Below are 115343 nucleotides of genomic sequence, written 5' to 3'. Positions count from 1 at the left end.
AGTAATTTTTATCACATAAAAGATCCCTTGGATTTAAAACTTTTACCTCGGGGTACTGTGCCAGTAGCTTAGTTATAAGTTGATCCGCCTGAGCTTCGCGAGCCTCGTAGTTTCGCCTGTCCATTGCGCAGGGCTCTCGCACCTTCCAAAATGTTTCGACAGGTCGAAAATGAATGCATTCGGATGGGAAAAAATCTAGATCTGGTATATCTCTTATAAATACAACATTCTTGCCACTATCTAGTAGCCGCTTTATTAGATGAAAGCCGTCATGTTCGAAATTAGAAGCATAATTTTCACTCCAGTGATTTAATATTCCGCCTCCAATCACGTCTTTGATAAAACCGCCAACCAGCAAATGATGCCAAAATCCTGCCAAGTACACGGTATGTATGGATGAGGACGTTGTAAGAAAATTATAAGTCTCACTTACGGCCTGGGCACATTCTGGGCTTCTTGTTCCTGTAAAAGGCAAGCATCCCTGGTAATCGATATTCATCACGTTCTGATTACTATATTTTTCAGCAAGGGCGCTGTAGAAGTGTGCACTATGTGAGTCACCGATAATCACAATATTAGGGGCAGAATTTTCTTTGCTAACTAGACAACGGTGATATTTGGAAAATTGAGGAAATTTCTCATCACAATCTCTATCATGAGTAACTCCGCCAAAGGGGCTGGTTCCCTGCCAAGGGTTGATTGGATCGAATTTTCCTAGAACGCTCCCAGATTTTTGATTGATATATAGTCCAGTTAACCCCAGTATCGCCATGGATAAAATGAGGATCCCGGAGTTCTTCCGCAGCGATCCATGAAACCGGCATGGAATCTCTATTAGTCTATATGTCAATATGGACAGGGTTAATGCGACGAGCATGACAACAAATCTTACTTCTGCAGGTACACGATCTCCCGACATAATAACCATAAAGGACAGTAGTGGCCAGTGCCACAAGTAGAGAGGGTAGCTTACTTTCCCAAGCAGAACCGGAAGACGGGAGGCAAAGATTTTTCTACCAAGGAAAGTGGATTGGGAACTACCAATTAGTAATGCGGTGCCAAGCGTTGGAAGAAGAGCGATTTTCCCTGGGAATGCGTCTGAATCTGAAAAAAATATTGCAGAAAACAAGATAAGAGCAAGTCCGATTAATCCTAGTGCTTCATTAGCTGGTCTCGTTAAGTGTATCGATTTAAAATTTAAAAGTGCATCTTTTGTTAGGTGATCACGACTCATCTGTGCCCAGGACAAAATACTACCAATGCCAAGCTCCCAAAATCTGGTGAATGGCATGTAAAAATCACTTGAAGGATTTGTTTTTATATTGTGAACATTCAAAAAATAGGATCCGCCAACTAGGATGGCAAGAAACAAGATGCCAAACCGGTAACGAAAAATTGTAAAAAGAAAAAATGGCCAAATCAAATAGAACTGTTCTTCAATGGCGAGAGACCATAGATGCAAAAATGGCTTAAGCACAGCTGCAACATCAAAATAACCATGTTCTGATAAGAGAAGGAAATTGCTGAGAAATACAGAGCTCCACGCAACATACTTTCCAAGCGATGAAAATTCATCGAGAGTCAATGCGAACCAACCTCCTATTATGCAGCAAAAAATCACTGTTACCAATGATGGAAATATTCGTCTAATCCGTCGAAAATAGAAATTGAAAAAGGAAAAACTATTGGTGTTAAGGTCAATTATTATTAAGCTTGTTATTAAATATCCAGATATTACAAAAAAAACATCAACCCCAACAAAACCTCCGCTGAGAACGCGCGGGAAATAATGAAATAGAATAACCAAGGAAATTGCTAGTCCTCGACAACCATCCACTTCCGGGCGATATTTTATCGAGCTATTTGTTTTTAAAATTTTTCTCATGGAAAACTCTTTCGATACAGGCGTTAATTATTTCAAAGAGACGATAATTCCTAATGCCCAATCATTACATGCCCAATCTGTTTTTGCGCTACGTTGAAAGCTCAGAGTCGGCGTAAAGTATCCCGTACACGACCGCATCAAGGGCATCGCTTGGTCACCTGAATGTCATTTTATCTGAATCGCCCTGAGTGCAGTAGATGCTTCCTCGCCTTAAACTGAGGTACCAAGGAGATGTCATGAGTACCGTGGGTTACCCCGAAGAATTCAAGATCGAGGCTGTTAAACAAATCTTCGAACGGGGGGCAATGCTTCGGATGGAATGCGATCCGGTCGACCATGCCTTCTTCCATGGTGGCCTCGACAATACGCTTGGGCAGGAGAGTGCCGTTGGGGAGGCTAAGGGAGTGAATGGGACATTGCCCGTTTTTTCGCATGGTCTGCCCGCATACGGCTCTTACCAGAAAAATGAAATTTCTCGCAAAGTTTCCGAGATTATTTTTGCTCTCGGGCTCATCGGTTTCCCCATAGGTACATTTTTGTCTATATACCTATTCTTGCCGGCTACGCAGTGGAAAGACCCTGAAGCGCAAGCTTGAGCACAGTAGGTGCGAGAGTCCTGACTTTTCACCGTGCCCGTGTGTGCTGCCGACAACAACACGACCTTGACTTGGTTTGCGCGATGAAAAGTTCTCATCGACTTATCTACGCTTTAGTCGTCACGCTGGGGTCGGCGACGAAATGGACTCTGTGTCGTATTTGTGCCCATTCGGATGGGCTCTTCGTTGGAATCCGGCGCGAAATTTGATGGGGCTTGATTAAAGCTAAATTAACTGCGGCCAGAGTGCGATGTACTTAGCCGCTCTGGCGGATGGTGATCACCACACTCCGTGGTGTCCGTGTGGTTAATTTTGGTTTTGGAGTTCCTTTTGTCATACGAGCAAGTGGTTTATGCGCTCAAGCAGTTGCAGAACGAGCATTTTTCTATCGCATTCGATATCCCTCCTGACGACCCTTTTTCCGGTGTGGCACAGGAAATTCTCACTCTCGCCGCGTCTTATGCTAAACGCATTGAGCTGTTTGCCAAAATTCATTCATTATCCGCAGAGCTATCCAAGGGAGTTTTGCTGGAGGATGTATTAAGCCGGGCCTATCAGGCGTTCCGGACCGTTATCCCGTACTCCCGGCTGGCGTGCGCGTTGATTTCAGAAGATGGCGCATCCTTGCAACTGGTCTGGGCTCATTCGAGCAATCCCGGAAACATGCGTCTGACCAAGGGTTTTCAGGCGGCCTTGGCCAATAGCAGTTTGCTGCAGATCTTGGCCGACGGCGAACCGAGGATCATCAATGACCTGGCTGTGTATCTGAAAAGGAAGCCTGACTCCACCTCGACGAGACTCATGCTGGCGGAAGGTATTCGCTCCAGCTTGACCTGCCCGCTGGTGGTGGATGGCAAACCGGTGGGGTTTCTGTTTTTCTCCAGCAAAAGGCGCAATACCTATCAGGGTGCGCATCTGGATTCGTTTAAGCGCATTGCGCAACTCATTTCGATTTATATCGACAAGTCCAGGCTGTATCAGGATATTCACGACCAGAATAGAACGCTGCAGTCCACGCAGGAAGATTTACGTCAGAAGTCCATGCATGACACGTTGACCGGTTTATATAACCGCGGTGCGATTTTAGATTTGGTCCAAAATGCCATTCATCAAGCGGCGCTCGATGAGACGCGCGTAGGCATTATGATGATCGATGTGGATTACTTCAAACGGGTGAATGATATTTTTGGCCATCTTGCCGGCGATGAGGCGCTGCGGAATGTGGCCCATGCCATCCGATCTGCCGTGCGCGATTACGATAGGGTTGGCCGCTATGGCGGTGAGGAGTTCCTGCTCCTGCTGAGTGCGCCATCCGATGCCGCCGTCGATGCCATCGCCGCCCGCATTCACGAAAAGGTCGGCGAGATTGCGCCACTGCCGGCAACCCGCCCGGTCCACTTGTCGGTCAGTATCGGTATTGCCGTGAAGGCCGCGCGAGACGTGGACATCGATCAACTGATCGAAGCGGCTGACAATGCGCTTTATCGTGCCAAGGAGGCCGGGCGGGGCTGCAGCATACGTCATGACGGTTAGGCGAGCCTGGACTAGCGCGATGGATGTATCTCTTCTTGCCTGCCATGCTCCTGCTAGCCATATGGCTGTCAGGAATTGGCACAAACATCTACGGCAGTCGCAACGTTGCCTGTCGGCCGAACCGCGCTCCCTTGACGTGCTCTGCCTTGGCTCCTAACCTCCGTTACCGTTGCGACTGAAAAGAAGCAACCGAGGTTTGACAGCCTTGCCGTATCTCCGAACGCAGCATGAAAAACAGCGTTTGTTATTTCGTCGATCCGTGCGTCTATGGCGGGCCGGCGGAGGACACCGGCGGGCTTCGGCTCGCCGGTGTGCCGGTTGAGATGCCCGGTCTGTCAACCTTCGCTCGGCCTGCCGCCCTCCAGACGGCAGCTCCTTCATGATGTGAAGTGCAAAGGAGTTCGACCTATGGCATCCCGCCACCACGCCACCTCTGTCGAGCGCGATCTACGCGATATCCAACTCACCTTGAACCGACTGGTGCGGCAGATGGCGCCGTCGTCACGGCGCCGGTTCGATCCGCAAGCAGTGCGTAGTCTGTTGGCCGCCGCCAGTTATAAGCTCGACCATGTGCAACTCGTCTTGCGCGCATAAGCGTCCTTGATGGACGCGGCCTGGTGGGCCCGCCGGGCATCTTGTCTGTTATCTCTCCCGTCTCTGGCACTGTCCAGGTTTAGTCCAAAACGCAGCACGATCTGTTGGCGCGCACGGTATTGCCGCCTTGATGGTCTCGTCAATGCGCTGCGAAAAGCCCCCGACGCCAAGCGCGACGCCGGGGGAGCTCTGATTACGTCGTCTGAGCAAGAGGGCGATACATGTTAGAAGCGGTGGGTGCAGCCGATGCCCAACAGATTGACATGGGTGTGATAGCTGCCGTATAGCGTGCCGGCGGCGCTGTTGCTGGTGTCGCTGATGTTCGCCTGTGCCAATTTTATGTAGCTGTAGGCGACGTCGATGGTGTCGTGCGCATCGACCCGGTAGCTGGTGCCGAGCGCAAAGATGTGGCGTGTACTGTCCGGCAGCAGGGTCAGCGCATTGCTCGGACTGGACACCGGGGTCTGATCGATCATATAGCCGCCGCGCAAGGTCCAATGGTCGTCGAGTTGGTAACTGGTGCCGAGGGCGGCGCTCCAGCTATTGCGCCACGCCGTCGGGTAGTTTATCTGCCGTCCCGGGATCTGCGCGGTGGGCATGTTGATTTCAATGCTTTGCAGCCTGTCATGCCGAACCCAATTGAGCGCGCCCATCACTGCCCAGCGGGGGGTCAACTGGTGGAATGCGCTGAGCGAGGCGCTCTCCGGCGTGGTGATGTCGAGGGCGGCATTGCTGTTGGCCAGTGCGCTTTGGATACCTGCATTGATCGGCGAACCTCCGCCTCCGGGCAAGTTGTCGGGAAGGGTGAAGGTCGCCGTGCCGCGCAGTTTTTGCTTGATGGCCGAGCGATAGGCCAGCCCGATGCGGGTGGCGTCGTCCGGCATGTACAGGTAACCGATGTTAAAGCCGAATCCCCAGTCGTCGCCGGCGATATGGGCTCGGACATCCGGTAGACCCGCATAGGCCGAGGCGGCGGCCGAACAGAAGGCGATGGAGCCGCCGCCGGCCAAACAGACGCCGCCGGCGGTAGACAGCATGTCTTGGTTTTGATCCAGCGTGACGTGCAGGTACTGGGCACTGACGCCGAAGCCGATGCTGTGGTGCTCGTTCAACTGAAAGCCCACGGCGGGGTTGATGTTGAGAGACTTGAAGTCGATACGCTGTCCGTAATAGCGCCCGGCAAAATTGCCGTCGTAGCCGATCTTGGCGCCATAGGGAACGAACAACCCGATGCCGACGGTCATGCGGTCGTCGACCCGGTGCGACCAATAGCCTAGTGGAATGGCGGCTTGCTTGGCATAGTCGCCGCCATTGCCGGCAGGCGACACGGGCTGGCCTGCCCCCGTGGTGGCGCTGCTTTCGCTGAAGCTGGAATGCGGGTCGACGCCGATTATGCCGAATGTCAATTGGGTGCCGTCTAGTTGCGTGAGGGCGGCCGGGTTATAGAAGAGGGTGGAAGGGTCGGCTGCCTCGACTTCGCCGGCATTGGCGCTACCTTGCGCGCGGATGCTTTGGATATCGAATTGGTAGCCGGATGCCAAAGCGGCTTGGCTTAGCGCGCCTATGGCCGCGGCGACGGCCGCGCGATGCGCGTTCGTGCGGTTTCTCATGGTGATCTCCCAATGTTGTGTGGTTCGCTCTTTTATGTGGCGAGTGTCAACAATCTTTCATTTTGTTGATTTATGTCAATATGACATTATTGTTCAATATGAAAAACAGGGAAAAGACGGCGTATCTGACGGGGAAGGCAGCAAACAAGCGGGCGAGAGAGGCGTTGCGCCAGGCGAGATCAGTTGGGTTTAAGCGACAAGGGCGCGCGGCGTAGTGTCGGCAGCGGCTGTGCAAGTGCCGTGGCGATGTGGCCCGGTGCGACCCCTAGCCCTTGCAGGATGATGCGCGCGATGTCGTCGGCGTATTCGGGATAAGGCTTGTCCTGCAGATAAGCGCGCATGGCGATGATCAGGGTTCCTGTGAGCAGGGATAAGGCCGCGCGCTCGTTTGGGAAATGAAACAAGCCGCTTTGTCGCCCGGTTTGCAGGTCGTCCATCACTGGCGCGAAAACCGATTCAAAGGGCAAGGCATCGAGAAATTCCGGGCGGGCGATGAACGCCGCCCAGGTCGGATCGTATTGCGCCCTACCGAGCCACAAACGCACGCCGGTCGCCAATCGCAGCAGTGGGTCGTTCAGTGTGCCGATCTCGTGTTCGATCGATGCGATGAGGTCGGCTCCGAGCCAGACGAGCGTCGCCTGCAGTAATTCTTGTGTGGTGCTGAAATAGTTATAAAAGGTGCCGCGCGCAATGCCGGCTTCGGCAATGAAATCCTCGATGACCGGCGCTTCGCTGCCTTTTTGCGCAAAAATCTTCAGTGCGGCGAGGAGGATTTTCTGGCGTGTGCGTTCACGCCGTTGCTGACCGACCAGCGTTCGGTGATTGATGGGTGCGGCGCGCGGTGTCTCGGGCATGGGTTATGCATGTTGGATTGCTTGAGATTGCAGCCGATGATATCAAGCTTTCCATGTCCGTGACAGACGTAGCGCAACGGGGCGGCACTGTGCGAGGCGGTTGCCGACGGCTATTTCTTATCCGCAGAGGACGCGGTGTCAGTTTGCAGGCTTGTTACCCCGCTCACTTCGTTTGCGGTGCGCGCGGAATTCGCGGCGTAGGTGCTGGATTTCGTCGCGTGATCATTTTGCACTGCGGAGGTGGCGCTTCCCGCCTGGCCCGCAAGTCGCCCGCTAGCGGTGTAGAGATCGCCCGATCCATAGGTATCGGCGCCGTTGCCGAGCGAAACGATGGTGCTGTCGGTGTTGCTGAGCTGCTGTTGGGCATAGGGATCCGACTGAGCATAGGCGACGGCGCTGTTGACCTGGTTTTGCACGCCGTTGCGGATGTTCGATGCGTCTTGCTGCACCGAGGTGGAGGTCGAGGCATCGGTGGCGGGCGAACTGTTGGCTGTGCCGGTGCTGTAGTTATAGCTGGCGATCGAGCCGTAGATTTGCGAGATGTTGTTGAGAGATAACATGTCGTTTACTCCTTACGTCATGATTAAATATATCACAACTGATGAAATCATCAACTTGTTTGCGAAGAAATGCCGCGTTCGGCGAACCTCGCGGCATTTCTCCCCTCCGTTTAGCGCTGGTCTTGGCTGCTGTGCGTTTCCTGGTGGGCGCGGTCTTGCGTCAGGGAAAAGGCAAAAGGATGCCGCCCGAGGATTTCGGCGGCGCGAGCGTGCTGTTGCGGGTCGGCTAGCCCGACATGCAATACGATGCCGTGCGTCTTGTCCTCGACGGCCGCCACGTCGGCTTGCAGTCCCTCGTTCTCCAAATCGGCGCGCAGCGCCTCGACGATTTCAAGCCGCTTCAACGCTGGCTTGAATATCTTGCCGACGGCAGTCAGCGGCATGGTCTCGACGATACGGATGTGTTTGGGCAATGCGGCGCGCTCGCCGATCTCGTGGCGTAGAAACGCCGTCAGCTCCTCGCTGCTCGCTTTGGCATCCGGTTTGAGTTGGACGTACGCCACAGGCAGTTCGCCCGCATGGGCGTCGGGCCGCCCCACCGCCGCCGCGAGCTGAACGGCGGGATGGCGGTGCAGGGGTTCCTCGATCACGGCGGGGTCGATATTGTGACCGCCGCGAATGATCAGTTCTTTCCTCCTGCCCGTGAGCCAAAAGTAGCCATCGGCATCGCATCGCGCCAGGTCGCCGGTATTGAGCCAGCGCCGGCCGTCGCCAAGCTCCAGCCACAATCCCTGGTTTTGTTGGGGCAAGATATAGCCGACGAAAACGTTGGGGCCGGAAATCGTCAGTACGCCGGTTTCGTCGACGGCGCAGTCGCGTTGGTAGCGCCCGGCCTCGTCCAGTACGACAGTCTTCATCGCTTGCCCCGGGAGCCGTAACCCGACCGATCCCAGCCGCCTTTCGCCATGCGGCGGGTTGACGCTGCTGATACAGGCTCCCTCGGTCAAGCCGTAGCCTTCGAGGATTCTGAGCCCCGTGCGTTCCTGGAAGGCGCGGAATACTTCGACCGGCATCGGCGCCGCACCACAGATCCCGAATTCGAGCGAATGAATGTCCTTGTCGCCAAGAGGAACGCCCAGCAGGGCTGCATACAGTGTGGGGACGCCGCTGAAGAAATTGACGCGGTGGTGTTCGACGATCTCCCAAAAGCGCGGAATCACGCCCGCGCCGCGGTAGCCTTGCGGCGTGCCCAATAGGACATGCGCGCCTTTAGAGAAGGGCAATAGCCCGGTCACCATGGCCGCATTGACGTGAAATAGCGGTAACCCGCAAAACACCGTCTTGCCCGCCCCGATGCTGTCGCCCAGCACTTGGCCGGCGCTCCAGGCATTGGCGACTTCGTTGCCGTGGCGGCGCATGGCGATCTTCGGCAAACCGGTGGTGCCGCCGGTGCAGAAAAAGGAGGAGAGGTCGTCCGCGGTGAACTGGCGTTCTGTGGCGAGCCGCGTGCCGGATTCTTTGGCGAGGCTTTGGCCAAAGTCGTGGATTTGGATCGCGGCCGGTACCGCGCCGCGCACGCCGCCACGGCCATGCAGGCGGCGTGTTTCGCGCTGTTGCAGCCAGCCGGCCAGCCACCGCTTCGGACTGCGAATCCGGTCGGCCAGGTTGACCAGTACGAGATGGCGTAACGTCTGCGCGTTGGCCAATTCGGGCTGGATCTTTGCCCACAAGTCGGTGCCGGGAAAGGGCGCCAGGGTCACTAGCACCTGGGCTTTGGCGGCATTGAGCAGCTCGACGATGGCATTGCCTTCCAGCAATGGGTTGATCGCGCAGACGATGCCGGCGGCCTCGCCGCCCCATAGCGTGAAATGGGTTTCCGGCAGATTGGGCAGCGCATAGGCGACGACGGCGTCGCGGGCGATGCCGAGGCGACTAAACAGATTGGCGCTACGCGTGATGTCGCGCACCAGTTCTCGATAAGTCCAGCATTCCGGCTTGCGGTGGCCGCCGCTTTGCAGGAAGAACGAGAGCGCGGGGGCATCGGGGTTGATCGCCGCGCCGCGCTGGATCATTTCGTAGGTACTGGTGGGCAAGTCTGCCGGCATGCCTTGCGCTTCGGCGGCGAGTACATCGGCTTGGCGAACAATTCCTTGCGTCATGTGGCCTCCTTGATGCGATTGCGTTGCACGCCGAGATCGATCTTGCCGTCCGGGCTGGCAATGCGTGCTTCCACCAGATCGCCCTGCTGCAGATATTGCGGTCGAGCGGCTTGTACTTTCATGAACATCTTCCATTTGGCCGCCTCGGGCAACAGCGCGGCAATGCGCTGCTTGGCCGGTGAGGGGATGCTGAGCGCACAGCCCGCGGGCGTGCCGGTGGCCACCAAATCGCCGGGGAACAAGTCGTGTACGCCGGACAGCTCCGTCAGCGTTTTTGCCGGCCCATGAACCAAATTGCCGGTGATGTCGCGCTGACGCGTCTGCCCGTTCACCGTTAACGTCAGCGCCAGCGAGCCGAGCATCGCCATGTCTTGCGGTTCGAGCAGGCAAAGATAGGGGCCGACCGGGCCGAAGGTGCGGTAGCTTTTTCCTTTGTAAAACTGCATCTGCGGGATTTGAACGTCGCGAGCCGAGTAGTCGTTGACGATCACGATGCCCGCGATGTACTGGTGCAGGTTGTCGGCGGTGATCGTTTGGCGCGAGAGGACGTCGCGTTTGAGCACCAGGCCCAGCTCGATCTCGTAGTCGAGAAAACGGACGTGCGCTGGGCGCAGTACGTCGGCATCGGCAGCGACGATGCAGCTGGACGCTTTGGTGAAGATCATATTGTAGTTTTTCGCGTCCGGATTCATGCCGGATTCGATCATGTGCTGGCGATAGTTTGCGCCTTGGCAGATGAACTGTTGGTTGTGTGTGACCGGCGATAGCCACTGGACTTCGGATTCGCGCAAGGTCGGCCCCTGCAGGGCCGCCAGCTGTGCGATGTCATTGTTTTGCAGAAAGTCGGCGGTCGTGGCGAAGTCGCCGGCAATGGGCGTGATGACGCCGTGGCGGATAACGCCCCATTGGGCGCGGTCTTGATGACGGAAATGCAAAATATTCAACGGCATAATGCGCCTCGAAAAAGTTGACGGGTCAGGCGTTAAGCGAACAGTTTGGCCAGCGTTCGCAGCTTGGCTAATGTGAGGTCGGGACTATGTCGCAGGCCATGCCATAGTTTGACGAGGATCGCCGGCGTGATTTTGGGCTTGGTAAAGCTGCGCGGCATCGTCTCGCCCCACTGCGCCATCGCCTCGCGGCCGGTTGGATGGATACCGGTGGGAACCGGCGCGGTGAACAGATCGCCGTCGCAGTAGTGTTCATGCTTATCGCCCCATGGGTCTTGCCAATAATCGAAGATCTGGCTGCCCAGAATATGCCGTCCGATTCCCCAGGCATGCTTCCAGCCGCGCTCGCGCAACAGGCTTTGTCCGATGCCCACGGCGTCGGCGTCGACCAACTCGTAGGCGCTATGGCTGTAGGCGGGCGCGATGCCCTGAGCGAGCGCCAGGGTGTGATGATCGGCAGGCGTGTCGCCAAGGTCGAGCCGCATGAACGCCACCGCCGGCGAACCATCCGGCAAAACTTGGACGTCGCTGGGGATGAAGCCGAAGTGTTGCGTGTACCAGGCGCACGTTTCTTGATAGTGGGCCAGTTCCAACACCACGTGTCCCAGGCGGATGATCTCGGGCGCAACGTGCGGCGGCCGTTGCGTCGCGTTGACGCGCACCGCGGCGTCGACGTTGTTGAAAGGCAGTGCGCGCCGGTGCGGCAGGCTTGCGACGGGTTCCTGGCCGAAGAGGGCGTCGACCCGAAAGCCGGAGGGGTCGGTCAGGGTGACGCGCAGGCCGCCGCCCGGCCAAGGGCTCTGTTCGATGGCCGACGCGCCGGGAAGCCGCGCCAATGCCGTCAAATCCGCCAAGTTACCGACCTGTAACCCCAAGCCGACGAAGCGTGCTTTACGCGCTTTGCGCACGACGTAGCAAAACGGGGCGTTGCCGGTTCCGCGTAGGAAGAGCGTGTTGTCGAGATAGCCAACGGTGCGCAGGCCGAAATCGGATAAAAAGCGTTCGGCCAGGTCGAGGTCAGGCCGCTCGAAGATCAAATAGGAAAGCGCGGTTGCTTTGGTTGTCGGGTTGGGATGGCGTGCGGGTTGGGCCGTGCTGAGTTTCATCGGCGGCACCTCAAAATGGCTGGGTTGATTGAATCGGAAGCGAGGACACGGCATGGTCTGTCGTGGCACCAAGCAGGGCGAGACCTTCTCGCACGATCCGGGCCGCGTTGTCGGCCGGTCCGTCGGATAACACGGTGCGGTCGGGCCGCACCAACGCAACCCAGCCGAACGGGACGGCACGCGGCAGGAAAACGCCTTCCATATCTTCCCAGCTGTCGGCGGCGGCGAGTTGCAAGCGTTGACCGCGATGCGCGATCTGAACGATTCTGCCGCCGGCGGCGGCAAAGGCTTGCGAGGTTTCTCGATCGAGCGTGGCGGCGATGTCGCTGCCGAAGCCGATCAGCGCCAAGCCTGGGCCGAGGACGTCGTCGCTGAGACGGAACGACCTGTCGGTACCGCGCACCCAGCCCTGCGGCAAAGGGGCTCCCCGGCGCAGCTTGCTGGCGGAACGGCCGGCGATGAACAGCCCTTGCCGGAAAACGTTCTTTGGCTTCATCTCCAGTTCTTCGAACCGCGCTCGCAGCGGCGGGATCCAACGGGTTGCGCGCATCAGGCCATGGACCAGCAGTGCCAGGGCGGCGTTGCGCGGCATTACCAGTTTGCCCATGAATTTGGCAAAGCCGATCATCGCCTTGGCGTGAGGACGCCGCTCCTGGTCGTAGCTATCCAAGATGTGTGGCATGGCTCGCCCTTGTATGACCCAGGCCAGTTTCCAACTGAGGTTGGCCGCATCGCGCAGTCCGGCGACCAAACCTTGCCCGACGAACGGCGGGGTGATGTGCGCCGCATCGCCTGCCAGGAATACCCGCCCCTGGCGGAAGCTGTCCACCACCCTGGCATGGAAGCGGTATACCGCCTTGCGTTCGATGCTCATCTCCTCGATGTTGCCCCAAGGCGCCAATAGCTCGCGCACCCGCTCATCGGATTCCATCTCCTGGCTGGTTTCCTCTGGACGCAGCATGAATTCCCAGCGCTGGCGGCCGCCCGGCGCGACCATGCGCGGTATCGGTCGATGAGAACAACAGTAGAATTCGACATCGTCGATCGGTTTGGGCGCATGGCGCGCGTCGATCACTAGCCAGTCTTCCGCAAAGGTTTTGCCCCGAAAGCCTTGGCCGATCAGCTTACGTACCAGCGAACCGGCGCCATCGGCCCCCACCAGATAGTCCGCTCGAACCGTATGCATGCGCCCTTGTTCCAGATCGAGCTCGGCCCACACCCCTTGATGTTCTGCCCGGACGTTTTTCAGCGTGACGCCGAGCGCGACCTGAGCGCAGGAGTAGTCGTCGAGCCGGCTGCGCAAGAGGCGTTCGAGGCTCGGTTGATGAAAGGTGACCAGCTTGGGATGACCATCCAGGCTGCCTAGGGTATTGGCACGCGCAAATTCGCCCAGTTGCGGCGAGCGCAGGCGGACGTGGCGGATGGCGATGGTTTCGAAATCCGCTTCTGCAATGCCTGCCATCTGCAGGATGCGCAAGGCTTCATTGTCCAGCGCGATGGCGCGGGGGGCGGTGAAGATGTCGTGTGCTTTGTCCACCGCCAGAACGTGTACGCCGTAGCGTGCCAGCAAGTTGGCGATCAGCGCGCCAACGGGGCCTAGTCCAACGATCAAAACGTCGACGCTGTGCGGTAACGGGGCGCGGCTGGGGGGAGGGGGCGCGTCGACGCCCCCGCCCACATGCAGATGGGTTTTCATGTTTTCTCCTTGTGTGTGCTGCATTTATTATGTTTTTGATGTTTACTTCACAACTGATGATTTTGTCAATTACGATGTCATGACCTATACTCGAGGTTCGTTGTTTTCCATTCGAGCCGACATGCCAAACCCCTCGATGCGCCGTTCAGACCCCCTTTCCGTTGCCGGCGACATCGCCGTGTCCGAAATCTCCGCTTTGGCCGACCTCCGCGAATCGCGGGCTACCCGGCGCAAGCGGGAAACCCGTACCAAGTTGTTGGAAGCCGCCCTCGCCTTGATGGCGGAGAAGGGCATGGAAGGCGTGGCCATCAACGAGATCACCGAGGCGGCAGACGTGGGGTTCGGCTCGTTCTACAACCATTTCGAATCCAAGGAAGCGATCTACGCGGCCTTGACCGCATGGGTATTCGAGGCGTTCGCCGACAGTTTGGACAGGCAGGTGAGCCATCTGGAGGATCCGGCGGAAGTCATTGCCGTGTGCACGCGCCACACGCTCTTGCGCGCACGACGCGAGCCGGTTTGGGGGCGTTTTCTGCTGCGGGAGGGATTTTCGACCATGACCGTGCGCAAGGGGCTTGGCCAACGCTTGTGGCGCGATGTTCAGAAAGGGGTGGCCGCGGGCCGTTTCTTGCCGGACGACCCTTCGATGCGTTTCATCGCGGCCGGCGGCACGGTGATGGCATCGCTTGCCGCCGAATTGCGCTGGGGCGAACTGCAGGGGCGCGAGGAGGAAAACGCGCCGCTGCAGGGGTTGCGCCGAGAGGGCATGCCGGCGCGCGCGGCGGCGGCAGTCTTGCGGATACTGGGGCTTGACGGGGCCGAGGCGGCGGAGATCGCCTCCCGGCCGCTGCCTAGCGAGCCGGGGGACGATGTGGTGGAGAATTCCGGGGCGTAGGGCCTGTCACCGCAATTCGAATCAGTCCTGGCGAAAGTCACTGACGTCGCTGAAGTGTGGCGTGCCTGGACTACCGCCGCCTTCGCGCGTCATGCCGTCCATGAAACGCAGCACGATCTGTTCGGCAAGCACGGTATTGCCGCCTTCGCCGGATAACTGACTCAACTGAATGCCTTCGGTCAGGCGCATCAGCCCCAGCGCCAGGACCTCGGGGGACGCGATGGTGCGGCGCCCCGTCGATGCGCAGAGCTTGCCGATCGCCTCCGCAACCCGCGTGGCGGCCTGTTGGTTGAAGGTGGCGAACCAGTGTCGGAAACCCTCATCGCGCGCCGCCAGCAACTTTGCTTCGGTCCAACATAATACGCACAGCCGGTTGTGCCGTAGCGTATGAAACAGCGCCAAAACCCTTTCTCGCCATGGCTCCGGCTCGGCGCCGTCGAACAGGTCGAGTTCTGCGAATGCTTCCTCGCCCAGGCGTTCCAGCAATTCCACGAACATTACGCTCTTGCTGGAAAAATGCGCATAAAACGCCCCAGGATACAGCCCGGCTTCGCGGGTGATATCGTCGATGCTCAATGCGCCGAGACCGTGCGCAGCAATCAGCTTGAGCGCGGCGTCGAGTAAGAGCAGACGTGTCTGTTCGCACAGGGCCTCGCCAGGATGTTGGTTTGGGATCATGATGAAATCGCTCTTTCAACATTATGAATAGGGTATCGTCGCCGGGGCGGAACAGGCGCCAGCGCCCAGTTCCGCCCGACGGGGATCAGTGGCCGACCGAGTTCGGATCGACTACGCGCGACGGCTTGGGCGCAAGCAAGATGGCCGCGGTCGCCAGCAGGAATACGCCTCCGATCGTCACCATGAGCCCGTTGGTCGCCAAGAGCAGGCTCTGACCGTTCACCATCATGTTGATCATCTCTCGCCCCATTTGCGCGTATCGTTGGCCGCTGTGCAACAGCGTGGCGGCCTGGCCGCTGGGATCGAGTACGTTGGTCAGTTCGGCATGGGCGATATAGCTGCGGTCCTGCCATGCGGTGGTGACCAGCGAGGTGGCGATGGCGCCGGAGATGGTGCGCACGAAGTTCATCAGACCCGCCGCCGAAGCGGTTTCCTCCTCATCCACCGAGCCCATCGCCAGGCCGGTCAACGGCACGTAATACATCGGCATGCCCACGCCCATGAAGAACAGCGGGACGCAAATCGTGAAATAGCTCATGTCCGACGTGGCCGAAGAGCGCCAGAACGTGTTGATGGCAAGCCAAAGCGTGCCGATGAAAATCAGCTTGCGCGGGTCGGTGCGGTTCGCCAGATTGGCCGCGATCGGTGAGAACACCACGGATAGCAGACCGCCCCAGGCCACGACCAAACCGGCCCAGGTGGTGTTGTAGCCCATGTTGTATTCCAGCCATTGCGGCGTGAGTACGTTCAGCCCGAAGAAGGCGCCGAACGCCAGCGCGAGCACGATCATGCAGGAGGAAAAGCCGCGATGGCGGAACACCTTCAGGTTGACGATCGGATGCTCCTCCGTCAGTTCCCAGATCAAGAAAGATAGGAAGCCGACCGCGGCGATGACCGCCAAAATGCGGATCTCGTCGGAAGCGAACCAGTCCAGATCCTTGCCTTCGTCGAGCATGATTTGCAGCGAGGCGACCCAGATGACCAGCAGCAGCATGCCGATGCGGTCGATGGGGTTGTTGACGATCGGGTCGACGTAGCGCTTGAGCAAGGTCCAGGCGATCACGGCGAAAGCCAACGCCATCGGCACGTTGATGAGGAAAACCCACGACCAGTTGTAGTTGTCGCATATCCAGCCGCCCAACACCGGGCCCACGACCGGCGCGAGCAGGGTGGTCATTGCCCACAGCCCCATGGCCTGCATCGACTGTTCCTTGGGGAATATCCGCAGCAGCAAGGTCTGCGACAGGGCCATCAGCGGGCCGCCCGCCATGCCCTGCAGCACCCGCATCAACAGCAGCATGTTCAGCGAGGTGGATACGCCGCACAAAAGCGAGAAGACGCCGAACATCGCCACCGCCAGCGTGAACAGCTTGACCGCGCCGAAGCGCGACGACAGCCAGCCGGTCAACGGTACGGTGATCGCTTCGGCGACCGCATACGACGTGATGATCCATGTTCCCTGGCTCGACCCCGCGCCCAACGCGCCGGCCATGTTGGGCACGGTCACGTTGGCGATGGTCATGTTGAGCACGGCAACGAAGTTCGCCATGGCCAGCACGATGCCCGCGATCCACAGCAGCGCGCCGCTGAGTCGGGCCGGATCGTTGGCCTGTGTCGGCGTGTTAGGCAGGGTGTGTTCCATGTCATGTCTCCCGATCAGGACTTGTTTTGCAAGTCGATGGTCGTGTTCATCGATAAGCCCACGCGCAACGGGTGCGCGGCCAGCTCTGCAGGGTCGAGGCGAATGCGCACCGGCAGGCGTTGGACCACCTTGATCCAGTTACCGGTCGCGTTCTGTGCCGGAATGAGGGCGAATGCCGAGCCGGTACCGCCGTCGAAGCCTTCCACTACGCCGTGATAGACGATGTCGCTACCGTAGAGGTCGGATGTCATCGTGGCCTTCTGGCCCGGATGAACGCCTTCCAGCTGCACTTCCTTGAAGTTGGCGTTGACGTACATGCTTTGCACCGGCACCACGGACAACAGCGGCACGGACGGCTGGACGCGCTGGCCGAGTTGAACTTCGCGGCGGGCGACCACGCCGTCCACCGGCGCGCGGATTACCGTGCGCGCGAGATCCACGCGGGTTCGGTCCAGGCGCGCCTGGGATTGGGCGATGCTGGCGTTGGCCGCATCCAGGGCGGCATGGGCGTTGTTCTCGGCATCTTTGATATGCGTGATTTCGTCGCCGGACACCGCGCCGGTGCCGGCCAGCGCTTCCCGCCGCTTCAAGTCGATGCTGGCGCGTTCGAGATCCGACTCGGCGGCGATCTTCTGTGCTTGAGCGCGCGCAAGGTCGGCCTGCGCCTGGCGCAGATTCAGCGTGGCATCGGTATTGTCCAGCGTGACCAGCACGTCGCCGCGCTTGATCTTCTGGCTGTTGACCACCTTCACATCGGCGACTTGCCCGTCGATTTGCGATGTCACTTGGGCGACTTCGGCATTGGTGTAGGCGTTGTCGGTTGACACATAGTGGGAGGCGACCAACTTCCAGTACGTGCCGTACCCGCCACCCGCCGCGGCGACCGCGACTGCGAGCAGTGCGAAAAGCTTCTTCCGCTTTTGGTTGAATGCCGCGGTGTTCGATGCCGGCGTTTGAATAGGATGATTCATGGTGTTTTCTCCTGAAAATACGTAACGGTGATTACTTTGCGGCGCTGTTCACGGCCGTGCCGTTTTGAAAGCCGCCGCCGAGGGCGCGTACCAGTTCGACGTCGAGCGTGAGCGCGCGGGCTTCCACATCGGCCAGGCTGCGTTTGGCCGAGACCAGCGCGTCTTCCGCCATCAGTACGTCGAGGTAGGTGGCGAGTTCGCCCTGATAACGCTGGTTGACGATGTCGTAGGCCGATTGCGCCGCCGCGACCGCCGTGCGGGTGGCCGCGAGTTCCGCGTCGAGCGCCTTTCTGCTGGTGGCGACGTCGGCCACCTCATGCAGGGCGTTGGTCAGCGTGGCGTCGTAATTGGCGACGGCCATCTCGTATTCGGCATGGGTACCGCGCAATTGCCCCTGGAGGCGCTCGGTATTGAAGATCGGCAAGGAAATGGCGACACCGGCGTCGCCGATATCGGAGCCCGACTTGCTGAGGTTGTTGAGGCCGAGCGATTGCACGCCCAGCAGCCCCACCAAGTTGACGCTCGGATAAAAGCCGGCCTTGGCCTGATCGATGCGTCGGGCCGCGGCTTCCGTGCGCCAGCGTGCCGCGACGATATCCGGACGGCGGCCGAGCAGATCCAGCGCCAGATTGGACGGTAACCCGGTGGCGGCGGCGATGCGTGCGGTTGGCCGGACGATGGTCAACGCGCGGTCGGGGCCGGCGCCCAGCAATGCGGCGATGGCGTTCTTTTGCAAGGCGATGCGTTCGTCGGTGACGTGTAGATTGGCTTCCGCTTCGGCTTGCCGTGCTTCGACCTGACGGACGCTGGCCAGCGTTTCCAGCGCCGAGCGGTAACGCTGTCGGAATAGCGAGACGGTTCGGGTACGTAATGTCAACGCCTCGGCGTCGGTATCGCGGACATGGTAGAGATGGGCTAATTCGGCGTAGGCCGCGGCGACGGAGGTCGACAGCAGTAGACGCGCCTGTGCGATTTCGGCTTGATCGGCCTGTTGCTCCGAGACCGCCGCGGCCAGTGCCGCGTGGTTCTTGCCCCAGAAATCCAGCTCCCAGGACATATTCAGCGAAGCGAGGCCGTAGTCGTGCCAGCCCTGCGGCAGGGCTTGGCGCGGCATCAGGTAGTTGTAGCTTTGTTTGGCGCCGTCCAGTGCCACATTGCCCGAAACCTCCGGCATGCGCGTCGCACCGGCATACTGCACCATGGCGCTCGCCGTATGGAAACGGGCCTCTGCCATGCGCAGTGTGGGCGAAGTGCTCAACGATTCGTCGATCAGTGCGTTGAGCTGCGCATCGCCGTATGCGTGCCACCAGCCGTCGCCTGGCCAGGCCGCGGCGGGGGCGGCGAACGATTGCGCGCTACCGAGTTGTTGGATGGGTTTGATGGTCGGCAATGCGCCCAGATTGGGGATCTGGGCACAGCCGCCGAGCCCGAACAGCCCCGCCAACAGCAGCGTTGCAAGTAGACGCTGGCGGCCGCGGGGATCAAGAGAATGTGTTGCTCCCATGGTTTTCTTTCCTAAGTGAACCGTACGGTACGGTTTATAATCTTGACTTCCGTTGTCTGTCAAGAGAAAATCGTACCGTACAGTACGGTTTGATGCTTTTTGCTCACAACGAGGGAGCGACGATGAAAAAGGGAAATGCAAAGCGGCAGGCGATTCTGGATACGGCGTATCGCCTGTTTTTGGCGCAGGGATACGACAATACCTCGATGTCGGAAATTACGACCCAGGTCGGTGGTTCCAAGGCGACCCTATATCACCACTTCGCCTCTAAAGAAGAACTGTTCGTCGCATGCATGACGGCCGCTATCGACCAGCATGTGGCGGGTGCCCTGGCGAGCCTGTCGACCGATCCGGACGATATGGCCATGACGTTGCGTCGATTCGGGGAAAGCTTCCTGCAGTTCGTCAGCTCAAGCGATATGGTCGCGGTGAGACGGCAAATGGTGGCTGAAGCCTCGCGCTTGGGCGTCGGCAAGTTGTTCTTCGACAAGATCCAAACCATTGGCAACGAAGTGGCTTTGTTTCTGAGCGCGTGCATGGCAAGCGGCAAGCTGCGGCGTGACGACAGCGTGTTGGCCGCCAATCATCTACGCGGCTTGTTGGAGGCGGAAATTCTCGAGCCTCTGCTGCTGCAAGCGTTGGAAACGCCCCCTGACGATGCGGAGAAAAACGGCATGGCGCAACGCGCGGTGGCCGCTTTCCTTAGAGCCTACGCGCCCGACGATAGCCGGACGTTGTTCGAGTAATGGAATCGTCTTTTATGCCACAGTCCATATCCAGACGTATGGGGCGGCCGGATGCACAAGCGGTCGAGGAGATCGGCCGGCGTATTTTGAATACCGCCACTCGTCTGTTCATCGAGCACGGTTATGCCGCCACATCGATGGAGCAGATCACCGTTGCGGCGGGGGTCAGCAAACAGACGATCTATCGGCGCTATGTGTCCAAGGAAGAGTTGTTCGCCGCGGTGATCCGCGATCTGGCCGCCGCGCAGTTGGAAGCCTCGGCCACAGGGAAGACCGATCTGCGAGACCCGCTTGCGGGGCTGCAAGAAGCTTGTTGGGCTCTCTTGCAGCTCACCGCCAGATCGGAAACCGTGGCGCTGTTTCGCATTCTGATCTCCGAGGCGGTCCGCTTTCCCGATCTGGTCGTCCGTGTCAAAAAAGCCGCGATGCAGCCCATCGAGGACGTCATGCGCTTCCTGCTCCACGCTGCCCGCGAAGCGGGGCAGGTTCGTGTAGACATCCCGGAAGAGGACATGGTCAACGCGTTGACCGGCATGAGCATGGGGTGGTTTTTCCAACAGCGGCTACTGGGTTATCCGTGTCTTGGGACGGAAACCGAGCGGCGCTATTTCTTCGATAACGCCTGGTCCGTGTTTTTGGCCGGGGCGCAGGTGTGAGGCGCTCGCTGATTAGGGTTGTTATTGCCTGTAATGTACTGTACAGTACAGTTGTGTGGTTGATCACCGTTGGCCACATGAAACGCGTAGTACGATCTCACTGCTTGAGAGCTCCACTTAGCCCGGCCGCTGGTCGGGCTTTTTTTGTCTCGTCGAGTGTGGCGTCAAGAGGGGCCCGCGTCGGCCGAATGGCCCGGGACGAACGGAACGATCCGGTTTCTTCCGCCCGTCTTGGCTTGATAGAGCGCCTGATCGGCCAGGGACAGCAAGCTGCTTTCGTCGCCGTCGGTATCGTGGGGCATCTCGATGACCCCCGCCGAAAAGGTGTAGCCAAGACCTTCCGCCACGTGGTCCAGTCGTTGTGACGCGATGAACTGGCTGATGCGGGTCAATACCTGGATAGCGTCATCGAGCGCGGTGTCCGCCATGATAATGGCGAATTCCTCGCCACCGACTCGGCCGATCATATCGGTGTTGCGCATCTGCTCGGTCAGTGTGCTGGCGAAATGACGCAGCACGGCATCGCCCGCTGGATGACCGTAATGGTCGTTGATGCGCTTGAAGTGATCCAGGTCGATCATAGCGACACAAAGCGGCTGCCGGTACCGCTGCCCGCGCGCGACCTCATGCCGCAGTTGCTGCATGAGATGGCGCCGGTTGGCGACGCCGGTCAATTCGTCGATCAGCGCCAGTTGCTCCACTTCGGCGTGCAGCCGTACCAGCTCCGCTTGCAACCACTTCTGCTCCGAGATGTCGGTGCAGATAAACATCACGCCTTTTTGTGCGGTCGATTGCTTCGTCACCAGCAGAGTGCGTCCGTCGAGAAGCGTCAGTTCGAACATATCGGAAGCGGTGGAACGGGTCCTTTGATGCGCCTCGCGTAACCAGGCTTCCAGGTTCGGTGCGTCGAGTACGCCGTGGATGCCGCGATTATGGATGTACAGCCAGGTGAACAAGGCATCGACGTGGCGGCCGATCATCATGTCCTGGGCCTCCAGGGAAAACATCGCGGCCTGTGCCTTGTTTTGGTAGAGGATCGTGTCGTTGGCGTCGATGATGGTAAAGCCGTTCTGACAAATATCGAGATAGTCGACCAAAATCTCGTTGATCGTGGACGTCATCTGGGTTGTGGACATGCGGTTCCCCCGTCTAGGCGCTGTTTTTTCTTAGAATAGCCGCAAGTGAGCTCGCTGGTGTCAACTGCGTGCTCGTGTCATGCCGGTGCGTAGCCGCCTCGCTCATGGACAACGTGGTAGAGCGTCTGTCCGCTTATGCCGCTTTTCCTTATAACGTCGATCCCATCGCCGTAAACAGTCGCGCGCTGTCCGTCAGCCGGGCGGCCTGCGCCTGCAACGTATCGATGCGGTGGCCATGGTATTGCTGTTCCGCCGCCAAGGTGTCGGGCAGCGCGGTGGCGCCAAGCTGTTCACGTCGTTGCATGTCCTGCCAGCGCTGGCGCGTGGCATCGTCGGCCTGCTGGCTGGCTTCGATCCGGGTGGCGTCTTCCTGTAAATCGGCCAGGGTGTCGGCCACGTCGCGGAAGGCATCGAGCACCGTTTGCCGGTATTGCGACAGTGCGGCTTGGTACTGGGCCAGAGCGGCATCTTTCCGTGCCAGCAGCGCGCCACCGTGAAACAGCGGTTGGCTGATCGAGCCGGCGGCGCTCCAGATCAGTCCGGCGGGGGAGGTGAAGCTCGACCAGTCGTAGCCGCCATGCCCATAGCTGGCACTCAGCGACAGCGTGGGGAACAGCTCGGCGCGGGCGGCGCCAACCTGGTTGGCGGCGGCTTCGATGGCGGCATCGGCGGCTTGGACGTCTGGCCGTTGTTTCAACAGGGCCGAGGGCACCAAAAGCGGTAGCGTGCCAGGCAAATGCAAGCTGTCGAAAGGGAGTGGCGCCGGCGCGTTGTCAGGACTGCGGCCGAGCAGGATGGCGAGCGCGTGCCGGGTGGCGGCGAGCGTGGCACGTTGGGCCGGCAGGCTGGCGGCGAAGTCGGCGGCTTGCTGCGCCGCCGCGAGCCGATCGTCTTGGGCGGCGGCGCCCAGTTGTTCGCGCTGTGCGGTCAGCGCGGCGAGGTGGTCGAGCACATCGCGCTGCGCGGTCATTTGCTCGAGCTGGGCTTGCAGCGCGGCGCACTGGATGGTCGTGGTGACGATATTGAGCGCCAGCGCGCGTTGCGCCGCCTGATATTGCCAGGCTTGTTGTTCCACTTGTTTTGCCGCAGCACGGTTGCTAAGCGTGGTGGCGCCGAGCAGATTGAAGCGCCAATCGACGTTGAGCGTGGCGCTGGTGATGCTGTCCTGATAGGTCTTGGGCAGCATGCCGGGCAAGCTGAGCGTTCGTTGCCGTACCTGGCTCATGCCGATGTCGGCGCTGGGCAATTCGCTGCCGCCGATTTGGGCGCGCAGGCTGGCACGGGCTGCATCCAGCGTATGCCGGGTGGCCTCCAACGAGGCGTTGTGGGCTAGTCCTTCCGTTACCAGGGCGTCGAGGTCGGCCGAATGGTAGCGCTGCCACCAGGCGGCGGGCGCGCTGGTGTCGGTCAGTTGCTGGCGTATGCCATCGGCTGCGGGGAGCGCGTCGCCGGTGCTGCTGTAATGTGCCGGAGAGGGGAGCGCGGGACGGTCGTCGGGCACCAATAGCGCGCAACCGGCCATGAACGGCAGCGTCAAAAGCGTCAGGCGGGAACGGGGCGTCATAGGGCCTCCTTATCGATGGCGGGCGTTGTCGGCTGGATGTGGAACCAGGCGGCATACAGCGCCGGTAGGAAAAACAAGGTCAGGATGGTGGCGATGGTGATGCCGCCCATCAGCGCGGTGGCCATCGGGCTGAAGAAGGTGCTGCGCAATAGCGGGATCAGTGCCAGCACGGCCGCGGCGGCGGTCAGGCAGATGGGGCGGAAACGGCGCACGGTGGCGTCCTCCACCGCGTTGAACGGTGTGGCGCCGTCGCGGATGTCTTGATCTATCTGGTCGATCAAAATCACCGAGTTGCGCATGATGATGCCCGCCATGGCGATGATGCCGAGAATGGCGACAAAGCCAAGCGGCACGTTGAACAGCAACAGCACCGGCACCACGCCGATCAAGCCGAGCGGGGCGGTCAACAGCACCATCAGTACGCGGTCGAAGCGCCGTAGTTGAATCATCAGCAGCAGAAAAATGGCGATCAGCATGATCGGCGCTTGCTCGGCGATCGAGGCATTGGCCTTGTTGCTGTTCTCGACCGCGCCGCCGATATCGATGCGGTAGCCGTCCGGCAGCGCGCGGCGCAGGCCGGCAAGCTGTTGGTCGAGCTTGTTGGTCACGTCGATGCTTTGCGTACCGGATCGCAGATCGCTGCGCACGGTGATGGTGGGCTGACGGTCGCGTTCGAGAATCACGCCGTGCTCCAACGTGTAGCTGAAGTGACCGAGCGCCGAGAGCGGGATGGTCTTGCCGGATGGCGTGGGCATGGCGAGCAGTGCGAGTTGTGCCGGATCGGTCCGCTCATTGCTCGGGGCGCGCAGATCGATGCCGATCAGCTTGTCGCGTTCGCGTAGTTGGTCCACCGTCATGCCGGAAAGCGTCATCTGCAGGAAGTCGGCCACATCGCTGCTGCTGACGTTCAGCGAGCGAGCCTTGTTCTGATCGACCAGAAAACGGATAGAGCGCGAAGCGGGCTCCGTCCAATCCAATTGGACGCCGACCGTGTCAGGGTTCTGACGGAACACGTTGGCGACTTGATCGGCCAGACGATGCACCTGGGCGATGTCGGGTCCGCTGACCCGGAACTGTACCGGGTAGCCGACTGGCGGACCGTTCTCCAACTGGCTGATGCGTGTGCGCAGGGTGGGGAAATCCTGTGCCATGACGGTTTGCAGTTTGCTGGCCAATTGGTCGCGCTCCGGCAGCGACTTGGCGGTGATCAAGAATTGCGCCAGGTTGGGCGCGGCAAGCTGTTGGTCTAGCGGTAGATAAAACCGCGGTGCACCGCTGCCGACAAAGTCGACGTAATGATCGATGCCGGGCATCCGGTCGAGCCGTTGCTCCAGTCGCTGGCTTTCGCGTAGCGTGGCGGCCAACGATGCGCTCTCCGGCAGCGTCAGGTTGACCAGCAGTTCCGGCCGTTCCGAGCTGGGGAAGAACTGCTGGTGAACCAGCGGTACGAGCGCGATCGCGCCGGCAAACAAACCGAGTGTCATCAAGATGACGCGGCGGCGACGGGTGATGCTCGCGCGAATCCATTGCCGCAGCCGGTGGTAGAACGGAGTGTCGTATGGATTGCCGTGTGTAGGCGTGGCGGCGGTCTTCGGCGTGGGCAGCAAGTGATAGCCCAACAGGGGAATGACGATGACGGCGGCGAGCCATGAGAGCGTTAGCGCGATGGCGGACACCTGAAAGATCGAGCGGGTGTATTCGCCGGTATCCGAGCGTGCTAGCGCGATCGGTAGAAAGCCGGAGACGGTTACCAGCGTGCCGGTCAGCATCGGAAAAGCCGTGCTGGTATAGGCGAAGGCGGCGGCTTTGAACCGCGAGAGACCGTGCTCGAGCTGAACGGCCATCATTTCGATGGCGATGATGGCATCGTCGACCAGCAAGCCCAACGCCAAAATCAGTGTGCCAAGCGAGACCTTGTTGAGGCCGATGTCGAAAAAATGCATGGTCATCGCCGTGCCGGCCAGCACCAGCGGAATGGATACCACCACGACGAGCCCGGTGCGCAGCCCCAGGCTGAAGAGACTGACGGCGAGTACGATGGCCACGGCCTCGGCCACGGCTTCGACGAAGTCGTCCACCGCGCGCGACACGGTATCGGGCATGCTGGCCACTTCGGAGAGCGTCAAACCCGCGGGCAGGGCGGCATGCCAGTCGCGTTCGTGTTCCTTGAGGGCATGTCCCAAGTCGATCACGTTGCCGCCAGGTTGCATGCTGATGCCGATGCCGAGCACATTGGCGCCGCGATAGCGCATCAGCGGGTCGGCGGGATCGACGTAGCCCCGCTGGATGTGGGCGATATCGCCCAGGCGGATGGTATGACCGTTGATGCGCAGCATCAGACTGGCCAGCGCGTCGACGTCGGTGATCGCCCCGTCCGGGTGCAGGTAGAGACGGTCGGTGCCGGTGACCACATCGCCGGCGCCGCGCATCGCATTCTGCCCACGGATGGCCTCGGCGATTTGCGATGGCGAGATACCCAGGTTGGCCAGCCGGGCGTTGCTGATCTCCACGGTGATGCGCTGGGTCTGGTCGCCAATGAGATCGACCTTGCCCACGCCAGGCACACGCAGCATCTCGCTACGCAGCCGCTCGGCGTAATCGTGCAGCTCGGCATAGCCGAAGCCGTCGCCCTTGAGCACATAGATATTGGTGTAGACGTCGCCGAACTCGTCATTGAAAAACGGTCCCTGCACACCTTGCGGGAACGTGTATTGGATGTCTGAGGTTTTTTTGCGTACCTGGTACCAGGCATCTTTTACCTGTTGCGCGTCGACGGTCTGTTTGAGGTTGACGAAGACCATCGACTCGCCCGGGTGCGAGATGCTGTTGATGTAGTCGAGATTGGGCGTTTCCTGCAGCTTCCTGGCGATGCGGTCGGTCACTTGCTGCTGCACATCGCGCGCGCTGGCGCCCGGCCAGAGCGTTCGCACCACCATCACCTTGAAGGTAAAGGGCGGATCTTCGGCTTGCGACAGCTTGCCATACGACAGCACACCGAATAACGCCACCAGCAACATGATGGCGATGACCAATTGCTGGTGTTCCAGCGCCCATTCCGACAGATTGAAGCGGCCCGTGTCTTGACGTGGCGCGCTCACGAAGCGGTTCCTTCCGCGCCAATCGGCGCGATGGGCTGGATTCTTTCCCCCGCGTACACGTTGTTCACCCCGGCGGCCACGATGCGTTCGCCCGGGGCCAAGCCGCCGGCGATTCTGACGTGCTCGGCCTCATAACCTTGCACGCGCACCGGACGCAGGCTCAGGCTGTTGTTGCCCGGGGCCACCACCCATACCGCGGGTTGATTGCCTTGATGGAACAAGGCGCTCGCCGGGATGCTGAGTGATGTGCCGCCTGGTTGCGGGCGCGCTACGCTGACGATGCCGGTCAGGCCCAGCGGCAGCCCGCCGGCTGGCTGAACGAGTGTCAGCTTGACGCGGAAACTGCCGCTTTGCGCGTCTTCCACCTGCGCTTTTTCGCGCAGGCGCGCCGTAAGTACCTGATCGGCCATGCCGGGTAGCCGCACTTGTGCCTGCTGGCCAATTTGTAGTGTCGCCACATCGGCTGCCGGCACATCGATCACCGCGTCGCGGTCGCCATCCCAAGCGAGCCGGTAGACCGGTTGTCCCGCGGCGAGCACCGCGCCGGTGTCGGCATATTCGGCGCTGATGATGCCATCGTGATCGGCACGTAATACCTGGTAATTCAGTGCGTCTTGCGCCTGCCGCAGCTGGCTCGCGGCCTGTTCGCGTCCTGCGCTGGCCGCCGCCATGTTGTCCTGGCTTTGCTCGAGCTGGGCTCGCGCAATCAGCTTGAGTTGCGCCTGCGCCAGGTCGCGCTCGATTTGTTGACGGGCAAAGGTTAGGCGGTGGTCTGCCGCCGCCAGCGCCGCGCGCGCGGCGTCGAGCTGTGCGGCCGCATCGGCCGGGTCCAAGCGTGCGAGCACCTGCCCGGCGCGTACATGGTCGCCCAGATGCGCTTGGCGATCGAGCAACTTGCCGGCCACTCGGAAGGCCATGTCGTTGGCAAATCGGCTGTCGATCCGTGCCGGGTATTGCCACCGACTGACTGCCTGGTCGGCTTGAATGGCGACCACCACCGCGCGGGGGCGGGTAGGGGCGGTGGGCGCTTCGCGTTGACAGGCCGTCAGCCCGACGGCTGCCAGCGCGAATAAGGTGGAAGGCAGCCGTGGCCAACCGCGGCGGAAGTCGCTGTGCATGATGAGGCAATCCTCTTTTGAATTCATTTGCGCATACTAATTCAAATATGAATTCAAATACAAGATTGAATCTTAGATGATTGTGTTGTGTGTTATGATTTTTCCATGAACCGTATGCGACTCACCCGCGCGGAAAGCCGGGAGCAAACACGCCAGCATCTATTGGATGCCGCGTTGAAATTGATTGCCGAGAAGAGCCTGGCGGCGGCAAGCGTCGAGGACATCGCCAGCGAGGCGGGGTATACGCGCGGCGCCTTCTACTCGAATTTTTCCAGCAAGAACGAGCTATTTCTGGATTTGCTCCAACGGCTGCACGAAAAGGAAAAGCAGGATTTCGATGCGCTCTACAGCAGCGGCACCGATCTGGAAATCGTCCGTGCCCGTACCTTGGCGCTGTTTTCCACGGTGCATCGCAACCGCAACTGTGCGATTTGCTGGGGGGAGGCGCGCTTACTGGCCGCGCGCGATGCCGAATTCGCCGAACGCTTCAATGCCTTCACCCAGGAAATCCATCAGCTCTTGGCTGGCTACATCCTGCATTTCTGCCAGTTGGCCGGGCAGGTGCCGCAAGTGCCGGTGGAACTGGCGGCCATCAGCTTGACCGGCTTTATGGAAGGCATTCAGCTATTGCAATTGTCGCGGGAAGATCAGGACGACGCGCTCATCTCGCAAGCCCTGACGACACATATGGAGAATGTCATGAGGATGGTGCTGGGCGGGGCAAGCCCTGTCCGCTTGCCGGAACCCCGGGGCTAGGGCGCCCTCTATAAGAAGCGAAACCCGCGCGGTTCACGGCCGCGCGGGTTTTTTGTAGGTTGCGGGAAAAGGTCAGGCCGCGCCGATGCGCGACGATACTTTCCATAGATCGACGTCGCCGTCTTGCGCGTAGCGGTCGATTTCGGCCAGCTCCTCGCCGGTGAAGGCCAGCTGTTTGACCGCGTCGAGCGAGTCGTCCAACTGCTCGACAGTACGCGCGCCGATGAGCACCGAGGTGACGCGCGCGTCGCGCAGCGCCCAGGCGATGGCCATCTGTGCCAGCGTCTGTCCGCGCCGTTGGGCGATGGCATTGAGCGCGCGGATGCGTTCGAGGTTGGCTGCGCTCAGCATCTGCGGCTTCAACGAGCCGTGCCGGCTCGCGCGTGCGTCCGCGGGCGTCTCGCCCAAGTATTTCGCGGAGAGTAGTCCCTGCGCCAACGGCGAAAAAGCGATACAGCCGACGCCGAGCTCGTCGAGTGTCTGCAACAGTCCCTGTTCGATGCCGCGGTTGAGCATCGAGTAGTTGGGTTGGTGGATGAACAGCGGCACGCGTTCTGCCGCCAAAATGGCGGCCGCCTGGCGCGTCAAGTCGGGCGAATACGACGAGATGCCGACATAGAGCGCCTTGCCCTGGCGATGCAGTTGCGCCAGCGCGCCCATGGTTTCCTCCAGCGGCGTATCGGGATCGACCCGGTGAGAGTAGAAGATGTCGACGTAGTCGAGCTTCATCCGTCGCAGGCTTTGCTCGCAGCTGGCGATCAGGTATTTGCGCGTGCCGTTGGGACCGCCGTACGGGCCGGGCCACATTTCCCAGCCGGCCTTGGTCGAAATCACCAGCTCGTCGCGATAGGGCCGGAAATCCTGGTCGAGCCAGCGGCCGAAGTTTTCCTCGGCCGAACCGGGCGGCGGACCGTAATTGTTGGCCAGGTCGAAATGGGTGACGCCGCGGTCGAAGGCGCGGCGCAACATCGCCCGCCCGGTCTCGAAAACGTCCACGCCGCCAAAATTTTGCCACAGCCCGAGCGAAACGGCGGGCAGCACCATTCCACTCTGCCCGACGCGTCGATAGGGCATGCCGCCGTCGTAGCGTGTCGAATCAGCCTGATACTGCATGATGAGGGTTTTCTCCATATCGGTAAGGCTGCCGGCTATCGCGGCCGACGCGCGCGTGATGCGAGCAACAGTCTATGACTGCCGCTTTCGCCGTGGGGATTTATTTGCAAAATAGTGTGAGCGCTGCCAGCTGGCGGGGCGCTGGGGCACCCCATGTGGCACAGTATGCGTTTGAGCGATATGGCGCTGTGCACGCCTGAGCCGGCTTGAAACTCGAAGACTGAAGGCCGCCGCTCCTACGGCCGCTCTTAATTGCCTTGCGCGATTAACCTAAAAAAAACGCCGAAAATAGATTTCGGCGTTTTTTCTACTTGCTGACAAACCCCTTATGCCTTCCGCGGGGTGCCTTCGGCGTGCGATACCACGGCGTCGATCTGGATCAGCGCATCCTTCGGCAAAGCCGATACGCCCACGGTGCGGCGAGCCGGCGCATTGCCCGGGAAGAAGGTGGCGTAGATTTCGTCGACGGCGGCCATGTCTTCGATGTTCTTCACGAACACGTTGACCTTGACCACATCGGCCATCTTGTGGTCGATGCTTTCAACGATGGCCTTGATGTTCTTCAGGCACTGTGCGGCTTGTTCTTTCACGCCGCCGGCAACCATGGCGCCGGTCGCCGGATCCACCGGCAGTTGTGCCGAGAGGTGGTTGTAGTGGGAGAAGGCGACGGTCTGGGTCGACAGGGCGCACTTCGGTGCCTTGTCGGTGTTGTTGGCCCAGATGACGAGACCGTGGCGGTCTTCGACGGCTTGCGGCGGGGTGCCGTCGCCGTGCGAGATAACGGCTTCGATTTGGACCAAAGCATCCATCGGCAGGCCGGCAACTTCGACTGCGGTGCGTGCCGGTACGTAGGCGACGGCGCGGGCGATGGCCGAGTCCGGGAAGAAGGTCGTATAAACTTCATTGACTGCGTCCAGATCGGACAGGTTCTTCAGGAAGACGTTGATCTTGACGATGTCGTCGAACGGCACGTCGATGCCTTCCAGAATGGCCTTGACGTTCTTCAGGCACTGCTTGGCTTGTTCCTTGACGCCGCCGGCGACCAGCTTGCCGGTTTTCGGGTCGATCGGCAGTTGAGCCGACAGGTTGTTGTAGTGCGAGAACGCGACGGAATGCGTCGACAGCGGGCTTTGCGGCGCGGTTTCCACGTTCTTGGCAACCTTGACCAAGTCGCCGGCTTGCGGTGCATTGGGGATGGTGCCTTCGCCGTTGGAAATCAGCGCGTCCACTTGTACCAAAGCATTCATCGGCAACGCTGCAACCGCAACGGTCGTCAGGGTCGGCACATAGCTTTGGAAGAAGGTTTTATAAACGGCGGTAACAGCGTCGAGGTCGGCGATGTTTTTAACGAAGATGGTGATTCGAACGACATCGTCCATCACATGGTCGATGCTTTCGATGACGGCCTTGATATTCTTGAAGCACTGTTCGGCTTGTTCTTTTACACCGCCAGCGACCAATGCGCCGGTTTTCGGATCGATCGGCAATTGAGCCGACAGATTATTGTAATGGGAGAAAGCAACGGTTTGCGAATAAGGGCCGATGTTTTTCGGAGCGTTTTCGGTATTTCTCGGCAATACAGCGTTAAAGCCAGTCATAATTTTACTCACCTGTATGGGTTGGATTCAGTGGGTTTCGTGGCTGGCACGTGTTCCACTTCGCTAGCGACAGTTACAGCTGTTCTATCCGGGCGGCGGCCCCAGGGCCCGCGCTGGCGCAGGCCGGTAAACGCCCGGTGGAGGGTACTTCAATGGATCGGATGCAAGTCTATCTAGGCGATTTACAGAAAAACACCATCAATAAAAAATTCCAGGTGAGTAACACTGCGCCGTTACTGCCTCTACGTATTCATCATTTCTCAAATTTGCATAAAAACGGCGCCTTTAGAGCCGGTAATATGTCTCTGAAATATTATTGGGTTGATTAAACCGTAAAAATGAAGTGGTAGTTTGGCAAATATTGGGCAAGTGATACCGGAAAAGCAGAAAGCCAAGGTTTTTTGCGGTTTTTTGTTATTTTTAGCTGCCAGCTTATGAATGTCATACCGTCAGACTAATAAAAAACGAGATTTTTACCACTGGCCGGAAGGCATGGCGCCGTGGCTTTCCGCCATCAATCGTCGAGTACGCCGAAATTGATCTCGTATTTTTTGATCTTGTAGTGGAGCGTGGTACGGGAAATCGCCAGTGTCTCCGCCGCTTGCGCGACCCGGCCATTGGCCGCATTGAGCGCCTCGATGATCAGCTTGCGTTCGAAGGCTTCGACACGATGCGTGAGGTTGCCGACCGTGCCGGCAGGCACCGTCTGTGGCGGGGGCGATTTTGTCTGGGCGGGCGATTCCGGGAGCTCGTAAATCTCCTCATCATAGGCGATCGTGGTGAGCAGCCCGTCGTGCTCCTGCGTCATCATGCTGCGCACAATCACGTTTTCCAGCATACGGACATTGCCGGGCCACGGTTTGCTCTTCAATATGGACAGCGCGGTCGAGCTGATGCCGTGGATATGCTGACCTACGGTTTTGCCGTGTTTTTCGATAAAGTGCAGCGCCAGTACTTCGATATCGTGCAGCCGGGCGGATAAAGGCGGTAGCGATAGTACGCCGACGCACAAGCGATAAAACAGATCGTTACGCAGCCGCTTTTGCTGGATGAGATAAGCGGGCGTTTCATTCATGGCGGCAATAATGCGCACGTCGGAATGCAGCTCCTGATTTCCACCAAGTTTCCAGAAGCTCTTGTCTTGCAAGAATCGCAGCAACTTGCTTTGCATCGCCAGCGGCATCTCGTTCATCTCGTCGAGAAACAGCGTGCCGCCGTCGGCGAGTTCCAGATACCCCTTGCTATTTTCCGCGCCGGTATAGGCGCCCTTGACGGTGCCGAACAAGGTGCTTTCTATCAGTTGGGCGGGCAGTGCGCCGCAATTCAGGGCGATGAACGGCCGGTCGGCGCGTTTACTCGACTGGTGCAATAACCGCGCAAAGAGCTCCTTGCCGGTGCCTGTTTCGCCGACGATCACCACCGGCGCGTCGTTGAGCGCCATGCGTTTCGTCTTCTTGATCAGCGCGCACATCGCATCGTCGCAGGTGATGATCGGATACGCGTCGTTCTGGCTCCGGCTGTATAGCAGCTGGTTTAGCTCGACCACTTGCTGCTGCAGTTTGCGTACATTGGAGACGTCGCGGCCGATTTCGATCGCGCCGATACGGATACCGTCGTGTCCGAACAGGGGAACCGTCGTGTGTTGGTAATCGACCGGGCGGCCTTTGTAGTTGTAATAGATCTGGTAATTGCCGATGTACTCCGTGCCGTGGTGCAGCGCACCGAGCATCGTGCTCTTTTCTTCCGGCAGCCGGTTGTAAACGTCGAGGAAGTGTTTCCCCAGCGCTTGCGCCCCCCGGTATCCGTCTATTTCCGCACTTTCCTGGTTGTAATAAACGAACTTGCCTGCCTGATCGATGATGGTGATCGGTTGGTGAATCAGATCGAAAAAACGGGCAAATATCTGGAGTGCGAGTTCCAACTCCGGCGACACGGACGACATCGGATTCCCCTCTCCACAGGGCGTGGCCAACATGACGGAAATTCGTCATTTGTTCAAGGTTTTCAACGGAAGCTCAGCGCTTTGACAACGTGAATATAAGAATATCATTGTACATCAAATGCTTATAAATGGCACGGGAATTGCTCTACTTGCATTGGCTGAGCGCGTCGGTCGTTGCGCTGACCGGCGTTGCAATGCTGCTGCCGTTTGCTCCTTAGTTGCCCGGGTAGGCGGCAAGGTCGTGCAGATAGCTCAAGTGGGCAAAAAAGAAGGGAACATACGATGAAAAAGCTAAAAGTTGCGGCGAGCACCTCCGCGCTGGATAGTTTCAGCTCGACGCGGGAAGTCGTGGATCTGTTTGCTACCGACTTCACCGATGTGGGGGCCGTGGTCATGACCGCCTCCGATATCGAAAACGGTGCGCTGGCACTGATCGATTCGACTGGATTCGATATTCCGCTATTCGCCGTGGTAGATAAAAACCAGACGTTGTCAGCCTGGTTTTATCGCAAACTCCGAGGCGTGATCGATTTGCACAATGTGACTGCCGAATTTTTCGGTAAACAGATCGACCATGCCGCTTGCGAATATGAAGCGGGCCTGCTGCCGCCGTTTTTCGCCAACATGGCCGACTACGTCGACAAGGGCAACGTCTCTTTGTCTACCCCGGGGCACAACGGCGGGCAGTTCTTCCGTCAAAGTCCGGCGGGGCGTCGCTTCTACGATTTTTTTGGTGAAACCCTGTTCCGTGCCGACATGGCCAGCTCCGAGGTGAAACTTGGCGACTTGCTGATCCACGAGGGCGCAGCCTGCGAGGCGCAACAACACGCGGCCCGGGTATTCAACGCCGATAAAACCTATTTCGTCCTCAATGGCACTTCGTCGTCGAACAAAGTGGTGCTCAATGCGCTGCTGACCCGGGGCGATCTGGTGCTGTTCGATCGCAACAACCACAAGTCGGTACATCACGGGGCGCTGCTGCAAGCCGGGGCGACGCCCGTCTACCTTGAAACCGCGCGTAACCCGTTCGGCTTTATCGGCGGCATCGATGCCGCCTGTTTCAAAGAGGACTTCCTGCGGGCGGAAATCCGCAAGGTCGCCCCGGAACGCGCCGATGCCGAGCGGCCGTTCCGGTTGGCGATTATCCAGCTAGGAACCTACGACGGTTGCATTTATAACGCCCGTCAGGTGGTCGACAAGATCGGGCACCTGTGCGACTACATCCTGTTCGACTCGGCCTGGGTCGGTTACGAACAGTTCATTCCGATGATGAAGGACTGTTCGCCGTTGCTGCTCGAACTTGGGCCGGACGATCCCGGCATTCTGGTGACGCAGTCGGTGCATAAATTGCTGGCCGGCCTGTCGCAGGCCTCGCAGATTCACAAGAAGGATCGCCACATCAAGGGGCAGGCGCGGTATTGCAACCATAAGCACATGAACAATGCCTTCATGCTGCATGCCTCCACCAGTCCGAGTTATCCGATCTTCGCCTCGCTGGACGTCAATGCGCAGATGCACGAGGGGGCGCACGGCAAAAAAATGTGGCTCGACGCGGTCAAGGTCGGCATCGAGACGCGCAAGCTGATCTTCAGCGCCTGCACGATGATCAAGCCGTTCGTGCCGCCGATGGTCGACGGCAAGCTATGGCAGCACCACGATACCGATCTGATCGCCCAGGATCTGCGCTTCTTCAAATATGTACCGGGCGAGCAATGGCATGCCTATCAGGGGTTCGAAGCCGACCAGTACTTTGTCGACCCGTGCAAATTGTTGCTGACGACGCCCGGTATCGACATCGAAAACGGGCAATACGGCAAATTCGGCATTCCCGCCACGATTCTGTGCAGTTACTTGCGCGAGCATGGCATCACCCCGGAGAAGAGCGACCTTAACTCCATTCTGTTCCTGATTACGCCCGCGTCGAATCTGACCAAGATGCAGCACCTGGTTGCACTACTGACGCGCTTCGAGCAATTGATCGCAGACGATGTGCCGCTCGCCGAAGTGCTGCCATCGATTTACCAGGCGAACGAAGCGCGTTATCGCGGCTACACCATCCGTCGACTTTGTCAGGAAATGCACGACATCTACGTCGGGCACAACATCAAGGACGTCCAGAAAAAGCTATTCCGCAAGGCGACGATGCCCGACATGGCCAAGCTACCGCAGGATGCCCACATCCAGTTCGTGCGCGACAACGTCGAGTTGGTGCCGCTTAGCAAAATCGAGGGCCGCATTGCTGCCGAAGGCGCATTGCCTTACCCGCCGGGGATCATCTGCATTGTGCCGGGCGAAGTATGGGGCAAGGCCGTACTGGATTATTTCAGAACCTGGGAATCGGTGATCGCGCAGTTGCCCGGCTTTGCTCCGGAACTGCAGGGCGTTTATTGCCAACTCGACGAGCGCGGCGAGAAACGGATTTTCGCTTATGTGCTCAAGCAGTGAGCTAGCGCATACAGGCTGGCAGCCTTCCGTCGCAAGCAATGATTACCTTGATTTTGGGAAGACTAAATATGAGTACTAAGAAAATGGGCGTCGTGCAGTTAACCATGCTGACGGCGATCAATATGGTTGGCTCGGGTATTATCCTGCTCCCGGCAAAGCTTGCCGAGATCGGCACGATCTCGATTCTGTCTTGGTTGGTCACGGCGATCGGTGCGTTCGCCTTGGCATACTGTTTTGCTCAATGCGGCATGCTGAGCCGAAGGAGTGGCGGCATGTTCGGCTATGCCGAGTACCCTTTCGGCACCACCGGCAACTTCATCAGCAACTACACATACTGCCTGTCGATCCTGATCGGCAACGTCGCCATCGCCATTACGGCCGTCGGCTATGGCGTCGGTTTCTTCAATCTGACGCTCTCGCCTCTCAATACCTGTCTGGCGACCGTGCTGGTGTTGTGGTTGACGACCGTGGCCAACTTCTGGGGCTCGCGCATGACCGGCCGGATCGGCGGCATCACCATTTGGGGGGTCATCATTCCGGTGTTCGGCCTGTGCATCATCGGCTGGTTCTGGTTCAAGCCGGTGCTGTTCGTTAGCGCGTGGAACCCGCACCACATGCCGACGCTCGGGGCCATCAGCGGATCGATCTCGATTACCTTGTGGGCGTTTTTGGGACTGGAGTCGGCGTGCGCCAATGCCGATGCGGTCGACAATCCGGAACGCAATGTGCCGATCGCGGTATTGGGCGGCACGTTCGGCGCGGCGTTGATCTATATCGGTTCGACCAGTGTGATCGCCGGCATCGTGCCGAATTTGCAATTGGTCAGCTCCACGGCGCCGTTCGGGCTGGTTTTCAGCTACATGTTCAACTCGGTGGTCGGCAAGACCATCATGGCGCTGATGTGCATGTCTTGTATCGGGTCGCTGCTGGGTTGGCAGTTCACCTTTGCCCAGGTCTGCCGCTCCGGCGCCGAGGCCGGTTTCTATCCTAAGATCTTCACGGCGGTCACTCGTGCGGGGGCACCGGTCAAAGGGATGCTGATTCTGGTCTTGCTGCAGTCGGCGCTATCGTTCATGACCATCAGCCCGACGCTGAGCAAACAGTTCGACGTTCTGCTCAACCTCGCGGTACTGACCAATCTCATCCCCTATGTGCTGTCTATGGCGGCACTGGTGATCATGCAGAAACTGGTCAGTGTCAGTGCCGCCCGGCGTCGGGTGACCAATCTGATTACCTTCATTGCCACTACCTACACGTACTACGCCATCTACAACACGGGTGCCGATGCCCTTGTCTGGGGAGGGTTGGCGACCTTCTTCGGCTGGACCTTGTACGGCATCATTTCTCCCCGTTTCGAAGCGGAGCGCAATCGGCGGGAAATAAGCGCCGTCACGGGAGATTAAGCGAATCCCCCAACGGCCAGGCAGGCGCCTGACGGTGGGGGGACGGTGATGAATGATGAATCGGAGAAGCGCCGTTGCCGGTGCCGGCGCTTTTAACAACACCCGCCATGCCGATGGGTGTGCGTGCCGACGAACTGGCCCGGATTCTGCTCGAAGCGGGCGCGGGAGGTTTCCGATTCGAACCAATACCGGCTGCCTTGATGCATCGACGTCAACGCGGTTCGTGTGTCGACCGGGTTGCCGGTCACCGGATCTTTGACGGACGAGTCCCCGCCAGCCTGCCCATGGTGGCCGTGGCGGTGTCCGCCCATCCCGCATCCCATGCCGCCGCGGCGCAGCGACATGAGGACGAAGGCGGCCAGCAAAATCCAAATACCGTATTGTGAAAGCCATTGCATGATGAATCTCCCTTTGCGCGCGGCCCGCTCGTTCATGCAGGCCGTGCGCGCATGCGGTTATTGCGAAGCGTTAGCCGGATGATGCTGACGGTGTGCGGCGTTGCCGCTCGCCCCCGGCATCGGCGTATCCATCATGCCGGCGCTCCCGCCCTTCATCATGGAGCCCGACCCCATCATGCCGGCGCCGGATCCCATCTGCGTACGACATTGCGTCGACATCGTGCTCATCAGTTGATTGGCCAGTTTTTGGCGCTCTGCCGGGGTCTTGGCGTTGACGATCTGCTGCATCCGCGTGCGCATCGTCTGCTGCATTTTTGCGTGCATCGGTTGCATCATGGCGGGCATCGCGGCTTGCGGTGCCGAGCTGTTTTGTCCTCCGGCCCAAACGGCAGCCGACAGGGTGGCCAGGCCGGCAAGTACGACTAATTTTGCGGTTTTCATGTTCAAACTCCTTACGGTCGAATACCTGCGGGGGATTGGGCCGCGGTCAATCTCAACGTTTGTGGTCAAGGTGCAGATACGCGACCAGACGGGCGGTTTCGTTGCTGTCCATCGCGATTTGACGTCCGTCCTTGCTTTGCATGAGGGTGCCGACCGGCATCGACACGACATGTCCGTACTCATTGGTCATGGACATCTTGCCGTCGTTGAAGACATACAGGGTGGCGCCGTTTTGCATGCCCGTCTGAGTGACGGAGAATTCATAGGCAAAAGCCGACGAGGCTGTTCCCAGCATGAGGCCCAGCAGGCAGGCGCGTAGTGCAAATTTTTTCATGGCGTATTCCTTTGAAATTGACGTGAGGTTGTCTGCTCCGGCACCGAAAGCGGCGCCGAATGACTATCAGAATACAGAGGCCGCCCTTACGCGAAGGTGGCCCGATCATGACAAATTTGTCAGCTTTCTTTGGTGTCGGCAGGGAAGAGGAAGCAGAGGGGGAGGGGATGGCGCATCCCCGACGAGACTTAGGCGGGTAGCCAGAATTCGAATGCGGTGACGCCGTCGCCGGAGCGCACCTGGATGTCGCCCTGATGGGCTTGCAGAATCGACTTGGTGATAGCTAATCCCAGTCCGGCGCCGTCTTGAGCCTCGGTTTTTTTCGGCTCGGCTCGATAAAAGCGGTCGAACAGCCGTGCGAGGTGCTCCGGCGCGATGGTCGGCCCGGTGTTGCGGATCGAGAAGTGGCTGGTGCCGTCCGGCGATTGGCTGATGTGGATGGTAATCGTGCCACCCGGGTTGGTGTAGCGCACCGCGTTGGAGACGAGATTGCCGATTGCTCGGCGCAGCATGAGTCGGTCGCCCGACACTTGGGCTTGGCCGTCCAAGTCCACGGTCAACGCCGACTCTTCGATCAACGCGTCGTAGAAGTCGAGCACCTGCCGAGCCTCTTCGTGCAGAGAGACCGGCTCGCGGTTTGGAATCACCATGTTGTTGCTGGCTTTGGCCAGAAACAGCATGTCCGAGATGATGCGCGACATATGCTCGAGTTCTTCGACATTGGCCGCCAGCACATCCTGATAAGACTCCAAGCTTCTCGCCTTGGTCAGCATCACCTGGTTCTGGGTCAACAGGCTGTTCACCGGCGTGCGCAGTTCGTGCGCGATGTCCGCCGAGAAGTCCGACAGGCGCTGAAAGGCGTTTTCCAGCCGCGCCAGCATCACGTTCAGGGCGTCCACCACGCCCGCCAGTTCTTTGGGAATATCGCTATCCGGTAGGCGGTAGTTCAAATTGCCGACGTTGATACGCGCCGTTTTGCGACGGATGTCGCGCAAAGGCGCGAGCCCCCGGTGGGTCACCCACCAGCCCAACATGCCACTGACCAGGGCGGCAATACCGATCACCACCCAGAGCGCCAGCCTGAACGAGGCCATGAAATGCTGGTGTGCCGACAGATTGACGGCCAGGATCACGGTCTGTGCGCCCTGTGGCGTCTGGACGGTGAATAGCCGGGTATGCCAAGCATGGCCGTGCGCATCGGAAAGTTTGCTCAAGGGTTCTGGATTTTGCCGCATGGTCTGGACGGTCTGTCCAGGCAGGCTCCACCCTTGGGACGCGTAAATCCGGCGTGCTTGGGCGTCGAAAACCGCCAATGCGATATCGTTCTGACCCATGACAATCTCGTTGAGTCGCGCGGCCCAGGATGGAGAGTGCGGCTGAGTCGTTTCCGAATGGAAGACAAAGCTCACGGCACGGCCGACCCCGTCCAAACGCGCGCTATCCAAGGACTCGAAGTGTCGTTCGACCAGCGGCGACAGGGTGAGTCCGATGATGAACAGCACCGATGAAGAGACCAATGCAAACAGCAAGGTGAGCGTGAGGGTGATCGATGGTCGGCGGCTGGCGATCATTGTGGAACCTCGATGACATAGCCCATGCCCCGCACGGTGCGAATCAATTTGGGCTCGAAGCGGTCGTCGATTTTGGCGCGCAACCGGCGCACGGCGACTTCGATGACGTTGGTGTCGCTGTCGAAGTTCATATCCCAGATTTGCGAGGCGATCAGGCTGCGCGGCAGGATCTCGCCTTGTCTGCGCATCAAGAGTTCCAGCAGCAGGAATTCCTTGGCGGTCAGATCGATGCGCTCTCCGCCCCGGGTCACGCGCCGACGCATCAGGTCCAGCTCCAGATCGGCGATGGTCAAGGTGTCCGGATCCTTCGACTTGCTGCCTCGACGCAGCAGCGAGCGAATGCGCGCCAGCAGTTCCGCAAAAGCGAATGGTTTGACGAGGTAGTCGTCGGCGCCCAGTTCCAGCCCCTTGACGCGCTCTTCCACGGCATCGCGGGCGGTCAGAAACAAAACCGGCAGATCCTTGCCGGCGCTACGCACCAGTTTGAGGATCTGCCAACCATCCATGCCCGGCAAAGTGACGTCGAACACGGCGAGGTCATAGGTTTCGGATAGGGCGAGATGCAGGCCATCCAGGCCGTCGCGCGCCAGATCTACCACGAAGCCCGCCTCGGAGAGGCCTTGGCGAAGATAGTCCCCAGTGCGGGCTTCGTCTTCCACAACCAGAATTTTCATGCGCTTGTTCCCTTTGAGCTCTGCCGGTGACATTGTGCCGCAAGTTCTGGATGCCCGGCTTACATTACAAGAATGTAATCTTCGCGTCAGTTTCTCGTTGGCCGCACCTTGCCACACTGTTCCTCGATTTGCCGCGATGCAGGCAACCCACCAATCGAGGAACGATCATGAATTTTCCGAGCAGGCGATCGCTGATCGCCTATGGTATCGCCCTATTGACGCTCCAGGCACAGGCCGGACCACTGATGCTCGACGCGATGGTCGGGCAGGCCTTATCCGGTGCGCCGCAATTGACCGCATTGAAGAAATCCAGCCAGGCCCAGGAGCAGGATGCGTTAGCAGCCCGCGAGTGGCCCGATCCGAAAATCAAGCTGGGAGAAGAGAAACTTCCCGTCTCAAACTTTCGCGCGACCGATCAGACCATGGATGTGATCGGTGTCGAACAGATGATTCCCGGCGGGAAAAAATTGACGCTGGCGAGCCAAGCCAATTTGCTGAGCGCGTCGCGACTACGCGCCGATGAGGCCTTGTCCCGCCTGACGATTCGTCGAGATGCCGCGTTTGCCTGGCTTGACGCCGTCTATGCGCGCGCACAGGTCCGCTTGCTTAAACAGCAGCTCGACCAGGCCGGCAAGGGCGTCGACGCACAACGGCGCGCCCTGATCGGCGCGCAGGGCGGCGTGGCTTCGGTGCTGGATGCCGAACGGCTACGGCTGTTGTTGAACGATAAGTTGCAGCAGGCCCTGGCGGATCAGCATAAGGCCGATGCGCAAGTCGCGCGTTGGGCTGGGCAAGTAGAACTGCCCGACACGCTGCCGGAGATTTCCTCCCCCCCGACGCTGGCCATGCTTGAGGCCTGGCTGGAACGGCATCCTGCGATCCTGATTCGGGAGCAAGAGACGGCGCTAGCCCAGAACGCAGTCGACCAGGCTCGCGAAAATAAGAAGCCGGATTGGGATTTTGAGTTGTCCTATGGCCGGGCCCGAACCCCTGGGATGCCCAATACGCTGACTGCCATGGTGACATTCAGCTTGCCGATTCGTCCGGGCGCACGCCAGGACAGGCAAGCCGCCGCCCGGCAACTGGATCTGGATGCCACCGGCGCGACCCGTGAAGCCGATTTGCGCTCTCTAAGGGCCGATCTGGAGGCCGCCTACACCGACTGGCTTTCGCTGAATCGCCGTCTGGCTGAATTGGATGCCGGCCTGTCGTCGCGCGCAGACGCGCTGGTCGCCAGCAATGTCGCCGGCTATGCCAATGGTGCCTTGCCGTTTTCCCAATTGATTACCTCCCGACAAAACCGGCTCGACGATGCCATGACCGTGTTGGCATTGCGTTATCAGCGTGTGCGTGCGCGCATCGCGCTGGATTATTTCGTGCCGTCCGCAGCGTCATTTCAGGAGCAGTAAATGAAAATGAATAAGAAGCAGATCGCCGCAGCGGCAGCGGTGTTAACGGTGGTTGCCGGTATTTCGGCCTGGAAGTTGTATCCGGCCTATGCCTCGCCCGCACCGGAGAGTGGCCGCAAGGTGTTGTATTGGTATGACCCGATGGATCCCGCCACGCACTTCGATCAGGGCGGGACTTCGCCCATGGGGATGAAGCTGCTGCCCAAGTACGACGACGCATCCGCCCCCAAGGCCAACAGCGCGCGCAAAGTGATGTATTGGACCGATCCGATGCAGCCGGGCTCGCGTTACGACAAGCCGGGCAAATCGCCGCTGATGGATATGGCGCTGGTTCCTGTCTATGCGCCTGATACTTCGGCGCTACCTGGGGCGGTGACGGTGCCGGCGGATACGCTCAAGCACAGCGCCATCCGCTATGTCGAGGCGAAAACCGGCGTATTGAGCGACGCGCTGACGGTGGTGGGCACCGTCAAGGTCGACGAACGGCGAGTGAGTTCGGCGATCAGCCGGGTCGGCGGTTGGGTGAGCGCGTTGCCCGGCCACGCCACATTCGATAGCGTGTCGGCCGGTGCCACCGTGGCGACGGTGACGTCGCCCGATGCCCGGCAGATGGCCGCGGAGTACGACATCGCCAAGAGCGATCCGCAATTGCGGGCCGCGGTACAGCAAAAATTGTCGACTTGGGGCGTCTCCCGCTCCGGCGGGGTCGCCGTGACGGCGCCGCAGAGCGGCTTCATTTCCGAGGTGCTGGTGCACCCCGGCGCCAAGGTGGATCCCGGCCAGCCCATCATGACCATCGTCAATCTCGACCGTGTTTGGGTCGTCGGCGAGCTGCTGGAAAACGATGCCAATCGCGTCAAGCCGGGCGATGCGGTGTCGATGACCTTGCCTTCGTTACCTGGGCAGACCTTGCAGGGCAAGGTGGAGTCGGTCCTGCCGCAGCTCAGCGCCGATAGCCGAACCTTGCCGGTGCGGGTGAGCGTCGCCAATCCGCGCCATCTGCTGCGGCCGGGGATGCTGGCAAGCCTAAGTCTAGGCGCCAACGCGGTGCCGCATCTGTTGATTCCCAGCGAGGCCGTGATTCGCTCCGGTCGGCGCACGCTGGTGGTGCTGGCCGGCGACGATGGCCAGTTTGCGCCGGTGCCGGTGGTGACCGGGCGCGAGGCCGGCGGCCAAGTCGAGATTCTCAGCGGGCTGAAGGCTGGCCAACGTATTGTCGCGTCCGGCCAATTCCTGCTCGATTCGGAAAGCAATCTACAGCATGGTCTGGAGACGTTGCAGAGTTCCGCGCCGACGGGAGCCCGACCATGATCGCCAAGCTGATTCACTGGTCGGTGCGCAACCGCTTCATGGTGTTGCTGATGTCCGCCGTGCTGCTGGGATGGGGCGTTTGGGCGGTCAAGACCATGCCGCTGGATGCGCTGCCCGATTTGTCCGACGTTCAGGTCATTATCAAGACCAGCGCGCCGGGGCGCGCACCGAGGGTGATCGAGGATCAGATCACCTATCCGTTGACCACCACCATGATGTCGGTGCCTGGCGCCAAGGCGGTACGTGGATTCTCGTTCTTCGGCGACTCATACGTGTATGTGTTGTTCGACGATGGCACGGATCTGTATTGGGCTCGTTCCCGGGTGCTGGAATATTTGAATCAAGCCGCCGCCAAGCTGCCGGCCGACGTGAAGCCCGAGATCGGGCCGGACGCCACCGGTGTGGGCTGGATCTATCAATATGCATTGGTCGACCGCAGCGGTCAGCATGACCTGGCGCAATTGCGCTCGATTCAGGACTGGTTCCTGAAATACGAATTGCGCAGTGTCCCCGGCGTGTCCGAAGTGGCGACGGTGGGCGGCATGGTGCGTACCTATCAGGTTGAGCTGCAGCCGGATCGCTTGCGTGCTTATCGCATCGGTCTGGATAGCGTGGCCGATGCGCTGAAAAAAGCCAATAACGAGGCTGGCGGCTCGGTGGTCGAGATGGGCGAAGCCGAGTACATGGTGCGTGCCAGCGGCTATCTGAAGTCGATCGACGATATTCGCAATGTGGTGCTGAAGTCGACCGACAATGCCACCCCGGTGCGCCTGGCCGATGTGGCGACGGTACAGGTCGGGCCATCCATGCGCCGCGGTATCGAAGAGATCAACGGCAACGGCGAGTCGGTGGGCGGCGTCATCATCCTGCGCGCCGGCAATAATGCCGATGGCACGATCAAACTGGTCAAGGCGCGTCTGGATGAATTGAAGAAAAGCCTGCCTCCCGGCGTGGAGCTGGTACCGGTGTACGATCGATCGCGCCTGATCGAGAACTCGGTCGAGAACCTGTCGCACAAGCTGATTGAAGAGTTCGTGACCGTGGCGCTGGTCTGCCTGATTTTCCTGTTCCATTTGCGCTCCAGCCTGGTCTCGATTTTGTCGCTGCCGCTGGGCGTGCTCGCCGCCTTCATCGTGATGCGCTATCAGGGCATCAACGCCAACATCATGTCGCTGGGCGGCATCGCGATTGCGATCGGTGCCATGGTGGACGGTGCCGTGGTGATGACCGAAAACGCGCATAAACACCTAGAAGCATGGAAAGAGCGCCATGGCGGTCATGCCCCCAACCCGGCGACGCATTTGCAGCTGATGTCGAAAGCGGCCGTCGAGGTCGGGCCTGCGCTGTTTTTCAGCCTATTGATCATCACGGTCAGCTTTGTGCCGATCTTCACGCTGCAATCGCAGGAAGGCCGCTTGTTCTCGCCGCTGGCGTTTACCAAGACCTATGCCATGGCCGCCGCCGCGGGCTTGTCGGTCACCCTGGTGCCGGTGCTGATGACCTTCTTCATTCGCGGCCATATCCGCAACGAGCAGGAAAACCCGATCAACCGCGTCTTGACTCGGCTGTACCGACCGGCAATCGAATGGGTGCTGCGTCACCCCATCGGTACCCTCGCGTTGGCCGCCGCCATGCTGGTGTTGACGGCTTGGCCGATACATCGGCTGGGCAGCGAGTTCCTGCCGCCGTTGGATGAGGGCGATTTGCTGTACATGCCGACCGCCCAGCCGGGTCTGTCGGCGGACAAGGCGCGCCAGTTGCTGCAGATCACCGATAGCCTGATCGCCTCGGTGCCGGAGGTCGAACGCGTCACCGGCAAGGCGGGGCGCGCCGAAACGGCGACGGATCCCGCACCGCTGGAAATGTTCGAAACCTCGATTGCGCTCAAACCGCGCGATCAGTGGCGGCCTGGCATGACCACCAGCAAGCTGATTGCGGAGCTCGACGGCAAGGTGCGCGTGGCCGGCTTGTCCAATGTCTGGGTGCAGCCGATCCGTAACCGCATCGACATGCTGGCGACCGGTATCAAGACACCGGTCGGGATCAAGGTTTCCGGGCCGGATCTGGCCATGATCGAACGCCTGGCCAAACAGATCGAACTGGCGATCAAATCGGTGCCGGGTACCTCGTCGGCCAGCGCCGAGCGTCTGGGTAGCGGGCACTATGTGAATATCGACATCGACCGCGCGGCGGCCGCGCGTTACGGCCTGTCGATCGAGGAAATCCAACAGACGGTATCGCAGGGTATTGGCGGCGAACAGGTGGGCGAAACGATCGAGGGCCTGGAGCGTTACCCGATCACATTGCGCTTCCCTCGCGAGTTGCGCGACAACCTGGATGCGATCAAGTCCTTGCCTATCGTGACAGCATCCGGCGCCTCGGTGCCGTTGTCGATGCTGGCTTCGATCCGGGTCGAGGATGGGCCGGCCATGATCCGCAGCGACAACTCTCGTCCGAGCGCCTATGTGTACGTCGATATCCGCGATCGCGACCTCGGTTCCTACGTCAACGATGCCAAGGCCAATGTGGAACAGCGCGTTAAGTTGCCGCCCGGTTATTCGATTACCTGGTCGGGCCAGTTCGAGTATCTGCAGCGCGCGGCCGAGCGTCTGATGATGGTGATTCCGGCAACCCTGGCAATCATTTTCCTGTTGCTCTATCTGACTTTCCGCCGCGTGTGGCAGGCCGCCCTGATCATGGGCTCGCTGCCGTTCGCCCTGGTGGGCGGTCTGTGGCTGATCTACCTGTTGGGCTACAACATGTCGGTGGCGGTGGCGGTCGGCTTTATCGCGCTGGCGGGGATCGCCGCCGAGTTCGGCGTCATCATGCTGATCTACCTCGATCAGGCGCTGGAACGCTATAAGACCCAAGGGCTACTGACCAGCCGCGAGGCGCTCAAAGCGGCCATCGTCGATGGTGCGGCGCTGCGCGTGCGGCCCAAGACCATGACGGTGGTGATGTTGGTGGCGGGCCTGTTGCCCGTGATGCTGGGCAGTGGCGCGGGCAACGACCTGATGCAGCGCATCGCCGCGCCGCTGGTCGGCGGCATGATCACCGCGCCGTTGTTATCGATGTTCGTGATGCCGGCCCTCTATCTGTTATGGCATGGCCGGCATTTTTCCTCCCCACGGGCCACGGAAGTGGCCGAGCAAGAAAGGCAAGACTCATGAAATTGAATAAGCTGTTTCCCTTGGTTCTGATCGGGCTGGTTTCCGGCGCCGCGTTTGCCGCGCAAACCGCACCGGTATCGATTCAGACGCTGGCGCAAGATGCAACCAAGATCGCGCATACTCAAGATGCGCAGCAGCGCGAAAAACTGCTGCAGGCGTATATGGCCGATATGAAGATCTACCAGGCCCAGTACCAGAAAATGATGTCGGGCATGAATATGGGCGGACAATAGTCGACCTCGGCTCGTGCCGACGACCGTTGTCTCAGCCAGGGATGCGCACCTTGCGGTGCCTCCCTGGCGCTGCTACATCGAACAAGAATAGGGATACGAAGGGATGCTGTTATGGATAGACGTTCGTTTTTAGGTGGCATGTTGCTGTCGGGACTCGGCGGCTTCAGCCTGAAGACCTTGGCTGAAACTCTGCCCCAGGCCATGCCGGGGCCGGTGGGCTCCGCCGCACTGCTGGATCCCGCCTTGCTCTCCGCAGGCGCCGATCTTGCCGCGATGCCTAAGCTCATCAATGAAAGCCGGCAAGCCGGCTTGTTCAAGGCAACGCTGATTGCCGCACCGGCCAGGGTGCCGCTGCTGTCTACCGGCCCAACCGAGTTCTGGGCCTACAACGGCAGTTTGCCCGGTCCGTTGATCGAGGTGACGGAAGGCGACAACGTCGAAATCACCCTGGTCAACCAATTGACGCAACCGACCACCATCCACTGGCATGGTTTGCCCGTGCCGCCAGGGCAGGATGGCAATCCGCACGATGCCGTCGCTCCCGGCCAGTCGCACACCTACCGCTTCACATTGCCCGTGGGGTGTGCTGGCAGCTATTGGTACCACCCGCACCCCCATCTCTTGGCCGCCGAGCAGGTTTACCGCGGGATGGCCGGCGGTTTCATCGTGCGAGCCAGACAGGATCCCCTGGCGCAGATACCTGAGCGTTCGCTGATTTTGTCCGATTTGAAGTTGGATGCGAGGGGACAAATCGCCCCCAACGATAGCGACGACTGGATGAACGGGCGGGAGGGGCAGTTTGTGCTGACCAACGGCCAGAACCGACCCGTCCTCCGTTTCTCGCCGCAGGGGCGGGAGCGCTGGCGAGTGTGGAATGCCAACAGCGCACGCTATCTACGCCTGCAGCTTCCCGGGTCGACGCTCACCCTGGTCGGCACCGATGGCGGTTTGCTGGAAAAACCGCAAGCCGGTCTAGAGGAGTATCTGTTGGCTCCTGGGCAACGCGCGGAATTCATTGTCGACGCCGGCCAGCGGCGGGATCTGGCGAAGCTGGTCAGCGCGGTGTACGACCGCGGCAAGATGGGCGATGTGGCGCCGGAGCATCCCATCGCGATTCTTTCCGTGGATTTCTCCGCCGTCAGTGCCTCGGCGCTGCCGCCTTTGCCGGATAAGCTCGTCGTCATCCCGGATTTGGGGAAACCGGTCGCACACAAACGTGTGGTCTTCTCCGAAAGCATGTCCATGCGCAACGGCCAGCACGAAATGAAGTTCCTGGTGAATGGCAGGCAATACGATATGAACCGGATCGATCTGAAGAGCCGCGCGGGCGATGTGGAAGTGTGGGAAATCGCCAACCAGGCCGACATGGATCATCCCTTCCACCTGCATGGAACCCAGTTCCAGGTGCTGTCGCGAGAGCTGGATGGCGAGGCGATCGCGGTGCCCTACAAGGCCTGGCACGATACCGTCAACCTGAAATCCGGTGAAACCGTCCGCATCAAAACCGTGCAGCATTGGCCGGGAATCCGCATGTTCCATTGCCATATCCTGGAACATGAAGCAGCCGGGATGATGGGACAGCTTAAAGTGATTTGACGTGGGATTAAGACGGACATGGCGCTCGGCCATGTCCGTCTTTGAATTGCCATCTAGGACTTATCGGTGTTCGCCGATGCCTTCTCGTCATGCTGGCGCGGCATCAGGTACATCATCACGAACATCATCAACGGACAGATCAGTACCGATAACAGCGGCAGCGCTGCCAGCGAGGCACCGCGCGCGTTGCCGAACGTCAGTAATCCGGCGATGACCGCCAGCAGTCCGATCATGATGACCATTGGCCAGCGGCTTTTACTATTCGAGCAGCAAGATTTCATGGGTAGCTCCAATGAGTGAGGTAGTAGTGTGGCGAATCGGGGTGCCGGCACTTACTTGTGCGCGCGGGTTTGCTTTTGGAATTGCTGCAGACGCTGAACTTCATTGCCGTTCATGGCAATTTGAGTCCCTGCTTTCGTTTCCATGACCGCGCTTTGATCCATCTTCATGGTGTGCCCGTACTGATCGACCATGGCCGTCTTGCCATCCTCGAAAACAACCAAGCCCGTGCCATCCTTCAGCTCGACTTGTTGCGGGTTGAAATCCACGGCAAATGCTGCAGAGGTAAACACACCGCCCAAGAGTGCCGCAAAAATGATTTTGTTCATGTGTAGGTTCCTTTTAAATCATCGATCAATAGAGAGACGGAAACGCCGTATCTCCATCCATGCGAACAATTTAGCAAGTCGCTACTGACGAGAAGATGGCTTGAAGATTACAGTGTCGTCAGCCAAGCCAAGAGCGGTATTCGATGACCGGAATCTGCCATGTCACAGGAGTCCCAGGCTACTTGCCGCGGCACACAGCATGACCACCAACCAGGAAGGCAGCTTCCAGAATACAAGCAGCAGGAAGGCCGCGACGGCTAAGGTAAAGTCGCCGGGCGCGTGAATGGCGCTGGTCCACACTGGCTGATAAAAGGCGGCGAGCAGCAGGCCGACGACCGAGGCATTGACCCCTTGCATGGCGCGTTGCATGGCCGGATGCGCGCGCAGTGCCTCCCAGAGGGGAAGTGCGCCGATCATCAACAGAAAGCCGGGCAGAAAGATCGCGATGGTCGCGATGGTTGCATTCAGCCATGGATTGGCCGAGCCGGTCGATACGGCGCCAAGGTAGGCGGCAAAGGTGAATAGCGGCCCGGGCACCGCTTGTGCCGCACCGTAACCGGCCAAAAAGGCATCGCGAGATACCCAGCCGCGCGGGACAACTTCCGCCTGCAGCACAGGCAAGACCACATGCCCGCCCCCGAACACCAAGGCGCCGGCGCGGAAGAAGCTGTCGAATAGCTGAATGTGATAGATCCCGCTTCGACTGGCGTAGATCGGCAGCAGCGTCAGTATGGCCGCGAACAGCGCCAGCGCGATGATGCCGGCGCGCTTGCTCAGTCGTACCGGGAACGGGCTGTGTGGCAAGGCTTCGGCCGGACTAAGCCAGCGCCAGCCCACGAGCGCGCTCACGGCAATCGCCATGATCTGGGTCCAGGCGCTTGGCTCGGCCGCGACGGCCGCGGCGGCAAGCACCGCCAGGGTGGCTCTCTCTTTGTCCGGACACAGATTTTTACCCATTCCCCACAGCGCTTGAGCCACGACCGCGACGGCCGCGACTTTCAGTCCGTGCAACCAGGCGCCGCCTGTCGCGTTGCCGCTGTGCGCCAACACGAGGCCGAACAGAACCAAGGCGATGGCGGACGGCAGCGTGAAGCCCAACCAGGCGGCAATGGCGCCGGTCAAACCGCCGCGAAACAATCCAAGACCTATGCCAACCTGGCTGCTCGCCGGGCCGGGAAGAAATTGGCTCAAAGAGACCAGATCGCCATAGGCATGATCATCCAGCCATTGTCGCCGCCGGACGAATTCCTCGCGGAAGTAGCCGAGGTGGGCAATCGGGCCGCCGAAGCAGGTCGCCCCGAGCCGTAGGAAGATCAGGAAGATACTCAGTGGCGAGGTGTTTTTGGTCTCCATCGTCCTATCGTACTTTTGCTGTCGTTATTTAGATAACTTAATTCGTTAGCGCGTAAAAAGGCAATGAAGCGGAAGCGTTACGGTCTTTGCCGCGGCGAAACCGGTTGAATCGCCGCGGTGATTCGCGGCAAGTGCAGCGCAAGCATCAAACCGCGTGCCGCCATGAAAATCAGTAGTGCGAGCCAGAGCCCATGATTGCCGAAGGGGGCGACCAGCATCTCTGACGCGCCGAGAAATAGGGCGAACGAGACCGCCATCGTCCGCATCAACTCGTGCGTCCGCGTCGCGCCGATGAAAACGCCGTCGAGCAGGAATCCCCATACCGAAACCAACGGCAAAAATACCACCCAGGGCAAAAATGTCTGCGCGACAGTGCGTATGGCGGGCTGATCGGTGAGCGTGTCGATGATCCCGCCGCCGGCGAACCCGTAAACCAGTGCGAAACCGCAGGCGCCGAGCGCCGACCAGATCAAGTTCACATTCACGGCCTGCCGGAACGCATCGCGGTCGCGGCGACCGATGGCCATGCCGACCAGCGCCTCGGCGGCATGTGCGAAGCCATCGAGGCCATAGGCCATGAAGGTTTGGAAATTGAGCAACAGCGCATTGGCGGCCAGGATCGCATCGCCTTGGCGCGCGCCGAGGTGCGCGAACCAGCCAAATGCCCCCAGCAGACACAGGGTCCGCAAAAAGATGTCGCGGTTGATGGCGACAAGCCGCTTGAGCGACGCCGCGTCGGCGAGCGTGTGCCATGCGAGTGGCGCGAGTCCATGCGGTCGCAGATGCCATAGCACCGCCGCGCCGCATACAAAGCCGATCACGTCGGCGGTCGCCGTCGCCGCACCGATCCCCGAGATGCCCCAGCCGAAGCGGTAAACGTAGGTCAATACGGCAAGCACGTTAACGGCGTTGATCAATATCTGTAAGGCCAGCGCGATGCGTACCCGCTGTGTGCCGAGCAGATAGCCGAGCACGACATAGTTCGCGAGCGCGAACGGCGCCGAGCCGATGCGAGCATGGCAATAGAGGCGCGCGTTGCGCAGCACCGCGTCGCTGCCGCCGATGAGTTCGAGTGCTCGGCGGATCAGCGGCGCCTGCACGGAGAGGATCAGGAGGCCGATGCCGAACGCCAATAGCAGTGCGCGCACGACATTGGCGCGCAAGGCCGCCAAATCCTGGGCGCCGAACGCTTGGGCGACGAGCCCTGTCGTGCCCATGCGCAGAAAGCCAAAACCCCAGAACACGAAGTTGAAGAAGAGGCCGCCAAGCGCGACGCCGCCTAGATTGGTCGCACTGCCTAAGTGGCCTGCGACGGCGGTATCGACGGCGCCGAGTATCGGTTGGGTGAGGTTGGCGAGCACGATGGGAATGGCGAGCATCAACACGCGTCGATGCTGGGATTGCGCCAGGCGGGCGGTCACCTGGGTGCCCATTTCTTGTGACGGTGGCTTCGTTGCATCCGGCTAAGATACTGCAAGAATGGTGTCTTAAAAAGATCCAATATCATTATGTTTTATGGGGCCATTCTGGTGGCGATCGTGCTGTCCACGACCTTTGGCTGTGCCGGCCGTTATTTCGATCAGGGGCGTTTTACGCTTCCGCTTGTCGCCCGCCGAAACGGCGGTATTTACGCAGCAGCTAGGCGGGGTTTGTCGTCTGCCGCCATATTTTGCGGCAAGAAGAATGAGACGCATTATCGGTGTATAGACCCTGCGAGTGTAGCCGATATGGGCATAAAGGGCAGTATATTTTAATGTCAAACGGGTAAAACATGGGCGGCACGTAGATTCTGTGCCCGACCAATCATACAGGTGCGCCCTCTGTCGAGGGCGATCCTTCTACACATCTTCGCAGGCGCCGTTCTACGTCATCCCATTCACGGGTGTGAGCTGGTCTCTGGCGCCGGTGGCTATCGCGACAGCGCGGCGGTATGGGCATGAGCCCCATGCCTCCGCTGTACCGATCCAACCTTGTCCGGCGAGTTCGGTTTATCCATTTGTCCTTACGTTGCGTAGCGCTCGATGTCGATGGTGAAGCTTTGGCTACGCGAAGGAGATTGAAGATGGTGGCGAAGCTATACGGATTGGCTTGTTGGATTTTGATTGCTGCCTGTGCGTCGCAGGCAGCCGAGCCCGGCGCCCGTGCCGCGCGGGTCGTGCTCGACACGGCCCCGGCGGCTGAGACATCGACCTTGCTGACTTTGGCGGTGGGGCTGGTGGTGCCGTTGATCATGCGCCGTAGCCGCAAGTTTCTCGGCTTGTAGGCCGGGTCGGTGTGCGTGCTTTGCGGCCAAGTAAAGCGACTGTGCTGTTGTTGTGTCTGGGGACGGTCGGGTCTGTGGCCAAGGCGGCCTATGCCCCGACCGACGGCATCCGTCTGTTCGCCTCGGCCGGTTTGCGCTTCGACGACAACGTACTGCTGCTTGGGCCGGGTCAGAGCGTGCCATTGGGCTATGGCGACAAAGGCCGGGGCGATTGGATTCGATCCGCTGGGATGGGATGGCATGCCGAGACGCGGCACTCGCGGCAGACGTGGCGCATTGATGGTCAATTCAACCGCAACCAGTACAGCGATTACCGGAATTTCAACTATTCAAGTTGGCAGCACGACCTCGGCTGGGACTGGGCGGTGGGCGAGCAGTGGTCGGGGCTGTTGAATCTGTCCGATCGCAATGACCGCGTCGATGCCGGTTATGCGCCCGGTGTGGCGCAAGACGAAGTGCGCGATCGAACCTTGCGTGTGCGGGCGCTCTGGGCGCCTAACGCATGGCTGGGGCTGGATGGCGAGTCGGGCCTGACCCGCGAGCGCCATTCGGCGCAGACAAACTATGACGATGACCTGAGGTCGGCGACGTTCGGTGCGAGCTGGTCGACCCCGCGCGGCAGTGTGTTCGGGGTGCATGTGGAGCAGCGGCGGGTGAACCCGGTCGCCGATCCGGCGGCCGGGGCGGGGAGCGACGCATATCGGCTGCGCTATCTGCGCTTCGATCTGGTTTGGCCATTGAGTGCCAAGAGCCAATTAAGCGGACGCGCCGGTCGGGTGGGGGCGAGTGTCGCGGGGGAGGCGGCGGTGTCTCGCGGGATCGGTGCGTTGGCGTGGCGCTGGCTCGCCAGCGGCAAGGTCGCGATTTCTTTGGGCATCGAACGCGATTTCGATGACCCGGGGCGTTCTCGAACGCCGACGATCCACCGCAATCGTTATCTGCGCCTGAGCGACACAATCAGTGAGAAAACCTCAATGAACGTTGAGTGGCGCGATGAAAAACGCCAATACGACGCCACACCGATCGGCTGCGAGCGCACGCGCATGTTGCGGGTATCGCTGGTGTTTCGACCGGACCGCGCCGTGGAGATAACGCCTTATGTGTCGCGTGCGGTGCGCTCATCGCAATCGGACGTCGACAGCTATGTCGATAACCAGTTGGGTGCCACGGTCAGGCTCTATTTCTGACGGCAATCGAGCCCATGACGACGATTGCCGCGAACGAGAGGATTGGTCATGCCGAATGAAGTCGGGGTTTCTCCTCATTCCGAAGTCAGGATACGCATGTCGCATGATCGACTGGGTGGGTTGCTGGATGCGTATCCCGTGATGAGTCTGATCAAGTCCCTGGTCGATCCGTTTATCGTGGTGATGGTGCTGTACGCACAGGGCGGCTATCTGCATCTCCAGCGCAGCGGCCCCCTGCTATTGGTGGCGATTTTGGGGTTCATGGCGGGGGTGATGCTGCTGGACAACACTTATTTATTGTTGGCCGAGTCGCGCGATCGATCGCTAGGCGTGATGCGGTTCGCCACTTCCTGGGGGCTGTTGGCGCTGTTCACCGAGGCCGTGTGCAAATTGGCCGGATGGCGTTTCCCCGAGCATTTCATTCTGAGCTGGCTCTTGATCACGCCCATGGTGATCTTGCTGACCCACTTCTGTTTCCGCTGTTTTTTCCTCCGGTCGCCGTCGTACCGCGGCGCGATGCGTCGAGTCTTGATCGTCGGCGCCAACGAGCTTGGGCAGACCTTGGCCGCACGGCTGCGTAGCGAAGTGCAACTGCGCCTGGCGTTTGTCGGCTATGTCGACGACCGCAAAGTCGAACGACTGTCGCCGACGGTGGCGGACGAGGTGCTGGGCGAGCTGGCGGGCCTATTGCAGATCATTGCGCAACATCGGATCGATCGCATTTATGTCGCGCTGCCGATGACTCGACAGACGCGCATCGTGGAGATGTTGGACATGTTGAAGGACAGCACCGTGTCGGTCTATTTCGTGCCGGACATGGCGATGTGCGATCTGATCCAGGCCCGCCTCGACCACGTCGCGGGGATCCCGGTGCTGGGCGTGCGCGAGTCGCCGTTCCTCGGCCTGTTCGGACCGATCAAGCGCGCCGAGGATCTACTGCTGTCGCTCGGTATTCTGACGCTGATCTGGCCGTTGATGCTGGCCGTCGCCATGGCGGTCAAGCTGACCTCGCCCGGCCCGATACTGTTTGTGCAACGCCGTTACGGTGTCGATGGCAAAAGCATCGATGTCTACAAATTCCGCTCGATGACGGTCATGGAAGACGGCGACCGGATTGCCCAAGCGGTGAAGGGCGATCGACGGTTGACCCGCATCGGCGCGTTTCTGCGCAAAACCTCGCTGGATGAGCTGCCGCAGTTTTTCAATGTACTCAAAGGACAGATGAGCATTGTCGGCCCACGGCCGCATGCTAATGCCCACAACGAGCTGTACCGACGCTTGATCAAGGGCTACATGTTTCGGCACAAGGTCAAGCCCGGTATTACCGGTTGGGCGCAGATCAATGGCTGTCGAGGCGAGACCGCGACGGTCGAGCAGATGCGGCGCCGTATCGACATGGATCTGGAATACATCCGCAACTGGTCGGTCTGGCTCGATCTCAAGATCGTGTTGCGCACGGCCAGGTTGGTGCTCAAGGATCCGAACGCCTATTGACGACACCGGCCGATGGGCGCGGCCGATGAACGATGGAATGACCATGACGAAGACACGGCGTTTTCTGATTTTTGTGCGACGAGGCTTGCTGCCGGCCTTGTTCTGCGTGCTTTGCCTGGCGGGGTGGGCGGGCAATGCCGGGGAGTACCGGCTGGGGCCGGGCGACATCGTCAAGGTCTCGGTTTACAACAGCCCAGATCTGACCGTCGAGGCCATGTTGTCGAGTCGCGGCGACCTTAATTTTCCGTTGCTTGGACGCCTGCATCTCGCCGATTTGTCGGGTGACGAAGCCGAGCGTTTGATCGCCGAGCGACTGGCCGAGGGCGGCTATGTTGGTCGCCCCCAGGTCACGCTGGTGGTCAGCCAATTTCGTAGTCGGCAGATCTCGGTGATCGGCGAGTTCAATCATCCCGGTTCGGTGGTGCTCGACCGTCCCACCGACCTGCTCTCGGTCATTGCGCAAGTCGGCGGCATCGGCCCCTCCGGCGGCGATACCGTGGTGGTGATACACGACCAACAGCGCCAGGTTTTGTCGTTGAGCCAGTTGGTCGCCGAGCCGGTTCAGGCCCTGCGCACGATCCTGCTATCGAGTGGCGATGTGGTCTATGCGCCGCGCGCTTTGGTCTTCGTCAGCGGCGAAGTCAATCGTCCCGGGGCCTATCGCCGCGAAGCCAAGATGACCGTCCAGCAGGCGATCGCGGTGGCGGGCGGTTTGACCGCCAAGGCCGCGCCACGGGCGTTGACCATCCACCGTGTCGACCCGGGCGGGCAGACGCGGGCGCAGGAGGCCAGCGCAAGCGATCCGTTGCAGGAGGGTGATGTGGTCGATGTGGGCGAGAGTTGGTTTTAAGCATCGAGGCAAGGGACCAAGCGATGAGCGTTGAATGGCTGTTGAGGACGATGAGCGCGCGGCGCCGGATCGCCGTATGGGTCTTCACCGCGGTGTTGGTGCTGACCATGGCGTTGGTTTTAGTGCTGCCCAAGCAATGGACGGCGCGTTCGGTACTGGCGGTGGACGAAAAGGCCTCCGACCCGCTGACCGGTAGCCCGGTCGCCGCCTATTTGATTCCCGGCTATCTGCAGACTCAGTCGGAAATCGCCGCGAGCCAGCGAACCGCGCTGAAGGTGATCGATACGCTGGGCCTGGATAAACGGCCACAAGCGATTGCCGACTTCAGCCGGGACACCGAGGGCAGGGGGTCGCTACGCGACTGGCTGGCCGAACAACTGCTCAAAAAGCTCGACGTGCAACCCGGCCGCGAAAGCAGCTTGCTCACCATCAGCTATACCGCGGCGGATCCGGCCGCCGCCGCCGAATTGGCCAATGGATTTGCCAGTGCCTATATGGCGGTACTGACCGATATGCAGACCTCGGCGGCACAGCAGCAAAACCTTGTGTTTCAGCAGCAACTGCTGCCATTGCAGGAAAGTCTGGAAAGAGCGCAGCTACGGCTGGCGGCCTTTCAACGCCAGTCCGGCATTTTGACCGACCTTGACCAACACCTCGATCTGGACGAGCGCCGGCTCAATGAGTTGTCCACGCAGTTGGCGACGGCGCAAGTCGAGACCTTCGATGCGCATGCCCGCGCCGGCGGCAGCCAGCTGGCGCCGGACGTGCAGAATAATCCGTTGATTCAACAGCAGAAGGCGTTGTTGGCCCAGTCGGAAGTCAAGCTTCGCTCGCTGTCCGAATCGCTCGGACCGAACCATCCGCAATACCGCCAGGCACAGGCCGAGCGCGATGCCAATCGGCAGCAGTTGGCGCGAATGACCCAGCAATCCGTCGCCAGTCTGCAGCAGGCGACGCAGAACGCCGCTGCACGGCAAAATGGCCTGCAAGGCGCCATCGCGCACGAAAAAAGCCGGGTGCTGGCGCAAAAGGAACAAGCGACCAAACTGAATGTGCTGCAAAAAGAGGCGGAGGGCGCGCAGCGCGCCTATAGCCAAGTGCTGCAGCGATTTTCTGATACCAGTCTGGCCAGCCATGTCAGTCAAACCAATCTTTATCTGCTCAAGTCGGCGACGGTGCCGATCCGCCCCTCTTGGCCGAGGCCGCTGCCAAGCCTAGCCGCAGCGCTACTGGTCGGCGGCTTACTGGCAATCGGGTGCGCCTTGTTGGTTGAAATGCGGGATCGCCGAGTACGGGGAGCCGCCGATTTGGCAAAGCTGCCGGGCTTGTCGGTGCTGTCGGTGATCGATTACACCCCGCCGCCCATCGACGGGCGCCGGGCATCCCTTGCCTCCTGGCTTAAATCCATTACGAGCGCACGCGCATGATGAATCAGCATCTGAGTCGTCGTATCGAGGTCGACGAGCAAAGCGGCACCATCGGGCAATGGCTGCTGGATCGCGGCAGGTTGACACCGTCGCAGGCCGAAAAAGTCCTGCGCCTGCAGCGTGAAAGCGGCCTGCGCTTTGGCGAGGCGGCGCTCAGTCTGGGCTTTGTCGCACAAAGCGATATCGATCAGGCGCTCGCGATCCAATTCGCCTTCCCCTATTTCTCCGCCGACGATTTGTCGTTCAGCGCCAAGTTGTTCGCCGCCTTCCGGCCGTTCTCGGCCGAGGTCGAAGCCTTGCGCAACTTGCGCAGTCAGCTGTTGTTACGCTGGTTCGGACAAGGGCACAAGGCGTTGGCCATCGCGCAGCCGAATCAGGCCAGCCTCGACCGATGCCTGGCGGCCAACCTGGCCATCGTGTTTTCACAATTGGGAGAGCGAACTTTGCTGATCGACGCCAACCTGCGCCGGGAGACACGTTCCGATCTGTTCGGCCAGGCCGGCCAACCGGGGTTGTCGGAGTTGCTCAGCCAGCGTGCCGGCATCGAGGTCATTACTCGACTGGACGAACTGTGCGATCTGTCGGTCCTGGAAAGCGGGGCTTTGCCGCCCAATCCGCAGGAGCTGCTGTCGCGTAGCGGTTTCGAGGGGCTGCTGCGCGCTTTGAGCGAACAGTATCAAGTGATCATCGTCGATACGCCGGCATTCGACCGTGCCTCGGATGTTTTGCTGGTCGCCGCACGCGCCGGCGGGACGCTGCTTTCGGTCGAGGCCGATGCCACGGCACTGGAAGGCCTGACGCTGCTATGCGACGCGCTGCAACAGCTGGGCTCCGAGGTGCTGGGCTCGGTGTTGCACCGTTGACCTTGCCGCCATTCGGTGCGCAACCGTGAGGACGATGCGACTCGATAGGCTACCGAAGCCGGCCCTGTCCTTCCTGTGTCAGGGACTGGTCAGCGGTACAGGTTTCATGGCGTCGCTTGCGGTCATGCAGCAAGGACAACGGAACGATTACGCCGCCTTCGTGCTGATCATCAATGCGTATATGTTGCTGACCAGCCTGCTCAACGCCTTGCTGCTGCAGCCGATGGCGACCTTATCGAGCCGCATGGCCGAGCAAGTGGTGCGGCGCATGCTCGGCCTGGGGGTGGGCGGCGGCCTGGCGCTGGGTCTTTTGGGCAGTGTTCTGTTGCTGGGCTATCAGGCAGGGTTCCATAGCGATGCGGCATCGTCTCTGCCGGGGCCGACCATCGCACTGTGCTTTTGTCTGCTGCTATACCGCGATGTCCAGCGCGCCGGTTGGCTGTTGGACGGCGATCTGGCGAATCTGTTGAGGCTTGACGGCGCCTATTTTGTGCTGGCGTCAGTGGGGCTGGCGCTGGCGGTCATTATCGGCCGGTTCGGACTCGAGGGTGTTTTGCTGGCGATTTCCCTACCGGCATTGATTGGCTTGCGCCATCGGGTACACACGGCAGCGCCGAGCGGCGCGCCACCCTTCGCCGTCGCCAACCGGGGGTTTTGGCTCGAAGTTTGGCACTGCGCGCGTTGGGCGCTACCCGGTGTACTGGTGACCTGGCTGTTCAGCAACGGCTATTGGTTTTACTTGGCCAGCACGCAAGGTCACAAAGCGGTCGCCATGCTGGCGGCTTCCCGGCTGGCGTTCACGCCGGTCGGGTTGATGATCCAGGGGTGGTCGAGTTATTACCGCCCGCTGTTCGCTCGCTTGGAGAATGCCGGCGCACTCGGTGAAAAGGCGGACATTATCCGTCGGCAAAACGCCATGGCCATGGTGCTGGTGCTGGTCTATGCCTCGCTGTTGTGCCTCGCGGGTGGGGTGGCGCCGCGTTATCTGCCAACTTATTTGCGCGGCACGGTCTGGCTGCAATATGTCTGGGCTTGGGCCGGTTATTTTGCCGTGCAATGGCTTCGTACCGTGCGCATGACTGCGCGCTTGGCCAACGCGGCGGGGTTTCGCCTGGTGTTCCGCTCCGGTGTGGTCGGTTGCCTGGTGTTTTATCTGCTGTTGTTACCGTCGCCGTGGTTGCTCGACAGTCCGCTGATCTGCCCGTTGGGCCTGATCGTGGCTGAAGCGGCGATCTATTTTTGTCTACGCGAGAAGACCCATGCATTTGTGGCAGAGACCCTCTGAGTCGCGCATCGATGTCGTGGTGTGCACCTACCGTCGTCCCGTCCTATTGGCGCAGCTGATCGAAGCCATCCAGGCTCAGCGGCTGAGCGGCCTGCGCGTTCGGCTGATCGTGGTCGACAACGATCCGGATGGCAGCGCGCGCCAAGTCGTCGAGCGGGCCTCGGCACAGGATGCGCCGGTGGCGCTATGTTATGTGGCCGAGCCTCGGTGCAACATCGCCCTGGCGCGCAATGCCGGTCTGAATGCCTGCAATGCCGACTTCATTGCCTTGATCGACGACGATGAGCTACCGGCGGTGGATTGGTTGAGCAATTTAATGGCCGTGGCCATGCGCTATGCCGCTGGGTTGGTATTTGCACCTGTGCTACCTGTTTTTCATCCCGATGCGCCGCGCTGGCTGACCGAGGGCGGGTTCTTCGACCGCCCCCGTCATGCGACTGGCACCGCGGTGCCGCTATTGGAGGCGCGCACCGGCAATGTGTTGATCCGCGGGTCTTTGCTGGTGGCGAGCCCACTGCGTTTCGATCCGCGGCTAGGTCTGAGCGGCGGGGAGGACTACGCTTTTTTCCGCGCGCTCTATCCCAGCTGCCAGCGGGCAGTCTGGTGCGATGAAGCCGCGGTGTCCGAGAGCGTGCCGCTCGCGCGCACCAATCCACGCTGGTTGCTCAAGCGCAGTTTCCGTATCGGGTCGGTGGAGGCCAGTTTGGCGCGACGCGGCATGACGCCGCACTCGCCCCCGATGCTGGTGCTCAAGACGATCTATCTGGCGGCCAAGCTATGCCTGGATCTGGTGCGCGCGCCGCTGTGGCCGAGAGCCCGCAGGTTGAAATCGTGGCGGCAAGGGGCGATTGCCGTCGGCTTGGCTTATGGCCTGCTGTTTGGCGTTTACCGTGAGTACAAGTAGCGCCAAGGCGCGTGGCGCGCTGCCGTTTCCCTGGGCGCGTTGGTCGTTCCGGATCGCGCTGTTCATCTCTTCGTTCGGGCTGGTTCAGCTTGGCGCGAGCCAAACGACTGGGGGCGGGAGTGCGCTGCGGCAAGGTATTTGGCTCTTGTTGGGCCTATGCGCCTTGCCGGGGCTGCGACAGTCCGAAGGTCGCCCGCGCCTGTCCTGGATGCGCGACCGCGGCATGCCGGTGCTGGCGTTATTTTTGCTCTATTGCCTGGTTTCTTCGCTCTGGTCGGCGGTGGCGCTGATTTCGTTCAAGCGGGCGCTGCTGCTGGCCTTGGTGATTTGGATCGGCTATGCCGCGGTCGGTGTCGCAGAGGGCGAGGGTGACGATTTTTCGTGGCTGTGCGCAGGCCCGGTGTTCTGTCTGCTCGGCCTGTCGTTTGGCGTCGTGTTGCTCGACCCGGGGGTGGGTATCACGCCGATCGGCTGGCGTGGCGCGACCTCGCACAAGAACGAGTTCGGCCAGGTTTGTGCGCTGGCTTTGCTCTGTCTGACCGCCTTGATCGGGCAACTGCGGATGCGCTACTGGCTGCCGCTGGCGCTCGCCGCCATGCTCGGCATGGCGCTATCGCGCAGCGCTTCTTGCCAGATGGCGGTGCTCATCGCCCTGACCGTCCAGGGCGTTGCCTGGATTTATCGTTGGACATGCGCGCGGCGCGCGGCGCAGCCCTGGGTGCTGGGGGGGCTGCTGTTGCTGCTGGCGCTGGCCTATGTGCCGCTCGCAGCCGGCATGTTGCCGCTTAACGATAGCTTGCCCGACGACTTGCTGGCTTTGATGGGGAAGTCCAGCAATCTGACCGGCCGAACCCAGTTGTGGACGCTGGTGCTGGACAACAGCCGCTATCACAACCCTTGGCTGGGCGGCGGTTACGGTGGCTTCTGGAACGGTATCGGCAGCGTCGCGGGCTATATCGCCTGGGCCTTTCCCGGCGGATATGTCGATCAAGCGCACAACAGCTATATCGACCTGTACAACGACCTGGGGTATCTCGGGCTGGTTGGGCTCACGCTATTTTTCCTGGCGTATTGGCGCAATCTGCTGGCGCCAGGGGTGCGCGCCAGCCGCGAGTTCTTGTTCCATCTCGGTTTTGTCGTGTTCATCCTGGTGCTGAGCAACACCGAAAGTGTTTTGTTTCGAACGACCCAACTGCTCAATCTGATGCTGATGGCTTCGTTCATCCGCGTGGCGGCACTTGCGCGGCTTCATGCGGATCGACCACCCGCCTAACCCGTACATAAGGTTTGCCATGATCTGTTCTCGTGACGACTACCAGTATTACCTCCGGGCCGATCGCTGTGCGCTCGGCCTGGACAATACCTGGAAAAATCGCTGGTTCAACGACCGGTGGCGTTTTCAGAGGCTTTTGCGTCGCGTGGAGTTCTATCGAAACTGCGGTCGGCCACGTTGGCAGCAACTGTGGGCCGAATGGCGCATGCGTTGCCTGGGACGCTTGCTGGGCTATTCGATTCCGCCGAATGTTTTCGGCCCGGGGCTGGCGCTGCCTCATCGCGGCACCATCGTCGTCAATGCCTTCGCCCGGGTCGGCGCCAACTGCCGATTGCATGTCTGCACCAGCATCGGCACCCAGGCCGGCACCCTGGATCAGGTCCCGGTGATTGGGGATAACTGCTATATCGGTCCGGGGGCCAAGCTGTTCGGGCGCATTGTCATCGGCGACAACACGGTGATCGGCGCCAATGCAGTCGTCAACCATAGCTTCCCCGATGGGGGATACACGCTAGGCGGCATTCCGGCACGCGTGATTTCCGGCCGCGATTCGGATGGGCTGCTGATTCGGGGAACCGATGATGCCTCATGTTAGAACTTGCTTAAGCCTATTGGGCGCCGGGTCGCTGCTGCTGGCCGGCTATGCGGACGGCGACCCCTTTCTTGGCCAGCACCTGCTCTACCTGTCCTCCTATGCACACATCGAAGCCAAGGCTTTCGATGGTGTGCGTATTTGGGGCAATGCCGGCACGATTTGGCGCGACATCGAGCCTGTTCGCGGGCAGTTCGATTTTTCCCGCATGGATGGCCTGGTGGCCGCCGCCGGCGCACGCAAGTTGGATGTGATCCACACCTTGGGCCAGACGCCGTTCTGGGCTTCGTCGCGTCCGTGGGAGATCGGCAATATGGGATTCGGTGCCGCCGCGCCGCCCAAAAACATGAACGATTGGTCGGACTATGTGAGCCAAGTGGTCAACCGCTATCGCGATCGGATCGGTGCTTATGAGGTGATGAACGAGCCGCGCGTGCCCGAAGTCGTTCGCGCGATTTCGCCGGGGTTCTACTCGGGCAGTACCGCGCAATTGGTCGAAATGACCCTGCGCGTGCAAGAAGCGGTGCGCAAGAATGCGCCGGCGGCCAAGGTGATCTGTCCGGCCATGGACGGCGAAACCGGCCCGGCGCGGTTGCAATACTTTCTGGCTCTAGGCGGGGGGAAGTACTGCGATGTGATCGGCTTTCATTTTTATCTGGCGCACCAAAGCGTGGCCGATTATCGGAGCCTGCTCGGTCGCGTGCGCGCGGCGATGAAGCAAAACGGCATCGGCGATAAACCGATCTGGGACACCGAGACCGGCATGATGGTGGCGCAGTCCGGATACAACGTTCGGCCGCGCGAGCCGACTGGCCCGCTAAGCGTGGTCTATGGCGATACCGAGGCGGCCCGGCACATGGCCAAGCAGGTGCTGGCCGCGCTGCAGGGCGGGGTGGCGCGCACCTACTGGTTCGCTCACGACAGCTCGTCGATGGGCTCGACCCTGCCGGACAAAAACACCGGGGAGCTCAACGCCTTGGGCGTGGCCTATCGCACGCTGCGTACTTGGCTTGGCGGGACAACGCTCGGCGTTTGCACGGTCGGCGATGCGCTAGGGGATTGCAGTCTGATGCGCGGGCAGCAGCGCTACGCGCGCATCGTCTGGGGCGAGCATGACAGTCGAACGTCGCTGATGGCCGGCAAGGTGCGCCGCCTGGCTCTGTTGGACGGCAGTATGCGCAATGTTGCCGATTTGACGTCGGATGACCAGCCCGACACGCTCAGCAACCATTTTCAAGATCCGATGCTGTTGGTGTATTGAAAGGATGCGCGGACATGAAAGTCACGATTTTCCAGTACCGCTTGTTCCATTACCGCGTTCGGCTATTCGAACTGATGCGCGAGCGGTGCCAGGCTCGCGGCATCGAGTTGGTGCTGGTGCACGGCCAGCCCTATCGCGACGAAATTCGAAAGCGCGATACCGGCGAACTGTCGTGGGCGACGCCGGTGCGCAACCGTTATTTCCCGATCGAAGAGAAAAAAGACTTGTGCTGGCAACCGATGCCGCGGGCGGCACGCGGCTCCGACTTATTGGTGTTCATGCACGAGAATCGGCTGTTGGCCAATTATTGGTGGATGTTGCGTCGCGCGCTGGGTTTTGGCCCGAAAGTGGCGTTCTGGGGGCATGGGCGGGATTTTCAAAGCCGTGCGCCCAATGGCTTGCGCGCCAAGTGGAAGTCGCTGACTTTGTCCTGGCCCGACTGGTGGTTCGCCTATACCTCGCTGACTGAAACGCTGCTATTGGATGCCGGTTTCGACCGCGAGCGTATTACCGTGCTGGACAATGCCATCGATAACCAGGCATTTGCCGCCGACCTGGCGGCGGTCGACGATGCCAGGCTCGACGCTTTGCGCGCGGTGTTTGGTTTGAGCGAGGCGCATTTCGTCGCTTTGTATTGCGGCTCGCTCTATCAGGACAAGCGGCTCGACGTGCTGTTCGAGGCCTGCGAGCGCGTGCATCGGCGCCATCCCGCCTTCCGCTTGTTGGTGGCGGGCGACGGCGCGCTACGCGGCCAGGTCGAGGCCTTTTGCGCGGCGAGGCCTTGGGCGCGCGCGCTAGGCGTGCAGTACGGCGTGCAAAAAGCCGCCTTGTTCCGTTTGGCGCGCGTTTCGCTTTGTCCTGGCGCCATCGGCCTGAACATCCTCGACGCCTTTGTCGCGGGCATACCGCTCATGACCCGGCGCGATGCCAAACATGGCCCGGAAATCGCTTTTCTGCGGCATGGCGAGAATGGCTTGGCCTGCAAGGGGGAGACGGGCGACTTTGCCGATCAACTCGCTTGCCTGATCGAGGATCGGGAATGGTTGCGGCGGCTTGGCGACGGTTCGCGTGGTAGCGCCGACCATTACTCGGTCGATCGCATGGCCGAGCGCTTTGTCGCCGGTCTGACCGCTTGTTTGGCCGCCTCCGGGGCGCGGCAAGGCGGTCGGGCATGAAGGTGGCGATTGTCGGTCTGCGCGGTTTCCCGCAAGTGCAAGGCGGCGTGGAAAAGCATGTCGAATCGTTGTCGCCGCTTTTGGTGCAACAAGGTGTGGCGGTCACCGTCTATGCGCGCTCGCCCTATATGCGTCATCTCCACCAGCCGTGTTGGCAAGGTGTGCGATTGCGGCGCATCTGGTGTCCGACCGGAAAGTCGACCGAGACGCTGGTGCACACCTTCCTCTCGGTGTGGGCGGCCTTTTTCGAAGGCCATCGCGTGATCCATTTCCAAGCGATCGGACCGTCGTTCTTTGTGCCGATGGCGAGGCTTTTGGGGATGCGGGTGGTGATGACGCACCACGGCTGCGACTACCAGCGCCAGAAGTGGGGGTGGCTGGCGCGCTGCTATCTGCGCGCCGCCGAAGCGCTGGCGGTACGTTATGCCCACCAGGTCATCGTCATCTCCCACTCTATCCAGCGCTTCGTCGACCGACGTTATGGCGCGAAGAGCGTGTGGCTGCCCAATGGCGTCAGCGCTTTTCCCGACCATGCGATTGAGCCGGAGCGGCTTCGGCCGTTCGATCTGCCGCCCGGGCAGTTTATTTTGCATGTCGGCCGCTTCGTGCCGGAAAAACGCCATCACGATTTGATCGATGCTTTTGTGCAAGCCGATTTACCTGGTTGGAAGCTGGTGTTCGTCGGCGCGGCGGATCATGAGGATGCGTATTCCTCGTCGGTGCTGGCGCGCGCCACGGGCAAGGTGCGCTTTGTCGGGCGGCAGATGCCGGCGCAATTGCTGCAGTTGTATGCCCAGTGTGGCCTGTTCGTGCTGCCGTCGTCGCACGAAGGGCTGCCGATTGCCTTGCTGGAGGCCATGAGCCTGGGCGCGCCGTTTCTGGTGAGCGATATCGACGCGCATACCGAGCTCGAATTGCCCGCGGCGTGCTACTTTCCGTTGGGCGACGTCGCGACGCTGGCGCAGCGTATCCGCCAGCGAACGGCGTCGCCTAACCTCGATCGATCGTATTGGGCGCAGTGGGCCAGGGAACGATTCGATTGGTGCGCTATCGCCGAACGCACCGCCACGCTTTACCGACAGCTCGTCCGCGCGGATTCAGCTGTGCAACGTGCCGATTAACGGGCTATTCATAGGGTAGGCGCTAGGGTTTGTTGACTCACCCTAGTCTGACAGCATTGCTGGTTCGGGCCGGATAAGAGTATCTTCCGTGTTTCGGTCGCAACCCTGCGGAGGTATGTCCGTGCAAGCAAAAGAAGCTTCCCTTTTCTCTCCGATGGATTCCCACGTTGGGCGGGAGGGGCGAGGGGGCATGGAAATCTTGCTGTTCTCGCTCGGAACGCGAGAAATATTCGGCATCAATGTGTTCAAAGTGCGTGAAGTGGCTCAGACACCGGCTATCACCAAAACGCCCAATATGCCGGAAGGCGTCGAGGGGGTTCTGTCGATGCGCGGGCATATCATCCCGGTGTTGACACTCGCCAAGTTCATCCGCGCCGATGCGAGCGATCGTCGCTATCAAACCATGGTCGTGACCGAGTTCAATCGCGGCTCGTATGCTTTTCTGGTCGATTCCGTCGATCGTATCATCCAAGTCGATTGGGAGAAGATTCGCTCGCCCGAGCGCATCATGATGTCCGACGGTAGTGCCGAGCAGTCAGGTTTGATCACGGCGGTGACCGAAATGGACGATGGCAGTCTGGTGTCCATCCTGGATGTCGAGCAGATCCTGACCCGCGTTACCGGCGAGTCGGTTATTCCCGATATGCCCAAGGCGTCCATCGCCGAACACCAGTATGTGTTCTTCTGCGACGATTCGGTCATCGCCCGCAAGGAAATCACGATGGTGCTGGAGAAGATGTCGGTCAAGTTCCAGCAAGCCAACAATGGCCGCGAGGCCTGGGAGCGCCTGAACTTGCTGGCGAACCGGCGTTTCGAAGAGGGCGAAGGCTTGCACGACAGTCTCAAGGTGATCCTGGTCGATGCCGAAATGCCGGAAATGGATGGCTATACGTTAACGCGCATGATCAAGGCCGACGCGCGCTTCAAGGATATCCCCGTGATCATGCACTCCTCTCTGTCGTCCAGCGCGAGCCGGGCGATGGGCGCCAGTGCCGGGGTCAACGGTTACGTCGCGAAATTCGACCCGATGGTATTGGCTGAAACGCTGATGCCGTATCTGTCGCGCTAGAAGCCCCCAAGGCTATCGAAGGCATGCGGCCCGATCCCGGTCTCGGGGTCGGGTTGTTCATGCCGTTTTCGTTGTTCGACAAACGGGCAGTCACACAAAGACCGATCCGGTGCTTTTTCTCTTGCGAGTTTCAGTAAAACATTATTCTGACAGAAATTTTATGATGGCCTTGTAAAACGATTAGGGCTGGGATAATATTTTCCTCGAGGAAGTTGGTTAATTGGAAACAACCTCGCATTGTTTTACTACCCCCATGCTGGTTGGCGGGTTGACTTTCAGGTCAACCTAAGTCGTCTGAAATCGATGAACCATTTTTTTAAATGGCACGTCATTCGATATTTATACGACCAAAAAGCGCTCAGCGTCATGAATGCTCGTTAAGAGCCGTCTATTTCCTTTAAAGACACCGCTTTCTCCCACAGGCTTGGCGGGCGCCGCACTGCGCATGACTTGGTTTCTCGCGCGATGACAGGCAGCAATCGGCTTATATAGTTTCCGCCCAATTAAAAAATAGCGTTACGTGTTTGGCAAAAACGCCAGGCATAAGTGTTGCCAAAATTTCTAAATAAAAAACCGTTATTTGGCGATGATATCCATCGATGCCATCAGACGGGAAATTAAATATTTTTTGCACTATCACTTCGCAATGGGAGTAAGTATGAAGTCAGAGTATAAGATTGGCGTCGGATTAGCGACGTTCCTCGTCATGGCCAATATGCTAGGGTCGGGGATTTCCATGGTGCCAGCCTATATGGCATCGATCGGTACGATCGGCATGATCAGTTGGCTGATCTCCATTGTCGGCGCGGTATCGCTGGCGCTGGTCTTTTCCCGGCTGGCGATCGTCGATCCGGCCGAAGGCGGGGTGGTCGCCTATGCTTCCAAGGTTTCGCCGGTACTGGGGCGGCAGACGCAGATCTTCTACGTCCTGGCCAATCTGACCGGTAATCTAGCCGTGGCGGCAACCTCCATTGCTTACTTCAGCATGCTGTTCCCGGCGCTGCAAGATCCGCTCATTGCCTCGATCAGCATCATCGTCGAAACCTGGATCCTGGCGTTCATCGCCATGATGGGGATCGGTTGGGTGGCGCGTTTGGCCACCCTAGGCGTGGTGATGATCGCGCTGCAGATCGTGTCGGTAGGCTCGTATGGCTGGCTGTCGTTTAGCCCGACGCTGTTTGCCGCCAATTGGAACGTTTCCGGTACTGGCGAGCTGTCCGCCATATTCTCCGGCATCTTGGTGTGCCTGTGGAGCTTCCTGGGGGTCGAGACCGCCAGCGTCAACAGCGGCTTGGTCAAGAACCCGACGCGCACGGTGCCGCTGGCGACCATGCTCGGCGTGGGGCTGGTTTGCGTGATCTACTTCCTGTCGTGTACCGTGATCGGCGGTCTGTTCTCGATGAAGGTGCTGGCCAATACGCCTGCGCCTTGGGTGCTGGCGGTGAGCGAGCTGTTCTCGCCCAAGCTCGGACCGTTGGTGGCCGCGGCCGAATCGGTGCTGTGCTTCGCTTCGCTTTGCTCGTGGATTCTGATCGTCGCCGAGGCGGCCGCACGTGCCGGCAAGGACGGCACCTTGCCTAAGATCTTCGCCGAAACCAATCCGCGCGGCGTACCGGCCAAGGGCATCGTGATCGAAGCCGCCATCATGACCGCCGCCATGATCGTGGCCATCGTGTTGAAACAGAACTTGGTATCGATCTTCGGTACCACCGCGGTGCTGGCTTCGTTATTCGTCCTGTTCCCGTATTTCTATTCGATTCTCTATCTGCTCAAGCGCCGTGAGAAGAAGGGCCCCATGCTGATGGCGGCGTCGATTCTGGGCATGCTGTTCTGCTTCGTCGCCATTGCCGGCGGGACGCAGGTGCAATTGGCCCTGACCTTGGTCGTGGCGCTGGCGCTGTTCCTGTTGTCGGTGCGTAGCGACGGCAAGGCCGAGGCGTCGGAGGTGTCGACCGCGCCGCAACTGGAAGCGGCGGATTAGCATCCTCTGTGCCTACACACTAAAAGCCCTGACGTGTCAGGGCTTTTTTTATTTTTAAATCTCAGGCGGCTTTTATTGCGTATTTGTCATGCTGCTGGCGGCGGTTCTGGTCAATTGCCTTGCTTGCTGGGCGAAATCGTCAAAGTTTTGTTTGTTCAGCGCTCGGTGCGCGGCCAGGCAGCTTGGTCTGTCCTGGGCTTTTTCGCAGAAAGTCTTAGGCACCGTTAGGGGGACTTCCCAACTGGTTGTCTCTGCGGCGACGCTTAACCCGGAAAATAGAAACAAGGGGACGAGGGGACGTATGACGATATGCAAAGTAGTCATCCTTTTCACGGTGGGTGACATTTGGAGGAACGAATTCCGGCGAATCATCCGCAACGCAAGATCCGTCGGACAGTCGATCGGGGCGTGGCACGATAGGGGCTGTGTGCGCCGAGTGCCCGCTTTTGATCAGGCGCTATCTTGCCGCGCTGCCGCGCGGCTGTCGATGGACAGCAGTCGGAACGCCGGCAAGGGTGCCTGGCCCGGGGCTTCGACCAATCGTTTGTCGGTACGGGCCACGCGCGCCAGCGTCTTCAGGCGGTGCCGAGCGCTGTGGCTGAGCAGGATGGTGCCGGGCAGGGCCATGCGCTGCAGCCTGATGACGGTGCGTGCGACGGTGCGGCTTTGGCTGACGGTGAAGCCGGCATGAATGGCCAGGGTCAGCGCGATCTGGCTGTCGTCGGCCTGCTGGCCGCGCATGGCCAGCGCGGCATTGGCTGCGGCCAGGCAAGGCGAAGACTGGGCCTCGAAGGTGAAGAGCAGCACATCGTCCAGGGTCCCGCTCAATTTGCCGCCATGCTGCATGGCAATGTCGGTGCAGCAGGCGAGCCAAGTATCCAGCAGGGTGTCGTGGGCCGCCTGAAGCGACGGCGGCACGTTCTCCCGCTCGGCGATGGGGGTGACTTGGCAGCACAGCACGGCGGATGCCGGGCCATCGTTGGCCGCCGGCATGCTGGGCGACAGCCAGTCGTACATGGCCGACAGATGCGCTCGGCGCCCGGTTTGACGCGGTTTCACCGTCCGCAGTTGTGCCAGCAGCTCGGCGGCCGAGGCGGCGCGCTGGCGCGGATCCTTGTGCAATGCCGAGCGTAGAACCCGCCCCAGCGGGTGCCAGGCGATCTCGGGCGGTAGGGCGACGTCGACCGGGCTGAGCTGCTGGTACAGAATGTCCGCCACGCTGCGCCCCTGCATCACCGCTTTGCCGGTCAAGCATTCGATGACCACCAGCCCCCAGGCGTAAAGGTCGCTTTTCAGCGTGGGCGGTTCGCTGCGCAGCTGTTCCGGCGAGCAGTAGCGGGGCGAGCCGAGCAGCTCGCCGGTACGGGTCAGGGCGGGGTCGCTGTCGGTGCGCACATCCGGCAGCAAGGCGCCGATACCGAAATCGAGAATCTTGGCGTGCGCGATGCCGCCCACCATGGCGACCATGATGTTGCGTGGCTTGAGGTCGCGATGGACGATGCCTTGCCGGTGTGCGTGATCCAGTCCGTCGAGCACTTGGGCCATCAACTGAATGGTCAGCTCGATCGGCAAGGCGCCGTGGGTGGCCAGTACATCGTGCAATGTCCGACCCGGCACGTATTCGAACACGGTATACAGTTGGCCATGCGGCGTTTCCCCTTTGTCGAGGAAGGCGACGACATGCGGGTGCACTTGGCGTTCGCATAGCAGGGTTTCGCGTCGGAAACGGGCGCGCAGGCTCTGGCGTTCGGCCATCGGCAGGCGCGGGTCGTCGCGCAATAGTTTGATGGCGACGGTTTGCCCGGTTTCCAGTTGTTGCGCCAGATAGACGGTGCCGTGCCCGCCTTCGCCGAGGCGTTGGCACAGCCGGTAATGTCGGTGACTGTTCGTGCCGGTCAACAGTTCGTCCGCGCGCGGCGCGGGATCGATCGGCAAAGGACAGATGGCGGCTTGGCGGGCGAGGCAGTCGGATACGGTGCCGTTCATCGGTTTTACCCACGTCTTCACCGCGGTCGAGTCTCCTGGATAGCGCTGCCGTGCGCGTACGGCGCAGGATGGTCGGCCGGCAGCCATTGGCATTCGAGCGTGTCGCCGCGAAAGACCCTGAAGGGTAGGGCGCCGAAGCGCACGGCGCCGCGTCGCCGCTCCAACAACTGCTCGGCTTCCGGTCGTTGCAGCGCGGCCAGTTGCATGCGTGCGCGGTGAATTTGCACATTGATGTGCATGGCGGGCTGCCCCAGCATGCGGGCCAGTTGCGCCAGCTCGATCCAACCCTGCGTGGCGGCGCTGTGTCCGGACTGCTGCGCAGCGAAGCGCGCCCGTGCCAGGGTCGCCAAGCAGTAGTGGTGTGCGCGTTCGCCAAGATCGAGCGTTTGCATCGCTGTATGTAGCCAAGCGCGCACATGTTCCTCGTCCTGGCTGACCATGAAGTCGATACGTTGTAGCGCGTGCAGGCTTTCGAGCGGCAGCGCCAGCTGCATGGTGTCCGAACGCGGGGCCAGCACCAGTCGCCAGGCTAGGTCTCCGCAGGCAATTTCGTCGCCGTCGGCCAGCGGTCGCTTACCGTCAACTGTGTAGAGCTGCCAGCTTTCGTCGGGGGCGCGTAGCAGGTAGGCCGGGGTGGCGGATGAGGACGGCAGTGCCTGATGATCCGCCAGGGCAATCGGTTTCGCCTGGCCGCTGATGGGCCACAGTGTATCGACCGGATCGTGTAGGTCGTCGATGCGCCACGCTTCGCGTTCGTGACCGAACTGGATCAGATCGCCGACATGCAGCTTGATGCGCTCGCCGACGCGCAATAGCGAGCCGGATACCCGGGTGCCATTGCGGCTGCACTCCTGTAGTACCCATTCGGTGCCGTGCCAGCGGATATGGGCATGGATCCGCGAGGCATAGGGTGTGTCGAGCAAGGTGTCGCAGTGCTTGGCATCTCTGCCAAAGATGTGGTTGGCGCGCAGCAAACATGCTTCCCCGGTATGACTGTGTTTCAGAATCGCCATGGTCGCACCTCTTCGAACCGAAATAATGTTTTCTCTATCCGATGAGCGGTTCATCGGCTGGGTGTCGATCTGTCTGCTGGCGTTCAGGATGTTCGTTGTTGACCCAATATGGGTCTTTTTTTTCATGTTGCATCACATGTTATTATGCTGCAACCATAAATTTATATAAAAATATTATTTATTTTTATATATATTATTGAGTTGGTTTATGTCTTATAAAAGGCCGCCATGCACGAAAAACAGCGCAGCTGGGCTGTTTTTTTGTGCGAGATGCGGCTATTTTTTTGAATATGTTTGTTATGAAGTGAAATATGGGTGTTGTGTTTTTAGAGGTCATGCCTTTGCTGGTTGGCAATGCTCGTGAGCAAGGCGGCCGTGCCTTGTTTTAGTTTTTTGTCATGTTATGACACGTAATTGAGATTGCCGGCGGGAAGCACCTATTGTTGGTTAGCGCGACGATAGCGGTGATGGTATTAGATTTTTACGCCGTCATTGCATTGTGTGCTTTTTAAAATGATCGTCTTTTGTGTCAAATTTTCTGTTAAATAATAGGGAGTTGATGATGAGCACAGTTTATACGATTAATGTAACCAATAACTCGCAAACCAATCAGGATTTCTTCTTCTTCCAGGCGCCGGCGGTTTATAGCGGTGGTCCGACTATCTATTCCAATAGCCTGTACAACTCGGTATTGCAGCCTTATGCCACTTCCGGTTCGATCTTGACGTTCGAAATGAATGTGCAGTATTTCGCCGGCGCACAGACGCAATACGCGACGCCGACGGTCGGCCATGTGTCGGGCGGCACCACCGCCAGCCAGCCGATCAACCTGGCGCCGGCGACCGGCACCGGCACCAACGACGCCACCAACCTGAGCGTCGATCCGCTGGGGCTGAGCCCGGCCTATTCGTTGGCTGGCGTGCAGGGTGGCGCTTTCCGCATCGTTGCGCCGACCTACAACCCCAATACCACCGGCAACTTCAACATCGGTACCGCGATCCAGAACGCCGCCGGCGGCCCCGCGACCTTGTCCAACTTCGTTGTGGCACAGCCGAACCAGTTCGTCGATTGCCAGCCGGTACTGATCTTCTACGTGCAGACCGGCAGCTATTCCGCCGGCCAGGTGATCAATTTCTCGTCGGCATCGAACCAGGCCGCTTCGTGCGACACCACCACCGGTCACACCACCTTCAATGTGGTTTACAACGTGGATGGCACCTGGACCGTCAGCCCGATGTAATCACCGCGCCGTTTGCCGCTGACCCGACGATCGCATCGTTGGCCCGGGCTGGCGGCACGACCGATTGCCGTTCCCTCAGTTAGGAGATTCTGTATGCCTACCCTTTATCTGAATGTTGGCCAGACGGCCAATTTCGGCGCTGGCATCATTGCCGGCACCCTGAACATCATCGCCCCGGCCGCGGGCACCGGTACCTATTCGCTCAACGGCGGCGCAGCGGTGCCGTTCGCGCTGGGCGTGAATGCGCATGTTTCCGTGGCGGTCAATGGCGGAACCATCAGTGTCACTAATACCACGGCGGGGGTTCAGCCCCCCGCCGGAACGTTGATGCTCAGTTATTGATGCGGTAAGCCGGCGCCCACCTCCGTGGCTCGGAGGTGGGCGTCATCGTTTCCGCCCTTGGCGCATGCGCTTCAGCTCAGGCCGACACCCGGCCGATAAACCAGCACCTGTTGCGTCGGGCTGTCCTCGGCGCTGGTGGCAAAGGCCTCGGTCGTCATGGCGTTGACCGGCGCACCGGTGCTGACGCTCCAGGTACCGTCGATCTGGTAAGTCGCCGTCATGGTGGTTACGCCGTATGGGAAGGTGATTTGCTGCGGGTTGTTCATGCTGGCGACAGTGATCGATTGATTGACTTTTCCGCTGTAACCGAAGCTGATCCAGTAGGACAAATTAGCGGTGCTGGCCGGGGTGAAGCCGTAGCCGACATTCGGCAGTGCCGGGTAGCCGAAAGTGCCGGCGCCGTCCATACCGATGCCGGTGATCACGTTGTTGACCGCCGGGATGCTGGTGTCTGTTCTGACGGTCAGCTGCCCCGCTGTACCGGTGGTGGTGGGCGAGAACAGGTAGCCGTAGCTGTTTTTGCTCAATGTGGCTTGATTGCCGGTGCTTGTCGGCAAGATCTGCTGGCTGGGTGTCGGGTCGTTGTCGAACCAGACCAGATCGTAGGCGGTGTTCCAGATGAATTGGATTTGGATGCCGGGGTTGGCGCCAGTCACCATCCAGGCCAGGGTGTCGAGCGTACCGGTGCCGGTGGCTGCGACGTTGCCGCTGTCTTGGTAGACGCAGACGTTGCCGGCGTTATTCGAGTTATTGACGCACCAGAGCGTGAAGCTGCTATTGCTCATGATCTGTCCTTTTCCCTGAGGGTGGTTCGCGTAGATGGTCATGCCAAACGAAATATGCGTTTGGCATTTTTTGTTTATAATGCATTTGAAATTAAAAGAGAAGGACGAACTGCCGGTACTTCAAGGCAAGCGCCAAAGAGGCAGACGCGCGGTCAGCGAACGGGGCAGGGGAGCGAGAGGCCACCGAGGCCGAACCAGCGCGCCAGGTTGTCGAAGTCGCGCCGAGCGCCGCGATCGAGCCGGCGATAAGCCTGTTGCAGGCGTAGCGTGAGCGAACGGTCGACCACACGACGCGGCTGGCTGCGGAAGATCATCATGAATGGCGCCAGGGCGGTGTGGTAGCCATGCGCGGCGAGGCCGGCGTCTTCAATGGCCGTGCGCAATTCGTCGAGGCTGAACGCCGCGCGCATGGAGTGGAGAAAGTCGGCGGTAAAGAGTTGGGATTGTTGCTCGATACGGTCGTAGGCAAAGTGACGCTGGGTCGCTTGTCGCTTCAGGCGGCCAAAGTCGGCCAGGAACAAGCCGCCGCCGGGCTTCAGGACGCGGTGGATTTCACGCATGGTCTGAGCGAGCGCCTCGGTGTCCGGCAGGTGGTGCAGCGACATGGTGCATAGCACCGTGTCGACGGATGCCGGCCCCAGGTTATTGAGGCAGGTGACGTCGCCATAGCTCGGCGTGACGTTGTCGACGCCTTGGCGGGCCAGGGTGTCGCGTGCCAGATCGAGCATGCGCGGGGAGGCGTCCAAGCCGATAAATCGGCTCTCGGGGTTCAGTCGGGCAATTTGCGCCAACTGGTTGGCCGGGCCGCAGGCCAGATCCAACACCAGGTCGCCCGGCCGGATGACCGGCAGCGACAGCGCCGCGTGAAAGAGATAAACGTAGGCCAGGATGCCTTGGTCGCGGCCGCTTTCGGCAAAGGCTTCCACCTGCGCCGGCGCTTCCATGACGGCATCGGATTCCGGCACTCGCAGCAACGGCTCGCGAGGCAACTGCTCTAGCAGTAGGTGGGCGATCATGGCCGGGACGGACACGGTTCAATGCTTTCCGTTGAGGCGGCGGCAGAGTAGCCGCGGCAGACGCAGAACGAAGCCCAGCATCAGGCGAATGTGCATCCAGGTCAGCAGACGGTTGTCGCGCCAATAGTTGAAATGGGATACACCGCCTTCCTCGGGTTGGAAGTACTTGACCGGTGCCTGCATGTTGACGGGGCGTACCCCGTGCCAGCACAGCCGTACCACCGCTTCCGGGTCGAAGTCGAAACGGCGCATCCAGCGTTGGCGATGCATCACTTGCCGCAGTGGGGCGATCGGATAAACGCGGAAGCCGAACAGCGAATCGCCAATTCCCATGCCAAGCGTTTCCAGGTTGGCCCACCAGTTGGAAATCTTGCGGCCCTTGACGCGCAGCGACGGCGCACTGGCGTCGAACACCGGCACGCCGAGCACCATGGCGTCGGGATGCTGCTGGGAGCTGGCCATGAAGTCGGGGATACGGTCGGCCGGGTGCTGGCCATCGGAGTCCATGCACAATGCGTGACTGAAGCCAAGGCTGGCTGCCTGTTCGATGCCGTATAGGACGGCGGCGCCTTTGCCGCGGTTTTCCGGCAGAACCAGGACTCGCAGACCGGGGTCTTGCTGCGCCAGCGCTTCGAGTGCTTGGGCCGAGCCATCGGTGCTGCCATCGACCACCACCCATACCGGCTGCCAGTGGTGTCGGGCGGCGCGTACGGTTTCAATGACCTTGGGGCCGGGGTTGTAGCTGGGAATTAAAACCAGATGTGTCGAGGAAGGGCTATTCATTCGTGTCATGGCGCCGAGATCATTCTTACCCGGCTGAAATGCGAGTTTGCGGAACATAGCCGATTAGACGGCGCGCGGTCAAGGCGCGGGCTTTGCATCCTTGCCCTTACCGTAAGTCGGGGTCGATGGAGCGGGTCATCGACGATTCGAAGTATTGTTGGAGTCTGGCCGCGGTCAGTTCCAGCTTTTCGTCGGCATCGAACTGTTCACCCGGCACGGCGCGGTAAATCAGCGGAAAGACCGGCGGTCGCCATATTTTCCAGCCCTTGCTCAAATAAGGCGAATTGGTGGTGATCAGGATGGTTTGCAGCGGTACGCGGGCTTTTTTGGCGATCAGGGCCACCGAGCCCTGCAGGTCGTTGATCGGCTGATGGACAGTCCGGGTGCCTTCGGGGAAGATCATCAGCAATTTGCCCTCCGCGACGCTGTCGATGGCTTGGCGGAACATTCGCCCGGGATGGCGGTTCGAGACGTAACCGGCCAAATGGGCGCCCGCGCCGAGGAACAGGTTGCCGCTGATGCTGGCTTTCATCAGGCATACTGCCTGGCGCACGCGCGACAGCACCAGAAAGGCGTCGATCATGCTGGGATGGTTGGGAACCAGCAGTAGGTGCGTGCGCCCGTTGAGCGTATCGAGCGCCGACAGGTCGAGCCGCATCAGCCCGCAGGCTTGTGCGCCGTCGAGAAAGGTGCGGCAGATCAGGCTGATCGTCCCGCGCACCAGCGGTTCGCGCAGCGACCGGGGGGCGACCACAAGAGGGAGAGCCAACAGGTTGCCCAGAAGCAACATGGAACCCAGCCAGAGCAGCATGGTGTAAAACAAGACAATCTGGTGAACGCGATGAATGTGGTTCAGCATTAAATTTCGATTTCGGGCAACCACGGCATGGCGGGAAAAGCCAATGACATTCTATGTTTCGGGATAAGACGACAGTCTATTCGACCGGGGTGCAAACCGGGCGTATAGCTAGACCATCATCAACCATTTTTGCACAATTTTACTTTATAATACCTTAAATTGTGATAGGCCCCCGTACTCCTGCTGGAATTTACATGCTAGAAGATATCGTTAAAAACTACCTGATAGACAATAAAGGCAAAGATACTGCCCTGTTTGACAAGCCCGATCTGCAAGTTTCCGACTTGAAATTGGACTCGCTCGATATGGTGGAAATGCTGTTTGAGATCGAAGATCGCTGTGGGTTTCAATTGCCCGATCCGATGCGCTACGCGCAAATGAGTTTTTCCGCCATGTTGGCCGATATCGAAAGCGCCATCCGCGCGCATGATAACGGCGAATTGCCCGAGTCCGATCTGCAAGCGAGCAAATAATTGACCAAGGTACTGATCACTGGCATGGGGGCCATCAGCCCCCTGGGTGCCGACCGGCTGAGCACGTTCGCCGCCGCGTTGGCCGGACGGTGCGCGATCGGCCCGGCGACGCCGGAGATCGCGAAGTGGCTGCCGCAGGTGCTGGTTGCACCGGCCGCGGTCGATCCCCGTTCGTTGCTCGATAATTGCCACGCGCAGCTCGATCGGGCGACGCAATTCGCGTTGGTGGCCGCCAAAGAGGCGCTGGCCGATGCCGGCGTCGCGGCCTCCCCGGACGGTGCGCGTCGTTTCGGCGTCTATGTCGGCATCGGCTTTGGCGGGGCGCAAACGGTGGACGCGTTGTATACGCGTCTGCATAACACTTTGCAAAACGGCCAAGGCAATCGTAGTCCGACCGTGGTGCATCCGTTGTCGGTACCGCGCATGATGGCCAATGCCGCCGCCGCGACGGTGTCGATGCAGTACGGCTTGCGCGGCCCGAGCAATACCTACTCGGTGGCTTGCGCATCTTCCGCGGTGGCGATCGGCGAGGCGTTCCGGGCAATCCGCGACGGTTATCTGGATGCCGCCGTGGTGGTCGGTACCGAAGCCATGTTGACGCCGGGGGCGATGTTGGCGTGGAACGCCTTGCGCGTGATGGCCAAACCCGACGCTGCCGATCCGGCGCGCAGTTGCCGCCCATTCGCGCTGAACCGCAGCGGGTTCGTGCTCGGCGAGGGCGCGGCGGCCATCGTGCTGGAAAGCGAGGCGCGCGCGGCTATTCGGCAGCGCGCGGCGTTTGGCGAGCTTTGCGGTTATGGCTGCAGTAGCGACGCCGCGCATCTGACCGCGCCGTCGAGCGAGGAGCAGGTGGTGGCGATGCGTCAGGCGTTGGCCCAGGCCGGGCTCGAACCGGAACAGATCCAGTATCTGAATGCCCATGGCACCGCCACCGATGCCGGCGACGTGGTCGAGGCGCAATCGATCCGAACGGTGTTCGGCCAAGCCGCCACGCGTCTGGCAGTCAGCTCCACCAAATCGATGCATGGCCACCTGATCGGCGCCAGCGGTATTCTCGAATTCGTCCTCAGTATGATGGCGATGAATAGCGGTTCGCTGCCGCCGACGGCTACGTTGGATACGCCGGATCCGCGCTGCGATCTGGATTTCATTCCTCTGACGGCGCGCCACGGTTGCGAGGTGTCGGCCATCATGTCCAACTCTTTCGCTTTCGGCGGCAGCAATGTGTCGCTGGTGGCTCGACGGTGTTGACTTGTCTCGTGGGAGCGGCTTTAGCCGCGATTTACTTGCGGCGGCCAATCGCGGCGGAAGCTGCTCCTACGGCCGTTCTTAGATCATCCCGCCGTTGATCGAAATGATCTGGCCGGTGATGTAGCTGGCTTCTTTCGATGCCAAGAAGGCCACCAGGCTTGCCACTTCCTCCGGTTTTCCCACACGGTTCATCGGCACCATGCGTGCCACCTGCTCCGCACCGAAGGTGTCTTTGGTCATATCCGATTCGATGATGCCCGGCGCAATGGCGTTGACGGTGATGCCGCGGCTGGCCAGTTCGATGGCCAGCGATTTGGTGGCGCCATGCAGCGCCCCCTTTGCCGCGGCGTAGTTGGTCTGTCCGCGGTTGCCGGTCAGTGCGGCGACCGAGGACAGATTGATGATGCGCCCCCAACGGGTGCGGATCATCGGCATGGTCAGCGGTTGGGTGACATTGAAAAATCCATGCAGCGAGACGTCGATGACGCGATGCCATTGATCCGGCCGCATACCGGGGAAGACGGCATCGTCGTGGATGCCGGCGTTGTTGACCACCACTTGGATGGCGCCGGCCGCCAGCAGGTTTTCCAGGCTCTGGCGCGTGGCCTCGGCGTCGGCGACATCGAATTGTACGGCTTCGGCCGACAGGCCCTCTGCGGCCAATTCGGCGCAGAGCGCCGTGGCGGCGGCGAGTTGGCGATTGGCATGGACGATGACATGAAAGCCATCGTGGGCTAGACGTCGGCAGATGGCGGCGCCGATGGCGCCGCTACCGCCGGTGATCAATGCTCGTTTCATCGGAGGTCGGACTCTTACAGGGTTTTGCCGGCAAGGGCGGCGGCGTCCAAGATGGCGCTGACCCGGCCGCTTGCCAATAATTCGCCGGCATGGATTTCAAATTGATACAGCACACTGACGTCGTTGCCGGACAGGCGGGTGGCGCGGATGGTCAGCGGCTGCCCGATATCGTCCAGGCGCGGCCGATGCCAGCGCACGTCGCGCACGCTGGCGAGAAAGCCCGCCTTGGGGGCCTCGTTCGCGCCATTCAACAGCGCGCCGTGAACCGCCATGGCCTGCGCCGCGTATTCGATGGCGTTGGCAATGCCCAGCCGGCCGTTCGCGCGCAGTGGGTTCTCCCTGGCCAGATGGCTCACGGCCGCGCAGACAATGTGTTGATCGTCCCATTCTCGAACCGCATGCAGCAGGCACATGTCGCCATGGTGCGGGATGCGCGCGGCGATCCAATCCCGGTCGATCATGCGCCGACCTCGAGCGCCAGGCGCGTGTCGTCGAGATAGTCGAGCACCACGCGGCCGGCCGTGCCGGTCGCCAAGGCGCGCAGTAAGGGCAGACCGCGCGCGGCGGGAATCTGTTGACGAATATGTTCCAGTTGCGCGTCGTCCATCGGCTCGACCGGATCGCGAGTCAACGCCAGGCGTAGCGAGGCAAGGCTCGCGGCGCTACGCGCGGGGTTGAGCACCATGCCGATACCGAACGGATACGGAATCGGTCGCAAGGCGTAAAGCGGTTCCGGATAGGCGGTATCGAAGGCAATGAGCAGGCAAGGTTTGCCGCTGGCCAGCGCCTGGGTGGCGGCTTCGAGCAGGCCTGCGCCGAAGGTGGCGTCGTAGGCTGCGAGGCTGGTGGAGGCGGCCGTACAGTGGGTGGCGATGCTCCAGTAGCCGGCCGCCGCGTTGTGCACCGAATTATGAAAGCGGGTCGGGGAGATCATGCGATCGCTCGACGCCAGGGTTTCCAGAATGTTGTGACAGTTTTCGCAATCGCCGCCCGTCGAGGAAAAAACGTTGGCGAGCGAAGCCGGGTCGATGCCGGCGGCATCGGCCGCGGCAAGGCCGACAGCCATCGACAGCTTGATGGCCATACCGGCGCGGCGACGCTCTGTCGGCGGTAATAATGCCGGCGCCGCGACGACGATCGGCGCCAATTCGATCGGCTGCTCGCCGCAGAGGATGCGGGCGGCCTCTTCCCAGTTGGCCAGTCCCGGCCCGAGGATGCTGACGCCGTCGATGTAAAGGGGTGCCATGCTCATACTGCCTCCCGAGAGAAAATCAGGCTGCAGTTGCTGCCGCCGAAACCGAACGAATTGCTGAGTACGTGGCGCAGGGGGCGTTCGACCGTCTGCAGCAGGTAGTTGCAGTGGAGGCGAGGGTCGCGTGCCTCGGTGCCGACGCCGCCGGGCATGAAGCCGCCGTCGAGCGCCAGCGCGCAGATGATGGCCTCGATGCCGCCCGCCGCCCCCAGCGTGTGGCCGGTGTGGCCCTTGGTCGAGCTGCACGGCGTGGCGCGACCGAACACGGCATCGACCGCCGCGTCTTCGGCGGCGTCGTTGCTCGGCGTCGCGGTGCCGTGCAGGTTGATGTAGTCGATGTCGTCCGGTTGTAGACCGGCTTGTTCGAGGGCCGCGGTCATGGCCGCGCGCGCGCCTAGTCCTTCTGGATGCGGCGAGGACATGTGGTAGGCATCGCTGGTTTCGCCGACGCCGGTGAGCAGAATGCCGCCGGTAGCCTTGCTATCGGGCCGCTCCAACAGCGCATAGGCGGCGCCTTCGCCGATCGAGATGCCGTCGCGCTGGGCGTCGAAAGGTTTACACGGATTGGGCGAGACCAGTTGCAACGAGGAGAAGCCGTAGATGGTGGTCAAGCACAGTGTGTCGATGCCGCCGACCAGTGCCGCGTCCACTAGGCCCAGTTCGATCATGCGTTGCGCCGCGCCGAAGACTTTGGCGCTGGACGAGCAGGCGGTGGAAATGACACTGGCCGGACCGGACAGGCCGAAATAGTGGCGCACGAAGTCGGCGACCGAATAGGCGTTGTGGGTTTCTCGGTAGCGGTGCTCGGCGGGCAGTCGGCCGCTGGCCGGATCGCGGTGACGGTAGGCGACTTCGGAGCTGAGAATGCCCGAGGTGCTGGAGCCGAGGATCACGGCGACCCGGTCGGCACCGTAACGGTCGATGGCGGCGCGTACCCGGTCGGCGAAGCCATCCTGCTCCAGAGCGTACTGCGCCAGGCGGTTGTTGCGGCAATCGAAGCGCGCCAGGTCGGGGCGGAGAGCGAAGGCGTCGACGCCGGCGACCTCGCCCATACAGAATTCGAAATCGACGGTTTCCCAATGTTGGCGGACGATGCCGCCACGCTGACGGCGCAGGGCGTCTATGTGGGGAAGGATGCCGGCGCCAAGCGCGCTGGTCAGGGTATAGGCACTGAGTTTGAGAGCTAGCATAAAGACTTTATGGCAGGTCGATACGGCGTGGCGTCGGCGGGCCACGATCCAAGGCTTCGAACAACGGTAACCGGCAACGTGTCATCGGGCATCTTCGCAAGCCTGACGCAGTGTGACGGGTTTCAGTCGGCGCAGAGCCAATTCATCCAGAATACGCGGTAGAACTTCCAGAATCACAGGCTGGCCATCGGGGGTGCGAGCGGCGTTGCCGTCATGCAGCAGGAGGATATCTCCAGCCGCGAGATTGCAGGTCAGTTTGGCGAAAACCGCATCGGGATTAGGGTTCCGCGTATCATAACCTCGACGTGTCCAGCTCGCAAGAAACTGGCCGGATCGTTGTAAATAGGGGTCGAGGAAGGGATTTCGCAGGCCGGCGACCGCCCGGTAAAAGCGCGGCTGACGACCGGTAATGGCGGCGAGCGTGGCTCGGCCTTCGCCGACTTCTCGCCGCCAGCCGGCGGGGCCGAACAGCGAGGTGTGCTTGCGATGGCGTTGGCCATGGTTCTCGATGTCATGACCTTCGCGAATGGCCTGATGACACAGCTCGGCATAGCGTGTTGCCTGTTCGCCGATGCAGAAGAAGGTGGCGCGCGCGCCGTGTCGACGCAAAATGGCCAGCACCTGGGGGGTGACTGTCGGGTCGGGGCCGTCGTCGATGGTGATGGCGACTTCGCCGCGCGCGGCGGCGCTGTGCGGAAGCCGTGTCAGGTTACGGCCCAGCAGGCGGCAGCGCGGCAGCAGGCCGGCCGCGGCGATGACGCCATGCAGCGCGAAGAGCGCGCCCGCGATCCAGGGCCAGGCCGAGGGGCGGGCGAAAAGCCCGGCCAGCGCCAAGAGGTGCAGCGCCAGGCATAGCCGCAGGAAAGGGGAGAGTTGCCAACGTATCACGGTGTGCGCTCCATGGCCCTGGTGGCGAAAGGCCCGTCATCCAACCAATGCTGCCATAGGGTTTGCCATACCGGCCAACTATGGTCGCCGTCGATGCGCCGCAGGCGCGCGTCGGGTGTCAGTGTGGCCAGCATGTCTTGACCGCGGGCGAAACGATCGGCTCGACCGAGGCCGAGCCAGATCGGCAGACCGGCCTCGCCGCGCTGCGATTCGCGCCATAGCCAGTGCCACCAGCGCCGCTCGTCGGCACGCGAGCCGTCCGGGTCGCGCGCCCAGGCCTCGGGCCCGCCCGCGGCCGCCAGCTCGTTGAGAATGTCGGCGGTGCCGGGGTAGGGGGCGATCAGCTTGATGCCGGTCAGATCGTCGGCGTGCGAGGCGGCGTAGTCGAGTGCATTGAAACCGCCAAGTGAAATACCCGCCAGCCAAATGCCGGTATAGCCCAGCGCTTTGGCGGGCGCAATCAATTGCCGGCGCAGGTCGGATGCCACGCTTTGCGCCATCACTTGTTGGTAGCCGACTTCGGCTAGCGCGATGTCCAGCGGCAATTGCCGCGCGCGTACCGCGGCGACGAAACCTTGCTCGATCAGGTCCTCGAGGCGCGCCTTGGCGGGCGGCAGCAGCACCAAAAGCTGCGTCGCCCGCTGGCCTGGGTGTGCTAAGTCATGGATGACGCGCATGGGAGCGAATCCGTGTTAGCCCGGCGGAAAAGACCAGCGCCAGTAGGGTGCCAATGGCCACGGTGGAGCCGATGTAAGACAGCACCGGCACGCTCGACGTGCCCAAGAGCCCGAAGCTCATGACGGTGGCCAGGTTGGCGATGACCAGTGAAGTTTCCATCTTGCGTTGATCTCCGCCGCTGTCGCTGACGAAGAACAGTGCGTAATTGGAGCCGATGGCCACGACCAGCAACAGCCCGACTAGGTGCAGGATCGTCAATTGCACACCGCCGGCGTGTAGGAGCGCCACCACGCACAGTACGGCGCAAGCCAGCGGTAGCGCGACGCGCATCGCGCGGCGCGGGCCGCAGGCAAGGCTCAGTAGTAGCAGGATGGTCAGGCAGCCCAGCGACGACAGCAGCAGCGCCTCGTGGGTGTAGCTGTCGAAGATGCCGGTGGTTTCTTCCAACAGATCGATCACCGTGACTTGGCCGAGCCCGTTGGCATCGAGGGCCGCGCTCACGCGGTTCAGGTCGAGACGGTCGTCGGTCGTGCCTTGTCCGCAAGGGCTGAGCGGCATCAGCACCAAAAACCCGCTCGTGCGCTTGATCAGCATCGAATCGAGCAGCATGCCGGACGAGGTGCCGGCGAGCGAGGCACGCGTCAGTAGCGGTTGGCGGCGTGCTGCGCGCAGATCGGTCAAGAAACCGTCGAGTTTGTCGGCCGACAACGGCAGGCCGGCGAGCCCAAGCTGCAGATTGCCGCGCGCCTGCGCCTCATCGGGCAAGGCGGCCTGGCGTGCGCGCTGGGCGGCCAGGCTTGGCAGGATCTGGCTTGGCGAATGGAAGCCGCAGATAACCTGATTGCGCTGCAAGGGGCGCAGCACGGCGTCGACGCGTTCCGCCTCGGCGAGCGCGCTTTCCTGGTTCGGCGCGGTGAAACTTGCCACGTAGCGCATATCGTTGCCGCCCAGGTCGCCACGCAGTTGAAGGTCGAGCGCACTTTGCGCCTTGGAGATCGGACTGAGCGCCGACAGCTGGCGGTTCCAGAGGCTTTGATGGTTGACGACCAGCACCAGCGCGGCCAAAGCACCGGCGGCGACCATCAGCCAGCGCATACGCATCAGGAAGTCCAGTGCCTGTTGTAGTCGCAGACCGATAGGGGTCAGGTCGTTCAGGCGGGCGTTGGCCGGCATGAGCACGGGCAATACGTAGCGCGTGACCAGCGCGGCGGTGACCAGGCCGCTGATCGAGTACAGGCCCAACTGCGATAGGCCGGGGAAGCTGGAGCACAGCAAAGCGGCAAAGCCGGCGATCGAGGTCAGCACACCCAAGCGGATCGTGCGCCAGAAGCCGGCCGGGTGACTGCCGTTTTCGCGTTGCATGAATAGATAAATCGAGTAGTCGACCGCCTCGCCGATCAGCGTGGTGCCGAAGCCCAGCGTCAGCCCGTGTACATGGCCGAAACCGAGGCTGACCGCGGCGATGCCGACCAGTGCGCCCGAGACGACCGGCACCAGGCCCAGTAGCAGCAGCACCACCGAGCGGTAGATCAATAGCAGCAGACAGACCACCAGCACGGTGCCGACAACGGCCAGACGACCGACTTCGCCCTGAATGGTGTTGCGCGCCGAGACGGACAACACACTGGTGCCGCTCATCTTCAGCCGAGTGGCGGCCGGATGGCCTGGTAGCGAATCGAAGGCCATGCGGATGGTGTCGAGCGCATGGGCCTGGGCGTCGGTATTCAAGCCCGAGTCGGTGAGTTGCACCATCAATACGGCGCGTTGGCCGTCGCGCGACACCCAGATGCCATTGTCGGTGCGCGGCGGTGTTTCGCCGCCGAATTGGTCGATGATGCGCAGCGTTTCGCCGGTCGGGTCGCGCGGCAGAATCTGTTTGACGATCAAGCCGGCGTCGCCGGACATATCGTCGATCAAGTCGCCAACGGCTTGATGCATGCCGGCCGCGCTGAAGCGCTGCGAATCGATCGCCGGGCTGAGCAAGTAGCGGTTGTCGAAATAATAGCGCTGATCGCGTTCTGCGGTGGCGGCATCGCCATTCTGTATCGAGGAGAACAGCGGGTTGCCGGCGAGCTTGTCGACCAGGCCGCGCGACAGCCGGGCGCGCTCGGCATTGTCGCCGCCTTCGATGCCCAAAAGGACGATGCGGGCGATCGCGCCGTCGCGCAGCTGATCGAGCAGCATCTGCTGCCGGGTACTGGGCGCCTTGGGCATGAAGGCCGACAGGTCGGCGATGAAGCGGGTCTGGGCGATCACCAGTACGGCGGCCAGCATCGACAACGCCCAGACGGCGAGCAGCAGGGTCCGACGCGGTGATTTCATCGCGAGTTGGCGCTGGTGATGGTCATGTCGGAGCGGTCGCCGTCAGCTTGCAGGAAGGCGATGGTCTTGACCTGCGCGCGGCTACCCGCGATGCGGATCTGGCTGATGATCTTTTGCATGCGCGGCTGGATCGGCACCAGTGTCAGTTGCCATTCTCCGGCGGTGCCGGACAGGGTGACGTTGTAGAAGCGCTCAAGCGCGCCGCGGTCGCCGGAGAGGGTGGCGCGGATGCTCTCGACGAAGGCCGCCACTTCGGGGCGGTCGTTGAGCGATACGGTCATCTTGCGGCCGTCGCTGCGTTCCAGCGTCAGCTTATCGCCCACCAGCACCATCGATTCGGGCTTGGGCTTGAGGGTGCGCTTTTCCAATCGGTCCGGAGCGGTGAAGGACAATTCGCCGGACGATTCCAGCGGCTGGCTCAGCACGGCCAGGGTTTTCTTTTCGACGAAGGTGGCGCTGCCGGTCTTTTTCTGGCTCAGCATCTGCATCAGATCCTGCATGCCCCAGTCGGCGGCATGGGCGGCGGTCATGGCCAGCAACAGCAGTAGTAGCCCGGCAAAAGATTTGGCGATTCGGTTTGCGTGCATGGTTTGTTTAGGCTTCTTCCCAAAAATCGTAAAAATTGAACCAGTTGAAAGGCTGGGCGCGGCATTGGCGCTCCAGCGCCGCCACGTATTTGCCGAGCAGGGTCTCGATGGCGGCATCGCGTTCGAGGCCGGCGAGGTCGGCGCCGTCGGTCAGCATTTCAAAATGAACTCGGTAACGGTTGCCGCCCAGATAGAGGCCGGCCATGAAATAGACCGGATGGCCCAACATGAGTGCCATGCGGAAGGGGCCGGTCGGGAAGCGGGCCGGCGCGCCGAGAAACGGCAGAGTGACGTATTGATCCGGCCCGACGGCGCGGTCGGCCAAGATGCCGACCAACGCGCCTTCCTGTAAGCGGCGGTGCACGGCCAGCATGGCGCCGAGCGAGCCCAGCGGGATGATGTCCTGCATGGCGTTCGGGTTGATCGCCGACAGGGCGCGGTTGATTCTTTGCGCATTCTCCGGGTACATCGCCATGCTGACGGACAGGTCCGGCCGATGGCGTGCCATGGCGCGCAGCACTTCGAAACTGCCCAGGTGCGCACCGAACAGCAGCAAGCCCTGACCCGCGTCGTGATGCCGGTGCAGGGTGTCGGCACCGTCGAGCGAAATCCGGAAAGTATCGAAGCGGTCGCGCAGCAGATAGATGCGGTCGTGGATGGTGCTGGCGAAGGCCAGGACATGGCGGTAGCGGTCGAGCCAGCTTGCCGGGCGTCCGAGGCAACGGGCCAGGTAGTCTTTCGACGCGCGCCGAGCTTTGCCGCCGAACAGCACGAAATACAGGGCGATGCCGGCCAGCACCACGCGCGATAGTCGTCGGCCCAATCGCAGCGACAGGGTGCTCATGACGCTTAGCCAGAAGACGTTGCCGCGCTCCTTGTGGTGTAGCCAGGCAGGGGAATCGGCCGATTCGGGGGGGCTGTTCGAATGGCTCATGGCGCGGCCTCCGGCAATAGGAACTTGCCGTCGGCCACCTTGCGCTCGCCTGCGCGGATTTCGAAGCGGACGGCGCAGCCGACCACCTCGACATCGAGTTGCAGCGCCGTGTCCGGTCCGACCGGGCTATGGAACTTGGCGACCGCCAGGCCCATGGGCTCCTGGCCTATGGCCTCGGCGATGGCGAGCTGCGCCAGGTCGAGCAGCACGACACCCGGTACGATGGGCCGGCCGGGGAAGTGACCGGCGAAGGCTGGGTGATCGGCGGGGATAGACAGTGCCAGAGTCGTCATGGCGTGTTCCGGTCGAGGATGTGCTGCTGGATCAGGGTATCCAGCGTGCGTGCCAGGATCTTGCCGTTGCCATCGCGCGGCAGCGAGTCCACGAAGACGATCGGGCGCGGCAGGAATACCGGGTCGATGTGGGCGCGCAGGCCGGCCAGGAGGGTTTCCCGGTTCAGGGTCGGCGCCACCACGAAGGCCGCCAGCCGTTCCACGTCCTGGGCGCCGTGACGCTCGGGGATGCAGAAGACGCCGTCTTCGACGCCAGGCAGTGCGGCGAGCGTGGCGTTGAGAAAGCTCAGCGAGCTGCGTTTGCCGGCGACGTTGACCATGTTGGCCTTACGGTCGACCAGTCTGAACGACGAGGGGGAGAGCAACTCGACAGTGTCGTTGAGCATCTGCGGCGTCTGGTAGACCGTGCCCTGTGCCCAGGTCTCGCCGTCGCGGACGGCGAGGGTGATGTCGCCGAGATTGTGCCAAACGGTCTCCCGGCAAGGTTGGCGGGTGGCCAGTTGCCCGGTCTCGGTCGAACCGTAAATCTCGATGACCGGACAGCCCAGGCGCACCTCGGTGTCTTGGGCCAGTTCGGCCGACAACGGGGCGGTGGCGGATAGCACCGCCGCGACCGGCGGCAGCGCGATGTCGGCTTCGAGCAGCTTGCGCAGATGGAATGGGGTAATCACCAACAGGCGCGGCGCGGCCATTTCGGCCAGGCTCGCGGCGATGTCCAACGGAAAGAACGGGATGTGGGTCGACATGCGCCCGCCGCCGAAGATCGGCAACAGCACGCTGGACTCCAGACCGTACATGTGTCGGATCGGTACCGTGCCCACCACGGAACAGGGGCCGCCGGCCGCTTCCCAGATGCGTTCCGCGCCGGCCAGTATGCCCAGTCGCAGCCGGCCGAAGGCCTTGTAATGCGGTTTCGGCGTGCCGGTCGACCCAGAGGTGTAGACGCAGGCCACCAGCCGGTCGAACGGGATGAGCGGCAGGTCGGCCGAGATCGCGCTGTTCGATGCCGCGGTGTCGACGCGGAAATACGGCAGGTGGTCGGCCGGCGCGGCATCCTGATCGCCGAGTAGCAGCAGGCCGGGTTGTTCTGCGGCGACGGCGGCCAGATGCTCCGGCGCGGCCGAGTTGGGCAATACCGTCATGATGCCGCGTGCGATAGCGGCGAACAGCGACACGGCGAACCAGTATCGGTCGCTGCACAGGTTGAGGACGCGTTCGCTGGCCGGCAAGGCGGCGGCAAGCGCCATCACTTGCGACTGAAAGCATTCTCTGGAGACGACGGCGCCGCGATAGAGGGCGAAGGGCGCCTGGGGGTCGGTCGCTGGAAGCAAGGGTAACGAACTCATGATGACGCTATTCGATGTGCTGTGAGATTGGCGTCGCGGCGGACGATTTACGCTGTTGCATGTACTGGCGGTACGAGCGGATCGTCTGGGCGATGCTGAAGTGCGGTCTATCCGGCAGGGTGCGCAGTCGGATCAGGAACTCGCCGCCGAACATGATGCCCAGCGAAATCGGCGTCAACACCGTGGCGAAGAAGGCCCAGGCCGCGAGCGGAGCCAGGCAGAACAGCGCAACGGATACGATCGCGCTGACAGCGAAATAGAGGGTCCAGACCAGGGTGACGCGCCAAGTGTAATGCAGGTAGCGGGCGTCGAGCTCCTCGGCGATGGCGAGCTTGGCGATGCGGGAGCACAGTGCGCCTTCGTGGCTGCGCAAGGTGCCGCCGAACAGGACGCCGAGCGATAGCATGGCGCCGAGATGCTGAATGAAATAGAGCCAAGCCGCATGGCCTATCAGCCGGTCGATGTTCAGCGCGATGGCGATGCCCGCCGCGAGGCAGGCCAACATCGCCGGCCAGCGAAACGGCGACTGCCAGCAGGCGGCGACGATGCCTGCCGCCAGTGGGAGCGACCCCACGATCACTGCCAGAAGCGGCGGATGATTGGTGGAGGAGGCCAGGTAGCTCAACAACACGTAGACGGCGAAGGCGCCCGCCAACAGGGCCGGGCGCAGCTTGCGCCAAAGCGGCATCATTTCGCGCGGTGCTCGCCGATATAGCTCGCCAGGGCGCGCAGCGAGCCGAAAATCCGGGCGTTGTCTTCGCTGTCGGCCTTCATTTGCACGCCGTACTGCTTCGACATGACCAGGGCGATCTCCAGAATGTCGATGGAGTCGATGCCCAGTTTGTCGCCATACAGCGGTTCCGTCGGCTCGATAGCTTCCGCCGCGATGTCCAGGTTCAGCGCCGTCACGATGAGTCCCGCCATTTCTCGTTCGAGGGCCAGGTCCGGTGCGGTTTGTGCAGTGGATTGAAGTGACATGGTTTGCAGTTTCGCGCTAAATGTTAATGAAGATGTATCGGCAATCGCCAACGTAATCTACTTTCCGGTATGATCACGTTCCGTCTGAAACAGGCATGCTTCCGTCCGCGCGGGTTTTCGTGCCCGATGGCGGGTTCGCCGGAAGTTCCTTGACGAAAAGGGCAAAATTATAGCAACAGGGCTGCCCAGAGGTACAGTGCGATATCGGATTGAAGGAGTCGATTTGAACGAAGGGGCAATCATTCGCCGTCGTGAGGGAATGGGATTTTGGACAACGGTTGCGACCCATTTCTGGTTCAAGATGTTTGGCACGATGGGGTTCACCCTGTGCTTTTTCGTCGCTTATCTGTTTTTGCTCAAGCACCCGGCCGCGCCGGTCAGTATCATTCCCACGACATGGCTTGACGATGCCATCGGCTTCCAGCCCGTTGCGCTGCCGATTTATCTGTCGCTTTGGTTATATGTCTCGCTGCCGCCCATCCTGATGCTGTCGACCGGCGAGATCGCTCGCTATGGTTTGCGAGTGCTCGTGCCTTGCCTGATCGGCCTGGCCGTATTCTATTTATGGCCCAATGCGGTGCCGCCGGCGCATATCGACTGGACGCAATATCCGAGCGTGGCGTTTTTGAAACAGGTCGACACGGCGGGCAACGCCTGCCCGTCGCTGCATGTCGCCACTGCGGTGTTTTCCTGCTTCTGGCTTTATTGGCGCTTGCGTTTCCTGCAGGTGGGAACGATGTCGCAGGTATTGAATGTCGTCTGGTGCGTGGCCATCGCCTATTCCACCATGGCTATTAAACAGCATGTCGCGTTGGACGTGCTGGCCGGTACTGTGCTGGGCATCGTCACCGCCTTGGCGACCGGCCTGAAAGCCCATGCTGCCCGCGGACTCGGTCTGAGTATGTGACCGGGACTGCTCCATCAACTTTGTATGTCGTTTTATGAATGCTGCTGATCGTTTGCGGTTCTGCTTGTCGGAGACCGCGTTATCCGTACCGGATCTATCTTTCCCCGAACCCACGCTGCTGGGCATGAGCGCCGTCGGCGCGCCATGCGCCGCTGTCGACGGCTGGCCGCGGCAGTCGGTTCGCACGCCGCGCCTCCCGGCCGGTGCGCCCACGCTGTACGAGTATTGGTTTGCCGCCACGTCCTGTCGACGCGGCCGTTACGGAGATATTCGTTACAGTGCCACGCCATCGCTATTGTTTGGGGTGGTCGAACTCGACGAGGCTGCGTTTACGCCCGCGTCGGGTACGCCGTTGTCGGCAGCGGCCGAAACGGCTTACCGGCAGATATTCGCCTTACTGGCAGAAGAAGATCGCCCGCACTTGTGGCGCGTCTGGAATTACGTGCCGGAAATCAACCGGGTCGAGCATAGCCTGGAACGCTACCGGCAGTTCAATATTGGCCGCCATCAGGCTTTCGGCGCTTTCGAGCGACCGGTCGACAGCAGCCCTGCCGCCTGTGCGCTGGGCGTGGGGCCGGGCCCGCTTTCCATTGCTTTCCTGGCTGCCCGGACGCCTGCCGACGCGATCGAAAATCCGCGGCAGGTGAGTGCCTTCGTCTACCCCTCCCAGTACGGGCCGAAGAGTCCAACCTTCACTCGGGCGGCGCTGGCGCGCCTGGAGGGGCAGGCGTGGCTGTTCATCTCCGGTACCGCCAGCATCGTCGGGCATGAGACGGTTCATGTCGGGGATGTGGCGGCGCAGACGCGCGAGACCATGGTCAATATCGGCGTGCTGGTCGACGAGGCCAACCGGCGGCTTGGCGCCGATGGTTTTTCGCTGTCGCGGCTCTGTTATCGCGTCTACGTGCGCCATGCGGCGGATTATCCGCTGGTGCGCCAGGCGCTGGTCGAGGCGGTCGGCCCGACGCTTCAAGCCGTCTACGTGCAGGCGGATGTTTGCCGCCACGATCTGCTGATGGAAATCGAGGCGCAGGCCTGCCATCCGCTGGCTTGAGCCGGTGTATTCACACTGTTTCGCGGCTTAAGGCGGGCAGTTCGGCCAGCGCCGGCGGCAGTTTTCCCCATTGCAGCATCGGTGTGCCGTGCCAGGCGGCCAGCTTGACCAAGGTCGTGGCCAGGTCGTTGGCCAGTCGCGCACTCGGGCGCACGCCGGGCTCCAGATAGAGCGCCTTGATTTCGAATTGTCCCTGCTGCCGATGTGCCTTGGCGTCCAGCCGGCCGACCAGCTTGCCGCGCTGCAAGATCGGCAACACGAAGTAGCCGTACTGGCGCTTGGGCGCCGGCGTGTAGCATTCGATGCGGTAGTCGAAGCCGAACAGTTCCAAGGCACGTTTGCGATCCCAGACCACCGGGTCGAACGGCGACAGAATGGCCGTCGTGCCGGCGGTGAGTTTGCCGGCTTGTGCCTGGACCAACTCGTTTTGCAGATCGGCGTGGACGAAGGCATCGTGTTTCCAGCCCTCGATACGCACCGGGATCAGTTCGCCCAGGTCGGCCATCTCATGCAACAGCGCATCGTAGCGGCCGCGCTTTAGCCGGTAGTAGTCGGCGATCCAACCGGCCTTGACCACGCCGAGCGCCCGGCAGCTATTGCGCACCATGATGCGCCGGGCGTCGTCGGTGTCCGGCAGATCGCGCGCATCGTCCCAGCCGGGGCGTACGCGTTCGGCCAGGTCGTAAACACGTTGGAAGTTCCGTCGCTCTTTGACCATCAGACGCCCGAGCGTGAACAATACTTCCAGGTGGCGCTTTTCCGGTTTCCAATCCCACCAGCCATTGCCTTTACCATGTTGGCGCGCAAAGTCGGCCGAGCGTACCGGCCCGTGTTCGCGCACATAGTCCAGTAAGGCCTCGATTTCCTGCCGATGCTGCCCGAGCCAGCGTTCGGGGTATTTCCAGCCCATGGCGGACGGGTCGAGCATGCGATGACGCAGTAGACGGTAGTCGTCGGCCGGCACGAAGCAGGCTTCGTGTGCCCAATATTCGAACAACGCGCCTTCGGCCAGCCAGGCATCGAGCCAGGCCGGGTCGTAGCTGCCCAAGCGGCTGTAGAGCACCAGGTAGGGACTGCGCGCCACCACGCTGATGGTATCGATTTGCAATAGCGCCATGCGCTGAATCGCCGCGAGGACGTCGGCTTTGCCGGCTTTGCGGCGCGGCGCGCGCAGCAAACCCTGGGCCGCCAGATGCAGGTGGCGGGCATCTTGTATTGATAAATGTGGATGGGGCATGAGTACGGTATTTTTGTGGGTTTATGCTTATCGTCTACGCGAGGGTGCCGTTTGTGCAAGTAAATCGTCGCATTGGGCTCGTTCCGCTTTGGCGCATGTGACATCTTTGTCGATCGGTGCGATCAATGCGTCGTTTCGGTGCGTGTCGCGGTTTTTTGTGGCGTGGGCGTCGATTGCCAGTGGCGATGGATTCTGCGAACCTGTGGACGGTTTATCGATGGGCGACGAGGCGGTTCTGGACAGCCGTGCATGCGACTTGCCGGCTATGCAGAGGATCCTTTAATTTTGCGCCCCTTGTGGGCGGAAAGTGTCTGTCATGCCCAATCGAATCGTCATTGTCGGCGGCGGGGCCGGCGGGCTGGAGCTCGCCTGCAAGCTGGGGCGTAAGCTCGGACCGCGCCGGGTTACGCTGATCGACGCCAATTTGTTTCATGTCTGGAAGCCGTCGTTGCACGAGGTGGCCGCCGGCACTTTGGATATTCACCAGGAAGGCCTGTCCTACTCGATGTTGGCCCATGACAATGGTTTCACCTTTGTCTTCGGTTCCATGACCGCACTGGATCGGCACGCGCGGCAGGTGACGGTGAGCGAGGCGTGCGCCGAGGACGGCGCGGTCATCCTGCCGGAACGCTGCATCGTCTATGACGACCTGGTGCTGGCGGTCGGCAGCGTCTCGAATTATTTCGGCGTGCCGGGCGCGGCCGAACATACCTTGTCGCTCAACGGGCCGCACGATGCGGAACATTTCCGTCTGCGAATGCTCAAGCTGTTGACCTTGGCCGACTTGCGCAAAACGCACGATCCAGAGGCCGGGGTCGGCATCGTGATCATCGGCGGCGGAGCGACCGGGGTGGAATTGGCCGCCGAGTTGCGCGAAGCAAGCGAAGTGCAGGGGCGCTACGGCTACCCACGACTGGATCCGCTGCGCGATGTGCGTATTACGCTGTTGGAGGGGGCGCCGCGCATTTTGTCGCCATTACCTGCGCGCGTGTCGAATACCGCGATGCGGTTGCTGGCGGATAGGCATATCGCAGTGCACGTCCAGTGTCGGGTGACGAATATCGAAGCGGATCGCGTGGTCGATGCCGAAGGGCAACGCTACCCGGCGGATATCGTCGTTTGGGCGGCTGGAATCAAGGCGCCGGCGTGGTTGGCCGCACTCGATCTGCCGTTGTCAAAGGGCGGACAACTATTGGTCAATCGTCGCCTGCAGGTCGAGGGGTATCCGAATATCATGGCGTTGGGCGATTGTGCGGCCTGCGAGTACGCCGACGGCAAGTGGGTACCGCCGCGTGCGCAAAGCGCGCATCAGGAGGCGGATTATCTCTACCGCGCATTATTGGCCAGGACGCGCGGGCGGCCGGTGCCGGATGTGCCGTATGTCTACCGGGACTATGGTTCCCTGGTGTCGATGGGAACGCAAACCTCGGTCGGCAACCTGATGGGCAATTTGTTCGGCGCCTCCTGGTTTGTCGAAGGACTCTTGGCGCGCTGCATGTACGTGAGCCTGCATTTGTTGCATCACCGCGCCGTGTTGGGCGCGCCGCGCACGGCCTTGCTGGCGCTGGCGCGTTACTTGGTCAAGCGTGCCCGCCCGCTGGTCAAGCTGCATTGAGGCGGGAGGGAGGCGCCGAGGGATCGGCGCGGGAGATGAAGATGACAGCGTTTGTTTTGCATACCTTACCGGCTGCGGGGCGCTTGCAAGAGCCGGACACCGATCATGTGCTGGCGACGGTGCGCGCTTCGCAATTGTTGCTGATCAATTTGGTGCCGGGTAGTTACGCTTTCGAGTCGCATGCTCATAGCGAGTACCTGCTGTGTCTGAGCGGTACGCTGGTGCTGGAGGACGACGCCGGTGGGCAGGCGGCGGCGCAAGTCGGCGAGATGATCGAGATTCCGCCCGGATTGCGCCATCGTTTCGCGCCGACGTCGGATGCGGTGATCGTGACGGTGGCGCAGAACGGATAGCGATTAAGCGGAACGGCTCAGGCGGCGGATTGCGACGTTGCCGCTAGCGCCAAGTAGCGCGCGACGATTGGTCGTTGTTCGAAGGCGGCGAGGTTGACGGCCTCGATGTGTGGCGGCGTGGCCAGCGTGCGTTGGAGCGCGGCGGCCAGTGCTTGGGCTGCGCGCATCCAGGCATAGGGGTTGTCGGTGAAGCCGGGCATGATCACGCGTTCGGCGATGCCTGCGCCTCCGCCTGTCTGAGGATGGCGTTGGCTTGTTCGGCCGTGCCTTGGCCCAGCAGTGCCAGCACGGCCCTTTCGGCGCCACCACCGCGCAGTCCGTCGATGAGCAGGACGATATTCAGCGGACGCGGGCAGTTGGGTTGGGGATCGGGTCGTTAACGTGTATTGCTGTTGGTGTCGTTCCATTCTTTCGGTCAGGTGGCAGCGCGTTCGGACATGAAATTTTCATTTTGCTCTGCTATAACCAAAATTCCCCTTTTATGGAACGGGAGATTGCAACATGGATGAACAAGAGTTTGACGAGCCTCTGCTGGCTCCATCCAAAGACAATCTCGACACGATGAGTGCGATGGAGAGAGAGGCGTTCGCAGATTCGATTCGCGACGAGTGGGATCAGGACAGTTATCTGTCGGTCTGATCCCCCCTAATAGAGATAATGATCCCGCAGTGTGGTTTGCTGCGGGATTTTTTATTGTCCGCCGCCCGGCACGCCGAGCATCGGCGCGTAGCCGAGCGCGCGTAGCTTCGCCATCGCCTGGTCGGCTTCGGCCCTGGTGCGGAATGGCGCCAGATGCACGCGCGTTTCGCTTTGGACTTCGATGCCCTTACTCTTTAGTTCGTTGATCAGCTTCTGGGCGTTTTCCAGGTTGTTGAATAGGCCGAGCTGCACGTTATAGCCCATCGAGCTGCCGGGCGGACGGGCGGCGGCCAAGGCGGCTTGCGGTTCGATCGGTTGTACGAGGGGCGGCGTTGCGGGCCGGGCGGTCGGCGGTGCGGTGCCTGCCGTGCTCGGCGCACGATAGGGCTGGTTGCCGGCAATGGCGGGCGGGCTGCCCGGCTTGAAGGCCCGAACAGTGTCGTGTGGCGGCGTCGCGGGTTGCTGCGTGGCGGTCGCACTCGGTGGGCGATGCTGCGCGGCGGGCGGCTGGGCGGGGGGCGGGTTGGTCGCGGCCGGCAGGGAGAGCGGCGGCGTTGCGGTCATGCCAGGTGTTTGGTTGATGTCCGGTGCCGGTGGCGCGGTACCGACCGCTTGGCTGCTGGCGACGACCGGCGCGCTGGCGACCGGGGCGCTGGCTGGCACGGGAGGGGCGACGCTGAGCCCTGCCGAACTAACGATATTGCCGGCGCTGTTGTCTGCCGGGCTGTCCTTTTTGCCAGTCAGGCTGTCGAGTAGCGGAATCGCTGCCAGAGCAAGGCCGACCAGCGCGGCGGCAATGGCCAGTCTGACCTTGAGTTTGGCGCTAAAGTCGGACGCTTCGTCGTCTTCGTAGTGGGGCGGATCTCTGCGCGGTTCGCTCATTGTGCTTAATTTTTTATGCGGCAAATGACTAAAAAGGCTGGTAATATAACGGGTTCTGTAAATTTGGCGAAAACCCGCACCGGCGACAAACAAGTCGCCAGTTTAGCCAGTCATCAAGGTAATTGGGAGATTTATATGGCAATTGAACGCACCCTGTCCATCGTTAAACCGGATGCCGTAGGTAAAAACGTGATCGGCAAGATCTACGATCGTTTCGAATCCGCCGGCTTGAAGGTCATCGCCGCACGCATGAAGCAACTGTCGCGCGTCGAGGCCGAAGGCTTCTACGCCGTGCACAAGGAACGTCCGTTCTTCAAGGATCTGGTCGATTTCATGGTTTCCGGCCCGGTGATGATCCAGGTGCTGGAAGGCGAGAACGCCGTGCTGAAGAATCGCGAACTGATGGGTGCCACCGATCCGAAGAAGGCCGACGCCGGTACCATCCGCGCCGACTTCGCCGATTCGATCGACGCCAATGCCGTTCACGGATCCGATAGCGCTGAAAACGCCGCCATCGAAGTGGCCTATTTCTTCGCCGCTTCCGAGATCTGCTCCCGTTGATTTAAGACGGCGGTTGCCATGGCGACCGCCGTTTCCGCTGTAGAGAAATGCATGAAAACCAACCTGCTCGACTTCAATCTGGCCCAACTGACCGAACATTTTGCCGCGATGGGGGAGAAAACCTTCCGCGCCAAACAGGTTATGCATTGGATGCATCAGATGGGCGAGGACGACTTCGACGCCATGACCGACATCGCCAAGGCGCTGCGCGCCAAGCTGCTGGCGTCGGCCGAGGTGCGCGTGCCGTCCCTGATGGCCGCGCAGGAGGCCAGTGATGGCACCCGCAAGTGGCTGCTGGATGTCGGTACCGGGAACGGCGTGGAAACCGTGTTCATTCCCGAAGACGACCGCGGAACCTTGTGCGTGTCTTCCCAGGTGGGTTGTGCGCTCGAGTGCAAGTTCTGTTCCACCGGCCGCCAAGGGTTCAACCGCAACTTGAGCACCGCCGAGATCATCGGTCAGCTGTGGTGGGCCAACAAGGCGATGGGCGTGACGCCGAAAAACGAACGCGTGATCTCGAACGTGGTGATGATGGGGATGGGCGAGCCGCTGGCCAATTTCGACAATGTGGTGTCCGCCTTGCAGATCATGCTCGACGACCACGCCTATGGTCTGTCGCGCCGACGTGTTACCCTTTCGACTTCCGGTTTGGTGCCGCAGATCGATCGTCTGGCCGCGGCCTGTCCGGTGGCGCTGGCGGTCAGTCTGCACGCGCCTAACGACGCCATCCGCGACGAGATCGTGCCGATCAACAAAAAATACCCGCTGTCCGAGTTGATGGCGGCTTGTCGGCGTTATCTCGAGTTTGCGCCGCGCGATTTCATTACTTTCGAGTACGTGATGCTTGACGGGGTCAACGACAGGCCCGAACATGCCCGGCAATTGCTGCAACTGGTGCGCGACGTGCCGTGCAAGTTCAACCTGATTCCGTTCAATCCGTTCCCGAATTCGGGTTATGGCCGATCCAGCAATAATGCGATCCGCGCCTTCCGCGAAATTCTGCAGGATGCCGGGAGAGTGGTGACGGTGCGCAAGACGCGCGGCGACGATATCGACGCCGCGTGTGGCCAGCTGGCTGGGCAGGTGCAGGACAAAACCCGGCGCCAGGAAAAGTGGATCCGGATTGCGGAGAGCGGCTCAGAGTGAAAAAATGGCGGCGAGCAGGAGCTTGGTTGTTGGCGATTTTACCCGCCGCGACATTTGCCACCGCGCCGCTTCATGAGTTAGCCTCGCTGCATGTTCAGCTGGCTTTCGAATATGCAAAAGCCAATCAGCCGGGTTTCGCGCTGGATGCGGCCAACCGAGCGGTTCAGGTTGGCGAGGATTTTGCACCGGCCTGGCTTGCCCGGGCACACGTCCACGCGATGTTGTCGCGGGACAACGAGGCCGAGCGGGATTACCGCCAGGCTTTGACGTTGGCGCCGGAAAACGGCGAGGCCAACAACAATTTCGGTCTGTTTCTCTGTCGACGCGGTCGTCTGGACGATGGCGCGAGGCATCTGAGGCGGGCGTTGGTCGACCCGCGCTATACGTCGCGCGAGACGGCTTATCTGAATTTAGGGCGCTGCAGCCTGATGGCAGATCAGGCGCAGCAAGCGATCGATCACTGGCTGTCGGCCCTACGGGCCAAACCGGCATATGCCCCGGCGCTGAGGCAACTGGCGGCCTTGTACACCAAACAGGGGAGCGTCGAACTAGCGTCTTATTACTTTGGCCGTCTGATTGAGCATGCCGGACCGCTCGAAGCCGAAGATCTCCTGCTGGGGGTCGGGTTGGCTCGATTGTCCGGGGATCGTGTCCGGGAAGAGGCGTATGTTGGCGAGTTGCGCGCTCGCTTTCCGGACTCCAGGGAAACACAGCAGTTGTTGAGCGGGATCTGATGGATGGAACAACAATCCGAACAGAATAATCAGCCGGATCCGGTAAGCGTTGGCAGGGCCTTGCGCGCGGGGCGCGAAGCCGCCGGGTTGTCTCTGAATGAAGTGGCCGAGCGACTTAAGTTGTCGCTGCGGCAGCTGGATGCCATTGAGCGCGACGATTTCGGCGCCCTACCGGGTGCGACGTTCGTGCGTGGATTTGTACGCAATTATGCTCGTTTTCTGGAAATCGACCCGACGCCGTTGATGGAGGCGCTCGATTCGCATTTCCCTTCGGCGGCGACCGAGGTGGCCAATCTGGCCCGCGACGAACATCCCGAACCGTCGGAGGACAAGCGCGGCGGCGGCATCAATGGCGGTACCTGGATGGTGGTGGGCTTGGTCGGTGTGGTGCTGGGCGCCAGTGCCTTGTGGATCTTCGGCCATCGTAGCGAGCCGCAGCCCGATCTGACGCCGGTGGTGAGCCCGCAGACGGCTTCCGATCTTGCCGCAGCGGCATCCGTGCCGACGCCGGCTTCCGCGGCATTGTCGGCTAAACCGGCATCCGCGCCGCTGGCTGTCAAGGCGGCCTCCGCGCCGGCCGCGGTCGTGCCGGCCTCTGCGCCGGCCGCGGTGGACGCTTCCGCGGCCGCCGCTCGCGCCAAGGCCAAAGCGGCGGCCAAGGCCGCGGCCAAGCAAAATGCCAGCAAGGCGGTCGGCCACGTTGCCTCGGCGCCGACCGCAAAACCGGCCTCGGCGGCTGGTGCCGGCCGGGTATCGGTGTCGGTGACCGAACCGTCCTGGGTGGCCGTGGTTGACGCGGATGGCAACAAACTGGTGTATTCGATGGTGGTGCCGGGGGCGCCGCGGGACGTTAGCGGCGTGCCGCCGCTAAAGGTCCGTGTCGGCAATGCCGGCAAGGTGACGCTGACCTATAACGGCCAGGGTGTGGATCTGGCCGAACATACGCACGGCACGACCGCAAACGTTGAACTTAAATAGCGACAGGGCAGTTTGGTTATGGATAGCGTGATCATCGCGCGCCGCCCCACCCGTCAGGTACGGGTGGGGCATGTTCTTGTTGGCTCCGATGCGCCGGTAGTGGTGCAGTCGATGACCAACACCGATACCGCCGATGCGGCGGCGACCGCCGATCAGGTGTACGAACTGGCGGATGCCGGTTCCGAGTTGGTGCGTATTACCGTCAACTCGCCCGAAGCGGCATCGAAGGTGGCCGAAATCCGCCAGCGACTGGATGGCCGCGGCTGCGGCGTGCCGTTGGTGGGCGATTTCCACTTCAACGGCGACCGGCTGTTGCGCGAGTTTCCCGATTGCGCACGGGCGTTGGCCAAGTATCGTATCAATCCGGGTAATGTCGGCCGTGGCGCCAAAGGCGACGATAAGTTCGCCTTCATGATCCGCACCGCGGTCGAGTTCGACAAGCCGGTACGCATCGGCGTCAACTGGGGCAGTCTGGACGCCGCGTTGGCTACACGCCTGATGGATGCCAACAATCGTCTGAGCCAGCCGCTGCCGGCCGATCAGGTCATGCGCGAGGCGCTGATTCTTTCCGCGTTGGAAAGCGCGGAGAAGGCCATTGACCTTGGCCTGTCGGCGGACAAAATCCTGCTGTCGTGCAAGGTTAGCCATGTGCAGGATCTGATCGCCGTTTACCGCGATTTGGCCCGTCGTTGCGATTTTCCGTTGCATTTGGGGTTGACCGAGGCCGGCATGGGCACCAAGGGTGTCGTGGCATCGAGCGCCGCGCTCGCCATTCTTCTGCAGGAAGGTATCGGCGACACCATCCGAATTTCGCTGACGCCGGCACCGGGCGAGTCGCGCACGCGCGAGGTGGTTGTGGCGCAGGAGCTGCTGCAGACCATGGGGTTGCGGTCGTTCACGCCGCTGGTGACCGCCTGTCCGGGCTGCGGCCGTACCACCAGTACCTTGTTCCAGGAACTGGCCGAACGCATTCAGGCGTATCTGCGTGCACAGATGCCGATCTGGCGCCTGCAGTATCCGGGTGTGGAGGAAATGAAGGTTGCGGTGATGGGCTGCGTGGTCAATGGGCCGGGCGAGTCCAAGTTGGCCGACATCGGCATTTCGCTGCCGGGTACGGGTGAAGTGCCGGTGGCGCCGGTCTATATCGACGGACAGAAGGATGTCACGTTGAAGGGCGACGATATTGCCGAAGCGTTTACCCGCATCGTGGATCAGTACGTGCAGTCGCGTTTCGGCGAGGGGGGCAGCCGTCGAACCGCTCCAGCCGGCAAGACCATCCCGATCCGGCAGGTATGAACCGGTTTGCGCCGGCTAAAACGAATAAACTAAAGATCGAAAACAATGGCACAAAAAATCCAGGCGGTTCGCGGCATGAACGATGTGCTGCCGTCCGACGCCCCGCAGTGGCTGTATCTCGAATCCGTTTTGCGCACGTTGTTGAATGACTACGGCTATCAGCACATCCGCACGCCGATGCTGGAGACTACGCCGCTGTTCGTGCGCTCGATCGGCGAAGTGACCGACATCGTCGAAAAGGAAATGTACACCTTCACCGACAGCCTCAACGGCGAAAGCCTGACGCTGCGCCCGGAGGGAACCGCCGGCGTGTTGCGCGCCGTTGTCGAGCACAATTTGCTGTACAACGCTACCCAGCGGCTGTGGTACACCGGGCCGATGTTCCGGCACGAACGTCCACAGAAGGGACGCTATCGCCAGTTCAGCCAGACTGGTGTCGAAGTGCTGGGTTTCCCCGGTCCGGATATCGACGCCGAAATCCTGTTGATGACAGCCGATCTGTGGCAACGGCTTGGCATTGCCGACTACGTCGAGTTGCAGATCAATACGCTGGGCAATCGCGAGGAACGCGGCGCGCACCGTACGGCATTGATCGCCTATCTGGAGCAGCATGCCGAGCGCCTGGACGAGGACGGCAAGCGTCGTCTGTACACCAATCCGTTGCGCGTACTGGATACCAAGAACCCGGATTTGCAGGAGATCTGTAATGCCGCGCCGCGCCTGATCGACTATCTCGGGGCTGAATCGCGCGCGCATTACCAGGGCTGGAAGGCCATGCTCGACGCGGTGGGTATTCGCTATACGGAAAATCCGCGCCTGGTGCGCGGTTTGGATTATTACAACTTGTCGGTGTTCGAGTGGGTTACCAGCGAACTGGGCGCACAGGGCACGGTATGCGCCGGCGGCCGTTACGATGGGTTGGTGGAAGATCTGGGCGGCAAGCCGACCCCGGGTATCGGTTTCGGTATGGGCATGGAGCGCATTCTGTTACTGTTGCAGGAGAAGGGACTCATTCCCGCGACAAGCGGCGTGGATGTCTACCTGGTACAGCAGGGCGAAGGTGCGTCGTTGTATGCCATGAAGCTCGCCAAGCAGTTGCGCGCCGCCGGGGTGTCGGTGATGCAACATCTGGGCGAAGGCAGTTTCAAGTCGCAAATGAAGAAGGCCGATGGTTCTGGCGCCGCCTATGCGGTCATCGTCGGCGAAAACGAAATTGCCAACGGTACGGCCATCGTAAAATCTCTGCGTAGTGAAGCGGAGCAGCGGACCGTGGCCTTTGCGGAGGTGGCCGACGCCATCGCCGCGTTCAAAGCTTGAGGGGGAGGGGCGCGATGGCGTTCGACTTGCAGGAACAGGAACAGATTGATTCGTTGAAGGCTCACTGGAACCAGTGGGGAAAATGGCTGGTGACCGGCGTGGGTTGTCTGGCCATCGGTTATCTTGGCTACAAAGCCTATGCCATGTACCAGGCCCGCCAGGTCGAGGCGTCGGCTGCGGTTTTCGTATCGCTGGAACAGGCGATGGGCGCTCAAGACCTGGCGAAAGTCAAACAAGGTGCGGCTAGCATCGAAGCCGACTATTCGACGTCGCCCTACGCGGTGCGCGCCGCGTTCCTGGCAGCCAAGGCCGGCTTCGACAAGAACGACCTGACCTATGCCCGCGAGCAGTTAAGCTGGGCCGCCACGCACGCCAAGGAAACGGCGTTGGTCTCGCTGGCGCAATTGCGCCTGGCCAGCGTGCTGATGGATCAGAAACAGTACGATGCGGCCGTCGCTCAACTGAACTTGGCGCACGATCCGGCCTTTGACGCTCTGTATTTCGATGCCAAGGGCGACGTGTTCTCCCTGAAGGGCGATAAGGGCGCAGCACGCGATGCCTACAAGGCCGCCTTGGCCAAGCTGGGCAACGATGCGTCGAACCGCGAATATGTCCAGACAAAACTCGATGCCCTGGGAGGCTGATTGATGCGTCAACGTCTGCTGTTGGTGTTGTTGTCCACTTCGATGCTGGGCGGTTGCGCCAGCTGGTTTCAGGCTTCGTCGCGACCTGCGCCGACCGAACTGTCCGCCATTCAGTCGATCCAGTCGCTGAAGGTTCAGTGGTCGGCGTCGCTGCGCTCGGACACGCCGGGTAGCTTTTTGCCGGTGTATGACCGTGGCGAGGTGCTGGTGGCGGATTCGGAAGGCGGCATCCGTACTTTCAACGCCGATACCGGACGCGAGACCGCGCGGCTCGATCTCAAGCGCACCTTGTCCGCCGGTGTCGGGGTAGCAGGCAATATCCTGCTGGTCGGCACCGACGACGGCTACCTACTGGCGGTCGATCGAGCCAGCGGCAAGACGTTGTGGCAACAGCGCCTGACCAGCGTCATGCTGGAAGCGCCCGCGGTCGGCGGCCAGGTGGCGATCGTGCGTACCAACGACGACCGCTTGACCGGCTTCCAGATTGCAGACGGCAAGCAACTGTGGTCGCAGGCGCATTTCCAGCCCGAATTGACTGTGCGTAATGTCGGCTCGCTCAGCGCGGTCGGTTCCGATGCGGTGCTGGCCGGTCTTGCCGGCGGCAAGCTGCAGGTGTTGGCGCAGCAGACGGGCAATGTGTTGTGGGAGGGCGTGGTCGCCTCGCCCAAGGGCGCGACCGAGCTTGAGCGTGTCAGCGACGTGGTCAGTCATCCTCAGTACGCAAACCAGCAGGTGTGCGCCGTCGCTTATCAGGGCCGCGTCGCCTGCTTCGATGCCCGTAGCGGCAACTTGATGTGGGCGCGCGAAGTCTCGTCCAGCCGCGCGATTGCGCTGGACGAGAGGAATGTGTACGTCACCGATGAGAATGATTCGGTGCTGGCGTATGATCGCCAGACGGGGCGCAATGTCTGGAAACAGGATGCGCTCAAATACCGTGGTGTGTCGGGTCCGGCCATGCTAGGCCGCTTTGTGTTGGTGGTGGATGCGCAGGGATATGCGCATCTGTTGTCCAACGAGAGCGGCAGTATTGTCGGCCGTGTCGGTATCGGTACCGACGGCCAGACCGCGCAACCCGTATCGCTTGGTACGTCGGCCTTGGTCAAAGGATCGAACGGCCGCCTGGCGATGCTGTCACTTGGATAATGCAGTTCTAGATGAAACCAACCGTTGCTTTGGTCGGCCGCCCCAATGTCGGCAAGTCGACCCTGTTCAACCGACTGACGCGCAGCCGTGATGCCCTCGTGGCCGATCAACCGGGTTTGACCCGCGATCGGCACTACGGCCATGGCCGCGTCGGCGGGAAACCTTACCTGGTCATCGACACCGGCGGCTTCGAGCCCGTGGTGGACGAGGGCATCCTGTTCGAAATGGCCAAGCAGACGCTGCAGGCCGTCGACGAGGCGGATGCCGTCGTTTTCCTGGTGGATGGCCGTACCGGCATCACTCCGCAGGATAAGATCATCGCCAACCGGCTGCGCCAGTTGGATCGACCGGTGCACCTGGTGGTCAACAAGGCCGAGGGCGTCAACCAGTCGATCGCCACGGCCGAATTCCACGAGTTGGCGCTCGGCGAGCCCTGGGCGATTTCCTCCGCCCATGGCGATGGCGTGCGCGAACTGATGGATCGCGTGCTCGAACCGTTCCCGGAAGAAGAGGAAGAAGCCCAGGCGCGTCACCCGAAGTTCGCCGTGATCGGCCGCCCCAATGTCGGCAAGTCCACGCTGGTGAACGCCATTCTGGGCGAAGAGCGCGTCATTGCCTTCGACCATCCGGGCACCACGCGCGATAGTATCTATATCGATTTCGAGCGCGCCGGCCGCAACTACACCATCATCGATACCGCCGGCGTGCGGCGTCGCACCAAGATCGACGAGGCCATCGAGAAGTTCTCGGTGGTCAAGACCATGAAGGCGATCGAAGATGCCAACGTGGCGGTGCTGGTGCTGGATGCGCAGCAGGACATCTCCGAACACGATGCCACCATCGCCGGTTTTGCCCTCGAGGCGGGTCGGGCGTTGGTGGTGGCGGTCAATAAGTGGGATCACCTCGACGGCGAGAAGAAAGAGACGATCAAGCGCGATATCGCCCGCAAGTTGAGTTTCCTGGACTTCGCCAAGTTCCACCATATTTCGGCGCTGGAAGGGCGGGGTATCGCCGACTTGTTCAAGTCGATCGACGAAGCCTATCAGGCCGCCATGTCCAAGCTGTCGACGCCGAAGCTGACCCGCGTGTTGGAAGTCGCCATCGAGCGTCAGGCGCCGCCGCGCGTCGGCCCGGTTCGACCGAAAATGCGCTATGCCCACCAAGGCGGCATGAATCCGCCGATCATCGTCGTGCACGGTAATGCGCTGGAGCATATTCCGGACAGTTACATCCGTTATCTGGAACATACTTTCCGTAAAGTGTTCAAACTTCAGGGCACACCGTTGCGCGTGCAGTTTAAGACGGGTGAAAATCCGTTCGATAAAGACGATGCGAAGCACAAGCCCAAGCTATCGGCATTGGCAAAATACAAAACCAAGCTGGCCGAAAAGCAGGCACGCAATAAGCGTATGAAAGACGTGAAAAAATAGTACACTGGTATGATTTCTGCTAAAACGTAAGCGTGTAGCCGGGCTTGGCAGCCAATCATTAAAACAATCGACGTTTCGGAGAATTAACGAATGAGCTCAAAAGGGCAAATGTTACAAGACCCGTTCCTGAATACTCTGCGCAAGGAACATGTCCCGGTTTCCATCTATCTGGTAAACGGTATCAAATTGCAGGGGCAGATCGAATCCTTTGACCAGTACGTGGTTCTTCTAAAGAACACCGTGACCCAGATGGTGTATAAGCATGCCATTTCCACGGTGGTACCTGCTCGTCCGGTAAATATCCCGCATGAGCATTACACTGCCCAGAAACTGGATCAAGCGGAAGAGTAACTCTTTCCGACAAGCCGGGGCCGGCGTTCCGTACTCCGTAGGGGGTGTGGCGTTGGCCCTTTTTAATTGTCTAGAAGGCTAAGCTGATTGTGTTTGATCGTCCGGAAGCAGGCGATAAGGCCGTGCTGGTATGTCTCGATTTTGGCACGCCGGATTTTGCCGAAGATGTCGCCGAATGTGTGGAGTTGGTCGGTAGTGCCGGCGTGGCTGTGGCCGATACCGTGACCGCCAAGCGTCAACGACCCGACGCGGCGCTGTTTGCCGGCAAGGGTAAGGTCGAGGAAATCGCCGCCGTGGTGCGTGCCGCCCAAGCCAACGTGGTGATCTTCAATCACCAGTTGTCGCCGGCTCAGGAGCGCAACCTGGAGCGCGCTTTGCAATGTCGGGTGATCGACCGCACTAGCTTGATCCTGGATATCTTTGCCCAGCGGGCGCGCAGCCACGAAGGTAAGCTACAGGTCGAGTTGGCGCAGCTATCTCACTTGGCGACCCGGCTGGTTCGCGGCTGGACCCACTTGGAGCGGCAGAAGGGCGGTATCGGTCTGCGCGGCCCTGGTGAAACCCAGTTGGAGACCGACCGCCGGCTGCTTGGCAATCGCGTCAAACTGCTCAAGGATCGTCTGCGCCACGTCGAGCGTCAACGCAACACGCAACGCCGCGGGCGTCAGCGTTCCGGTGTGCCTTCGTTGTCGATCGTCGGCTATACCAACGCTGGCAAATCCACCTTGTTCAATAGCCTGACCAAGGCGAAGAGCTACGCCGCCGATCAGTTGTTCGCCACCTTGGATACCACCAGCCGCAAACTGTATCTGAATCCTGCGGTATCGCTGGTACTGTCCGACACCGTCGGCTTTATCCGCAATCTGCCGCACACCCTGGTTGCCGCTTTTCGCGCCACGCTGGAGGAGACGGTACAGGCCGACTTGCTGCTGCATGTCGTCGACGCCGCCAATCCGATGCGCGATATGCAACTGGAGGAGGTCGACAAAGTGTTGCAGGAAATCGGCGCCGCCGATGTGCCGCAGTTGATCGTTTGGAACAAGATAGACCTCAAGGGACAGGCACCGGCCATCGAGCGCGATGCGGACGGAATGCCTGTGGCCGTGCGGGTTTCCGCTCTGACGGGCGAGGGTTTGGATTTGCTGCGCGCCGCGCTCATCGAACGCTTTTCCCCACAGGAAGACGAGGTCATCGTCGTCGACGAGGATTTGTCCTGGCAGTAATGTTTTGTTTTTATATGAGCATATTCCGCCAGATGTGCGTAGAATACTGCCTGAAGAGCGTGGGCGTTTTTGTGTCCGCGTCATTCACAGAAGCCGCAGCGCTTGGCGCTGCCGGCTCAAGCCGATAAAGACCGGTTCACGGTTCGGCTGCAACCCAACTCTACTTTCCCGGTGTATTCGCGTCAGACCCAGGTCTGCGTGCGTCCCGGCAACAAGGCGGGTCTGACATCCCGCCTTTTATTGCGTTTCAGACAACTATGCGAAATTGGCTGTTACCTGAATACATCGCCGATATTCTGCCGGCAACTGCGCGACAGTTGGAGACCGCCAAGTCTTCCATGCTGGAGCTGTTTCGCACCGCCGGCTACGAGTTGGTGCTCCCGCCGATGATCGAGTACATCGATTCGTTGGTGGCCGAGGGCGACGATTCCCTCGAAATGAAAACTTTCAAGCTCGACGATCATCTGTCGGGCCGTCAGATGGGGCTGCGCGCCGATATCACGCCGCAAGTGGCGCGCATCGACGCGCATCTGCTGGCGGAGCGCACGGGGGTGACCCGCTTGTGCTATGCCGGTAGCGTGGTGCATGCCCGTCCGGCTGGACTGATGAGCTCGCGCGAGCCGCTGCAGGTCGGTGCTGAGTTGTATGGCTTCGCCGGCATCGAGGCCGACCTGGAGATCATTCGCTTGGCGCTTGCCACGCTGGACCTGGTCGGTGTGCAAAACCCGCGCCTGGATATCGGCAATATCGCCATTTTCCGCGGGCTTGCCGCGGCGGCCGGCCTCGACCCCGCGCTGACGCGCGAGCTCTTCGCCGCATTGCGCAGCAAAGACGCCGCCGAAGTGGCCTTGCTCGTGCAAGGTGTGGCCGAGCCTTATCGCAGCGCCTTTGTCGCGTTGCCTGAATTGTATGGACCGCGTGAGGTACTCGACCGTGCGCGTAGCCGGTTGCCGTCGATCCCGGATGTCGATCAGGCGCTTGGGCAGCTGCAAGCGCTGGCAGGGGCGTTGCAAGGTCGCGTCGAAATCAGCTTCGACCTGACCGAATTGCGCGGTACCGCTTATCACACCGGTTTGATGTTTGCTGTGTATGCGCCTGGTTGGCCGGATGAGCTGGCGCGCGGCGGCCGTTACGACAATGTCGGCCGTCGGTTTGGTCGTGCCCGTCCGGCGACCGGTTTCAGCCTGGATTTGCGCGATCTGTTGCGCATCCTGCCCGAGCGCGATAGCGCGCGCGGCATCCGTGTGGCTGCGCGCCATGCCGATGCGGCCGCGGGCGAGATCGATGCGCTGCGCAAGGCTGGCGAAGTAGTGATGATCGACTATCTGGACGAATCCGCCGCGGCGCTCAACTGCGACCGTGAACTGGTCGCAGGGCCGTCCGGCTGGCAGATTGTTCCGTTTAACTGATTTTTGTAGCAAGACAGAGAGAAGGATTCTTTCCTATGTCCAAGAACGTTGTCGTGATTGGTACCCAGTGGGGTGATGAAGGCAAGGGCAAGATCGTTGACTGGCTGACCGATCACGCTCAGGGCGTGGTGCGTTTTCAGGGCGGCCATAATGCGGGGCACACCCTGGTGGTAAACGGCAAGAAGACGGTGCTGCGTCTGATTCCGTCCGGCATTCTGCGCGAAAACGTCGAATGCTTTATCGGTAACGGCGTCGTGCTGTCGCCGGAAGCCCTGTTCAAGGAAATCGACGAGCTGGAAGCCGCGGGCGTCCGCGTGTCCGGCCGCCTGAAGATTGCCGAAGCGTGCCCGCTGATTTTGCCGTATCACATTGCGCTCGATCAGGCACGCGAAGCCGCCAAGGGCGCGAGCAAGATCGGCACCACCGGTCGCGGTATCGGTCCGGCCTACGAAGACAAGGTCGCACGGCGTGCCTTGCGCGTCGGCGATCTGTTCGATCCGGCCCGATTCGCCGATAAGCTGCGCGAGAACCTGGCGTTCTACAACTTCCAGTTGACCCAGCTCTACAAGGCGGAGGCGGTCGATTTCGACACGGTCTATCAGACCATCATGCAATTGGCCGAGCGCCTCAAGCCGATGGTCGCCGACGTGTCGCGTACCTTGTACGAGATGAATAAGGCCGGCAAGCCGCTATTGTTCGAAGGCGCGCAAGGCACCTTGCTCGATATCGATCATGGCACCTATCCGTACGTCACCTCGTCCAACTGTGTGGCCGGCGCTGCCGCGCCAGGCGCCGGCGTGGCGCCGCAGATGCTTAACTATGTGCTGGGCATCGTCAAGGGCTATACGACTCGCGTCGGCTCCGGGCCGTTCCCGACCGAGCAGGAAAACGATGTCGGTGCCTTCCTGGCGGAACGCGGCAACGAGTTCGGTTCGGTGACCGGTCGTCCGCGTCGTTGCGGTTGGTTCGACGCCGCGCTGCTCAAGCGTTCGATCCAGATCAACGGCGTCTCCGGTCTGTGCGTCACCAAGCTCGACGTCATGGACGGTTTGGAAACCATCAATTTGTGCGTCGGCTACAAGCTGGGCGATCAGACGGTGGACATCTTCCCGGTGGGCGCCGATGCCGTTGCCGCTTGCGAACCGATCTACGAAACCCTGCCGGGCTGGAGCGAGTCCACCGTGGGTATCAAGCGCTGGGAGGATCTGCCGGCCAACGCTCGCGCCTATCTGAAGCGCATCGAGGCAATCTGCGAAGCGCCGGTGGACATTGTTTCCACCGGGCCGGATCGCGAGGAAACCATTGTCCTGCGTCACCCGTTCGGCCTGTAACGGACGCCGGTGACAAAAAAACGGCCAAGCTCAATGCTTGGCCGTTTTTTTGATATCTAATCACCATGAAAAAACCCGTTGAGAAGCTCAACGGGTTTTTTAGAAATTTGGTGCCCAGGAGAAGACTCGAACTTCCACAGTGTTGCCACCGCTAGGACCTGAACCTAGTGCGTCTACCAATTCCGCCACCTGGGCCTGGTGCAAGACTAGCCTGCAACCGAGGAGGGAAACTATATCCATAATGTACTATGGTGTCAAGCCAGGCGGCATGATAAATTGAGCCGACCGCTGTCGGGCTTTGGAGATACCGGATGTCATCGCAATTCGTGGTACGCAGTCTGCTGGAAAACGATCTGTACAAGTTCACCATGTGGCAGGCGCTGCTGCATCAACACCCCGGTGCTACCGCCGAGTACGCCTTCGTTTGCCGCAATCATCCGGTTTTCCCGCTGGCCGAGCTCAAAGTCGAGCTGGAGGCCGAGCTAGATCATCTGTGCGACATGCTGTTCACGCAGCAGGAGTTGGATTTCCTTAGTGGACTGCGTTACATCAAGAGCGATTTCGTCGATTTTCTCAACGTCTTTCGTTTCCAGCGTCGTTTCATCCGGGTCGGCATCGAGGGTGATACGTTGACGATCGAGACCAAGGGCCCCCTGGTGCACGTCATGGGGTTCGAGATTTTCGTGCTCTATATCGTCAATGAGTTGTACTTCCGACGTCTATCCGCCGGGCGTGAGACGGAAATCCTGGAGGAAGGGCGGCGCCGTCTGGCCGACAAGATCGCATTGATGCGATCCGCCCCGGTGGCGGTCGATGCAACCGGCGATTTCGCCTTTTCCGATTTCGGGTTGCGGCGCCGCTACAGTGCCGCGTGGCATGACGAAGTGGTCGCTACCTTGCAGCAGGCGCTGCCAGAGGCTTTTCGCGGGACATCCAATGTCTATCAGGCCATGCGCTTCGGTCTGATGCCGATCGGTACCATGGCGCACGAATATCTGCAGGCGCACCAGGCATTCGGTACGCGCTTGCGCGATTTCCAAAAGGCGGCGCTGGAAGGGTGGGTACACGAATTCCGTGGCGACCTAGGCATCGCGTTGACCGATGTGGTCGGCATGGATGCCTTTCTGGCCGACTTCGATCTGTACTTCGCCAAGTTGTTCGATGGTTTGCGACACGACTCGGGCGATCCGTATCTGTGGGGCGAAAAAGCCATCGCGCACTACCGCGGATTGCGCATCAATCCACTGACCAAGCGCTTGGTGTTCTCCGACGGGCTGACCGTCGAGCGCGCGCTGGCCTTGCACGAATATTTTGCCGGACGCATTCAAGTGGCTTTTGGTATCGGCACCCACCTGACCAACGACATGGGGCTCACGCCGCTCAACATCGTGATGAAGCTGGTCAACTGCAACGACCAGCCGGTAGCCAAGCTGTCCGATTCTCCGGGTAAGACCTTGTGCAGCGACGAAACCTTTCTGGCGTACCTGCGCCAGGTGTTCCATCATCAACCGCCGCAGGAAGTCTAGGCCAGCGCCTCTGCCGATAGCGCAATCTCGCGACTTTCGCGATGACTCTGCGCCACGGCCTCGATGACCTGGATCACGCGGGCGGCCTCCAGTGCGGTGACCGGATTCGGTCCCTTGCCGAGTACGGCATCGCGCACCGCGGCATAGTAGGCAACGTACTGGCCGCTGGCGGTGACCGGATAGACCGCTTGCGGCGTGTCGCCATTGGCCAGCCACAACACGGCCGGCTGGGCGTCGGCGCCGAATCCGGGGGAGTCCGGCGCAATCCCTTGTTTCAGCGCACCTTCCTGTGTGTCCAGGCCATGCTTGACGTAGCTGGCCTTGCTGCCGTGCACGGTTAGTCTGGGCGAGCCGCCTGGCGCCAAGCAGCTGGCCTGTAGATCGGCGACAAAGTCGGCATAGCGCAGGCGCACATCGAAGAAGTCGTCCACCTGAGCCCCCTCGCGCTGGCGCAGCAGTGTGCCGTGAACCGCTTGCGGCAGGCCGAACAAGTGCAAAACCTGATCCACCAAGTGCGCTCCCAGGTCGTACCACAGCCCGGCGCCGGGCCGATCCTCCTCGCGCCAGCGTTGCCGAGTCTGTGGGCGGTAACGATCGAAACGCGATTCGAAGCGGCTGATGCGACCGAGCGCGCCATCCGCCAGTAATGCGCTTAGTGCCAAGAAGTCCGAATCCCAACGGCGATTATGAAACACCGACAGCACTTGGCGTGTTTCGCTGGCCAGTGCATTAAGTCGCAACGCTTCGTCAAGCTTCGTGGTGAACGGCTTGTCGACCACGACGTGCTTACCGGCCAGCAGCGCATCGCGTGCTTGTGGGAAATGCAATTCGTTCGGGCTGGCGATCACGACCAGGTCGATGGACGGGTCGGCGAGTGCCTGCGCCAAATCCGGTACGACCCGGCAATCGGGGCGTTCTGCGAGTACGGCGTCCGCGCGGCGGCTGACAATGGTGTGCAGGGCAAGTCCCGGCGTGGCATCGATCAATGGCGCATGGAAGGTCTTGCCGGCATAGCCGTAGCCCGACAGGGCGACATTCAAGGGAGCGGGGGATGGCATCTTGGAGCCTCGTGGTTGCATATAACGACGAGGATGAATCAGCGGCGAGGAAAAGGCAACGCATGCCTTGGGTGCCTTTGGGGCGGCGGACAACAAAAAACCCGCTTGCGCGGGTTATCGTTTTTTGGTGCCCAGGAGAAGACTCGAACTTCCACAGTGTTGCCACCGCTAGGACCTGAACCTAGTGCGTCTACCAATTCCGCCACCTGGGCTTACCTAATCAACTTTTTCTACAGCACGGCACCGGCGATTTATAATCAGCTGGTGCCCAGGAGAAGACTCGAACTTCCACAGTGTTGCCACCGCTAGGACCTGAACCTAGTGCGTCTACCAATTCCGCCACCTGGGCCTGCTTATGCTGTATCATCGCAGCGACACGCGCTGCAACGAAGTGCGAATTATATTGAGCTTACAGAGGATGTCAATGGTCGCGAAACAAAAAAAATCCAAAACGCCGACGCTTCGCCAACAAGACCCATATCTTGAGCGCGAAAAACTTAAATATCCCAATCCCTTGCCGAGCCGCGAATATCTGCTCTCCATTTTGGCGGAGCAAGGGGTGCCCTTATTTCCCGACGAATTGGCCCAGATGCTTACCATCAAACGCGCCGAGCGGGAATTTTTCGACCGGCGCCTGGCCGCCATGGAGCGCGCCGGCCAAATCATCATCAACCGCAAGGGTGCGGTTTGTATTTCCCATAAGCTGGATCTGATCAAGTGTAAGGTGGTCGGCCATCGCGACGGGTACGGATTCGCCTCGCCGGAAGAAGGTGAGGGGGACGACATCTTTCTGTCGGAACGCGAAATGCACAAGGTGCTGCACGGCGATCGCGTCATGGTGCGCATTACCGGCACCGATCGGCGTGGACGGCAGGAGGGTAGTGTCGCCGAGGTGCTGGAACGGGCGGTCAATCGTGTCGTCGGTCGTGTCTATGAGGAGCGCGGCGTCTGGTTTGTCGTGGCCGAAGATCGCCGTATCAATCAGGATATCCTGATCGAACAGGGCGGCGAGGGTGGGGCGCGCCACGGGCAGGTGGTGATGGCGGAAATCCTGATTCAGCCCGATAGCCACCGTCAGGCGATCGGTCGCGTGCTGGAAATCCTGGGCAACTATGCCGACCCGGGCATGGAAATCGAAATCGCGCTGCGCAAACATGCGCTGCCGCACAGCTTCAGTCCCGCCGCCGAGATGCAGGCCAAGAAGACCCCGTCCAAGGTGCGTAAGCTCGATCTGAAAGATCGCGTCGACCTGCGCGATCTGCCGTTGGTGACCATCGACGGCGAAACCGCGCGCGATTTCGATGATGCCGTCTACGCGGAGCGCATCGGCAAGGGGTTCCGGCTGGTGGTGGCCATCGCGGACGTCAGCCATTACGTCCAGCCGGGCGACGCGTTGGATCAGGATGCGTATGAGCGCGGTACCTCGGTCTACTTCCCGCGCCGGGTGATCCCGATGCTGCCGGAGGCGCTGTCCAACGGCATCTGCTCGCTCAATCCGGACGTCGAGCGGTTGTGCATGGTGTGCGACATGCAGATCAATGCCAAGGGGCAGGTCAAGAGCTACCGTTTTTACCCCGCCGTGATGCGCTCGCGTGCGCGGTTGACCTATACCCAGGTGTGGACGTGGTTGAGCGAGGGCGGTCAGACGCCGTTGTTGGCTCAGTTGCAGACTCTGTACGACTTGTTCAAGGTATTGTTGGCTGCGCGCGAGAAACGGGGCGCCATCGATTTCGACACCACCGAAACCCAGATGGTCTTCAATGACGACGGTAAGATCGATCGCATCGTTCCGGTGGTGCGCAACAATGCGCACCGGCTGATCGAAGAATGCATGCTGGCCGCCAACGTCTGCGCCGCCGAGTTCATTCACGAGCATAAGCACAAGTGTCTGTATCGTGTGCATGAGGGACCGACGGAGGATCGTCTGGAGAACCTGCGCACCTACCTGCGCCTGGCCGGCCTGACGCTGGGCGGCGGTGAGCGCCCGAGCGCCAAGGATTACGCCGAGCTGGCCGACAAGGTACGCCCGCGCCCGGATGCGTTGATGCTGCAGACCATGTTGTTGCGCTCGATGCAGCAGGCGGTCTACACGCCGGATAACGAGGGGCACTTCGGTCTGGCTTACGACGCTTACACCCACTTTACTTCACCGATCCGCCGCTATCCGGATCTGCTGGTTCACCGCACCATCAAGGCTATTTTGCTGGGCGAGATCTATAAGCCGGGCAAATGGCCCTTGCTGGGCGAGCATTGCTCGATGACCGAGCGCCGGGCCGACGACGCCAGCCGCGACGTCGAATCCTGGCTCAAGACCTACTATATGCGCGACAAAGTCGGCGAAGTGTTCACCGGCAAGATCAACGCCGTGACCAGCTTCGGTGTATTCGTCTTGCTTGACGATGTCTATGTGGAGGGCCTGGTGCACATCTCCGAACTCGGAAAGGATTACTTCCATTTTCGCAAGGACATCCAGGCCATCGTCGGCGAGAAGAGCGGCATGCGCTATCAGTTGGGCGATCCGCTAACGGTCAAAGTGGTGCGTGCCGATCTGGAAAGCTCCAAGATCGACTTCCAACTGGTACGGGATAAGCCGCAAGCGGCCGAAGAAACGACGGGCAAGCCCAAGGGGCGGCGCCCGGCGAAATGATCGCCGTGGGAGAAAAAACAGACGGGCGGCGCCCGTCTGTTTTTTTATTCTCTTGCCGATCAAGGGTTTGCTGGATTGTGATGATTTTCTCCGGTGAAAGGGGTTGACGACCCCAGTGGGGCTGGGTATAGTTCGCCTCCTCGCTGCAGCAACAAACGCAGCACCGCTCTTTAACAAACAGAACAACCGATAGGTGTGAGTGCCGGGAAGAGCCGACACTTGCACTGCAAGAGACAGAAAGTAACCTTCGGGTTTCTTCG

General features: G+C 60.8%; 104 protein-coding genes and 3 tRNA genes (1 of these 107 running past the window's edge). 53 read left to right on the top strand and 54 right to left on the bottom strand.

Annotated elements, in window-relative coordinates:
- Positions 1-1885, bottom strand: the 5' portion of a protein-coding gene (locus DFP86_RS12115) for an acyltransferase family protein (RefSeq protein WP_133681572.1). The gene continues 92 nt to the left of window position 1, outside the view; the window shows 1885 of its 1977 coding nt (coding positions 1-1885); its start codon is at positions 1883-1885; its stop codon lies beyond the left edge, outside the window.
- 236 nt (positions 1886-2121) lie between these two features.
- Here DFP86_RS12115 and DFP86_RS12110 point away from each other — a divergent pair, with 236 nt between their 5' ends.
- From DFP86_RS12110 to DFP86_RS12100, 3 genes are all read left to right on the top strand, one after another.
- The gene (locus tag DFP86_RS12110) at positions 2122-2481 is read left to right on the top strand and encodes a hypothetical protein (RefSeq protein ID WP_133681570.1); all 360 of its coding nucleotides are present in this window, start codon (positions 2122-2124) and stop codon (positions 2479-2481) included.
- A 330-nt stretch (positions 2482-2811) separates the two neighbouring features.
- Positions 2812-4014, top strand: coding sequence for a sensor domain-containing diguanylate cyclase (locus DFP86_RS12105; protein ID WP_166642253.1), 1203 nt, complete (start codon positions 2812-2814; stop codon positions 4012-4014).
- Between the two features lie 408 nt (positions 4015-4422).
- Positions 4423-4608 (top strand): hypothetical protein, encoded by a 186-nt coding sequence (locus tag DFP86_RS12100; protein WP_133681566.1) that lies wholly within the window; start codon positions 4423-4425, stop codon positions 4606-4608.
- Between the two features lie 224 nt (positions 4609-4832).
- Here DFP86_RS12100 and DFP86_RS12095 read toward each other — a convergent pair whose 3' ends face one another.
- The 7 genes from DFP86_RS12095 to DFP86_RS12065 form a co-directional block, all read right to left on the bottom strand.
- On the bottom strand, positions 4833-6218 hold the full coding sequence (locus DFP86_RS12095) for an OmpP1/FadL family transporter (protein ID WP_133681564.1): 1386 nt from the start codon (positions 6216-6218) through the stop codon (positions 4833-4835).
- Between the two features lie 179 nt (positions 6219-6397).
- On the bottom strand, positions 6398-7072 hold the full coding sequence (locus tag DFP86_RS12090) for a TetR/AcrR family transcriptional regulator (protein ID WP_133681562.1): 675 nt from the start codon (positions 7070-7072) through the stop codon (positions 6398-6400).
- A 110-nt stretch (positions 7073-7182) separates the two neighbouring features.
- Complete coding sequence (locus tag DFP86_RS12085) at positions 7183-7632, bottom strand: hypothetical protein (RefSeq protein WP_133681560.1); 450 nt, start codon at positions 7630-7632, stop codon at positions 7183-7185.
- Between the two features lie 110 nt (positions 7633-7742).
- The gene (locus DFP86_RS12080) at positions 7743-9731 is read right to left on the bottom strand and encodes an acyl-CoA synthetase (RefSeq protein WP_133681558.1); all 1989 of its coding nucleotides are present in this window, start codon (positions 9729-9731) and stop codon (positions 7743-7745) included.
- Positions 9728-10681: a fumarylacetoacetate hydrolase family protein gene (locus DFP86_RS12075; RefSeq protein ID WP_133681556.1), complete on the bottom strand. Its 954-nt coding sequence runs from the start codon at positions 10679-10681 to the stop codon at positions 9728-9730. Before DFP86_RS12075 ends, DFP86_RS12080 begins: the two co-directional genes overlap by 4 nt.
- 32 nt (positions 10682-10713) lie before the next feature.
- Positions 10714-11784 (bottom strand): VOC family protein, encoded by a 1071-nt coding sequence (locus DFP86_RS12070; protein ID WP_133681554.1) that lies wholly within the window; start codon positions 11782-11784, stop codon positions 10714-10716.
- Positions 11785-11794: 10 nt separating this feature from the next.
- On the bottom strand, positions 11795-13480 hold the full coding sequence (locus DFP86_RS12065; protein ID WP_133681552.1) for a bifunctional 3-(3-hydroxy-phenyl)propionate/3-hydroxycinnamic acid hydroxylase: 1686 nt from the start codon (positions 13478-13480) through the stop codon (positions 11795-11797).
- A 121-nt stretch (positions 13481-13601) separates the two neighbouring features.
- Between DFP86_RS12065 and DFP86_RS12060 the strand changes: the two genes are divergently transcribed.
- Entirely contained in the window at positions 13602-14375 is a 774-nt protein-coding gene (locus DFP86_RS12060) for a TetR/AcrR family transcriptional regulator (RefSeq protein ID WP_133681550.1), read from the top strand.
- A gap of 21 nt (positions 14376-14396) precedes the next feature.
- Here the strand turns inward: DFP86_RS12060 and DFP86_RS12055 are convergent, their stop codons facing one another.
- The 4 genes from DFP86_RS12055 to DFP86_RS12040 all read right to left on the bottom strand — a co-directional run bounded on the left by DFP86_RS12055 (position 14397) and on the right by DFP86_RS12040 (position 19170).
- A complete protein-coding gene (locus DFP86_RS12055; RefSeq protein ID WP_133681547.1) occupies positions 14397-15053 on the bottom strand; it encodes a TetR/AcrR family transcriptional regulator in 657 nt (218 codons plus the stop codon).
- A gap of 85 nt (positions 15054-15138) precedes the next feature.
- Entirely contained in the window at positions 15139-16695 is a 1557-nt protein-coding gene (locus DFP86_RS12050) for a DHA2 family efflux MFS transporter permease subunit (RefSeq protein WP_133681545.1), read from the bottom strand.
- 14 nt (positions 16696-16709) lie between these two features.
- On the bottom strand, positions 16710-17666 hold the full coding sequence (locus DFP86_RS12045) for an efflux RND transporter periplasmic adaptor subunit (protein WP_133681543.1): 957 nt from the start codon (positions 17664-17666) through the stop codon (positions 16710-16712).
- A 31-nt stretch (positions 17667-17697) separates the two neighbouring features.
- Positions 17698-19170: an efflux transporter outer membrane subunit gene (locus DFP86_RS12040; RefSeq protein WP_133681541.1), complete on the bottom strand. Its 1473-nt coding sequence runs from the start codon at positions 19168-19170 to the stop codon at positions 17698-17700.
- Positions 19171-19292: 122 nt separating this feature from the next.
- On the opposite strand from DFP86_RS12040, the gene DFP86_RS12035 reads away from it, so the two are divergent.
- Entirely contained in the window at positions 19293-19916 is a 624-nt protein-coding gene (locus DFP86_RS12035; RefSeq protein WP_166642252.1) for a TetR/AcrR family transcriptional regulator, read from the top strand.
- Positions 19917-19930: 14 nt separating this feature from the next.
- Positions 19931-20572 carry a TetR/AcrR family transcriptional regulator gene (locus DFP86_RS12030; RefSeq protein WP_166642251.1) on the top strand — a complete coding sequence of 214 codons (642 nt, stop codon included), beginning with the start codon at positions 19931-19933 and terminating at the stop codon, positions 20570-20572.
- 164 nt (positions 20573-20736) lie between these two features.
- Here the strand turns inward: DFP86_RS12030 and DFP86_RS12025 are convergent, their stop codons facing one another.
- From DFP86_RS12025 to DFP86_RS12010, 4 genes are all read right to left on the bottom strand, one after another.
- Complete coding sequence (locus tag DFP86_RS12025) at positions 20737-21708, bottom strand: GGDEF domain-containing protein (protein ID WP_133681534.1); 972 nt, start codon at positions 21706-21708, stop codon at positions 20737-20739.
- A gap of 148 nt (positions 21709-21856) precedes the next feature.
- Complete coding sequence (locus tag DFP86_RS12020) at positions 21857-23272, bottom strand: efflux transporter outer membrane subunit (RefSeq protein ID WP_133681532.1); 1416 nt, start codon at positions 23270-23272, stop codon at positions 21857-21859.
- Complete coding sequence (locus DFP86_RS12015) at positions 23269-26370, bottom strand: efflux RND transporter permease subunit (RefSeq protein WP_133681530.1); 3102 nt, start codon at positions 26368-26370, stop codon at positions 23269-23271. Before DFP86_RS12015 ends, DFP86_RS12020 begins: the two co-directional genes overlap by 4 nt.
- Positions 26367-27488, bottom strand: a complete 1122-nt coding sequence (locus tag DFP86_RS12010; protein ID WP_166642250.1) for an efflux RND transporter periplasmic adaptor subunit — start codon at positions 27486-27488, stop codon at positions 26367-26369. The genes DFP86_RS12015 and DFP86_RS12010 overlap by 4 nt, the downstream gene beginning before the upstream one ends.
- 105 nt (positions 27489-27593) lie before the next feature.
- Between DFP86_RS12010 and DFP86_RS12005 the strand changes: the two genes are divergently transcribed.
- On the top strand, positions 27594-28244 hold the full coding sequence (locus DFP86_RS12005) for a TetR/AcrR family transcriptional regulator (protein ID WP_133681526.1): 651 nt from the start codon (positions 27594-27596) through the stop codon (positions 28242-28244).
- A gap of 72 nt (positions 28245-28316) precedes the next feature.
- Here the strand turns inward: DFP86_RS12005 and mgrA are convergent, their stop codons facing one another.
- The 3 genes from mgrA to DFP86_RS11990 all read right to left on the bottom strand — a co-directional run bounded on the left by mgrA (position 28317) and on the right by DFP86_RS11990 (position 32897).
- A complete protein-coding gene (mgrA, locus tag DFP86_RS12000; RefSeq protein WP_133681524.1) occupies positions 28317-29357 on the bottom strand; it encodes an L-glyceraldehyde 3-phosphate reductase in 1041 nt (346 codons plus the stop codon).
- Positions 29358-29683: 326 nt separating this feature from the next.
- Positions 29684-30955, bottom strand: a complete 1272-nt coding sequence (locus DFP86_RS11995; protein ID WP_133681522.1) for a Rid family detoxifying hydrolase — start codon at positions 30953-30955, stop codon at positions 29684-29686.
- A 514-nt stretch (positions 30956-31469) separates the two neighbouring features.
- On the bottom strand, positions 31470-32897 hold the full coding sequence (locus tag DFP86_RS11990) for a sigma-54 interaction domain-containing protein (RefSeq protein WP_133681520.1): 1428 nt from the start codon (positions 32895-32897) through the stop codon (positions 31470-31472).
- Between the two features lie 282 nt (positions 32898-33179).
- On the opposite strand from DFP86_RS11990, the gene DFP86_RS11985 reads away from it, so the two are divergent.
- Complete coding sequence (locus DFP86_RS11985; protein WP_133681518.1) at positions 33180-35342, top strand: ornithine decarboxylase; 2163 nt, start codon at positions 33180-33182, stop codon at positions 35340-35342.
- A gap of 68 nt (positions 35343-35410) precedes the next feature.
- Positions 35411-36745 carry a putrescine-ornithine antiporter gene (gene potE, locus DFP86_RS11980; RefSeq protein WP_166642249.1) on the top strand — a complete coding sequence of 445 codons (1335 nt, stop codon included), beginning with the start codon at positions 35411-35413 and terminating at the stop codon, positions 36743-36745.
- A gap of 92 nt (positions 36746-36837) precedes the next feature.
- On the opposite strand, the gene DFP86_RS11975 is transcribed toward potE, so the two are convergent.
- The 5 genes from DFP86_RS11975 to DFP86_RS11955 form a co-directional block, all read right to left on the bottom strand.
- A complete protein-coding gene (locus tag DFP86_RS11975) occupies positions 36838-37143 on the bottom strand; it encodes a YHS domain-containing protein (protein WP_133681516.1) in 306 nt (101 codons plus the stop codon).
- A gap of 57 nt (positions 37144-37200) precedes the next feature.
- Complete coding sequence (locus tag DFP86_RS11970; protein ID WP_133681514.1) at positions 37201-37584, bottom strand: hypothetical protein; 384 nt, start codon at positions 37582-37584, stop codon at positions 37201-37203.
- 52 nt (positions 37585-37636) lie between these two features.
- On the bottom strand, positions 37637-37918 hold the full coding sequence (locus DFP86_RS11965) for a CopK family periplasmic copper-binding protein (RefSeq protein ID WP_133681512.1): 282 nt from the start codon (positions 37916-37918) through the stop codon (positions 37637-37639).
- Between the two features lie 188 nt (positions 37919-38106).
- A complete protein-coding gene (locus tag DFP86_RS11960) occupies positions 38107-39489 on the bottom strand; it encodes a heavy metal sensor histidine kinase (protein ID WP_133681510.1) in 1383 nt (460 codons plus the stop codon).
- Positions 39486-40163: a heavy metal response regulator transcription factor gene (locus tag DFP86_RS11955; RefSeq protein ID WP_133681508.1), complete on the bottom strand. Its 678-nt coding sequence runs from the start codon at positions 40161-40163 to the stop codon at positions 39486-39488. The genes DFP86_RS11960 and DFP86_RS11955 overlap by 4 nt, the downstream gene beginning before the upstream one ends.
- Before the next feature lie 167 nt (positions 40164-40330).
- On the opposite strand from DFP86_RS11955, the gene DFP86_RS11950 reads away from it, so the two are divergent.
- The 5 genes from DFP86_RS11950 (at position 40331) to DFP86_RS11930 (ending at position 47882) form a co-directional block, all read left to right on the top strand.
- The gene (locus tag DFP86_RS11950) at positions 40331-41572 is read left to right on the top strand and encodes a TolC family protein (protein WP_166642248.1); all 1242 of its coding nucleotides are present in this window, start codon (positions 40331-40333) and stop codon (positions 41570-41572) included.
- Positions 41573-42883: an efflux RND transporter periplasmic adaptor subunit gene (locus DFP86_RS11945; RefSeq protein WP_133681504.1), complete on the top strand. Its 1311-nt coding sequence runs from the start codon at positions 41573-41575 to the stop codon at positions 42881-42883. It begins immediately after the preceding gene.
- Positions 42880-46053: an efflux RND transporter permease subunit gene (locus tag DFP86_RS11940; protein WP_133681502.1), complete on the top strand. Its 3174-nt coding sequence runs from the start codon at positions 42880-42882 to the stop codon at positions 46051-46053. The genes DFP86_RS11945 and DFP86_RS11940 overlap by 4 nt, the downstream gene beginning before the upstream one ends.
- Entirely contained in the window at positions 46050-46286 is a 237-nt protein-coding gene (locus DFP86_RS11935) for a hypothetical protein (RefSeq protein ID WP_133681500.1), read from the top strand. The genes DFP86_RS11940 and DFP86_RS11935 overlap by 4 nt, the downstream gene beginning before the upstream one ends.
- Before the next feature lie 111 nt (positions 46287-46397).
- Positions 46398-47882, top strand: a complete 1485-nt coding sequence (locus DFP86_RS11930; protein ID WP_133681498.1) for a multicopper oxidase family protein — start codon at positions 46398-46400, stop codon at positions 47880-47882.
- A gap of 53 nt (positions 47883-47935) precedes the next feature.
- On the opposite strand, the gene DFP86_RS11925 is transcribed toward DFP86_RS11930, so the two are convergent.
- The 4 genes from DFP86_RS11925 to DFP86_RS11910 all read right to left on the bottom strand — a co-directional run bounded on the left by DFP86_RS11925 (position 47936) and on the right by DFP86_RS11910 (position 51264).
- The gene (locus DFP86_RS11925) at positions 47936-48163 is read right to left on the bottom strand and encodes a DUF2933 domain-containing protein (RefSeq protein WP_133681496.1); all 228 of its coding nucleotides are present in this window, start codon (positions 48161-48163) and stop codon (positions 47936-47938) included.
- 51 nt (positions 48164-48214) lie between these two features.
- Positions 48215-48490, bottom strand: coding sequence for a CopK family periplasmic copper-binding protein (locus DFP86_RS11920; protein WP_133681494.1), 276 nt, complete (start codon positions 48488-48490; stop codon positions 48215-48217).
- A 162-nt stretch (positions 48491-48652) separates the two neighbouring features.
- Complete coding sequence (locus tag DFP86_RS11915) at positions 48653-49843, bottom strand: chromate transporter (RefSeq protein WP_133681492.1); 1191 nt, start codon at positions 49841-49843, stop codon at positions 48653-48655.
- Between the two features lie 77 nt (positions 49844-49920).
- Entirely contained in the window at positions 49921-51264 is a 1344-nt protein-coding gene (locus tag DFP86_RS11910) for an MATE family efflux transporter (protein ID WP_208108319.1), read from the bottom strand.
- 641 nt (positions 51265-51905) lie between these two features.
- Here DFP86_RS11910 and DFP86_RS11905 point away from each other — a divergent pair.
- From DFP86_RS11905 to DFP86_RS11835, 15 genes are all read left to right on the top strand, one after another.
- Positions 51906-52106 carry a hypothetical protein gene (locus tag DFP86_RS11905; protein WP_133681488.1) on the top strand — a complete coding sequence of 67 codons (201 nt, stop codon included), beginning with the start codon at positions 51906-51908 and terminating at the stop codon, positions 52104-52106.
- A 41-nt stretch (positions 52107-52147) separates the two neighbouring features.
- The gene (locus tag DFP86_RS19325) at positions 52148-53293 is read left to right on the top strand and encodes a hypothetical protein (RefSeq protein WP_166642247.1); all 1146 of its coding nucleotides are present in this window, start codon (positions 52148-52150) and stop codon (positions 53291-53293) included.
- A 96-nt stretch (positions 53294-53389) separates the two neighbouring features.
- On the top strand, positions 53390-54787 hold the full coding sequence (locus tag DFP86_RS11895) for an undecaprenyl-phosphate glucose phosphotransferase (protein ID WP_243729381.1): 1398 nt from the start codon (positions 53390-53392) through the stop codon (positions 54785-54787).
- A 43-nt stretch (positions 54788-54830) separates the two neighbouring features.
- A complete protein-coding gene (locus DFP86_RS11890; protein WP_166642246.1) occupies positions 54831-55637 on the top strand; it encodes a polysaccharide biosynthesis/export family protein in 807 nt (268 codons plus the stop codon).
- Between the two features lie 23 nt (positions 55638-55660).
- Positions 55661-57064, top strand: a complete 1404-nt coding sequence (locus tag DFP86_RS11885; protein WP_133681482.1) for a hypothetical protein — start codon at positions 55661-55663, stop codon at positions 57062-57064.
- On the top strand, positions 57061-57927 hold the full coding sequence (epsG, locus tag DFP86_RS11880; protein WP_243729380.1) for a chain length determinant protein tyrosine kinase EpsG: 867 nt from the start codon (positions 57061-57063) through the stop codon (positions 57925-57927). Before DFP86_RS11885 ends, epsG begins: the two co-directional genes overlap by 4 nt.
- 34 nt (positions 57928-57961) lie before the next feature.
- On the top strand, positions 57962-59212 hold the full coding sequence (locus DFP86_RS11875) for a hypothetical protein (RefSeq protein WP_133681480.1): 1251 nt from the start codon (positions 57962-57964) through the stop codon (positions 59210-59212).
- Entirely contained in the window at positions 59187-60116 is a 930-nt protein-coding gene (locus DFP86_RS11870) for a glycosyltransferase family 2 protein (protein WP_133681478.1), read from the top strand. Before DFP86_RS11875 ends, DFP86_RS11870 begins: the two co-directional genes overlap by 26 nt.
- Complete coding sequence (locus DFP86_RS11865) at positions 60103-61389, top strand: O-antigen ligase family protein (protein ID WP_166642245.1); 1287 nt, start codon at positions 60103-60105, stop codon at positions 61387-61389. Before DFP86_RS11870 ends, DFP86_RS11865 begins: the two co-directional genes overlap by 14 nt.
- 19 nt (positions 61390-61408) lie before the next feature.
- Positions 61409-61984: a serine O-acetyltransferase gene (locus DFP86_RS11860; RefSeq protein WP_133681475.1), complete on the top strand. Its 576-nt coding sequence runs from the start codon at positions 61409-61411 to the stop codon at positions 61982-61984.
- Positions 61971-63242, top strand: coding sequence for an endo-1,4-beta-xylanase (locus DFP86_RS11855; RefSeq protein WP_208108318.1), 1272 nt, complete (start codon positions 61971-61973; stop codon positions 63240-63242). Before DFP86_RS11860 ends, DFP86_RS11855 begins: the two co-directional genes overlap by 14 nt.
- Before the next feature lie 14 nt (positions 63243-63256).
- Entirely contained in the window at positions 63257-64417 is a 1161-nt protein-coding gene (locus DFP86_RS11850; protein WP_133681470.1) for a glycosyltransferase family 4 protein, read from the top strand.
- Positions 64414-65538: a glycosyltransferase family 4 protein gene (locus DFP86_RS11845; RefSeq protein WP_133681468.1), complete on the top strand. Its 1125-nt coding sequence runs from the start codon at positions 64414-64416 to the stop codon at positions 65536-65538. Before DFP86_RS11850 ends, DFP86_RS11845 begins: the two co-directional genes overlap by 4 nt.
- Before the next feature lie 121 nt (positions 65539-65659).
- Positions 65660-66607, top strand: a complete 948-nt coding sequence (locus tag DFP86_RS11840; protein WP_424991629.1) for a chemotaxis protein — start codon at positions 65660-65662, stop codon at positions 66605-66607.
- 658 nt (positions 66608-67265) lie between these two features.
- Positions 67266-68588 (top strand): amino acid permease, encoded by a 1323-nt coding sequence (locus tag DFP86_RS11835; protein WP_166642244.1) that lies wholly within the window; start codon positions 67266-67268, stop codon positions 68586-68588.
- Positions 68589-69038: 450 nt separating this feature from the next.
- Here DFP86_RS11835 and DFP86_RS11830 read toward each other — a convergent pair whose 3' ends face one another.
- Both DFP86_RS11830 and DFP86_RS11825 read right to left on the bottom strand, forming a co-directional pair.
- Positions 69039-70595 (bottom strand): protein kinase domain-containing protein, encoded by a 1557-nt coding sequence (locus DFP86_RS11830; protein ID WP_166642243.1) that lies wholly within the window; start codon positions 70593-70595, stop codon positions 69039-69041.
- Positions 70592-71587 carry an FHA domain-containing protein gene (locus DFP86_RS11825; RefSeq protein WP_133681461.1) on the bottom strand — a complete coding sequence of 332 codons (996 nt, stop codon included), beginning with the start codon at positions 71585-71587 and terminating at the stop codon, positions 70592-70594. The genes DFP86_RS11830 and DFP86_RS11825 overlap by 4 nt, the downstream gene beginning before the upstream one ends.
- A 562-nt stretch (positions 71588-72149) precedes the next feature.
- On the opposite strand from DFP86_RS11825, the gene DFP86_RS11820 reads away from it, so the two are divergent.
- Both DFP86_RS11820 and DFP86_RS11815 read left to right on the top strand, forming a co-directional pair.
- Positions 72150-72827 carry a hypothetical protein gene (locus tag DFP86_RS11820; protein ID WP_133681459.1) on the top strand — a complete coding sequence of 226 codons (678 nt, stop codon included), beginning with the start codon at positions 72150-72152 and terminating at the stop codon, positions 72825-72827.
- 93 nt (positions 72828-72920) lie between these two features.
- Positions 72921-73169 (top strand): hypothetical protein, encoded by a 249-nt coding sequence (locus tag DFP86_RS11815; RefSeq protein WP_133681457.1) that lies wholly within the window; start codon positions 72921-72923, stop codon positions 73167-73169.
- A gap of 71 nt (positions 73170-73240) precedes the next feature.
- On the opposite strand, the gene DFP86_RS11810 is transcribed toward DFP86_RS11815, so the two are convergent.
- The 4 genes from DFP86_RS11810 to DFP86_RS11795 all read right to left on the bottom strand — a co-directional run bounded on the left by DFP86_RS11810 (position 73241) and on the right by DFP86_RS11795 (position 76612).
- A complete protein-coding gene (locus DFP86_RS11810) occupies positions 73241-73954 on the bottom strand; it encodes a hypothetical protein (RefSeq protein WP_133681455.1) in 714 nt (237 codons plus the stop codon).
- 152 nt (positions 73955-74106) lie between these two features.
- Complete coding sequence (locus DFP86_RS11805; protein WP_133681453.1) at positions 74107-74985, bottom strand: class I SAM-dependent methyltransferase; 879 nt, start codon at positions 74983-74985, stop codon at positions 74107-74109.
- A 3-nt stretch (positions 74986-74988) separates the two neighbouring features.
- On the bottom strand, positions 74989-75762 hold the full coding sequence (locus DFP86_RS11800; RefSeq protein ID WP_243729378.1) for a glycosyltransferase family 2 protein: 774 nt from the start codon (positions 75760-75762) through the stop codon (positions 74989-74991).
- Between the two features lie 97 nt (positions 75763-75859).
- The gene (locus tag DFP86_RS11795; protein WP_133681449.1) at positions 75860-76612 is read right to left on the bottom strand and encodes a lysophospholipid acyltransferase family protein; all 753 of its coding nucleotides are present in this window, start codon (positions 76610-76612) and stop codon (positions 75860-75862) included.
- A gap of 194 nt (positions 76613-76806) precedes the next feature.
- Between DFP86_RS11795 and DFP86_RS11790 the strand changes: the two genes are divergently transcribed.
- Together DFP86_RS11790 and DFP86_RS11785 are read left to right on the top strand one after the other, a co-directional pair.
- Positions 76807-77085, top strand: coding sequence for an acyl carrier protein (locus DFP86_RS11790; protein ID WP_133681447.1), 279 nt, complete (start codon positions 76807-76809; stop codon positions 77083-77085).
- Entirely contained in the window at positions 77086-78336 is a 1251-nt protein-coding gene (locus DFP86_RS11785) for a beta-ketoacyl-[acyl-carrier-protein] synthase family protein (protein ID WP_133681445.1), read from the top strand.
- A 78-nt stretch (positions 78337-78414) separates the two neighbouring features.
- On the opposite strand, the gene fabG is transcribed toward DFP86_RS11785, so the two are convergent.
- The 13 genes from fabG to DFP86_RS11720 form a co-directional block, all read right to left on the bottom strand.
- Positions 78415-79134 (bottom strand): 3-oxoacyl-ACP reductase FabG, encoded by a 720-nt coding sequence (gene fabG, locus DFP86_RS11780; RefSeq protein ID WP_133681443.1) that lies wholly within the window; start codon positions 79132-79134, stop codon positions 78415-78417.
- Positions 79135-79148: 14 nt separating this feature from the next.
- Positions 79149-79595 carry a hotdog family protein gene (locus DFP86_RS11775; protein WP_133681441.1) on the bottom strand — a complete coding sequence of 149 codons (447 nt, stop codon included), beginning with the start codon at positions 79593-79595 and terminating at the stop codon, positions 79149-79151.
- Positions 79592-80386, bottom strand: a complete 795-nt coding sequence (locus DFP86_RS11770; RefSeq protein ID WP_133681439.1) for a beta-ketoacyl synthase chain length factor — start codon at positions 80384-80386, stop codon at positions 79592-79594. The genes DFP86_RS11775 and DFP86_RS11770 overlap by 4 nt, the downstream gene beginning before the upstream one ends.
- Entirely contained in the window at positions 80383-81576 is a 1194-nt protein-coding gene (locus tag DFP86_RS11765) for a beta-ketoacyl-[acyl-carrier-protein] synthase family protein (RefSeq protein ID WP_133681437.1), read from the bottom strand. Before DFP86_RS11765 ends, DFP86_RS11770 begins: the two co-directional genes overlap by 4 nt.
- An 81-nt stretch (positions 81577-81657) precedes the next feature.
- On the bottom strand, positions 81658-82464 hold the full coding sequence (locus DFP86_RS11760) for a polysaccharide deacetylase family protein (RefSeq protein ID WP_133681435.1): 807 nt from the start codon (positions 82462-82464) through the stop codon (positions 81658-81660).
- Complete coding sequence (locus DFP86_RS11755; protein WP_133681433.1) at positions 82461-83141, bottom strand: alpha/beta hydrolase; 681 nt, start codon at positions 83139-83141, stop codon at positions 82461-82463. The genes DFP86_RS11760 and DFP86_RS11755 overlap by 4 nt, the downstream gene beginning before the upstream one ends.
- Entirely contained in the window at positions 83125-85464 is a 2340-nt protein-coding gene (locus tag DFP86_RS11750; protein ID WP_133681431.1) for an MMPL family transporter, read from the bottom strand. Before DFP86_RS11750 ends, DFP86_RS11755 begins: the two co-directional genes overlap by 17 nt.
- A complete protein-coding gene (locus DFP86_RS11745; protein WP_133681429.1) occupies positions 85461-86051 on the bottom strand; it encodes a LolA-related protein in 591 nt (196 codons plus the stop codon). Before DFP86_RS11745 ends, DFP86_RS11750 begins: the two co-directional genes overlap by 4 nt.
- Positions 86052-86058: 7 nt before the next feature.
- Positions 86059-86985: an LpxL/LpxP family acyltransferase gene (locus DFP86_RS11740; RefSeq protein WP_133681427.1), complete on the bottom strand. Its 927-nt coding sequence runs from the start codon at positions 86983-86985 to the stop codon at positions 86059-86061.
- The gene (locus DFP86_RS11735; protein WP_133681425.1) at positions 86982-87278 is read right to left on the bottom strand and encodes a 3-hydroxyacyl-ACP dehydratase FabZ family protein; all 297 of its coding nucleotides are present in this window, start codon (positions 87276-87278) and stop codon (positions 86982-86984) included. Before DFP86_RS11735 ends, DFP86_RS11740 begins: the two co-directional genes overlap by 4 nt.
- Positions 87275-88624 carry an AMP-binding protein gene (locus DFP86_RS11730; RefSeq protein WP_133681424.1) on the bottom strand — a complete coding sequence of 450 codons (1350 nt, stop codon included), beginning with the start codon at positions 88622-88624 and terminating at the stop codon, positions 87275-87277. Before DFP86_RS11730 ends, DFP86_RS11735 begins: the two co-directional genes overlap by 4 nt.
- Before the next feature lie 7 nt (positions 88625-88631).
- Positions 88632-89315 (bottom strand): COG4648 family protein, encoded by a 684-nt coding sequence (locus DFP86_RS11725; protein ID WP_133681422.1) that lies wholly within the window; start codon positions 89313-89315, stop codon positions 88632-88634.
- Positions 89312-89653, bottom strand: coding sequence for a phosphopantetheine-binding protein (locus tag DFP86_RS11720; RefSeq protein ID WP_243729377.1), 342 nt, complete (start codon positions 89651-89653; stop codon positions 89312-89314). The genes DFP86_RS11725 and DFP86_RS11720 overlap by 4 nt, the downstream gene beginning before the upstream one ends.
- Positions 89654-89915: 262 nt before the next feature.
- On the opposite strand from DFP86_RS11720, the gene DFP86_RS11715 reads away from it, so the two are divergent.
- Together DFP86_RS11715 and DFP86_RS11710 are read left to right on the top strand one after the other, a co-directional pair.
- The gene (locus tag DFP86_RS11715; RefSeq protein ID WP_243729376.1) at positions 89916-90509 is read left to right on the top strand and encodes a phosphatase PAP2 family protein; all 594 of its coding nucleotides are present in this window, start codon (positions 89916-89918) and stop codon (positions 90507-90509) included.
- 34 nt (positions 90510-90543) lie between these two features.
- The gene (locus DFP86_RS11710) at positions 90544-91563 is read left to right on the top strand and encodes a chorismate transformation FkbO/Hyg5 family protein (protein WP_243729375.1); all 1020 of its coding nucleotides are present in this window, start codon (positions 90544-90546) and stop codon (positions 91561-91563) included.
- A gap of 10 nt (positions 91564-91573) precedes the next feature.
- Here the strand turns inward: DFP86_RS11710 and DFP86_RS11705 are convergent, their stop codons facing one another.
- Positions 91574-92800 carry a winged helix-turn-helix domain-containing protein gene (locus tag DFP86_RS11705; RefSeq protein ID WP_133681419.1) on the bottom strand — a complete coding sequence of 409 codons (1227 nt, stop codon included), beginning with the start codon at positions 92798-92800 and terminating at the stop codon, positions 91574-91576.
- 316 nt (positions 92801-93116) lie between these two features.
- On the opposite strand from DFP86_RS11705, the gene DFP86_RS11700 reads away from it, so the two are divergent.
- The gene (locus DFP86_RS11700) at positions 93117-94415 is read left to right on the top strand and encodes an NAD(P)/FAD-dependent oxidoreductase (protein ID WP_133681417.1); all 1299 of its coding nucleotides are present in this window, start codon (positions 93117-93119) and stop codon (positions 94413-94415) included.
- A gap of 41 nt (positions 94416-94456) precedes the next feature.
- Entirely contained in the window at positions 94457-94768 is a 312-nt protein-coding gene (locus DFP86_RS11695; RefSeq protein WP_166642242.1) for a cupin domain-containing protein, read from the top strand.
- Positions 94769-94785: 17 nt separating this feature from the next.
- Here the strand turns inward: DFP86_RS11695 and DFP86_RS11690 are convergent, their stop codons facing one another.
- Complete coding sequence (locus DFP86_RS11690; RefSeq protein ID WP_133681413.1) at positions 94786-94968, bottom strand: hypothetical protein; 183 nt, start codon at positions 94966-94968, stop codon at positions 94786-94788.
- A gap of 301 nt (positions 94969-95269) precedes the next feature.
- On the opposite strand from DFP86_RS11690, the gene DFP86_RS19320 reads away from it, so the two are divergent.
- Positions 95270-95407 carry a hypothetical protein gene (locus DFP86_RS19320; RefSeq protein ID WP_166642241.1) on the top strand — a complete coding sequence of 46 codons (138 nt, stop codon included), beginning with the start codon at positions 95270-95272 and terminating at the stop codon, positions 95405-95407.
- A 51-nt stretch (positions 95408-95458) separates the two neighbouring features.
- On the opposite strand, the gene DFP86_RS11685 is transcribed toward DFP86_RS19320, so the two are convergent.
- Positions 95459-96289, bottom strand: a complete 831-nt coding sequence (locus DFP86_RS11685) for an SPOR domain-containing protein (protein WP_133681411.1) — start codon at positions 96287-96289, stop codon at positions 95459-95461.
- 135 nt (positions 96290-96424) lie between these two features.
- Here DFP86_RS11685 and ndk point away from each other — a divergent pair, with 135 nt between their 5' ends.
- The 13 genes from ndk (at position 96425) to DFP86_RS11620 (ending at position 109852) form a co-directional block, all read left to right on the top strand.
- Positions 96425-96850 carry a nucleoside-diphosphate kinase gene (gene ndk, locus DFP86_RS11680; RefSeq protein ID WP_133681409.1) on the top strand — a complete coding sequence of 142 codons (426 nt, stop codon included), beginning with the start codon at positions 96425-96427 and terminating at the stop codon, positions 96848-96850.
- Between the two features lie 51 nt (positions 96851-96901).
- Complete coding sequence (gene rlmN, locus DFP86_RS11675) at positions 96902-97996, top strand: dual-specificity RNA methyltransferase RlmN (protein ID WP_133681407.1); 1095 nt, start codon at positions 96902-96904, stop codon at positions 97994-97996.
- 29 nt (positions 97997-98025) lie between these two features.
- Positions 98026-98730, top strand: coding sequence for a type IV pilus biogenesis/stability protein PilW (pilW, locus tag DFP86_RS11670; protein WP_166642240.1), 705 nt, complete (start codon positions 98026-98028; stop codon positions 98728-98730).
- A 3-nt stretch (positions 98731-98733) separates the two neighbouring features.
- The gene (locus DFP86_RS11665; protein ID WP_133681403.1) at positions 98734-99708 is read left to right on the top strand and encodes a RodZ domain-containing protein; all 975 of its coding nucleotides are present in this window, start codon (positions 98734-98736) and stop codon (positions 99706-99708) included.
- Between the two features lie 18 nt (positions 99709-99726).
- Complete coding sequence (ispG, locus tag DFP86_RS11660) at positions 99727-101004, top strand: flavodoxin-dependent (E)-4-hydroxy-3-methylbut-2-enyl-diphosphate synthase (RefSeq protein ID WP_133681401.1); 1278 nt, start codon at positions 99727-99729, stop codon at positions 101002-101004.
- Positions 101005-101049: 45 nt separating this feature from the next.
- The gene (gene hisS / locus DFP86_RS11655; RefSeq protein ID WP_133681399.1) at positions 101050-102321 is read left to right on the top strand and encodes a histidine--tRNA ligase; all 1272 of its coding nucleotides are present in this window, start codon (positions 101050-101052) and stop codon (positions 102319-102321) included.
- Positions 102322-102335: 14 nt separating this feature from the next.
- Complete coding sequence (locus DFP86_RS11650; protein WP_133681397.1) at positions 102336-102965, top strand: YfgM family protein; 630 nt, start codon at positions 102336-102338, stop codon at positions 102963-102965.
- A 3-nt stretch (positions 102966-102968) separates the two neighbouring features.
- Positions 102969-104108, top strand: a complete 1140-nt coding sequence (gene bamB / locus DFP86_RS11645; protein WP_133681395.1) for an outer membrane protein assembly factor BamB — start codon at positions 102969-102971, stop codon at positions 104106-104108.
- 11 nt (positions 104109-104119) lie between these two features.
- The gene (gene der, locus DFP86_RS11640) at positions 104120-105538 is read left to right on the top strand and encodes a ribosome biogenesis GTPase Der (protein WP_133681393.1); all 1419 of its coding nucleotides are present in this window, start codon (positions 104120-104122) and stop codon (positions 105536-105538) included.
- A gap of 90 nt (positions 105539-105628) precedes the next feature.
- On the top strand, positions 105629-105889 hold the full coding sequence (hfq, locus tag DFP86_RS11635) for an RNA chaperone Hfq (RefSeq protein ID WP_133681391.1): 261 nt from the start codon (positions 105629-105631) through the stop codon (positions 105887-105889).
- A gap of 89 nt (positions 105890-105978) precedes the next feature.
- Positions 105979-107112, top strand: coding sequence for a ribosome rescue GTPase HflX (gene hflX / locus DFP86_RS11630; protein WP_133681389.1), 1134 nt, complete (start codon positions 105979-105981; stop codon positions 107110-107112).
- 257 nt (positions 107113-107369) lie between these two features.
- Positions 107370-108521: an ATP phosphoribosyltransferase regulatory subunit gene (locus tag DFP86_RS11625; protein WP_133681387.1), complete on the top strand. Its 1152-nt coding sequence runs from the start codon at positions 107370-107372 to the stop codon at positions 108519-108521.
- A gap of 35 nt (positions 108522-108556) precedes the next feature.
- Positions 108557-109852: an adenylosuccinate synthase gene (locus DFP86_RS11620; RefSeq protein WP_133681385.1), complete on the top strand. Its 1296-nt coding sequence runs from the start codon at positions 108557-108559 to the stop codon at positions 109850-109852.
- 108 nt (positions 109853-109960) lie between these two features.
- On the opposite strand, the gene DFP86_RS11615 is transcribed toward DFP86_RS11620, so the two are convergent.
- Positions 109961-110047: transfer RNA gene (locus DFP86_RS11615), tRNA-Leu, on the bottom strand.
- Between the two features lie 116 nt (positions 110048-110163).
- On the opposite strand from DFP86_RS11615, the gene pncB reads away from it, so the two are divergent.
- On the top strand, positions 110164-111378 hold the full coding sequence (pncB, locus tag DFP86_RS11610) for a nicotinate phosphoribosyltransferase (RefSeq protein ID WP_133681383.1): 1215 nt from the start codon (positions 110164-110166) through the stop codon (positions 111376-111378).
- On the opposite strand, the gene DFP86_RS11605 is transcribed toward pncB, so the two are convergent.
- From DFP86_RS11605 to DFP86_RS11595, 3 genes are all read right to left on the bottom strand, one after another.
- The gene (locus DFP86_RS11605) at positions 111375-112436 is read right to left on the bottom strand and encodes an oxidoreductase (protein ID WP_133681381.1); all 1062 of its coding nucleotides are present in this window, start codon (positions 112434-112436) and stop codon (positions 111375-111377) included. The two genes, pncB and DFP86_RS11605, sit on opposite strands and share 4 nt — an antisense overlap.
- A 125-nt stretch (positions 112437-112561) precedes the next feature.
- Positions 112562-112648: transfer RNA gene (locus tag DFP86_RS11600), tRNA-Leu, on the bottom strand.
- A 50-nt stretch (positions 112649-112698) separates the two neighbouring features.
- Positions 112699-112785, bottom strand: a tRNA-Leu gene (locus DFP86_RS11595).
- A gap of 69 nt (positions 112786-112854) precedes the next feature.
- Between DFP86_RS11595 and rnr the strand changes: the two genes are divergently transcribed.
- Complete coding sequence (gene rnr / locus DFP86_RS11590; RefSeq protein ID WP_133681379.1) at positions 112855-115083, top strand: ribonuclease R; 2229 nt, start codon at positions 112855-112857, stop codon at positions 115081-115083.
- Positions 115084-115343 lie beyond the last annotated feature (260 nt).

It is taken from the genome of Paludibacterium purpuratum (assembly GCF_004363805.1).
Taxonomy (GTDB): domain Bacteria; phylum Pseudomonadota; class Gammaproteobacteria; order Burkholderiales; family Chromobacteriaceae; genus Paludibacterium; species Paludibacterium purpuratum.
The sequence above is the reverse complement of the archived record's forward strand: the minus strand, read 5'-3'. Positions and strand labels throughout refer to the sequence as shown.

Coding starts and splice junctions, on each gene's coding strand:
- epsG (WP_243729380.1), top strand. CDS start 57,061: ATGATGAATCAGCATCTGAGTCGTCGTATCGAGGTCGACGAGCAAAGC.
- DFP86_RS11890 (WP_166642246.1), top strand. CDS start 54,831: ATGACGAAGACACGGCGTTTTCTGATTTTTGTGCGACGAGGCTTGCTG.
- DFP86_RS11795 (WP_133681449.1), bottom strand. CDS start 76,612: ATGCTGAACCACATTCATCGCGTTCACCAGATTGTCTTGTTTTACACC.
- DFP86_RS11955 (WP_133681508.1), bottom strand. CDS start 40,163: ATGAAAATTCTGGTTGTGGAAGACGAAGCCCGCACTGGGGACTATCTT.
- hisS (WP_133681399.1), top strand. CDS start 101,050: ATGGCACAAAAAATCCAGGCGGTTCGCGGCATGAACGATGTGCTGCCG.
- DFP86_RS11855 (WP_208108318.1), top strand. CDS start 61,971: ATGCCTCATGTTAGAACTTGCTTAAGCCTATTGGGCGCCGGGTCGCTG.
- DFP86_RS12035 (WP_166642252.1), top strand. CDS start 19,293: ATGAAAAAGGGAAATGCAAAGCGGCAGGCGATTCTGGATACGGCGTAT.
- DFP86_RS12020 (WP_133681532.1), bottom strand. CDS start 23,272: ATGACGCCCCGTTCCCGCCTGACGCTTTTGACGCTGCCGTTCATGGCC.
- DFP86_RS11935 (WP_133681500.1), top strand. CDS start 46,050: ATGAAATTGAATAAGCTGTTTCCCTTGGTTCTGATCGGGCTGGTTTCC.
- DFP86_RS11905 (WP_133681488.1), top strand. CDS start 51,906: ATGGTGGCGAAGCTATACGGATTGGCTTGTTGGATTTTGATTGCTGCC.
- DFP86_RS12110 (WP_133681570.1), top strand. CDS start 2,122: ATGAGTACCGTGGGTTACCCCGAAGAATTCAAGATCGAGGCTGTTAAA.
- DFP86_RS11985 (WP_133681518.1), top strand. CDS start 33,180: ATGAAAAAGCTAAAAGTTGCGGCGAGCACCTCCGCGCTGGATAGTTTC.
- DFP86_RS11850 (WP_133681470.1), top strand. CDS start 63,257: ATGAAAGTCACGATTTTCCAGTACCGCTTGTTCCATTACCGCGTTCGG.
- DFP86_RS11625 (WP_133681387.1), top strand. CDS start 107,370: ATGCGAAATTGGCTGTTACCTGAATACATCGCCGATATTCTGCCGGCA.
- bamB (WP_133681395.1), top strand. CDS start 102,969: ATGCGTCAACGTCTGCTGTTGGTGTTGTTGTCCACTTCGATGCTGGGC.
- DFP86_RS12025 (WP_133681534.1), bottom strand. CDS start 21,708: ATGTCCACAACCCAGATGACGTCCACGATCAACGAGATTTTGGTCGAC.
- DFP86_RS12030 (WP_166642251.1), top strand. CDS start 19,931: ATGCCACAGTCCATATCCAGACGTATGGGGCGGCCGGATGCACAAGCG.
- potE (WP_166642249.1), top strand. CDS start 35,411: ATGAGTACTAAGAAAATGGGCGTCGTGCAGTTAACCATGCTGACGGCG.
- rnr (WP_133681379.1), top strand. CDS start 112,855: ATGTCAATGGTCGCGAAACAAAAAAAATCCAAAACGCCGACGCTTCGC.
- DFP86_RS11945 (WP_133681504.1), top strand. CDS start 41,573: ATGAAAATGAATAAGAAGCAGATCGCCGCAGCGGCAGCGGTGTTAACG.
- DFP86_RS11825 (WP_133681461.1), bottom strand. CDS start 71,587: ATGGCGATTCTGAAACACAGTCATACCGGGGAAGCATGTTTGCTGCGC.
- DFP86_RS12075 (WP_133681556.1), bottom strand. CDS start 10,681: ATGCCGTTGAATATTTTGCATTTCCGTCATCAAGACCGCGCCCAATGG.
- DFP86_RS11620 (WP_133681385.1), top strand. CDS start 108,557: ATGTCCAAGAACGTTGTCGTGATTGGTACCCAGTGGGGTGATGAAGGC.
- DFP86_RS11755 (WP_133681433.1), bottom strand. CDS start 83,141: ATGCGCGTCATCCATGACTTAGCACACCCAGGCCAGCGGGCGACGCAG.
- DFP86_RS12005 (WP_133681526.1), top strand. CDS start 27,594: ATGAACCGTATGCGACTCACCCGCGCGGAAAGCCGGGAGCAAACACGC.
- DFP86_RS12060 (WP_133681550.1), top strand. CDS start 13,602: ATGCCAAACCCCTCGATGCGCCGTTCAGACCCCCTTTCCGTTGCCGGC.
- DFP86_RS11740 (WP_133681427.1), bottom strand. CDS start 86,985: ATGAGCCATTCGAACAGCCCCCCCGAATCGGCCGATTCCCCTGCCTGG.
- DFP86_RS11975 (WP_133681516.1), bottom strand. CDS start 37,143: ATGCAATGGCTTTCACAATACGGTATTTGGATTTTGCTGGCCGCCTTC.
- DFP86_RS12010 (WP_166642250.1), bottom strand. CDS start 27,488: ATGCACAGCGACTTCCGCCGCGGTTGGCCACGGCTGCCTTCCACCTTA.
- DFP86_RS11770 (WP_133681439.1), bottom strand. CDS start 80,386: ATGAGCATGGCACCCCTTTACATCGACGGCGTCAGCATCCTCGGGCCG.
- DFP86_RS11970 (WP_133681514.1), bottom strand. CDS start 37,584: ATGAAAACCGCAAAATTAGTCGTACTTGCCGGCCTGGCCACCCTGTCG.
- DFP86_RS19320 (WP_166642241.1), top strand. CDS start 95,270: ATGGATGAACAAGAGTTTGACGAGCCTCTGCTGGCTCCATCCAAAGAC.
- DFP86_RS11885 (WP_133681482.1), top strand. CDS start 55,661: ATGAGCGTTGAATGGCTGTTGAGGACGATGAGCGCGCGGCGCCGGATC.
- DFP86_RS11870 (WP_133681478.1), top strand. CDS start 59,187: ATGCATTTGTGGCAGAGACCCTCTGAGTCGCGCATCGATGTCGTGGTG.
- DFP86_RS12095 (WP_133681564.1), bottom strand. CDS start 6,218: ATGAGAAACCGCACGAACGCGCATCGCGCGGCCGTCGCCGCGGCCATA.
- DFP86_RS11940 (WP_133681502.1), top strand. CDS start 42,880: ATGATCGCCAAGCTGATTCACTGGTCGGTGCGCAACCGCTTCATGGTG.
- DFP86_RS12070 (WP_133681554.1), bottom strand. CDS start 11,784: ATGAAACTCAGCACGGCCCAACCCGCACGCCATCCCAACCCGACAACC.
- DFP86_RS11690 (WP_133681413.1), bottom strand. CDS start 94,968: ATGCCCGGCTTCACCGACAACCCCTATGCCTGGATGCGCGCAGCCCAA.
- DFP86_RS11835 (WP_166642244.1), top strand. CDS start 67,266: ATGAAGTCAGAGTATAAGATTGGCGTCGGATTAGCGACGTTCCTCGTC.
- ndk (WP_133681409.1), top strand. CDS start 96,425: ATGGCAATTGAACGCACCCTGTCCATCGTTAAACCGGATGCCGTAGGT.
- DFP86_RS11925 (WP_133681496.1), bottom strand. CDS start 48,163: ATGAAATCTTGCTGCTCGAATAGTAAAAGCCGCTGGCCAATGGTCATC.
- mgrA (WP_133681524.1), bottom strand. CDS start 29,357: ATGCAGTATCAGGCTGATTCGACACGCTACGACGGCGGCATGCCCTAT.
- rlmN (WP_133681407.1), top strand. CDS start 96,902: ATGAAAACCAACCTGCTCGACTTCAATCTGGCCCAACTGACCGAACAT.
- DFP86_RS12045 (WP_133681543.1), bottom strand. CDS start 17,666: ATGAATCATCCTATTCAAACGCCGGCATCGAACACCGCGGCATTCAAC.
- DFP86_RS11705 (WP_133681419.1), bottom strand. CDS start 92,800: ATGCCCCATCCACATTTATCAATACAAGATGCCCGCCACCTGCATCTG.
- DFP86_RS11605 (WP_133681381.1), bottom strand. CDS start 112,436: ATGCCATCCCCCGCTCCCTTGAATGTCGCCCTGTCGGGCTACGGCTAT.
- fabG (WP_133681443.1), bottom strand. CDS start 79,134: ATGAAACGAGCATTGATCACCGGCGGTAGCGGCGCCATCGGCGCCGCC.
- DFP86_RS11845 (WP_133681468.1), top strand. CDS start 64,414: ATGAAGGTGGCGATTGTCGGTCTGCGCGGTTTCCCGCAAGTGCAAGGC.
- DFP86_RS11820 (WP_133681459.1), top strand. CDS start 72,150: ATGAGCACAGTTTATACGATTAATGTAACCAATAACTCGCAAACCAAT.
- DFP86_RS11725 (WP_133681422.1), bottom strand. CDS start 89,315: ATGATGCCGCTTTGGCGCAAGCTGCGCCCGGCCCTGTTGGCGGGCGCC.
- DFP86_RS11930 (WP_133681498.1), top strand. CDS start 46,398: ATGGATAGACGTTCGTTTTTAGGTGGCATGTTGCTGTCGGGACTCGGC.
- DFP86_RS11710 (WP_243729375.1), top strand. CDS start 90,544: ATGAATGCTGCTGATCGTTTGCGGTTCTGCTTGTCGGAGACCGCGTTA.
- DFP86_RS12100 (WP_133681566.1), top strand. CDS start 4,423: ATGGCATCCCGCCACCACGCCACCTCTGTCGAGCGCGATCTACGCGAT.
- DFP86_RS11700 (WP_133681417.1), top strand. CDS start 93,117: ATGCCCAATCGAATCGTCATTGTCGGCGGCGGGGCCGGCGGGCTGGAG.
- DFP86_RS12080 (WP_133681558.1), bottom strand. CDS start 9,731: ATGACGCAAGGAATTGTTCGCCAAGCCGATGTACTCGCCGCCGAAGCG.
- DFP86_RS11990 (WP_133681520.1), bottom strand. CDS start 32,897: ATGTCGTCCGTGTCGCCGGAGTTGGAACTCGCACTCCAGATATTTGCC.
- DFP86_RS11685 (WP_133681411.1), bottom strand. CDS start 96,289: ATGAGCGAACCGCGCAGAGATCCGCCCCACTACGAAGACGACGAAGCG.
- DFP86_RS11810 (WP_133681455.1), bottom strand. CDS start 73,954: ATGAGCAATAGCAGCTTCACGCTCTGGTGCGTCAATAACTCGAATAAC.
- DFP86_RS11860 (WP_133681475.1), top strand. CDS start 61,409: ATGATCTGTTCTCGTGACGACTACCAGTATTACCTCCGGGCCGATCGC.
- DFP86_RS11800 (WP_243729378.1), bottom strand. CDS start 75,762: ATGACACGAATGAATAGCCCTTCCTCGACACATCTGGTTTTAATTCCC.
- pncB (WP_133681383.1), top strand. CDS start 110,164: ATGTCATCGCAATTCGTGGTACGCAGTCTGCTGGAAAACGATCTGTAC.
- DFP86_RS11665 (WP_133681403.1), top strand. CDS start 98,734: ATGGAACAACAATCCGAACAGAATAATCAGCCGGATCCGGTAAGCGTT.
- DFP86_RS11695 (WP_166642242.1), top strand. CDS start 94,457: ATGACAGCGTTTGTTTTGCATACCTTACCGGCTGCGGGGCGCTTGCAA.
- DFP86_RS12065 (WP_133681552.1), bottom strand. CDS start 13,480: ATGAAAACCCATCTGCATGTGGGCGGGGGCGTCGACGCGCCCCCTCCC.
- DFP86_RS11790 (WP_133681447.1), top strand. CDS start 76,807: ATGCTAGAAGATATCGTTAAAAACTACCTGATAGACAATAAAGGCAAA.
- DFP86_RS12085 (WP_133681560.1), bottom strand. CDS start 7,632: ATGTTATCTCTCAACAACATCTCGCAAATCTACGGCTCGATCGCCAGC.
- DFP86_RS12090 (WP_133681562.1), bottom strand. CDS start 7,072: ATGCCCGAGACACCGCGCGCCGCACCCATCAATCACCGAACGCTGGTC.
- DFP86_RS11750 (WP_133681431.1), bottom strand. CDS start 85,464: ATGAAATCACCGCGTCGGACCCTGCTGCTCGCCGTCTGGGCGTTGTCG.
- DFP86_RS11960 (WP_133681510.1), bottom strand. CDS start 39,489: ATGATCGCCAGCCGCCGACCATCGATCACCCTCACGCTCACCTTGCTG.
- DFP86_RS11875 (WP_133681480.1), top strand. CDS start 57,962: ATGCGACTCGATAGGCTACCGAAGCCGGCCCTGTCCTTCCTGTGTCAG.
- DFP86_RS11775 (WP_133681441.1), bottom strand. CDS start 79,595: ATGATCGACCGGGATTGGATCGCCGCGCGCATCCCGCACCATGGCGAC.
- DFP86_RS12050 (WP_133681545.1), bottom strand. CDS start 16,695: ATGGAACACACCCTGCCTAACACGCCGACACAGGCCAACGATCCGGCC.
- DFP86_RS11950 (WP_166642248.1), top strand. CDS start 40,331: ATGAATTTTCCGAGCAGGCGATCGCTGATCGCCTATGGTATCGCCCTA.
- DFP86_RS12055 (WP_133681547.1), bottom strand. CDS start 15,053: ATGATCCCAAACCAACATCCTGGCGAGGCCCTGTGCGAACAGACACGT.
- DFP86_RS11730 (WP_133681424.1), bottom strand. CDS start 88,624: ATGAGTTCGTTACCCTTGCTTCCAGCGACCGACCCCCAGGCGCCCTTC.
- DFP86_RS11650 (WP_133681397.1), top strand. CDS start 102,336: ATGGCGTTCGACTTGCAGGAACAGGAACAGATTGATTCGTTGAAGGCT.
- DFP86_RS11920 (WP_133681494.1), bottom strand. CDS start 48,490: ATGAACAAAATCATTTTTGCGGCACTCTTGGGCGGTGTGTTTACCTCT.
- DFP86_RS11915 (WP_133681492.1), bottom strand. CDS start 49,843: ATGGAGACCAAAAACACCTCGCCACTGAGTATCTTCCTGATCTTCCTA.
- DFP86_RS11715 (WP_243729376.1), top strand. CDS start 89,916: ATGGGGTTCACCCTGTGCTTTTTCGTCGCTTATCTGTTTTTGCTCAAG.
- der (WP_133681393.1), top strand. CDS start 104,120: ATGAAACCAACCGTTGCTTTGGTCGGCCGCCCCAATGTCGGCAAGTCG.
- DFP86_RS11765 (WP_133681437.1), bottom strand. CDS start 81,576: ATGCTAGCTCTCAAACTCAGTGCCTATACCCTGACCAGCGCGCTTGGC.
- DFP86_RS11965 (WP_133681512.1), bottom strand. CDS start 37,918: ATGAAAAAATTTGCACTACGCGCCTGCCTGCTGGGCCTCATGCTGGGA.
- DFP86_RS12040 (WP_133681541.1), bottom strand. CDS start 19,170: ATGGGAGCAACACATTCTCTTGATCCCCGCGGCCGCCAGCGTCTACTT.
- DFP86_RS11995 (WP_133681522.1), bottom strand. CDS start 30,955: ATGACTGGCTTTAACGCTGTATTGCCGAGAAATACCGAAAACGCTCCG.
- DFP86_RS11745 (WP_133681429.1), bottom strand. CDS start 86,051: ATGCACGCAAACCGAATCGCCAAATCTTTTGCCGGGCTACTACTGCTG.
- DFP86_RS11895 (WP_243729381.1), top strand. CDS start 53,390: ATGTCGCATGATCGACTGGGTGGGTTGCTGGATGCGTATCCCGTGATG.
- DFP86_RS11735 (WP_133681425.1), bottom strand. CDS start 87,278: ATGACGACTCTGGCACTGTCTATCCCCGCCGATCACCCAGCCTTCGCC.
- ispG (WP_133681401.1), top strand. CDS start 99,727: ATGGATAGCGTGATCATCGCGCGCCGCCCCACCCGTCAGGTACGGGTG.
- DFP86_RS11815 (WP_133681457.1), top strand. CDS start 72,921: ATGCCTACCCTTTATCTGAATGTTGGCCAGACGGCCAATTTCGGCGCT.
- hfq (WP_133681391.1), top strand. CDS start 105,629: ATGAGCTCAAAAGGGCAAATGTTACAAGACCCGTTCCTGAATACTCTG.